At 43.8% G+C, this 115,343-nt stretch carries 98 protein-coding genes, 1 pseudogene and 1 riboswitch (1 of these 100 running past the window's edge); of the genes and pseudogenes, 53 read left to right on the forward strand and 46 right to left on the reverse strand.

What is annotated here, in order from left to right:
• Positions 1–7 precede the first annotated feature (7 nt).
• From IPL34_RS14680 to IPL34_RS20750, 7 genes are all read left to right on the forward strand, one after another.
• Positions 8–1,633, forward strand: coding sequence for a S8 family serine peptidase (locus tag IPL34_RS14680; protein ID WP_296842196.1), 1,626 nt, complete (start codon positions 8–10; stop codon positions 1,631–1,633).
• A gap of 27 nt (positions 1,634–1,660) precedes the next feature.
• Positions 1,661–2,029, forward strand: a complete 369-nt coding sequence (locus tag IPL34_RS14685) for a hypothetical protein (RefSeq protein WP_296842197.1) — start codon at positions 1,661–1,663, stop codon at positions 2,027–2,029.
• Positions 2,030–2,211: 182 nt separating this feature from the next.
• Positions 2,212–2,964 (forward strand): rhomboid family intramembrane serine protease, encoded by a 753-nt coding sequence (locus tag IPL34_RS14690; RefSeq protein ID WP_296842198.1) that lies wholly within the window; start codon positions 2,212–2,214, stop codon positions 2,962–2,964.
• Positions 2,965–2,975: 11 nt separating this feature from the next.
• Positions 2,976–3,536 carry a Uma2 family endonuclease gene (locus tag IPL34_RS14695; RefSeq protein ID WP_296842199.1) on the forward strand — a complete coding sequence of 187 codons (561 nt, stop codon included), beginning with the start codon at positions 2,976–2,978 and terminating at the stop codon, positions 3,534–3,536.
• 117 nt (positions 3,537–3,653) lie between these two features.
• A complete protein-coding gene (locus tag IPL34_RS14700) occupies positions 3,654–4,745 on the forward strand; it encodes a hypothetical protein (protein ID WP_296842200.1) in 1,092 nt (363 codons plus the stop codon).
• 15 nt (positions 4,746–4,760) lie between these two features.
• Positions 4,761–6,398, forward strand: coding sequence for a hypothetical protein (locus IPL34_RS14705; protein ID WP_296842201.1), 1,638 nt, complete (start codon positions 4,761–4,763; stop codon positions 6,396–6,398).
• The gene (locus IPL34_RS20750; RefSeq protein WP_366931059.1) at positions 6,391–6,675 is read left to right on the forward strand and encodes a YkgJ family cysteine cluster protein; all 285 of its coding nucleotides are present in this window, start codon (positions 6,391–6,393) and stop codon (positions 6,673–6,675) included. Before IPL34_RS14705 ends, IPL34_RS20750 begins: the two co-directional genes overlap by 8 nt.
• A 114-nt stretch (positions 6,676–6,789) precedes the next feature.
• Here the strand turns inward: IPL34_RS20750 and IPL34_RS14710 are convergent, their stop codons facing one another.
• The 6 genes from IPL34_RS14710 to recG form a co-directional block, all read right to left on the reverse strand.
• Positions 6,790–6,981: a hypothetical protein gene (locus tag IPL34_RS14710; RefSeq protein ID WP_296843086.1), complete on the reverse strand. Its 192-nt coding sequence runs from the start codon at positions 6,979–6,981 to the stop codon at positions 6,790–6,792.
• Positions 6,947–7,342: a type II toxin-antitoxin system VapC family toxin gene (locus IPL34_RS14715; RefSeq protein WP_296842202.1), complete on the reverse strand. Its 396-nt coding sequence runs from the start codon at positions 7,340–7,342 to the stop codon at positions 6,947–6,949. The genes IPL34_RS14710 and IPL34_RS14715 overlap by 35 nt, the downstream gene beginning before the upstream one ends.
• A gap of 2 nt (positions 7,343–7,344) precedes the next feature.
• Positions 7,345–7,581: a DUF2281 domain-containing protein gene (locus tag IPL34_RS14720; RefSeq protein WP_296842203.1), complete on the reverse strand. Its 237-nt coding sequence runs from the start codon at positions 7,579–7,581 to the stop codon at positions 7,345–7,347.
• 43 nt (positions 7,582–7,624) lie between these two features.
• On the reverse strand, positions 7,625–10,447 hold the full coding sequence (gene uvrA, locus IPL34_RS14725; protein WP_296842204.1) for an excinuclease ABC subunit UvrA: 2,823 nt from the start codon (positions 10,445–10,447) through the stop codon (positions 7,625–7,627).
• A gap of 92 nt (positions 10,448–10,539) precedes the next feature.
• Positions 10,540–10,806, reverse strand: a complete 267-nt coding sequence (locus IPL34_RS14730) for a hypothetical protein (RefSeq protein ID WP_296842205.1) — start codon at positions 10,804–10,806, stop codon at positions 10,540–10,542.
• 188 nt (positions 10,807–10,994) lie between these two features.
• The gene (recG, locus tag IPL34_RS14735) at positions 10,995–13,100 is read right to left on the reverse strand and encodes an ATP-dependent DNA helicase RecG (RefSeq protein ID WP_296842206.1); all 2,106 of its coding nucleotides are present in this window, start codon (positions 13,098–13,100) and stop codon (positions 10,995–10,997) included.
• A 217-nt stretch (positions 13,101–13,317) separates the two neighbouring features.
• Between recG and IPL34_RS14740 the strand changes: the two genes are divergently transcribed.
• From IPL34_RS14740 to IPL34_RS14780, 9 genes are all read left to right on the forward strand, one after another.
• The gene (locus IPL34_RS14740) at positions 13,318–13,734 is read left to right on the forward strand and encodes a hypothetical protein (RefSeq protein WP_296842207.1); all 417 of its coding nucleotides are present in this window, start codon (positions 13,318–13,320) and stop codon (positions 13,732–13,734) included.
• A gap of 16 nt (positions 13,735–13,750) precedes the next feature.
• Positions 13,751–14,902, forward strand: coding sequence for a PHB depolymerase family esterase (locus IPL34_RS14745; protein WP_296842208.1), 1,152 nt, complete (start codon positions 13,751–13,753; stop codon positions 14,900–14,902).
• A 78-nt stretch (positions 14,903–14,980) separates the two neighbouring features.
• Positions 14,981–15,343 carry a YkgJ family cysteine cluster protein gene (locus IPL34_RS14750; RefSeq protein WP_366931060.1) on the forward strand — a complete coding sequence of 121 codons (363 nt, stop codon included), beginning with the start codon at positions 14,981–14,983 and terminating at the stop codon, positions 15,341–15,343.
• 191 nt (positions 15,344–15,534) lie between these two features.
• Positions 15,535–16,332 carry a hypothetical protein gene (locus IPL34_RS14755; protein WP_296842209.1) on the forward strand — a complete coding sequence of 266 codons (798 nt, stop codon included), beginning with the start codon at positions 15,535–15,537 and terminating at the stop codon, positions 16,330–16,332.
• Positions 16,333–16,546: 214 nt separating this feature from the next.
• The gene (locus tag IPL34_RS14760) at positions 16,547–17,002 is read left to right on the forward strand and encodes a thiol-disulfide oxidoreductase DCC family protein (RefSeq protein WP_296842210.1); all 456 of its coding nucleotides are present in this window, start codon (positions 16,547–16,549) and stop codon (positions 17,000–17,002) included.
• A 202-nt stretch (positions 17,003–17,204) separates the two neighbouring features.
• A complete protein-coding gene (locus IPL34_RS14765; RefSeq protein ID WP_296842211.1) occupies positions 17,205–18,083 on the forward strand; it encodes a hypothetical protein in 879 nt (292 codons plus the stop codon).
• 34 nt (positions 18,084–18,117) lie between these two features.
• A complete protein-coding gene (locus IPL34_RS14770; protein WP_296842212.1) occupies positions 18,118–18,777 on the forward strand; it encodes a nuclease-related domain-containing protein in 660 nt (219 codons plus the stop codon).
• Positions 18,778–18,961: 184 nt separating this feature from the next.
• Entirely contained in the window at positions 18,962–19,258 is a 297-nt protein-coding gene (locus tag IPL34_RS14775; protein WP_296842213.1) for a DUF1330 domain-containing protein, read from the forward strand.
• Positions 19,259–19,316: 58 nt separating this feature from the next.
• Complete coding sequence (locus tag IPL34_RS14780; protein ID WP_296842214.1) at positions 19,317–19,709, forward strand: DNA-directed RNA polymerase subunit alpha C-terminal domain-containing protein; 393 nt, start codon at positions 19,317–19,319, stop codon at positions 19,707–19,709.
• Positions 19,710–19,859: 150 nt separating this feature from the next.
• On the opposite strand, the gene IPL34_RS14785 is transcribed toward IPL34_RS14780, so the two are convergent.
• On the reverse strand, positions 19,860–20,453 hold the full coding sequence (locus IPL34_RS14785; protein ID WP_296842215.1) for a Uma2 family endonuclease: 594 nt from the start codon (positions 20,451–20,453) through the stop codon (positions 19,860–19,862).
• Positions 20,454–20,777: 324 nt separating this feature from the next.
• Here IPL34_RS14785 and IPL34_RS14790 point away from each other — a divergent pair, with 324 nt between their 5' ends.
• The 3 genes from IPL34_RS14790 to IPL34_RS14800 all read left to right on the forward strand — a co-directional run bounded on the left by IPL34_RS14790 (position 20,778) and on the right by IPL34_RS14800 (position 23,088).
• Positions 20,778–21,617, forward strand: coding sequence for a hypothetical protein (locus tag IPL34_RS14790; RefSeq protein ID WP_296842216.1), 840 nt, complete (start codon positions 20,778–20,780; stop codon positions 21,615–21,617).
• 124 nt (positions 21,618–21,741) lie between these two features.
• Positions 21,742–22,338, forward strand: a complete 597-nt coding sequence (locus tag IPL34_RS14795; RefSeq protein ID WP_296842217.1) for a hypothetical protein — start codon at positions 21,742–21,744, stop codon at positions 22,336–22,338.
• A 315-nt stretch (positions 22,339–22,653) separates the two neighbouring features.
• Positions 22,654–23,088 carry a hypothetical protein gene (locus tag IPL34_RS14800; protein ID WP_296842218.1) on the forward strand — a complete coding sequence of 145 codons (435 nt, stop codon included), beginning with the start codon at positions 22,654–22,656 and terminating at the stop codon, positions 23,086–23,088.
• A gap of 259 nt (positions 23,089–23,347) precedes the next feature.
• Here IPL34_RS14800 and pepN read toward each other — a convergent pair whose 3' ends face one another.
• The 3 genes from pepN to IPL34_RS14815 all read right to left on the reverse strand — a co-directional run bounded on the left by pepN (position 23,348) and on the right by IPL34_RS14815 (position 27,787).
• A complete protein-coding gene (pepN, locus tag IPL34_RS14805; RefSeq protein ID WP_296842219.1) occupies positions 23,348–25,987 on the reverse strand; it encodes an aminopeptidase N in 2,640 nt (879 codons plus the stop codon).
• Positions 25,977–26,843 carry a DUF4743 domain-containing protein gene (locus tag IPL34_RS14810; protein WP_296842220.1) on the reverse strand — a complete coding sequence of 289 codons (867 nt, stop codon included), beginning with the start codon at positions 26,841–26,843 and terminating at the stop codon, positions 25,977–25,979. Before IPL34_RS14810 ends, pepN begins: the two co-directional genes overlap by 11 nt.
• A 125-nt stretch (positions 26,844–26,968) precedes the next feature.
• The gene (locus IPL34_RS14815) at positions 26,969–27,787 is read right to left on the reverse strand and encodes a M90 family metallopeptidase (protein WP_296842221.1); all 819 of its coding nucleotides are present in this window, start codon (positions 27,785–27,787) and stop codon (positions 26,969–26,971) included.
• A gap of 202 nt (positions 27,788–27,989) precedes the next feature.
• Between IPL34_RS14815 and IPL34_RS14820 the strand changes: the two genes are divergently transcribed.
• Both IPL34_RS14820 and IPL34_RS14825 read left to right on the forward strand, forming a co-directional pair.
• Positions 27,990–29,198: an ATP-binding protein gene (locus IPL34_RS14820; protein ID WP_296842222.1), complete on the forward strand. Its 1,209-nt coding sequence runs from the start codon at positions 27,990–27,992 to the stop codon at positions 29,196–29,198.
• Positions 29,195–30,211 carry an AAA family ATPase gene (locus tag IPL34_RS14825; RefSeq protein ID WP_296842223.1) on the forward strand — a complete coding sequence of 339 codons (1,017 nt, stop codon included), beginning with the start codon at positions 29,195–29,197 and terminating at the stop codon, positions 30,209–30,211. The genes IPL34_RS14820 and IPL34_RS14825 overlap by 4 nt, the downstream gene beginning before the upstream one ends.
• Here IPL34_RS14825 and IPL34_RS14830 read toward each other — a convergent pair.
• The 5 genes from IPL34_RS14830 to IPL34_RS14850 form a co-directional block, all read right to left on the reverse strand.
• Positions 30,206–33,325, reverse strand: a complete 3,120-nt coding sequence (locus IPL34_RS14830; protein ID WP_296842224.1) for an efflux RND transporter permease subunit — start codon at positions 33,323–33,325, stop codon at positions 30,206–30,208. The two genes, IPL34_RS14825 and IPL34_RS14830, sit on opposite strands and share 6 nt — an antisense overlap.
• Entirely contained in the window at positions 33,326–34,876 is a 1,551-nt protein-coding gene (locus tag IPL34_RS14835) for an efflux RND transporter periplasmic adaptor subunit (protein WP_296842225.1), read from the reverse strand. It lies immediately after the preceding gene.
• Positions 34,867–35,535, reverse strand: a complete 669-nt coding sequence (locus IPL34_RS14840) for a TetR/AcrR family transcriptional regulator (RefSeq protein WP_296842226.1) — start codon at positions 35,533–35,535, stop codon at positions 34,867–34,869. Before IPL34_RS14840 ends, IPL34_RS14835 begins: the two co-directional genes overlap by 10 nt.
• Before the next feature lie 87 nt (positions 35,536–35,622).
• Positions 35,623–36,495, reverse strand: coding sequence for an EamA family transporter (locus IPL34_RS14845; RefSeq protein ID WP_296842227.1), 873 nt, complete (start codon positions 36,493–36,495; stop codon positions 35,623–35,625).
• A 178-nt stretch (positions 36,496–36,673) separates the two neighbouring features.
• Positions 36,674–37,717, reverse strand: coding sequence for an isocitrate/isopropylmalate family dehydrogenase (locus IPL34_RS14850; RefSeq protein ID WP_296842228.1), 1,044 nt, complete (start codon positions 37,715–37,717; stop codon positions 36,674–36,676).
• Between the two features lie 332 nt (positions 37,718–38,049).
• Between IPL34_RS14850 and IPL34_RS14855 the strand changes: the two genes are divergently transcribed.
• Entirely contained in the window at positions 38,050–38,550 is a 501-nt protein-coding gene (locus IPL34_RS14855) for an Rrf2 family transcriptional regulator (RefSeq protein WP_296842229.1), read from the forward strand.
• 111 nt (positions 38,551–38,661) lie between these two features.
• On the opposite strand, the gene IPL34_RS14860 is transcribed toward IPL34_RS14855, so the two are convergent.
• The 13 genes from IPL34_RS14860 to IPL34_RS14920 all read right to left on the reverse strand — a co-directional run bounded on the left by IPL34_RS14860 (position 38,662) and on the right by IPL34_RS14920 (position 50,717).
• Complete coding sequence (locus IPL34_RS14860; protein WP_296842230.1) at positions 38,662–40,812, reverse strand: FAD-dependent oxidoreductase; 2,151 nt, start codon at positions 40,810–40,812, stop codon at positions 38,662–38,664.
• Between the two features lie 128 nt (positions 40,813–40,940).
• Positions 40,941–41,210, reverse strand: coding sequence for a hypothetical protein (locus IPL34_RS14865; RefSeq protein WP_296842231.1), 270 nt, complete (start codon positions 41,208–41,210; stop codon positions 40,941–40,943).
• A 199-nt stretch (positions 41,211–41,409) separates the two neighbouring features.
• Entirely contained in the window at positions 41,410–42,159 is a 750-nt protein-coding gene (gene lpxH, locus IPL34_RS14870; protein WP_296842232.1) for a UDP-2,3-diacylglucosamine diphosphatase, read from the reverse strand.
• A 62-nt stretch (positions 42,160–42,221) separates the two neighbouring features.
• Entirely contained in the window at positions 42,222–43,028 is an 807-nt protein-coding gene (locus tag IPL34_RS14875) for a TraX family protein (RefSeq protein ID WP_296842233.1), read from the reverse strand.
• Positions 43,029–43,742 carry a ferritin-like domain-containing protein gene (locus tag IPL34_RS14880; RefSeq protein WP_296842234.1) on the reverse strand — a complete coding sequence of 238 codons (714 nt, stop codon included), beginning with the start codon at positions 43,740–43,742 and terminating at the stop codon, positions 43,029–43,031. It abuts the gene before it with no gap.
• 60 nt (positions 43,743–43,802) lie between these two features.
• A complete protein-coding gene (locus IPL34_RS14885) occupies positions 43,803–44,165 on the reverse strand; it encodes a hypothetical protein (protein WP_296842235.1) in 363 nt (120 codons plus the stop codon).
• Positions 44,166–44,301: 136 nt separating this feature from the next.
• Positions 44,302–44,988, reverse strand: a complete 687-nt coding sequence (locus IPL34_RS14890) for an urease accessory protein UreF (protein ID WP_296842236.1) — start codon at positions 44,986–44,988, stop codon at positions 44,302–44,304.
• Positions 44,978–45,466: an urease accessory protein UreE gene (ureE, locus tag IPL34_RS14895; protein ID WP_296842237.1), complete on the reverse strand. Its 489-nt coding sequence runs from the start codon at positions 45,464–45,466 to the stop codon at positions 44,978–44,980. The genes IPL34_RS14890 and ureE overlap by 11 nt, the downstream gene beginning before the upstream one ends.
• A 307-nt stretch (positions 45,467–45,773) precedes the next feature.
• The gene (gene lon / locus IPL34_RS14900) at positions 45,774–48,176 is read right to left on the reverse strand and encodes an endopeptidase La (RefSeq protein ID WP_296842238.1); all 2,403 of its coding nucleotides are present in this window, start codon (positions 48,174–48,176) and stop codon (positions 45,774–45,776) included.
• A 9-nt stretch (positions 48,177–48,185) separates the two neighbouring features.
• On the reverse strand, positions 48,186–48,584 hold the full coding sequence (locus IPL34_RS14905) for an Hsp20/alpha crystallin family protein (protein ID WP_296842239.1): 399 nt from the start codon (positions 48,582–48,584) through the stop codon (positions 48,186–48,188).
• 239 nt (positions 48,585–48,823) lie between these two features.
• Complete coding sequence (locus IPL34_RS14910; protein WP_296842240.1) at positions 48,824–49,201, reverse strand: DUF2237 domain-containing protein; 378 nt, start codon at positions 49,199–49,201, stop codon at positions 48,824–48,826.
• A gap of 50 nt (positions 49,202–49,251) precedes the next feature.
• The gene (locus IPL34_RS14915) at positions 49,252–49,752 is read right to left on the reverse strand and encodes a TspO/MBR family protein (RefSeq protein ID WP_296842241.1); all 501 of its coding nucleotides are present in this window, start codon (positions 49,750–49,752) and stop codon (positions 49,252–49,254) included.
• Between the two features lie 164 nt (positions 49,753–49,916).
• The gene (locus IPL34_RS14920) at positions 49,917–50,717 is read right to left on the reverse strand and encodes a GNAT family N-acyltransferase (protein WP_296842242.1); all 801 of its coding nucleotides are present in this window, start codon (positions 50,715–50,717) and stop codon (positions 49,917–49,919) included.
• 331 nt (positions 50,718–51,048) lie between these two features.
• Between IPL34_RS14920 and IPL34_RS14925 the strand changes: the two genes are divergently transcribed.
• From IPL34_RS14925 to IPL34_RS14935, 3 genes are read left to right on the forward strand one after another with little or no spacing between them, the layout of a single operon-like run.
• A complete protein-coding gene (locus IPL34_RS14925; protein ID WP_296842243.1) occupies positions 51,049–52,263 on the forward strand; it encodes a DUF3419 family protein in 1,215 nt (404 codons plus the stop codon).
• Complete coding sequence (locus IPL34_RS14930) at positions 52,244–52,933, forward strand: class I SAM-dependent methyltransferase (RefSeq protein WP_296842244.1); 690 nt, start codon at positions 52,244–52,246, stop codon at positions 52,931–52,933. The genes IPL34_RS14925 and IPL34_RS14930 overlap by 20 nt, the downstream gene beginning before the upstream one ends.
• Positions 52,930–53,736, forward strand: coding sequence for a UDP-2,3-diacylglucosamine diphosphatase (locus IPL34_RS14935; protein ID WP_296842245.1), 807 nt, complete (start codon positions 52,930–52,932; stop codon positions 53,734–53,736). Before IPL34_RS14930 ends, IPL34_RS14935 begins: the two co-directional genes overlap by 4 nt.
• Here IPL34_RS14935 and IPL34_RS14940 read toward each other — a convergent pair whose 3' ends face one another.
• The gene (locus IPL34_RS14940) at positions 53,737–54,456 is read right to left on the reverse strand and encodes a DUF6683 family protein (protein WP_296842246.1); all 720 of its coding nucleotides are present in this window, start codon (positions 54,454–54,456) and stop codon (positions 53,737–53,739) included.
• A gap of 206 nt (positions 54,457–54,662) precedes the next feature.
• Here IPL34_RS14940 and IPL34_RS14945 point away from each other — a divergent pair, with 206 nt between their 5' ends.
• From IPL34_RS14945 to IPL34_RS14985, 9 genes are all read left to right on the forward strand, one after another.
• Positions 54,663–56,309 carry an acyl CoA:acetate/3-ketoacid CoA transferase gene (locus tag IPL34_RS14945; protein ID WP_296842247.1) on the forward strand — a complete coding sequence of 549 codons (1,647 nt, stop codon included), beginning with the start codon at positions 54,663–54,665 and terminating at the stop codon, positions 56,307–56,309.
• Entirely contained in the window at positions 56,306–57,523 is a 1,218-nt protein-coding gene (locus IPL34_RS14950; RefSeq protein WP_296842248.1) for an exonuclease SbcCD subunit D C-terminal domain-containing protein, read from the forward strand. The genes IPL34_RS14945 and IPL34_RS14950 overlap by 4 nt, the downstream gene beginning before the upstream one ends.
• Before the next feature lie 105 nt (positions 57,524–57,628).
• Complete coding sequence (locus tag IPL34_RS14955; protein ID WP_296842249.1) at positions 57,629–60,772, forward strand: leucine-rich repeat domain-containing protein; 3,144 nt, start codon at positions 57,629–57,631, stop codon at positions 60,770–60,772.
• Positions 60,773–60,937: 165 nt separating this feature from the next.
• Entirely contained in the window at positions 60,938–62,236 is a 1,299-nt protein-coding gene (gene hmgA / locus IPL34_RS14960; protein WP_296842250.1) for a homogentisate 1,2-dioxygenase, read from the forward strand.
• Positions 62,233–63,252: a fumarylacetoacetate hydrolase family protein gene (locus IPL34_RS14965; RefSeq protein ID WP_296842251.1), complete on the forward strand. Its 1,020-nt coding sequence runs from the start codon at positions 62,233–62,235 to the stop codon at positions 63,250–63,252. Before hmgA ends, IPL34_RS14965 begins: the two co-directional genes overlap by 4 nt.
• Positions 63,253–63,274: 22 nt before the next feature.
• Positions 63,275–63,910, forward strand: a complete 636-nt coding sequence (gene maiA / locus IPL34_RS14970) for a maleylacetoacetate isomerase (RefSeq protein WP_296842252.1) — start codon at positions 63,275–63,277, stop codon at positions 63,908–63,910.
• A 191-nt stretch (positions 63,911–64,101) separates the two neighbouring features.
• Positions 64,102–66,045 carry an acetoacetate--CoA ligase gene (locus tag IPL34_RS14975; protein WP_296842253.1) on the forward strand — a complete coding sequence of 648 codons (1,944 nt, stop codon included), beginning with the start codon at positions 64,102–64,104 and terminating at the stop codon, positions 66,043–66,045.
• Positions 66,046–66,131: 86 nt separating this feature from the next.
• Complete coding sequence (locus IPL34_RS14980) at positions 66,132–66,533, forward strand: hypothetical protein (protein ID WP_296842254.1); 402 nt, start codon at positions 66,132–66,134, stop codon at positions 66,531–66,533.
• Positions 66,526–66,951 carry an HNH endonuclease signature motif containing protein gene (locus IPL34_RS14985; RefSeq protein ID WP_296842255.1) on the forward strand — a complete coding sequence of 142 codons (426 nt, stop codon included), beginning with the start codon at positions 66,526–66,528 and terminating at the stop codon, positions 66,949–66,951. The genes IPL34_RS14980 and IPL34_RS14985 overlap by 8 nt, the downstream gene beginning before the upstream one ends.
• Before the next feature lie 77 nt (positions 66,952–67,028).
• On the opposite strand, the gene ureG is transcribed toward IPL34_RS14985, so the two are convergent.
• From ureG to IPL34_RS15005, 4 genes are all read right to left on the reverse strand, one after another.
• Positions 67,029–67,646: an urease accessory protein UreG gene (gene ureG / locus IPL34_RS14990; protein ID WP_296842256.1), complete on the reverse strand. Its 618-nt coding sequence runs from the start codon at positions 67,644–67,646 to the stop codon at positions 67,029–67,031.
• Positions 67,647–67,713: 67 nt separating this feature from the next.
• A complete protein-coding gene (locus IPL34_RS14995) occupies positions 67,714–67,986 on the reverse strand; it encodes a FeoC-like transcriptional regulator (protein WP_296842257.1) in 273 nt (90 codons plus the stop codon).
• Positions 67,983–70,310 carry a Fe(2+) transporter permease subunit FeoB gene (gene feoB / locus IPL34_RS15000; protein WP_296842258.1) on the reverse strand — a complete coding sequence of 776 codons (2,328 nt, stop codon included), beginning with the start codon at positions 70,308–70,310 and terminating at the stop codon, positions 67,983–67,985. Before feoB ends, IPL34_RS14995 begins: the two co-directional genes overlap by 4 nt.
• Complete coding sequence (locus tag IPL34_RS15005; RefSeq protein ID WP_296842259.1) at positions 70,273–70,521, reverse strand: FeoA family protein; 249 nt, start codon at positions 70,519–70,521, stop codon at positions 70,273–70,275. Before IPL34_RS15005 ends, feoB begins: the two co-directional genes overlap by 38 nt.
• A 216-nt stretch (positions 70,522–70,737) precedes the next feature.
• On the opposite strand from IPL34_RS15005, the gene IPL34_RS15010 reads away from it, so the two are divergent.
• A complete protein-coding gene (locus tag IPL34_RS15010) occupies positions 70,738–73,722 on the forward strand; it encodes an NAD-glutamate dehydrogenase domain-containing protein (protein WP_296842260.1) in 2,985 nt (994 codons plus the stop codon).
• 216 nt (positions 73,723–73,938) lie between these two features.
• Here IPL34_RS15010 and IPL34_RS15015 read toward each other — a convergent pair whose 3' ends face one another.
• The 3 genes from IPL34_RS15015 to IPL34_RS15025 all read right to left on the reverse strand — a co-directional run bounded on the left by IPL34_RS15015 (position 73,939) and on the right by IPL34_RS15025 (position 78,188).
• Positions 73,939–74,574, reverse strand: coding sequence for a hypothetical protein (locus IPL34_RS15015; RefSeq protein ID WP_296842261.1), 636 nt, complete (start codon positions 74,572–74,574; stop codon positions 73,939–73,941).
• 131 nt (positions 74,575–74,705) lie between these two features.
• Positions 74,706–76,313 (reverse strand): NAD(P)/FAD-dependent oxidoreductase, encoded by a 1,608-nt coding sequence (locus tag IPL34_RS15020; RefSeq protein WP_296842262.1) that lies wholly within the window; start codon positions 76,311–76,313, stop codon positions 74,706–74,708.
• Positions 76,314–76,409: 96 nt separating this feature from the next.
• Positions 76,410–78,188 carry a S8 family serine peptidase gene (locus IPL34_RS15025; protein WP_296842263.1) on the reverse strand — a complete coding sequence of 593 codons (1,779 nt, stop codon included), beginning with the start codon at positions 78,186–78,188 and terminating at the stop codon, positions 76,410–76,412.
• Between the two features lie 221 nt (positions 78,189–78,409).
• On the opposite strand from IPL34_RS15025, the gene rarD reads away from it, so the two are divergent.
• The 3 genes from rarD (at position 78,410) to IPL34_RS15040 (ending at position 82,663) form a co-directional block, all read left to right on the forward strand.
• Positions 78,410–79,318, forward strand: coding sequence for an EamA family transporter RarD (rarD, locus tag IPL34_RS15030; RefSeq protein WP_296842264.1), 909 nt, complete (start codon positions 78,410–78,412; stop codon positions 79,316–79,318).
• Positions 79,319–79,375: 57 nt separating this feature from the next.
• On the forward strand, positions 79,376–81,985 hold the full coding sequence (gene mutS, locus IPL34_RS15035) for a DNA mismatch repair protein MutS (protein ID WP_296842265.1): 2,610 nt from the start codon (positions 79,376–79,378) through the stop codon (positions 81,983–81,985).
• A 90-nt stretch (positions 81,986–82,075) separates the two neighbouring features.
• Entirely contained in the window at positions 82,076–82,663 is a 588-nt protein-coding gene (locus IPL34_RS15040; RefSeq protein WP_296842266.1) for a Uma2 family endonuclease, read from the forward strand.
• Positions 82,664–82,674: 11 nt separating this feature from the next.
• On the opposite strand, the gene IPL34_RS15045 is transcribed toward IPL34_RS15040, so the two are convergent.
• The 5 genes from IPL34_RS15045 to IPL34_RS15065 form a co-directional block, all read right to left on the reverse strand.
• A complete protein-coding gene (locus IPL34_RS15045; protein WP_296842267.1) occupies positions 82,675–83,040 on the reverse strand; it encodes a hypothetical protein in 366 nt (121 codons plus the stop codon).
• Position 83,041: 1 nt separating this feature from the next.
• On the reverse strand, positions 83,042–88,612 hold the full coding sequence (locus IPL34_RS15050) for a tetratricopeptide repeat protein (RefSeq protein WP_296842268.1): 5,571 nt from the start codon (positions 88,610–88,612) through the stop codon (positions 83,042–83,044).
• A gap of 120 nt (positions 88,613–88,732) precedes the next feature.
• Positions 88,733–89,323, reverse strand: coding sequence for a nucleotidyltransferase family protein (locus tag IPL34_RS15055; RefSeq protein WP_296842269.1), 591 nt, complete (start codon positions 89,321–89,323; stop codon positions 88,733–88,735).
• A 3-nt stretch (positions 89,324–89,326) separates the two neighbouring features.
• Positions 89,327–92,230: an FAD-binding and (Fe-S)-binding domain-containing protein gene (locus IPL34_RS15060; RefSeq protein WP_296842270.1), complete on the reverse strand. Its 2,904-nt coding sequence runs from the start codon at positions 92,228–92,230 to the stop codon at positions 89,327–89,329.
• Positions 92,223–93,596, reverse strand: coding sequence for a VOC family protein (locus IPL34_RS15065; RefSeq protein WP_296842271.1), 1,374 nt, complete (start codon positions 93,594–93,596; stop codon positions 92,223–92,225). The genes IPL34_RS15060 and IPL34_RS15065 overlap by 8 nt, the downstream gene beginning before the upstream one ends.
• Positions 93,597–93,734: 138 nt before the next feature.
• On the opposite strand from IPL34_RS15065, the gene IPL34_RS15070 reads away from it, so the two are divergent.
• Entirely contained in the window at positions 93,735–94,505 is a 771-nt protein-coding gene (locus tag IPL34_RS15070; protein ID WP_296842272.1) for an ATP-binding cassette domain-containing protein, read from the forward strand.
• A 227-nt stretch (positions 94,506–94,732) separates the two neighbouring features.
• On the forward strand, positions 94,733–95,512 hold the full coding sequence (locus IPL34_RS15075) for a lysine/arginine/ornithine ABC transporter substrate-binding protein (protein ID WP_296842273.1): 780 nt from the start codon (positions 94,733–94,735) through the stop codon (positions 95,510–95,512).
• Between the two features lie 118 nt (positions 95,513–95,630).
• Here the strand turns inward: IPL34_RS15075 and IPL34_RS15080 are convergent, their stop codons facing one another.
• The 3 genes and pseudogenes from IPL34_RS15080 to IPL34_RS20755 form a co-directional block, all read right to left on the reverse strand.
• Complete coding sequence (locus IPL34_RS15080) at positions 95,631–96,401, reverse strand: sulfite exporter TauE/SafE family protein (protein WP_296842274.1); 771 nt, start codon at positions 96,399–96,401, stop codon at positions 95,631–95,633.
• A gap of 4 nt (positions 96,402–96,405) precedes the next feature.
• Positions 96,406–96,780 carry a DUF2750 domain-containing protein gene (locus tag IPL34_RS15085; protein ID WP_296842275.1) on the reverse strand — a complete coding sequence of 125 codons (375 nt, stop codon included), beginning with the start codon at positions 96,778–96,780 and terminating at the stop codon, positions 96,406–96,408.
• 118 nt (positions 96,781–96,898) lie between these two features.
• Positions 96,899–97,656: pseudogene (locus tag IPL34_RS20755) on the reverse strand (DeoR family transcriptional regulator).
• A 202-nt stretch (positions 97,657–97,858) separates the two neighbouring features.
• Here IPL34_RS20755 and glpD point away from each other — a divergent pair.
• The 8 genes from glpD to glpK all read left to right on the forward strand — a co-directional run bounded on the left by glpD (position 97,859) and on the right by glpK (position 106,979).
• On the forward strand, positions 97,859–99,358 hold the full coding sequence (gene glpD / locus IPL34_RS15100) for a glycerol-3-phosphate dehydrogenase (RefSeq protein WP_296842277.1): 1,500 nt from the start codon (positions 97,859–97,861) through the stop codon (positions 99,356–99,358).
• 29 nt (positions 99,359–99,387) lie between these two features.
• On the forward strand, positions 99,388–100,476 hold the full coding sequence (locus IPL34_RS15105; protein WP_296842278.1) for an ABC transporter ATP-binding protein: 1,089 nt from the start codon (positions 99,388–99,390) through the stop codon (positions 100,474–100,476).
• 11 nt (positions 100,477–100,487) lie between these two features.
• Entirely contained in the window at positions 100,488–101,579 is a 1,092-nt protein-coding gene (locus IPL34_RS15110) for an ABC transporter ATP-binding protein (RefSeq protein WP_296842279.1), read from the forward strand.
• Entirely contained in the window at positions 101,576–102,451 is an 876-nt protein-coding gene (locus IPL34_RS15115; RefSeq protein ID WP_296842280.1) for a carbohydrate ABC transporter permease, read from the forward strand. Before IPL34_RS15110 ends, IPL34_RS15115 begins: the two co-directional genes overlap by 4 nt.
• Positions 102,448–103,293, forward strand: coding sequence for a carbohydrate ABC transporter permease (locus IPL34_RS15120; RefSeq protein WP_296842281.1), 846 nt, complete (start codon positions 102,448–102,450; stop codon positions 103,291–103,293). The genes IPL34_RS15115 and IPL34_RS15120 overlap by 4 nt, the downstream gene beginning before the upstream one ends.
• A gap of 10 nt (positions 103,294–103,303) precedes the next feature.
• The gene (locus IPL34_RS15125) at positions 103,304–103,582 is read left to right on the forward strand and encodes a DUF2160 domain-containing protein (RefSeq protein WP_296842282.1); all 279 of its coding nucleotides are present in this window, start codon (positions 103,304–103,306) and stop codon (positions 103,580–103,582) included.
• Between the two features lie 24 nt (positions 103,583–103,606).
• Positions 103,607–105,319 carry an ABC transporter substrate-binding protein gene (locus IPL34_RS15130; RefSeq protein WP_296842283.1) on the forward strand — a complete coding sequence of 571 codons (1,713 nt, stop codon included), beginning with the start codon at positions 103,607–103,609 and terminating at the stop codon, positions 105,317–105,319.
• Positions 105,320–105,485: 166 nt separating this feature from the next.
• Positions 105,486–106,979, forward strand: a complete 1,494-nt coding sequence (glpK, locus tag IPL34_RS15135; protein WP_296842284.1) for a glycerol kinase GlpK — start codon at positions 105,486–105,488, stop codon at positions 106,977–106,979.
• A gap of 168 nt (positions 106,980–107,147) precedes the next feature.
• On the opposite strand, the gene thiB is transcribed toward glpK, so the two are convergent.
• Positions 107,148–108,122 carry a thiamine ABC transporter substrate binding subunit gene (thiB, locus tag IPL34_RS15140; protein WP_296842285.1) on the reverse strand — a complete coding sequence of 325 codons (975 nt, stop codon included), beginning with the start codon at positions 108,120–108,122 and terminating at the stop codon, positions 107,148–107,150.
• A gap of 41 nt (positions 108,123–108,163) precedes the next feature.
• Here thiB and IPL34_RS15145 point away from each other — a divergent pair, with 41 nt between their 5' ends.
• The 5 genes from IPL34_RS15145 to IPL34_RS15165 all read left to right on the forward strand — a co-directional run bounded on the left by IPL34_RS15145 (position 108,164) and on the right by IPL34_RS15165 (position 114,772).
• Positions 108,164–108,961 (forward strand): phosphotransferase, encoded by a 798-nt coding sequence (locus tag IPL34_RS15145; protein ID WP_296842286.1) that lies wholly within the window; start codon positions 108,164–108,166, stop codon positions 108,959–108,961.
• Between the two features lie 23 nt (positions 108,962–108,984).
• A riboswitch (TPP riboswitch) is annotated at positions 108,985–109,081 on the reverse strand.
• Between the two features lie 270 nt (positions 109,082–109,351).
• Positions 109,352–110,380: a restriction endonuclease gene (locus IPL34_RS15150; protein ID WP_296842287.1), complete on the forward strand. Its 1,029-nt coding sequence runs from the start codon at positions 109,352–109,354 to the stop codon at positions 110,378–110,380.
• A gap of 215 nt (positions 110,381–110,595) precedes the next feature.
• Positions 110,596–112,146, forward strand: a complete 1,551-nt coding sequence (locus IPL34_RS15155) for an ATP-binding protein (protein ID WP_296842288.1) — start codon at positions 110,596–110,598, stop codon at positions 112,144–112,146.
• Between the two features lie 53 nt (positions 112,147–112,199).
• Positions 112,200–113,879, forward strand: a complete 1,680-nt coding sequence (locus IPL34_RS15160; RefSeq protein WP_296842289.1) for an SWIM zinc finger family protein — start codon at positions 112,200–112,202, stop codon at positions 113,877–113,879.
• Positions 113,880–113,998: 119 nt separating this feature from the next.
• Positions 113,999–114,772, forward strand: a complete 774-nt coding sequence (locus IPL34_RS15165; RefSeq protein WP_296842290.1) for an inositol monophosphatase family protein — start codon at positions 113,999–114,001, stop codon at positions 114,770–114,772.
• A 9-nt stretch (positions 114,773–114,781) separates the two neighbouring features.
• On the opposite strand, the gene IPL34_RS15170 is transcribed toward IPL34_RS15165, so the two are convergent.
• A protein-coding gene (locus tag IPL34_RS15170; RefSeq protein WP_296842291.1) for a ribonuclease Z crosses the window boundary here: on the reverse strand, positions 114,782–115,343 show its 3' portion. It continues 452 nt past the right edge of the window; the window shows 562 of its 1,014 coding nt (coding positions 453–1,014); the start codon falls outside the window, past its right edge; it ends in the stop codon at positions 114,782–114,784.

A 115,343-nucleotide genomic window follows, 5' to 3' on the forward strand; every position in this document is an offset into this window, starting at 1 on the left:
CCTTCCCATGCGGAAAACTTTAGGGACTATTCTACTCACTGTTATCAGCACTCCCTTATCGGCTCAGATGTTGCCTATGTCTAGTCTTAGCCAAGAGCCATTAGTCAATCAATTAATTATTAAGCTTAAACCTACTAGCACGGGCATGCGTCCCGCTATGACGCAGAATACCCTAACTACCCTTGCGGCGAATACGGTCTCTAATTTACGCTACAAACGCGCTATGTCAGGTGAGGCGCATGTACTCTACCTGCCCCAACCCATGACGCGCGAGCAGGCAGAAAATTATGCTAAAACGGTCAGCCTGCAAAGTAATATTGAATATGCCCAACCTGATTACTTGAAATATCGAGCGGCTATTCCTAATGACAGCTACTTCACTGGCTCCCAATGGAATTTGCAATCACCCTCTATCTATCCGGGGGCCATTAACGCGATACAAGCATGGGATGAAACCACTGGCTCCAGTGCGGTCACTATTGCTGTAGTGGATGCTGGTGCAACTCTTAATCATCCCGATCTAACGGGGCGTGGTGTGCCAGAGCTTACCTATAGTGGCTACGATATGGTGATTAATAATAGCCTAGTCAATAGTGGTGATGGGGATAATCGTGATGCTGATCCTAGTGAAACGGACACTTCATGGCATGGTACACATGTAGCAGGCATTATCGGGGCTAGAGCTAATAACAACCTTGGGGTGAGCGGTATTGACTGGAATGCGTACTTATTATACGTGCGCGTATTTGGCGCTTCAGAAGGGGCGAATACTTCCGATGTGGTGGATGGTATCCGTTGGGCAGCGGGTGATCCGCAAGTGAGTAATGGCGCGAGTGGCGGTGGGTTTTTACCCGTCAATCCACGCCCTGCTAAAGTGATTAATCTAAGTCTAGGAGGCCTAGGAAGCTGTCGCAATAGTGAGCAGGACGCTATTAATTATGCTACTGCACGCGGTGCGAGTGTCATCGTTGCCGCTGGCAATGGTTGTGCTATGGTAGGTATATGTGCTCCCCAATATAGTAATGTGGAAACTGGATTAAGTTTAGATACCACGCCCCATAGTCCCGCGAATTGTAATAATGTGCTTACTGTGGCAGCGGTGGCTTCCAATGGTCAAAAAGCACCTTTTAGTAATTATGGCTCTGCTATTACGGTAGCCGCTCCGGGTATGTATGCTGTAGGTAGTACCTTAGGCATTATCTCAACGCTGGGTGGCAGCGCTCAATACGGCTATATTGCAGGAACCAGTCAAGCAACGCCGCATGTAGCGGGCGTCATTGGTCTGATGTTAGCCGCTAACCCTAGTCTCACGCCCACTCAAATTAAACAAGCTCTTCGAGCCTCAGCCCGACCTTACCCTTATGCGGATCGTTGGCAAACTCAATTAGGTGGTGGATTATTAGATGCATGCCGTGCGGTGCGTTATGTCAAAGGTTTAAGTATGGCAAGTTGTGATACTGCTACCACGGGAACATTAGTTCCCACTACTGACTGGAATAGTACTCCTAGCACTCCTACCACACCGCCTAGTTCAGGTGAAAGTAGTGGCGGCGGTGGCGGTAGTTTAAGTGGAGGGTTAATAGCGCTAATGCTCAGCATGATTGGATTCAGAATACTTAAACGCCCACGCTGATAAACACTTTTAAATAGGATAAATACTATGCTCAAAGCATTATTAGTTAGCACCTTACTCGCAAGCCTTATGGCCTGTGCACCTAATACTAACTCTAACACGCCCCCTACCAAGCCTAACCCTGTTGCTAATCAAGAAGCTATTGCCCAGATCATTATTAAATTTAAACCGGGCTATGCTGACCCCAACCAGCCCTTATCTGCACAGCAAATGGCGCAGCTCTCACAAGTCGCGGGTGTACCTCTCAGTTATGTACGACCTATGTCGGGAGATGCTCATATTATCGCTACCAGCCAAGCGATTCCCCTAGCTCAAGCCGAAGTACTAAGTGCTAAATTACAAACGCGTCCTTTTGTAGAGTATGCCGAGCCTGATCGCATCATGCGCATCCAATAAACTCTTAAGCCGAATATCCTATTCCCGCTAAGTGTTTCGCTACAAGTAATCGTGTGTTTCTAAAGCAGTCTTGGCGGCAGGGATGCCGCCTTTCGGCTATACTGCTCTCGTAATCCCTATTACCCAAACCCCAAAAAACGACTACACTTCATGGTTTCAACTCTCTACTAGCAATAAAACCTTTGAATACTGAACACCGCCCACCGACTCCCCTAGTCACTTACACCTTGATCGCTTTATGCGTGTTGGCATTTATCCCTTATGTCAATCAAATGTTACCCTCTCCCAACCCTTATGCGCTGTATCTACCTGCTAATCCTAACTTTCACGAGTGGCAATATTTAAGCAGCATGTTTATGCATGGGAGTTGGATGCATTTAGCCTTGAATATGTTAGGTCTGTGGATGTTTGGTAAAAATTTAGAATACTTATGGGGTTCTGCACGATTTTTAATTTTTTATTTGGTCTGTGGAATAGGTGCGGGCTATATTTATAACGAAATTAATACTTATCAATTTAATGAGTTAGCGAATCAGTTTCAAAACTTAGGTCTGACAACTACCGATCTCACTCGCATTATAAAAGAAGGCTTATATCCTGCGAATCTTCCGGGTTTGACGGAAAAATTGGTGAGTGACTATTATAGCTTTTACCATACCCCCACGGTGGGCGCATCGGGAGCCATTTATGGCATTTTAGCCGCTTATGCGTTTTGCTTTCCTAATCATAAGTTAGTGTTGCTCTTTATCCCTTATCCGATTGCCGCTAAATATTTCGTACCGATTTTATTATTGATTGATCTATTCTCCGGTGTGACTGGATTCTCGATTTTTGGTGATGGTATAGCACACTTTGCCCATGTCGGTGGCGCTATTGTCGGGACAATCTTAGTACTGGTGTTTGGACGCTGCTCGCATCGACTGGAGTACGATTAAGGTCTAACCTCATGGAAGCTAGAAAACTTTTTACAATTAATGACTTATATCAAGCCCAACAACAGGATGAGCGTATTGAGTTAATCAATGGGGAATTAATTAAACGCCCTATGGCTCGTTCAGAACATGCATTAGCACAAGCAGGGCTATCAGGGCAATTTTTACCGTTATGGGGCAAAGGTGGCATGGGGGGATGGTGGATTATGACGGAAATCAGTGTGCGCTATAGTGAGCATCATTGCCCCACTCATGATCTGGCAGGTTGGCGTAAAGAACGCTTACCTGTGCGCCCTAAAGGGGTGATGGATTTATTGCCTGACTGGGTGTGTGAAATTACGTCGCCCGGACATGAAAGAAAGGATACCTTCACTCAATTATTGCGCTTACAAGCTTTTGGAGTACCTCATTATTGGCTGATTTCACCGGAAGATAAAACACTGATTGCCTACCAATTAGAAAATAATGCCTACCGAGTAGCCTTTGCAGTGGAGTGTGAATCGAGTGATTGCAGTCAATTAATGATTCCACCGTTTAGCGACTATGTATTAGATTTTGGCTTTGTGTTTGGGTAAGTTATTAAAAAGTAAACTTTTGAAAAACACCAACCCTTTATATGAAAATAAGTTGCCTAGCTTTTCATTGTATGTTGAAATATTATTCAAATTAACTTACTTAATGGAGATTATTCTATGCCTATTCCTTTTATCATTGGTGCTGCTGTAGCAGCGGCAGCAGGTTTTGGTGCAAAAAAAGCTTATGATGGTTATCAAGATAAAAGTGAGGCTGAGCGTATTGCGGCTAATGCTGAACAATCCTATAAACAGGCGAAGGCAGATTTGGATAGTGTTAATGACGAAGTAAGTAAGCGGTTAGAAAGTTTAGGAGAGCTTCAGTTAGAAATTGGTTCTAAGTTTGACAATTTTGATAAGTTGATTAAAGAAATTCTGGAAAGTAATGACTTTCAGCATACTAATATTCATTTCAATATTCCTAAACATAAACTAGATAAAATTCGTGAGGTGGCTTTTACTGCTACTGACTATTTAAAAACTGTCGTAGCAGGAGGTGCATCAGGGGCTGCGGCAGGTTTTGCGGTCTATGGCGGTGTTATGACGTTGGCGGCAGCTTCGACCGGTACGCCTATAGCAGCTCTTTCGGGTGCAGCCGCCTATAATGCTACTATGGCAGCCATAGGTGGTGGGTCTTTGGCTACAGGTGGGTGGGGAATGGCAGGAGGTGCTATGGTATTGGGTGCGGCAGTAGTAGCACCTATATTAGCTATTGCAGGGTGGGCTTATGCATTTCATGGCGCTAAAGCATTGGAAAATGCCCATAAATATCAGGCTGAGGTCGCTAGTATTTTATTAAAAATGAGTAAAGCCAATGCTCATTTATTAAAAGTAGATGAATATGCCACACGTATGGAAACAAGCTTGCTTAAAATGGATGAGGTCTTCCAACTTTATTTTGATAAATTAGTAGAGCTTAATGCTTATATTAAAGTAGGCAATAAAGACGCGGCAAAAAATTTAATAGGTGCGGCACAGTTTTACATTGAAAATGGCATTGCATTAGCCGCTATTATGGCTAGTATTATATCTCAGCCCTTATTTAAAGTTAAAAAAGATACAGAGGGCAAGGTAGTAGTTAGTACTGATGGGGTGGTTGAAATCGAAAAAGATAGTGATGGTATGCAAATTCTAGATAGAGAGGGGATTGAGCATAACTTACAGCAATCTGACCAAGATTTTAATACTCTAATGGCTAAAAATAATAACTAATTAAGGGAGCTGTTTATGGTAGCAACGACTGCAAGCTTTGATTGGTCTGAAGAACTACATCAATTGTTGGTAAAAAATCTAGTTACTTCTTTTGGTTTAGATTTTTTATTATTTCAAGATAAAAAAGGTGGAGACGTTGATACTATTCATAATGTGCGTCAAGGTATTTGGGCAACCGAGGCTGAGAAAAATCGTTATGAGCAACGGGGTGACTATAATTCTGTTGACTACCATAAACACCCTGATTATATAGCTAAAGGTCGAGAGGATAAACTACAGCAACATAATGACCAATTAGAGGACAGGTATACTAAAACAGGTAATCTAAACCGCAATAGCCCGCGTGACCTAGATCACACTATATCAGCTAAAGAAATTCATAATGACGCAGGACGAGTCTTATCAGGCTTGTCGGGTGAAAGTTTAGCCAATCAAGGCTCTAATTTAAACTCTACTCATAGTAGCATTAACCGCACTAAACAAGACAAAAGCGTAGAGGAGTTTTTAGGTAGCCTACCTAATACTATTGCCTTAAGAGAGCAAGAGTTATCTAAATTACAAGCTAAACTAGATACTATGCCTCAGGCTAACTCAAAAGATCAACATGCGTATCGAGAGTTGGAAGCATCTATTAAGCAAAAGGAAGAATCACTAGATCAACTCAAAAATATTGATCCTGATAAAATGCGTGAGTTAGATCAAAAGGCACGTGCTCAATATGACTCACAAATTAATTTAGCCTACTATACTAGTACAAAATTTTTTGCAAGTACTCTAAGCTCAGCAACCAGTGCAGGTTTTAGAATGGGTTTGAGGGAATCTTTAGGGATTATTTTAGCTGAGTTATGGTTTGAGTTAAGAAGTGAAATTCCTTTAGTGCTAAGCAAGTATAAGGGCAAAGGTACTAGTGTTGTAGCTCTACTGGATGATTTTAAACGAGTTTTTTTGCAAGTAGTGGAACGTATCAAAAAACGCTTTAAAGATATTCTTACCACTTTTAAAGATTCGTTTATAGGTGGTTTTTTTGCAAGCATTACTTCAACTATTTTGAATGCTTTTTTAACTACTACTAAGCTGTGGGGAAAGATCATTAGAGAAAGCTGGAATAATCTGGTTAAGATTATTAAACTAGCCTTTTTTAACCCTGATAATTTATCACTAGGACAGCTCAGTAAGGCTTGTTTTAAAATAGTTGCTTTAAGTACAGGAGTTATAATTGGCTCAGTATTGCATAGCGTACTAGCAAGTTCATTAGCTTTTCCATTTGGGGCGGAAATTAATAGTTTTATTAGTGCCTTTGTAGGTGGAGTAATTACGCTGGGGTTAAACTACTTTTTGGATAGTAGCCCTAGTATGCAAAAATTATGGACTTTCTTAGATACTATTAAAAGTAAACATGAGAAGCTATTAGATTATTATAAACCGATTAATCAAGAATTAGATGCTTATCTAGTTAACTTATCTGTGATTGAGTTTAACTTTGATGCTAATGAGATAGCTCTATTTGTGAATAGTCTAGCAGACACTAATAGTGAGTTAGAGCGTAATATAATGCTTACTAAGCAGCTAGAACAACGTGATATAAAAATACCTTTTGAAATGGGTAAGAAAAAATCATTAGAAGATTGGGTTTTAAAGCTTTGTGATGACTAGTAGTAGCCGAAATTTTCCCTGTTATCAATGCGGAGCTTGCTGCAAGCAAACGCATTTATCAGAAGCTACTCAATATTTAAGTCGAGGTGATGGAGTTTGTATCCATTTTAGTGAAACTACTAATCGTTGTACTATTTATGCAACTAGACCTGATGTTTGTCAAGTTGCATTGTTTTATGAAAAACATTTGAATACAGTGATGTCTTGGGAGCAATATGTTGAAATGAATTTAGCTTATTGCTTATACTTAAAAAACAATTTAAAGCATGAGTACTAGCTCTGTAATACTAAAACTTACCAACTTCTAATTTAACACAGTTATGCCCTAAAAATCCTAATAATTAACCTCAAAACTCAGGAAAAAGCCCAGCTTTTACCCTTGCCACAACACTCATAAAATCCTCTTCAAAAACTGCCCTGTAAACGACCCCTCTACCTTCGCTACTTCCTCTGGCGTCCCCACGGCAATAATTTTCCCGCCACGACTGCCGCCTTCTGGTTCTAAATCTACCACCCAATCCGCCGTCTTGATCACATCCAAATGAGGATCAGCAGTGCTGATAAGGTAACAACTGTAAACCATCAATAAAGCGATAATCCTTCTGATTCTTGCTAATCAAGGGTATAGCCATTTCTAGCGCAGTAGCGGCAATCAGTCCATCAGGAATCAACAAACCATAACTCAAGCGGTATTGTTGCAACAGCTCCAATCCCCGCTGTGAAATACTTGCCGACAAATGGATAACCTGAAAGCGTCGCAGAAATTTGGCAAGTTCACGCAGTTCAGTTTTGTTGCGGCAACCCACCACCAATTCCATTTGGGTTACGATGCTGACGGCAAGGCTGGAAGTTGATTCGAGACTTTGCAATACAGTAACTGCCGTCTCATCTTTATGTGCTGCATCAATCAGAATATCCGTATCAACTAACGTCCACTCTGCCATTCTCACCCCCATTCCTTACGGCGTAACTCGCGCACCCAGCGGCTACTATCCTGCATATCCTTACGTTCGCACCACATCCCAATGAACGCCTCTTGCGCCAATGCTACACGGGCAACCTTCTTTTTTGTGGGCTTCGCTGTCTGATAACGCCCTTTCATAAAGTCAATGAAATCGGCAACTTGCTGTTGTGCATCAGGGGGAAGGGAAGAAAAACGCTCCATCACTGTTTGTGTATTCATGGTGAACCTCATTACAACCATTCTTCATATAATAGTTACTGTATCACAACATCCGCTTCAGGAACTCCCCTGTAAACGACCCCTCTACCTTCGCTACTTCCTCTGGCGTCCCCACGGCAATAATTCTCCCGCCGCGACTTCCGCCTTCTGGACCTAAATCTACAATCCAATCAGCGGTTTTAATCACATCCAGATTATGCTCGATCACCACCACCGTATTTCCACCATCCCGTAGACGATGCAACACTTGCAGCAGTTGATCGACATCATGAAAATGCAGCCCTGTGGTTGGCTCATCGAGGATATAAAGCGTTTTTCCGGTACTACGTTTCGAGAGTTCTTTGGCCAACTTCACCCGCTGTGCCTCGCCCCCTGAGAGTGTGGTGGCATTTTGACCTAGCGTGATATAAGACAGCCCCACCTCCATTAAAGTACTCAGCTTGCTATAAATCGGCGGTACAGCTTTAAAAAACTCACATGCTTCTTCCACCGTCATTTCCAGCACTTCATGAATATTTTTGCCTTTGTAGCGTACATCTAAGGTTTCGCGGTTATAGCGTTGCCCATTGCATACTTCACATTTCACATACACATCGGGCAAAAAGTGCATTTCCACCTTAATTACCCCATCTCCCGCACAAGCTTCACAACGCCCCCCTTTGACATTAAAAGAAAAACGTCCGGGTTCATAACCGCGTGAACGTGCCTCTTGGGTGGCGGCAAATAACTCCCGAATCGCTGTAAACACTCCGGTATAAGTGGCTGGATTTGAGCGCGGGGTGCGACCAATCGGGCTTTGATCAATATCAATAATCTTATCAATCTGCTCCGCGCCTTCGACGGCTTGGACAGGAGCCACTTCAACACTGCTATCGTGTAAATGTCGTGCTAAATAAGGATAGAGCGTGCGATTAATCAGGGTAGATTTACCCGACCCTGAAACCCCTGTAATGCAAGTCAGTAAACCCAAAGGTATTGCTAAAGTGACATTATCCAGATTATTACCACTTGCCCCCACCACACGCAGAACACGCTCTGGATTAAACGGTGTACGCTGTGCAGGCATAGAGATAGTACGTTTGCCTGATAAAAATTGTCCGGTAATTGACTCTGGACTAGAGGCGACTTGTGCAGGTGTACCTTGCGCTACGATATGTCCCCCATGCACCCCAGCGCCGAGACCTATATCCAAGACAAAATCAGCCGCACGAATCGCATCCTCATCATGCTCTACTACAATGACGGTATTACCTAAATCGCGCAGCCGAAATAAGGTTTTGAGCAAGCGTTCATTATCGCGCTGGTGTAGCCCAATTGAAGGTTCATCTAATACATACATCACCCCGACCAGACCCGCACCAATTTGCGAAGCTAGCCGAATACGCTGCGCCTCACCCCCTGAGAGTGTTTCCGCACTACGACTAAGCGTTAAATAATCCAACCCCACATTGACCAAAAACTCTAATCGTTGGCTGATTTCACGCAAAATTTGGCGGGCAATCTGTGCTTGTTTGCCTTGTAGCTCTAAAGTAGTAAAAAATTGATACGACTCACCAATAGGCAAATCACTAATACTGGGTAAATTGCGCCCTGCAATCAGTACATGACGTGCTTGCTCATTCAGGCGCGTACCCTTACAGGTGGGGCAAGGGCGTGAAGCTAAGTACTTACTCAACTCATCGCGTACTGCATTAGAGTCCGTTTCTTTATAACGCCGCTCTAAATTATTGAGTATGCCTTCAAAGGTATCGAGGCGCTGATAAAATTGCCCCTTACCTCCTTGATAGGTAAAATCAATCGTGCGCTCTCCACTACCATTCAACAGTACTTCTTTTACTTTATCGGGTAATTGCTTCCACGGGGTATCGATACTGAATTGATACGCCTTAGCAAGCGAAGTCAGCATTTGATAGTAATACGCATTGCGCCGATCCCAACCACGAATCGCGCCATCCGCTAAACTCAAAGCGGGATTCGACACCACGCGCTCTGGATCAAAATATTGCTTTACCCCCAAACCATCACAGCTTGGACACGCTCCTTGAGGGGCATTAAACGAAAATAAACGCGGCTCTAATTCAGTCAACGCCCAACCACAATGTGGGCAAGCATAATTGGCCGAAAATAGTAATTCCTCACCTTCTTGTCCGTCCATAGGGGCAATAATCACTAAGCCTTCTGATAATTTCAGCGCAGTTTCTATCGACTCTGCAAGGCGTAAAGCAATATCACTGCGCACCTTAAAGCGGTCAATCACTACTTCAATAGTATGCTTTTTACGCAATTCTAAGGTGGGTGGAGCTTCTAAATCATAGACCTCACCATTAACTCGTACCCTTAGGAAACCTTGTACTTTTAAGGATTCAAACAGTTGTACATGCTCCCCCTTACGCTCACGCACTACCGGAGCAAGTAGCATATATTTGCCTCCTTCGGGTAAAGCGAGTACTCGATCCACCATTTGGCTCACGGTTTGCATGGCTAGATCAACTTGGTGAGTAGGACAGCGCGGTGTTCCAGCACGGGCAAATAATAGACGCAGATAATCGTGAATTTCGGTAATCGTACCAACCGTAGAACGTGGATTATGTGAGGTAGTCTTCTGTTCAATCGAAATCGCCGGAGATAGCCCTTCAATATGGTCTAAGTCCGGTTTATCCATCATAGATAAAAACTGCCGTGCATAAGCCGAGAGTGACTCGACATAACGCCTTTGTCCTTCAGCAAAGATGGTGTCAAAAGCTAGGGAGGATTTACCAGAACCTGATAAACCCGTAATCACAATCAATTGATCACGGGGTAAGTCTAAATCAATATTTTTCAGGTTATGAGTGCGAGCGCCACGCACACGGATGAATTTATCCATAAGGGTTTGTTAGCCTAAAACCGTACCAAAACCGAATATTAGCAACTTTCGGCGCATTTGGGGACTAATACTTTTTGCTAGGACGGGTAGGACTAACGACAAGGTCCTACGGTGTAAGAGACGACCTTGTTTTCACTACAGGCTAGGCATTTGCTGGTATAGGTTAAGCGTCTAAAACGTTCTCTACCTGTTTTAATCAAAGCACACACAGGTCTGAACTCACGCTCACACACTTTAGCATTAATCGCTTCATTATTAGGACACGGAATTTCTGCATGCAGCTTTTTAACTGTTTCAGCTTGCAATGGTGCAGCCATTAGCCCCCATAACAGGCTTATAAGAAATACTTTATATTTCATTTATATACTCCTTGGTTTATCACTCCTTTCATCTTTGAGCGTAGTCACAAAATCAGCAAATTACCTCACATTTATTCCTATAGTGAATAAGAATTGTTGATATATTATTTGGCAATAATCACTCTTTTTTGATAACTTTTATATTTTTAATTGGCAGTATTATTATCAAATAGTTGGTAATAGTTAGCTCAACTATGGAAAAATTGCGCGGCACTATTACCATCGGCTTGTTGCAGCCAGCGGCGCATCAGGAGGGAAATAAGCTGTGGATGTTTGCTGACAATTAAGCGTGCGGCTTGCTGGACTTCCCCTAACCAGCGTTGATCTCGCACTAAACTCGCAATCCTTAAACGCGCCTCACCTGTTTGTTTAGTTCCTAGCACTTCACCCGGACCACGAATCTCTAAATCAATATCCGCAATTTTAAAACCATCTTGGCTTTGGCGCAGGGCATCGAGACGCTTACGTGAGGTTTTGCCTAAAGGGGCTTGATAGAGGAGTACACAACTACTCGCTACACTGCCCCGCCCGACACGCCCCCGTAATTGATGTAATTGGGATAAGCCTAGGCGCTCAGCATTTTCAATAATCATTAAAGACGCATTGGGCACATCTACCCCTACCTCAATCACCGTGGTAGCGACTAAAAGTTGTAGTTGATTAGCTTTAAACTCAGCCATCACGCGCTCTTTTTCAGAGCCATGTAATTTGCCGTGAATTAGACCGATTTGAATGTGTGGGAGGCGCTCTTTGAGTAGTTGTGCAGTTTTTTCAGCCGCTTCGCATTGTAAGGCTTCGGACTCCTCGATCAGCGTACACACCCAATATACCTGTCGCCCTTGGGAACACGCGAGCGCAATGCGCTCAATAATATCATCACGGCGCTCATTGCTAATCGCTACGGTGGTAATCGGTTGGCGTCCGGGGGGTAGTTCATCAATCACTGAATAATCTAAATCACCATAAGCGGTCATGGCTAAAGTGCGCGGAATCGGGGTAGCGGTCATGACTAATTGGTGGGGATAGTGTTCGCCTTGTTTGCCCTTTTCACGCAGCTCAAAGCGCTGATGTACTCCAAAGCGATGTTGCTCATCAATAATAATTAAGCCTAATTGCAAAAACTCCACCGTGCGCTGAAATAAAGCATGCGTACCAATCGCTATATGGCTAATGCCTAATAATAAATTCTCGACCTTACGTTTACGCTGGCGCGGTGTTTGTGAACCGGAAATAAACTCAACCTCTAAACCCAGTGGATTAAGCCATTGGCAAAAGTTTTGATAATGCTGCTCGGCGAGTAATTCGGTGGGAGCCATGAGTGCTACCTGATAGCCATTCGCAATCGCCTGTAATGCAGCGGCGACGGCGACCAACGTTTTACCCGACCCAACATCGCCCTGTACTAAGCGATTCATCGGGCTATTCGCTCTTAAATCTTGCTCAATCTCGCCCATCACGCGCTGTTGTGCTCCGGTAGGCTTAAAAGGGAGCAAGGTGAGGAGCTGCTTAAAATAGGTATTGGGCGCGAGCATTTGTGGAGCGAGTACCTGCTTAACCTTATGCCGTGCTTGTTGCACCCCTAATTGATGCGCGAGTAACTCCTCAAAAATCAAGCGTTGTTGGAGCGGATGTTTACCTTCTAATAAGGTACGGGTGGCTAAAGTGGGAGGCGGATTATGCAGAACTTGCAAGCAATCTCTTAGAGGGGGGAATTGATAACGCTGCACTAAAGCGGAAGGTAATAGCTCTGGTAAGTTTTGTGCCTGCTCTAACGCTAATTCAATCAAACGCCTTAAAGTGCGCTGTTGTAAACCCTCAGTACTGGGATAAACCGGAGTCAAGGCTTCTGAAATGGGTGCAGGATCATTATTTTGCACAATCCGATATTCAGGGTGTGCCATTTCTAAGTGATTACCCGCTTGACGCACCTCACCAAAACAACGCACCCATACGCCCCGTGCTAAAGCGCGTTGTTGGGCATTATTAAAGTGAAAAAAGCGTAAAGTGAGTTGCCCCGAACCATCACTGATTTTACATACCATCATGCGTCGATTGCGCATAATGACATCGGTTTGCTCGACCTCCCCTTCGACTAAGACTTCTTGTCCCGCTTTTAATGTGCCTAGGGCATAAACCTGTGTGCGGTCTTGATAGCGCAGCGGCAAATGAAACAGCAGATCACCCACGGTGAATAAGCCGAGCTTAGCTAATTTTTCCCGTACCAACTCAGTAACCCCTTTAAGGTCAGTCACAGGTATATCCAGCGCTGAAGTCGGTACAGTTGTGGTTGTCATAAATAAATCAGTACTGAGCGGCTTTAAACCATTATGCGTTAAAAAAGTAGAAGTATTGTAAAGAGCAACCAAAAGGGTCGCAATACGTTTATCAGCGCCTCATAGAGCCAAAATGACCTAAAATAATAATTGACGCAACGCACAAAAAGACTAATATAACTCCATATGGAATCCTATTGGATGGTAATAGGATGTTAAGCAGTTAAATGAGCACTCTATGAACAACGTTACCCCGCTACGCTCCAAAGTGGGCGATACTGAAAAAATCACGATTAATCTAGGCTATGTCGATCTAGGACAGATCGATCTGATGGTGCAAGAGGGGTTTTACTCCAATCGCACCGACTTTATTCGTACCGCTATTCGTAATCAGCTAGCTACTCATGCCGATGTAGTCAAGCAAACCATGACCCGTAAAACCCTAGAACTAGGCCTACGTCATTACAGTCGTCAGGATTTAGAAGCGGTACAACGAGCGGGTGAAAAGCTGCATATTCAAGTCGTTGGGCTAGCGACTATAGGCTCTGATGTGAGTGTTGAACTAGCCCTAGCGACTATTGAAGCCATTCACGTATTGGGCGTATTGCAGGCTAGTAGCGAACTGAAAAGCGCTTTAGCTGCGCGTATTTACTAATTAAAGGAATAATAAAATGATGAAATCACCACTACTCGACTCTATGCAGGAAGCATTTAAGTTAGTCAAAGCAGGGCAATTAGGTGAAGCTACGGCAACCATTCAACGGGCTTTAGGGGGTAAAGCATCTGCTAAAGATGACACTATTATTGAAGGTGAAGTACTCCATAAAACGCATACTCAAGCGCCTCCTCAACAACCCGCCACACCCACCCTTACCCCCTCAACCGAGCCTAAACACGGGGCGAATAAGCTTAATCATTTATTCAAAACTTTTGCTAAAACGAGCACGGTTACACCTCAGCCCATACCTAATAATGCGCAATTTATTACTAAAACCTTTAGTAATCAGTATGGTAGCCGTGATTATAAACTATATATTCCTAGCACCTATGGCAGCAAACCTGTGCCACTCGTAATTATGTTGCACGGCTGTACGCAATCAAGTGATGACTTTGCCAATGGCACGCAAATGAATGCTTTAGCTGAGCAACATCAAGTGCTGATTGCCTACCCTGAACAAAGTGCTCAAGCCAATGCCCAACGCTGTTGGAGTTGGTTTAAACCGCAAGATCAAACGCATAATCAAGGCGAACCTTCGATTATTGCCGGTATTACTCAGGCCATTATGAGTGAGTATCAGGTGGATAAAAAACGCGTTTATATTGCAGGTTTATCGGCGGGTGGGGCGATGAGTGCGATTATGGCGGCCTTATATCCTGATCTTTATAGTGCGGTGGGGATTCATTCGGGCTTAGCGTTTGGGAGTGCACATGATTTACCTTCTGCTTTAATGGCGATGAATTTAGGAGCTAAACCCATTCATAAGCCTAATCAATTTGTGCCGCTGATTATTTTTCAAGGTGATCTGGATAAAACCGTTTCACTGCGTAATGCTGAAACTTTATTTGAACAGGCTAAAACGCTCTATCAGCAACGCGATGAGTATTTTGAGTTAACCACTCAAGACTATCATCCAAGTAATAGCCATGCTTATACGCGCACTGTGCTTAAAAATAGTAAAGAGCGCCATGAGCTAGAGTATTGGACTATTCACGGCGCAGGGCATGCGTGGTCGGGTGGGGATAGGAGTGGCTCGTACACTGATCCTAAAGGCCCTAATGCCTCTTGGGAAATGTTGCGCTTTTTCCTCCATCATACGCTGTAGCGCTAGTGATTCGCCTCTTGTTTATTTTAAGTTCTGCGGCATACTTTATGCCGCTTTTTTCATAGGGGTAGTGTTATTGTGGAGTCTAATCCTTGCCTTGCTTGCGGAGCGTGTTGTGCGAGTTTTCGTGTGTCGTTTTATTGGGGCGAAACGACGGATAGTCCTTTTGGTACTGTTCCGGTTGAGCTGACTGAGCCGCTTAATTCTACGCGGGTGGCGATGCGTGGTACGAATCAAAATAGTCCGCATTGTATTGCGTTAGAGGGTGTGGTGGGGCAAGCGACGACTTGTAAGATTTATACGCAGCGTTCGTCGACGTGCCGTGAGTTTACGGCGTCTTGGGAAGATGGTAAGCCTAATGAAATTTGCGATAAAGCACGGGCGAAGTATGGATTAGCATCGTTGCCCTGCCCTGCTGAGCGGTTGGGTTCCAAGGCTTAGGTTTTTGGGATTAATAGTGCTTTAAAGTACCGCTGGTCAGTTGTATAATTCTGTGTAAAGAGTCTGTCAAATAAACTGTTATTTCGTTGCTCCGACTCCGCCTAATTCTAATATACAGAGTCTGCCTAATTTTTTCCGTATAACCTGTTATACCTAGTTTCAGTATAACATACTTTTAGGTTTAAAATATCATGCCCCATAAAACCTTAAACAAACAAAAAATATTTGCTGAAGATGCTTTATACAGTTCATACGATCTTTCAGAACTAAATGATGATGAGATAACTTCCTTTTTTACATCTGGATCTATTGATGCATATTGCACAAAATGTAAAAAGAGAAGCGTTTTTAGACTAAACGATGATACATTTTCATATAATAAAGAAAAATCACAAGTAACTAAATTTGGACTTATTACAGTCAAAGCAAAATGCACAAGAGAAAACCACAATGAGTTATTAAATAGATTAGGGAATTGCGATAATATTTTTTATGCTATTTTTAAAAGATATAGCAATGATCTATTAAAAATCGGGCAATATCCTTCAAAAGGAGATATGGATTTTGGCGAGTTAGATGATTCATACAAGGAACTTCCAGATTATTTACGTACTGAACTTGGCACCTCAATAGGTTTATATGCTCACGGCGTAGGTATAGGAGCCTTCGTTTATCTTCGCCGCATATTTGAAATTCTATTAGAAGAAGCTCATCAAATAGCCAAAAAAGAAGAAAAATGGGAAGAAGATAAATATATTAAATCCAGAGTTACAGAAAGAATACAACTACTTTCTAAATTTCTGCCAACTCGTCTTGTCCAATCTGCAAATTTATATGGTGTATTAAGTAAAGGTTTGCATGAGTTGTCAGAAGAAGAATGTAAGAGTCATTATACTTTAGTTCGGCAGGCTATACAGCTAATCTTAAAACAAAAGCATGAAGATAAAGAATATGATAAAGTCGTCAATAAAATTAACAATATAAATTAAAAACCTAACATTAGTCGACGACGGACGCTGTGATAGCCCGCGTCTTCGTCCAACCTACTCCCCGCCGCGATCGTCATACATAACATTAGCAGGTGCTAAATCTAAAAACACCGCTAAATTTCAGTGTAGAAAAAGCTTGCTCCAGACCAAAAATAGGCAACAGAATCACACCAAGCTATACTGACCAAAGACCAATAACTGGACTGAAACCATCATGGGTAAAGTAGAACCAACCACCGAACACCCCCGCTACTTGCCGGAGAGTACTCAACGCTACGACAATCTCATTTTGTTCGATGGTATGTGCAACCTCTGCACCAAGTCAGTTCAATTCATCATTCGCCACGATCAGCGCGAAATCTTCACCTTTGCTTCCGTCCAATCCCCATTAGGTCGAGATCTGCTCCAACAGGCAGGCTTAGACCCAGACGACGTACAATCTTTTGCGCTGATCACCACCAAACAAACCCTAACCCGTAGCGACGCCGCTCTTGAGATTGCCAAGCATTTCGGCGGCATTTGGCGTCTCAGTGTTGTATTGCATTTCATACCCAAACCATGGCGCGATGGACTTTACTCATTTATTGCGCGGCGGCGTTTTGCTTGGTTTGGTCGACGTGATAGCTGCATGATACCGTCCGAAAACCTAAAAAAGCGGTTTTTGTCGTGAGATTTCGTTTTAAAATCAGCAATAAATGCTGATACTACAAATAGGTATTGTGATTTTTTTATTAAAAGTGCTTTAAACTACTGCTGGTCGGCTATATAATTTTTTATCGATCCACTGACAAAATAAAACAGCTTGTCTGAAAAAATATACAAGTCAAGCCAGTACACTACTGACACACTTCATAAAAAAGGAAGCAGTTTCAATGAACCAAATATCAACAACAGCACTAGCTAAAATATATGATATTTCTCCGAAAGAATTATTTTCCCATCTAGTAGATATGGGCTATATCATTAAACACAATGATACTTGGTCTTTAACTGAGCTTGGCATTAAAAATGGAGGATCAATAAAAGAATCCGCTCAATATGGTCAATACATTGTTTGGCCGGAGGATCTTGATCTTAATAAAGAACAAACCAATGCAAAACTGATAACATCCACCGTTATTGGCAAAAATTTTGATTTGTCACCTAACAAAATTAATTTTATTTTATCAGAACTGGGCTGGGTACAAAAAGGCTTAAAAGGTTGGGTAATTACTGAACCAGGGAAAAAACAAGGCGGAGTGCAATCAGAAGATAAAAAATCAGGTATTCCCTATGTGCGTTGGCCTGAATCCATCATAGAGTCAAAATCATTAAAGGAGACTATTGATCAAGTCAAGGGCGTTAATCACTCTCCTTTGCCGGAAACAACTAAAACCGCAAATGAAGAATCCGTAGAATTTAGAGAAAAATTTGAAGCTAAACATAGAAGTGCTGACGGTCATATGGTTCGTTCAAAAGCAGAAATGCTCATTGATAATTGGCTTTATATGGCTGAGATTGTACATGCCTATGAAAGAAAGTTACCTATAGAAGAAGATGTTTATTGTGATTTTTATATTCCAACTGGCAAGGTTTATATCGAGTATTGGGGATATGAAAACGATCCGAAATACTTAGCAAGAAAACAGAAGAAAATAGATCTTTATAATAAATATGGTTTCAATCTTATAGAACTACAAGATAAAGACGTTCAAAACCTTGATGATGTTCTCCCTAGATTGCTACTTAAGTTTGGTGTCCAAGCCTATTAAAATGCCTAACCAGTAATAAAACGAAGGCCTAATAATGAACTATATAACAACATTTTTTCCCCCAACAGGACAACTATTTTTAGGTTTTTTGGCACTAATACTCTTACTGATAATAGTATCATATTTAAAGTCTTCACACTTCAAAGGCAAAGCTGGAGAGGCTATAGTCAAACTCTCCATCAATAGCAAACTCGATCCCAATATATACCATTTAATAAATGACGTGACACTACCATCTTTCGATGGCACGACACAGATTGATCATCTCATCGTATCTATCTATGGCATTTTCGTGATAGAGACGAAAAACATGAAGGGGTGGATATTTGGTAACAAACACAACAAAACATGGACACAAACTATCTATAAAAGGTCGTATACATTTCAAAATCCACTTCACCAGAATTACAAACACATCAAAGTACTATCCAAAATTACTGGTATTGAGGAAAATAAATTTCATTCAATTATAGTTTTTATTGGTGACAGCACCTTCAAAACCACAATGCCTGATAATGTTTTAGATAGGGGTTGGGTTGATTATATAAGCTCCAAAAAGGATTTAATGTTATCAACTAATTTAGTACAAGATGCTATAGAACGCATCAATTCACAAAAACTTGAGGCATCATTCAAAACTAATCGAGAACATATTGAGCAACTCAGAGCCAATCGAAATCGACTTAAGTCTTAATTGCCCAAAATGCGGCTCAGTTCTAACAAAAATAATGGCTAAGAAAGGAACTACTAGCCATCGTGAGTTTTATGGCTGCTCTGAGTTCCCACAAAGCTGCATGATACCGTCCGAAAACCTAAAAAAGCGGTTTTTGTCGTGAAGGGCTTTTTTAAAATCAAATACTCATAATTGGAGACAAATCATGGCAAAAGGATATTGGATTGTTCACGTAGATATTATTGATCCCGAAAAGTTCAAGGCCTATGCTTCAGCAACGCCTGTAGCACTCAAAAAATATGGCGCTCAATTTCTAGCACGAGCTGGACAATATCAGAATCCAGAGGGGGCAACTAAAACACGTAATAGTATTATTGAGTTTCCTTCTTATCAAGCTGCGATAGATTGTTATTACTCAGAAGAATATCAAGCAGCCGCCAAACTACGTCTTTCCGCTGTGACTATAGACGTGGTGATTGTTGAGGGCGTTGATGCTTCTTAAAAAATCAATGGCTTAACCGTATACTTATCGAGAACCCCTTTAAAAATGGAGCATAAATATGACGCAAACCGCAGATAATGAGAGCAATGAGCAAATAATAATAGAGCAGACTGATGACATTTTTGAAGATTCATCCAGTTTTTTTGTGAGTGCCTCAGGCGTTAAATACAATATCCACTTATTCAAATCAATCCACGAAATTCCTATGCCAATAAGAGCACATAATGCATTTTTGCGGCAAAATATTATTTATCTTGGTGATTTAGTAAATACGCCCTACCGTAATTTGATACAAACTCCCAACCTAGGTAGACTGGCTTTGGAGAGTGTAGCCGATAGCCTAAAAAAACTTAATCTTCGATTTGATATGGATATACCTGATTGGCCGCCTCTAGATATTATTAGTTTAAGAAAAAGATATGAGGAGCTAGCGTTGTCTAATAAAAAATAGAATTAGCCCCCTGAAATTTAGTTTGGTCGACGTGATAGCTGCATGATACCGTCCGAAAATCTAAAAAAGCGGTTTTATCGTGAAGTGCTTTTTCAAAAAATCAGCCATTAAATTTTGAAAATCGTCAAGTTTTAAACTACTTGGCAAATACTAAGATGGGGTATCGGGTGATTCATTATCTAAAGCAAAAATATAACTTAAGTCGATTCCTAACTCAGCAAAAGGTGGGATATGAAACTTTTGCGGATTAGCGCTGGCTTGATATTCTTGTGAAAACACCACTCGATAGTGTTCACCTTCCAACTCATAGGCAATCAATGTTTTAGTTTCAGGTGAAATAATCCAATAGTAAGGGACTCGATAGCTTTGGAGCCGCAATAAGTGCATTACTAAATCTTTCCCCTCATGCCCAGGGGACGTAATTTCACACACCCAATCCGGCAATACTTCCATGACACCCACCGGAGGGCGAGGCACGCGCTCTTTACGCCATCCGGCTAGATCGTGAGTAGGACAATGGTGTTCGTTGTAGCGCACACTCACTTCGGTAGCAATCCACCAACCGCCTTCGTCTTTGCGGCGCTTAAATAATGAAATTTCATCCGCCAGTGATGATTGCACCATAGCATGCGCAAACCGCGCCATAGGACGTTTAATAATTTCGCCATTGATCAGTTCAACCCGTAGCTCTGCTTGAGCAGCTTGATAAAGATCATCAATGGTTTGTAGTCGGTGAGCTTCCATAGTTTCAGACCTCTAATGGGATGGGGTCATTATAAGCTGATCTTAAGTGTTTACATAGAATTCGCGTGTTTTTGTATTAATAGTGCTTTAAACTACCGCTGGTCGGCTGTATAATTTTGTGTAAATCCCCAGCAAAATCGAAAAATCCCTATGAATACAGATTGTTATCTTGCAGCTCCAATTCCGCCTAATTCTAATATACAGAGTCTGCCTAGTTTTTTCCGTATAACCTGTTATACCTAGTTTCCGTATAACATACTATTGGGTTCAGAATTACCCCCCTCCACTAAAGATAACTAATCAAATAGAGATTTAAATTAGAATATGGAAATACAGAAAAATCTATTTCCTAAAGAACATGATATGTTCCTTAATGACAAAAAAGCATTGTCGATAATAAAAAAGGTAGAAAGCTACAGTGAAATATGGTGGGAAATGCAAGATGTTCTTACTTTGGCTGAGTCTCTACATGAAATATTTCAAGAAAAAGAAATTTATAAGGCATTAAAAGAAAAGCATAAAGATATTATCATTGACGAAGAAATAATGATGGCAATCAATCTTTTAGCAAAAGATTATTCTGATAATAGAAACGAATTCCAAAAACAAAGAGACGATTTTCAAGAGTTTATTTCAAACATTGGAATATTGCCAGCCTTATATTTTCTTTCTCCAAAATTAGCCATGAGTCTAGAATACTCCCTCTCAGGGGCTATTGTCACTTATGCCAAATCCTTTAACAGTTCAATAGGCAGAGTTAAACTTACAGATAGTGTTAAAACAATATTCAAAGACAATATAGAATTGATAGGCTTTCACAACAACCTAATTGATTTAAGAAATAAACACTATGCCCATACTGAATTACGTGCAAATAAATTCTTTCTTAAATACTGGGCACATAAAAATAGCAACAAAATAAATATAGAAGAAAACTTAAGTCATAGCCAAGCTAGATTCTGTGAAACTTTTGATTATAATTCCTTTATCAGTTGCATTAATATCATAATGGCTTATCTTAAAAATCAGATTTCATCAATGACTCAAACACTTGATAACCATCTTTCATATGAACAAAAAGAGCTTTTAGTAAAAATATCTTCTGATGAAGCATTTGAAAAATCGGGAATAAAACATAATATAATGTCAAGTCGAGAGAAATAAAAACCCAACAATTTATTCGACGACGGACGCGGTGACAGCCCGCGGGTCCCAACAATTTACTCCCCGCCGTGCCCGTTAATTCAGACGTTAGCACCAAATAATACCAATGACGAAAAATAATCTTATGAATAACCAAAATGATTACACCAGCGTATTTGAAAAAGCACAAAAAATGGTTTCACCAATAAACGACTTGCTTAAGAATGATGCTTTTTTAAAAAGCTGTATCGATAAATTATCAGAGGAAGGAACTAATATCACATTTAATGAAAATGTCAGCATTGATTGCAATAATTCAGGAATATACTTGTTTTGGATTAGCTTTAAAAACCTGGATGTGAAAACTACAAATTCATTAGAAAAAATATTAGAAAACTTCTTGAATAAATGGGACAATCCAGAAGAGTCTATCAGTTACTTTCCAAAATCAAATAAAGAACGAAGTAAATCAACTTCTGAAAAATATCAGAAAGAAGACTGGATCCCATTTTATTTGGGAAAATCAGAAAATATCGGTGATCGTATCCATCAGCATTTATACATTGAACCAAATAAAAAAACTTATGCATTAAAATTAATGCATAGAAAATCTTTTTCTAAAAAAGTTAAATTCAAAATAAATTATTTATCAATTAAAACAACAAATGTTGATTATTTCTTAGTGGAGCGGGTTGAATTATTTTTACGTGACAAATTATTTCCAATAATAGGGAAACAATAAAAAAGTATTCTCTGTAATCTAGTTTAGAGTGGAAGTTTAGAGTGGACTAAGGAAGTTTAGATAGTTTCATCGATCTAGTATTCAGATATTTGATAGTATGTCGTACTAACCATAATTAAAAATTGGTGTTACCCATAATCTTTTATGGAGTTGAGGATAAGCAGTGATAAATCAATTCACAAAAAATATAACATTAATAACTTCAATTAACGGGCTAACAATTATGTCGACGACGGACGCGGTGACAACCCGCGACTTCGCACAATTTACTCCCCGCCGCGCCCGTCACACATGACGTTATAAGGAATCAAACTTGTGAGTACATACGAATTAGAAAAAGACATTTGGTCTGAAGCTGATTTCAGTGTTATGGGGTGGCATGATGCCTCAATATGGTCAATAATTCCTAATTCAGAGAAATTCGAATACTTGCTAGACCTTGATTATATTTTCAAATGGGTTCACCCGAATGAAAATGAAACATACTTTAAATTTTGGGTCACTCCCGTAACAATGGTTTTTGAAAATGCTTTTGATGTGAAAATTGATATTGAATCACAGCAAGGTCTCATTGAGGTGTCAGACCTTTACAAGGAGCATCCAAAACTAACACCAAATCGTAAGTTTACAACTCATACTTATCGCTTTGAATGTCAAGAAGGTGAAATATCGGTCAAAGCAACAAGTTTCAAAATGTACGTTCGTCAAGAACCAAAGCTTATTCAAGGTCAACGCTTTGAGCTTGAATAACGTGGTGGTGTTAATTTCAGTCGTGCATTAAATGCTTTATAACAACGTAATCTTTGATGATTAGCTTGCAAAGGAATACCAACTACATCATTGACAACCCATCTCATGTACATACAATGTAACTATGATACAGTTCGAGTGGAACACTAAAAAAGCAGCTATCAACCTAAAGAAACATAGCATTTCCTTTGATGAAGCAAAGTCCATTTTCATTGAGGGCAAAGTAAAGTTTATTTCTCTACCTCGCCCTACCAAAAACCTATACCAAACTCTTAGTCACAATCTCATTCACATCACTAGATAAATTCGGCGTTTTTTGAATCCGCTCTAATTGCGCTTTCATTAACCCCGAACGCACTGGCTCATAATGCCGCCAATTCATCAACGGGCGCACCATACGCGACGCAATTTGCGGATTAAACGTATTTAACTCCAATACCCGTTTTGCTAAAAACTCATAACCCTGACCATCAAAAGCATGGAAATGCAACGGATTACGCATCGCAAATGCGCCAATTAATGCCCGCACTTTATTCGGATTACGAATATCAAATTTCTCGTGATTCAGTAAGGCCTCGACCCGTTTTAACGTATCCGGTAAAGCAGAAGTCGCTTGCAGCGCAAACCATTTATCCAACACTAACGTATTATGTTTCCAGCGCTCATAGAAATCAGCAATCGCCTGCTCACGCGCCTCGCCCTCAATATCATTCAATACCGCTAAAGCTGCGAGCGTATCGGTCATATTATTGGCTTCACGATATTGAGCAGCTACTAGCTCAACAATCGCTTCATCTTGAATACGCCCCAAATAGCTCAATGCCACATTCTTCAAGCTGCGCCGCCCCACACTGCTGCTATCAATCTCATACGCGGTCGCCGTATTGCGCTCTTGATACACTTGCTCCAAATCTAAACGTAGGGCTTTAGCTAAATTCGTCACTACAAATTCACGCACTTCATGAATCGCCTGCGGGTCACTAGGGCGCACCGCTTCAGCAATATCGGTCTCAGACGGCAGTGCCAACGCTTCAGCTTTAAACGCATCATCAAGCGCGGGATCGGTCAATAAGGTTTGGAACGCATGCACCATATAATGCTCTAAACCAAAGGGCAGACCGTGATGCTTAGCGTCTAATAACTCCTTAAAGGTTTGCATAGCTAAGCGCTGCCCCGCATCCCAGCGATTAAAGGCATCACTATCATGCTGCATTAAAAACGCCAGTTCCTCACCACTATAGGGATAGGATAATTTCACCGGAGCGGAGAAGCCACGCAGTAGAGAAGGCAAAGGCTTTTCAGTGATATTAATGAAGGTAAAGGACTGTTCTGCTTCAGTAAAATGTAATACTCGCGTGCTAGCTTTAGCCTCACTTTCACCTTGTAATTGCAAGGCTAAATCATTGCCTTGGCTATCGAGCAACCCGACTTCCAAGGGTATTAAATAAGGCTGCTTGGTCGCTGATTCTGGTGTGGGTGGGCAAGATTGTTTAAAGGTTAAAGTACAGGTTTGAGCGGCTGCGTCATAGTCCATACTAGATTGTACTTCCGGTGTTCCCGCTTGATCATACCAGCGTTGGAATTGACTTAGATTCACCCCATTAGCATCGGCCATGGCTGCCAAAAAGTCTTCTGTCGTGACCGCTTGACCGTCGTGACGTTTAAAATATAAGTCCATGCCCTTACGGAAACCGTCGCGTCCTAATAGAGTGAGGTACATACGCACCACTTCCGCACCCTTTTCATACACGGTCATGGTGTAAAAATTATTGATTTCCATATAGGACGCGGGACGAATCGGATGCGCCATAGGGCTAGCATCTTCAGTGAACTGGAAAGTACGTAAACCGCGCACATCCTCAATGCGTTTGACCGGACGCGAATGTAAATCCGAGGTAAATTCCTGATCACGAAAAACAGTTAAACCCTCTTTTAAGGACAATTGAAACCAATCACGACAGGTGACACGATTCCCCGTCCAGTTGTGGAAATACTCATGACCAATCACCGCTTCAATATCGAGATAATCCGCATCGGTCGCCGTTTCGGGGCTGGCAAATACCAGTTTGGAATTAAAGACATTGAGGCCCTTATTTTCCATCGCCCCCATATTAAAATCATCAACCGCCACAATCATATAAATATCAAGGTCATACTCCAGTCCAAAACGCTCCTCGTCCCACCTCATCGCACGTTTGAGTGACGCCATTGCATGACCACATTTATCAATATTGTGCGCTTCGGTATAGATATACAGATCAACATTGCGCCCCGAACTCGTGGTGAAGGTGTCTTTCACATGCTGCAAATTGCCCGCCACTAGCGCAAATAAATAAGAGGGTTTTCTAAAAGGATCATGCCACACGGCAAAATGGCGACCATTCGCTAATTGCCCTTGCTCAATCAAATTACCATTGGAGAGTAATACCGGATATTTAGCTTGATCAGCTTCAAGGCGCGTGGTGAACACGGTCATTACATCGGGACGATCTAAATAATAAGTAATTTTACGGAAACCTTGCGCCTCGCATTGCGTACAGAAATTACCGCTGGACTGATATAAGCCTTCTAACGCTTTATTATTTTTCGGGTCAATTTGCGTCACAATGACTAATTCAAATTGAGCAGGCAGATTGGGAATACTAAGCGTCTCGCTATCGACTGCATATTGACTAGGCTCTAATGCCTGACCATTCACACTGACACTGATGAGCTTGAGTAATTCGCCATTGAGCACTAAATCGCTATTGTTATGATGAGTACGCACATACTGGGCGGTTGCAGTTACTAAAGTTTCATGCTCGTGCAAATTAAAATTCAGCGCTAATGATTCAATGGCAAAATCAGGGGCCTGATAATCTTTTAAATAAATTGTATTCGGTGCGTGTTCAGTGCGCATGAGTAGGAGTCCTTGCATGTAATGTTTTATTAATCATGTCATAGTCGGGATGTTGAGCACTAATATGCCCCAAACGCAGTAGTAGGTCGATATTGACTAGATTGCAATTATCTTTAAATTGGGTGGTACGTTCGGTGAGATCAGCCATTTGCTCTAAGGTCATTAGCTCAAATTTAATCACTTCACCGTCAATATTGACGGGCTGAAAATGCTCTGGCAACCACAGATCAAATACAAAAATAGTCGAGCGATCTAAACCACGCTCACCTTGTTGTTGATAATCGATATTACGTACATGCTGAGCGGTTTGAGCCAGTTCTAGAGGGATATTAGCCTCTTCTGCCGCTTCTTTGAGCATATTATGGCGTACACTAATGCCGACGGGTTGCCCTCCGGCTACCATTTGATCAAGCTTACCCGGCCAGAGGGGTTTCACTAGGGTACGTGTGCCGACCCAGACTTTGATACCTTGAGCCGTTTTCACTAAACCATTGACGTGTAGCCCAAAATTTTTAATCCCTAAATAGCTCGTCGCTGCTCGTTCGACTTCAAATTCAGCATGACCTCCAAAGCTATGGGTAATGGGATAATTTTCACCGACCCAGCTATCTAAGACCTTATCTTGATATAAGCGGCGCATCACTTCCATCACCGCTGCGGTACGCTCGTTATAATCGACTAATTTATTATCCAGCCACACCTCATTATGCGTGACATTGAACACCTGCGGAAAACACGCTAACTGCTCAGCAAAACTAGGTAGCACATAACCATAAGGCTGTCCGGCGACTTTAAACGTAGGAAACTGCCCCAGTTTGGCATTATTACAAGCCGCAATGCGATCTAAATAGCCCATAGCCCACCCCAAACTTAAAAGACCTATTGTAGCGGGTGCGAGTAAAAGACTGGCAAATTTATTAGTTTTTCAGGGTAAAAAGCACGGTCTATTACCACCTAATCAACGTAACTCAGCTCTAAGGCTTAATCCCAATCCCTAGGGTCAACTTTATAATAGTACTTTAATTCACTAAATAACTCTGGATGGAGCTGCTGCATCGCTTGTGGCTGCTCAAAAAAGACCTCAGTCACCACCGCAAAAAATTCAGCCGGATTCGTCGCACCATAATAATCCAGTAGTGTGTGATCACCTTGCAGTGCCGCCTGTTGCAGTGCTTGAAATTCGCGTTGAAATACATCCGCCCAACGCTGATAGCGCTTTTTATTAGCCAGTACTGGCGCACCATTCACCGTACCTGCTTCGCTATCTAATTGATGAGCAAACTCATGTAGTACCAAATTCATACCATCATGGCGGTCTTGATTGCCTTTAAGCACATCTTCCCACGACAAAATCACCTTACCATTCGCCCAAGACTCACCCAACAAATGTGCCGGATAAGCATGACGTAACCCTGCCTCATCCTCACCTTCGCGTGGCACACTAAAGGCACTGGGATAAACCAAAATATACCGCAAGCCACCAAAGACATCGGTTTTACGATTGAGCAGAAGCAAACACGCGCTCGCGGCAATGGTGACTTTGATCTCATCTGTAATGACTAAGCCATTACAGCCAGTAAACTCTTTTTGATGAATAAATTGCTTCACTAGGCGCTGAAGCTGGTGTTGTAGATCAGTCGGTAAATAGCGATAGGTAGGCACATTACGCCGGATAATCGCACGCCACTCAGCCGGAAAAGGAGCAGTAATCACTTGGCGCAAACGGTAATAAGGCCACACATAATAGGTAAATACACCTAACATAATGAGCGCCAATAACACCCACGACCCGTCCATCATGATTAATACCTGAGTTATATGATAAGGATTAAATGGAGGTGATGGAGTACAATTTCAAGTAGTAGATGTTGTTATGAGCAACTTATTCAGAGATTCAGTGCCGTTGCATATAAAGTTAACTATCAAACTACTAGGCAAATGCAGCGAGTGTCCTACATACTATTCTTGCTAGTAAAGAAAAAAGACATCGCAAGGTAATGGAATGAAAAGGTACACAGATAGCGAGCTGCTAAACCTATTGGATGCGTTAGAATCAGACAGAGTAGAGCGTAAAGAGTCATTCAAGGGAGATGTGCCAAAGAAAGCGCGTGAAGCCATTTGTGCTTTTGCTAATGACCTGCCTAATCATAATGAATCTGGAATATTGTTTATTGGTGCAAAAGACAATGGTGAGCCTAGTGGTTTGGAAGTCACTGATCAACTATTAATTTCTTTAGCTAACATAAAAACTGATGGCAATATTCTCCCACTCCCCGTAATGACCGTAGAGCGCCGTCAATTAAAAGGGGCTGAGATGGCAGTTGTCACTGTTATGCCATCCGACATGCCACCCGTGAAATACGAGGGTCGTATTTGGGTGCGTACAGGGTCGCGCCGCTCTCTTGCCAATGAGCAAGAAGAACGCATCCTCAATGAAAAACGTCGTTATAAAAACTTACCTTTTGATCTTTACCCTATCCCTAATTCTACAATCACTGATTTATCAAAGCTTATTTTTGAAAATGAATATCTGCCTGCTGCCTTTGCACCTGATGTACTGGAAGAAAATGGACGCAGTTACGAGCAACGTCTTGCTTCTTGTAAAATGATTACCTCGCTAGATGATCCGATCCCTACGGTAACAGGTTTGCTCGCCATCGGTAAGAGCGCTCAAGACTACCTAACGGGAGCTTATATTCAATTTCTTCGTATTGACGGCTCAGAGTTAGCTGATCCTGTTATAGACGAGGCAAATATCGGTGGATCATTAGCAGAAATGCTTAGACGTACTGAGGAAAAGCTTAAAGCGCATAACCGTACTCTCATCGATATTACATCCATGCCAACCCACCAGAAAACCATGCCCTACCCACCTGCTGCTATGCAGCAAATTCTTTATAATGCAGTATTACATCGTACCTATGAAAATACTAATGCTCCTGTTCGAGTCTATTGGTTCAATGATCGCATTGAAATTCATAGTCCTGGTGGACCATATGGCAATGTAACTAGCGAGAATTTTGGTAGAGCGGGTATTACCGACTATCGCAATCCGAATATTGGTGATGTGCTGAAAACCTTGGGCTTTATTCAAGCTTTCGGGCGAGGCATTGCTGTTGCTAGGCGTGAAATGGAAAGAAATGGTAATCCTGAACCTGAGTTTGAAACTAGCCAAAGTGCTGTTGTTTGCATTTTAAGAGGCAAGATATGACCCCTCCTGTTCTAACCTTTTTTAATAATAAAGGTGGGGTAGGTAAAACCTCGCTGATTTATCATCTTGCGTGGATGTTTGCTAATTTACGTAAGCGCGTGGTCATTATTGACCTTGATCCTCAAGCCAACTTGACTGCGGCGTTTTTGGATGAAGATCAAATTGAGACCCTTTGGAATAATTCGACCTCTGGCTCAACCATATATCAGTGTGTCAAACCATTAGTGGGGGTAGGTGATATAGCAGAGCCAATCTTACAAACTATCGCTACTGATCTTTATCTTTTACCAGGCGATGTCAGTCTGTCAGGCTATGAAGATGAACTTTCTAAAGAGTGGCCTAATAGTATGGGGGATAACAACTTGTATCGTCCTATGCGCGTTCTCAGTTCTTTTTGGCAAGTGATGCACATGGCTGCCCGTAAGGTTCAGGCTGATATTATTCTGGTCGATATTGGTCCAAATCTGGGGGCGATTAATCGTTCAGTGCTGATTGCTACGGACTATGTTGTGATTCCATTGGGTGCTGATTTATTTTCTCTACAAGGTTTACGCAATTTGGGGCCAACTTTAAGAAGCTGGAAAAGCTTATGGCAAAAGCGCTTGAATAACTGGAAAGACAGCCGTGAAGCACACCAATACCCAGATTTTCGCTTGCCAATTGGTCAGATGAAACCGATAGGTTATCTTTGCCAGCAACCTATTATGCGTCTTGGTCGCCCTGTTATGGCTTATGATAAATGGATCAAACGCATTCCCACCGTATATCGAGAAGCAGTATTGGGTGAGAATACACCAGCAGAGATGGCACAAGCTGATGATCCTTATTGTTTGGCTACGATTAAACATTATCGTAGCCTAATACCGCTTGCACAGGAGCATCACAAGCCGGTTTTCGCCTTAACACCAGCTGACGGTGCTATAGGTAGCCATGCTAATGCAGCACGAGATGCTTTGTCAGATTTTAAGCATCTCGCTACTAAAATAGCCCAACAAATTAATCTATCCTTATAAAAGTGGGATCTCCTTATTTTCACCCGCAAACTGTTTACGCCCGTAGACCATTTTATACCAAACGGTATAGACCGCAGGCAGAAATAATAAGGTTAATAGTGTCGCAATTAATAAACCGCCCATAATCGCCACTGCCATTGGACCAAAAAACACACTGCGGGATAAAGGAATCATGGCTAATATAGCGGCTAAGGCGGTGAGCATAATAGGGCGAAATCGCGTTACAGCAGACACAACAACGGCCTCTTTAGGAATCATACCCTGCTCAATATTACGATCAATTTGATCCACTAATATGACTGAGTTACGCATAATCATGCCCGATAAGGCTATAGTTCCCAGCATTGCCACGAAACCAAAGGGCTTATCAAAACTCAATAAAAATATAACTACCCCAATAATGCCAAAGGGTGCGGTTAAGACCACCATAATCACACGCTGAAAACTTTGTAATTGCAGCATTAATAAGGTCAGTACTACCCCAATAAATAAAGGCACTCCAGCGGCAATCGACACACTGCCCTTTTCACTTTCTTCTACCGCACCCCCCACCTGTAACTCATAGCCTAAGGGTAATTTAGCCTTAAACTCATTCATACGTGATAAGACTTCAGCAGTCACTGTAGGAGCTTGCACTTTATTATAAATATCACCGCGCACTGTAATAGTAGGAGTACGATCACGATGCCAAATAATACTTTCCTCTTGTGTTTCGACCAACTCAGCAATTTGACCTAGGGGTACATAAGCGCCGGTTGCGGTGGGGATATTAAAGGTTAAGAGCTGATTGAGTTGCTTACGCTCATTTTCACCCCCACGTAATAAAATAGGAATAGTCTGATCACGCTCCCTAAACTCGCCTACCTGTATTCCTTGAATCACACCATAAATGGATTGATTAATAGTCGCTTGGGTAATACCTAAACCGATGGCTTTTTCAGTATCGATTTTTAATTGCAGTGATTTACGTAATTCATTCCAATCTAAATGCACATTTCGCAAATTAGGATTACCACGCATAATCGTTGCAACCTGTTCGGCTAAATCACGCAGTACCCATAAATCATCACCCACTACGCGAAACTGCACGGGATAACCTACTGGAGGACCATTTTCGAGCCTTAATACCCGTCCTCTTAATTGAGAAAATTGCTCACTATCGATTAACTCAATCAGCTTTACCCGTAACGCTTCACGATGAGGAATGCTTTTCGTGGTAATAACAAACTGGGCAAAACTAGGATTAGGTAATTGCTGATCGAGCGGTAAATAGAAACGCGGTGAACCCGCCCCCACATAAGCCGCATAATTATCAATATGCTCTAATTGTTGCTTGAGGAACACTTCAACCTTTTTCACTTCATTTTCAGTAGCTTCGCGGGACGAGCCTTCTGGTAATTTTAAGTCTACTAATAATTCTAAACGGGTGGCTTCAGGGAAAAATTGTTGCTGTACTAATTGGAAACTATAGACTGCTGCACCAAAACTAATGAGGGTTAATACAATTACCGTCAATGGAAAACGCACACATAATGCAATTAGACCTTTAAAAAAGCGCGTGAAACCATTAGCAAAAGCATCCTTAATACGCCCTAGCCAACTAAATAGCCCCTTTTTCTTTTCTCCATGATGTTCTTCTTTGAGTAAGTGATAGCCCAAATATGGGACGATAATGACCGCTGCAAACCACGAGAGCACTAGCGAAATGGTCACCACTTGGAAAATAGAGCGGGTATATTCACCTGTAGCAGAGGCGGCCGTAGCTATCGGTAAAAAGCCTGCGACGGTCACAAAGGTTCCCGTCAACATAGGAAAAGCAGTAGTACTATAGGCATAGCTCGCTGCACTCACCCGATCCATGCCCTGCTCTAATTTAAGTGCCATCATTTCTACCGCAATAATCGCATCATCCACTAATAAGCCTAGGGCTAAAATCAGCGCCCCCAAAGAGATTTTATGTAGCCCCACATCAAACAAATACATCACAAAAAATGTACCTGCTAACACTAAAGGGATGGATAAAGCCACCACTGTACCCGCTCTCACTCCTAAACTAAAAAAACTCACCGCCAGTACAATCACAACCGCTTCAACTACGACTTGCAGAAATTCACGAATGGAAGTTTTAACCGCCGTGGGCTGATCATTAACACGATGCAAATCCATACCAATCGGGAGTTGCGCCTGAATGCGTTTAAACGCTTCCTCCAGATTTTGCCCTAACTTAATAATATCTCCGCCCGCCTTCATAGACACACCGATACCCAAGGTAGGTTGTCCCATAAAGCGCATGCCATCCGTTGCTGGGTCTACATAGCCACGCCTGACAGTTGCGATTTCATCTAGGCGCACGGTGCGATCACCCACTTTAATGGGCATGGCTTTGACATCAGATAGATTTTTAAAACGCCCCAAGGCATAGACATCAATACGATCGGTACTGGTGCTATACACTCCATTCGCTACCATGAGGTTTTGATTAGTTAGTTGAGTCTGTAGCTGTTGAATCGTTATGCCTAGTTGCGCACCCTTATCATTATCCAGCTCAATATAAACCCGCTCGGATTGTTCCCCAATTAGCAACACTTTAGCGATATCGGGTATGCGCAATAGCTCCTTACGAATGCCATCAGCGGCATCACGCAATTGCCCCATGCTAAAGCCGTCGCCTGTTAGCGCATAAATATTGCCGAAGGTGTCACCAAACTCATCATTAAAAAAGGGACCTATGACTCCCTGTGGCAAGGTATGAGTCATATCCTGTACACGCTTGCGTACTTGGTAGAATAAATTGGGTACTTCTTCAGGCGGTGCACTATCCGCCCCAATCACTGTAATCACTGCAAAACCGGGCTGAGCATAGCTTCTCAAAGTCTCGACAAAAGGCGACTCCATCACGACCTTTTCAATTCGATTGACTACCTGATCTTCCATTTCCAGCGCGGTCGCCCCCGGCCATTGCGCCTGAATCACCATGACTTTAAAGGTAAAAGGCGGGTCTTCGGATTGCCCCAGTTTGCCATAGCCAAATACCCCTAAAGCCATGAGCGCAAAGATCATAAAGAGCACTAAGTTTTGATGCTTGAGCGCCCAACTCGATAAATTCGTATTCATTTATTCACCTGCTGGACGCGCTTGGCCGGTATAGGGAGTGGGAATAATATCTTGACCTTGATGAATGCGATTAACACCAGCAGCTACTATTTTTAAACCTTCCTCTAAGCCGGAGACTAATAAACCACCCTCTAAATACTCTTCTACCTCAACAGGTTTTAATGCTGTTTTATTATCCTCACTCACGACCCATACCGCAGGCTTTTGATCACTTTGAAATAAGGCAGTAGCAGGTAACCACGACACGGCTTTAGCTAAGGGATTAGTAAATGACACCTTAGCTGTCATACCTAGACGTAAATTAGGGGTAGGCTCCTTAATAGCTACTTTGACTAACCACAAACGACTCGCATCAGCGAGGGGTGCAATCTCACTAATCGTTCCGTCAAAGGTATTTTGTACCGCCCACAAACTAATTTTCGCAGGTGTGCCTACTTGCACCTGTTTAATGGCTTGTTCGCTGAGCTTAATGTGTACTTCTAGATCTTTACTATTGGCCACTTTAACAATGGTTTGCCCCGCTCCAACCACTTGTCCAATTTCGACTAACGTATCGGTTACAATACCGCTCACGGTGCTGGTCAGCTCGGTATAACGCGATTGATTTTTGGCAAGTTTAGTCTGCTCATTAATGGTATTGATTTGGGCTTGGGCAGAGCCTATTTGACCTTGTGCTGCCTCTACTTGAGCTTGAGCTGATTCGACTTGGGCTTCTGCGGTCTGCACTTGCCCTTCTACTGCCGACACACTGGCGCGTGCAGCCTCTACATCGCCTTCAGCGGCTTTAATTTGTGCTTGGGTGGTTTTGACTTTGCTTTGTGCTGCATTCACTTGGGCGAGTGCGGCTTGAGCGTTGGCATAAACCGATTTGTAACTCGCTTGAGCCGCAGTCACACGCTGGCGATGTTGATCTAGAATCGTGGTACTTAAATAGCCCTGCTGATTTAATTTTGCACTACGACTAAATTCTAATTGGGCATTTTTTAGCTCAGCTTGGGCTGAACCTAAAGCGGCCCGCGCTGATTCATAAGTAGCTCGCGCCGATTCCACGCCTGCTTGGGCTGATTCAAGGCTAGCTTGTATTGCATTGAGATTACCCTGTGCAGTACTGACACGCCCGCGAGCGGCTTCTAAATTGCCGCGTGCTGAAGACACCGCCCCCTGCCCTGCGCTGACATTATTTTGTAATGCTAATAAATTAGCCTGACTGGTTTGCAGGCTACTTTTTGCCGCATCTAAATTGGATTCCGCTTGCTTAACACTAAGCTCGGCATCCTCATTATCCAGTTGTGCTAATACTTGCCCTACTGTTACGGCCTCACCTACTTCTACATTACGCCCCACGACCTTACCCGCTAGACGGAAGGATAGATTAGTGACTTTACGGGGTTGGACTTCGCCGGAATAAGTGTCCACTTGCTCACTGATTTGAGATTGCACCCGCCATACTTGAGCGGGGCGTGTGGGTTCGGGTTGTTCCACTTCTTTTTCTTTACAAGCGCTAAGCAGCACTAGGCTTAGGCTCAATGCTAACCATGATTTTATTGACATTGGGGTATCCCTTCTGCAACAGCTAAGCCATTATAAAGAGCGGCTAATGATTGACGCAGCACCGCACAAAAATCACCACGCCCTACGGTGACATGCTCAAAGATAAATTGAGTTAAGCCCGACTCTGGATGAGGAATCGGGGTTGGGCGCAATAATTGCCATAGCCCTAATAATTGCGCATAGGACTGCATTAAAGCTAATTCATTCATCAGCGGCAGATGAGGACGTAAAGCCTCTACTACTTCATGCAAATAACTAGCCATACGTTGTTGAAAAGCCTCTGCATCCTCCGGTGCTACACTACGTTCCATCAGTCCATGACAGAGTGAAGCTAGCGGTAAAAAAGTCGGAGAGGTTTGAATAGAGTGAATCAGTAAATCACTCAGCTCATTACAAAGCATGGGTTCAGGCAAGCGTGCACGTTCTATTACACGCCCGAAAAATTGCTCTAAATCACGTTCGTGCAGTGCCAAAAGTACTTCATCTTTGCTACGGAAATATAAGTAAAGCGTCCCTTTAGCTACACCGCTGAGGGCGGCTAGCTCTGCCATACTGTTTAAAGCTTCTGAATGAGTCGTCCATAAATGCTGAGCCGCATTAAGAATGTCTTCACGTTTACGTTGTTTATCTTCAGGAAGATAGGCACGGGGAGGAGGCATGATACACCCACAACTGACTGCTGGTCATTAATGAGCACACTATAAATGACTGTGAGTCAGTTGTCGATAACTAAAATTTTACCTTTATTATTTAGCTTTACTTTTATAACTCGCCACCCACGCCCCCAAGATAATCGCTCCACACGCAGCGCCTACTTGCCATGTAAACGCTGCTTGCCCAAATACAATCAGCAATAAAGTCGAAATCAAGGGTGTGAAATACGAAAGTACGCCTAATAAGGGCAAATTACCGTGCTTTACACCATAGTCCCATGTAAAAAATGCAATCCCTACTGGTCCTAAACCAGCACCTAACACACTAAACCATTGCACCGCATTACTAGGCCAAACCGTAGGCTCCCACCCAAAATGACATAACCAACCCAATAGTGCTGTCACCCCACAAAACCAGCCTACTGCATCGGTCGGTACTTGTTTCACTAAACGACTCGCTACTGAATAGGTAGCCCAAATGACTGCTGCACCAATAGCTGCTAAATAGCCCATTAAATAGTGCGTTTTAAAACCTTCGGTTCCACCCCCAATTAATAACCAACAACCTGCAATAGCAATTAGCGAACCCAGCACCTGATTCGCTCTCAACCTTTCATTAGGTAAAAAGGAGGCGAACACGACGATTAGTAAAGGCCACAAATAATTCAGTAAATTCGCCTCAGCAACCGGAGCGTTCGCTAGTGCTAAGAAATATAAAAAGTGATAACCAAATAACCCGCCGATTCCCAATACCCACGCTAATAAGGGTTGGTGCAAATACTGCAAACCACTACTTCCCTGACGCCACCAATGAAGCAGCATTACCCCAAAGGCCACACTAAAAGTCATAGCTAATAATTGAAAAGGAGGAATACGCCCCTCGGTGAGACTGGTCAATAGAGCCAAAGTACCCCATAAACCAATAGAAATAGCCCCAATCGCGGTGGCACGTTGGACAGTAGACATAAAAGGAATAAACCTGAGCTAAAAAAGACAGTGCAGTGTAGAAGAACAGCACACCAGAAACCAAGTACTAAACTAAGGAACTGTGGAGAGTTGAGAGTAGAAACTAGTGCAAGGCAAAGAGAAGTGAAAACTTCACCTCTGCTTTGCCATGACTAGGCATGTCGAGAACGATTGATGATTATTTAGGCAAATAATCTTGCATACGATCAATAACGACCTGAGTGAACTCATCCGTATTGAGTTTGCCTTTGAGGTCACGCGTACATTCGCCCTCCTCAATAGCACCTAATAAGGCTAGACGTAGAGCATGACCCAGATCATAACGATCTACATGATCAAGCAGCATGCCAAAGGCTAAAAGCACAGCCGAAGGGTTAGCTACATTTTTACCTGCGATGTCTGGAGCTGTACCCCCCGCAGGATCAAACATAGCAATATCGACCTTGTAATCATCAGTAAACGAATAGTTACCACTAGCCCCTGTACCTAGGCTACCTACTAGACCAGACGCCATATCCGATAAGAAGTCACCGTACTCATTCAGCGTTACCACGACTTCAAAGTCTTGGGGCTTCATAATGACTTTGGCTAATAAAGCATCGAATAATTCAACGTTATGCTTCACATCATTAAAATCAGCCGCCACTTTCTTTACAATGGATTCAAATAAACCATCCGTCACTTTTTGAATCGTGTATTTAGAAGAAGAAGTGACACTGTAATTACGTCCACCATAAATATTGCCCTTTTTACGCGCTAGATCAAAAGCAAAATGAGCGGCATGTAAGCAGGGACGTGTTTCAACCATACGCACCGAAATAGCACTATCTAAACCGATTTTTTGCCCCGGATCATCATACGTTCCACCGGTAGCGACACGCACAATGTGCAGGTTTACATTTTCTTTAAAGTTAGAATTAATCCCTTTAATCGAAATCGCTGGACGATAGATCACACTAAAATCCAAGCGCCGACGAATCAAGGCATTCGGGCTACGGGTACGCGTTTCGGTAGGGTATTTCAATGCTAGTTTAGTAGCACGCATGGATACTTCGGCTTCATCAATCGAAGCTATCCCTTTTTTCTCACGCGTTTCGACTGACCAATCAATCGGTTCAAATTCAATCGTAACAGGTAAAGCATCCGCAATGGCATGCACTGATTTAGCGAGTTCTGGACCAATGCCATCGCCTAATAATTCGGTAATTTTAATAGAGCTCATCGACTCTTCCTCCGACAGCTTATGATGGTAAAAATGCCATACGAGGCGAGCGCATCATACCGACCCAACCTTATATTGTCGACAATAAATCGTTTTATTTAGGTTTTTTTATTAAAAAAGTGCATAAGTGTTGACAAAATACCATCCTAGTTGGTTTCACGCCCCTTTTTAGTTCATATAAGCTCTATAGCTGAGTTAGGTTTTTAAATAAGAAAAACTAATATATTCAATTTTATTGAATTGAAATTTTATAAAAATCGAATTTTTTTACCGATGTGAGTTCTCTATAGTTCATCACATGACAACACGTTATACCCACAAGGAGATTAGTTATGACACTATCGGAACAAAGCTGGAACGCTATTATGAGTATGGTGTTACTAGCTAATCATGATCAACCACAAGCCTTACGTCTCAAAGACTTACAAGCACATTTAGGCGTTTCGCGTCCTCAAATGGAATTAATTATGGCGCGGTTGCGTGAGGCGGGCTTGGTCGAAGGTATACGCGGTACGGGAGGGGGCTACTACCTAAAACGTGCCGCTTATAGAATTAATTTGGCGGATATTGTGAATGCCGTTGAAGAGCCTGAACAGCATTTCGCTTGGTTAAGCCAAGGTACTGAAAGTGAACGTGCTTTAGCTCAACAAGTGTGGCAAGAATTAAATGGCAAACTCAACACACTATTAGCAGGCATGTCGCTAGCGGTATTGGCTCACCAAGAAAAGCCACGCTTAAAACCTCGTATGGGACAAACCGCTAATATGATTGCCAATATGTTCCCAGCCCATCATGCGAGTTTAGTGCTAGAGCGCGATCACATGCTGGCATAGCATGCCTTTAAATCAATTGACTCATCTACGAATATAAAAAACTCTAATTAATCCCCATTGACCTACTAGCTAACCCCTAGTAGGTTTTTTATTTTGCTAATGAACGGATGGCTACTTCAAACGCCATTGATGGAAATACTCCACCAGTGTCAACAAGTGCTTAGGTGCATGTGCTTTTTTCCAAACACCCGCTACATACTTATTGGCTTCGCTCCAAGTCGGGTAAGGATGAATGGTTCCTAAGAGTTTATTGAGTCCAATGCCCTGTTTCATAGCTAGGGTATATTCGGCTATCAATTCCCCAGCATGGGCACTCACAATAGTCACCCCTAATATTTTATCTGATTTAGTAGGCGTTAGGACTTTAATAAAACCACCACGCTGTCCTTCGGTAATGGCGCGATCTAACTCAGCCAACTCAAAACGACTCACCTCATAGGCTATCCCTTGTTGTTGTGCCATCTGTTCAGTTAAACCTACCTGAGCGACTTCTGGATCAGTAAACATCACACGCGGTATCACACGCCTATCCACTTTAAAGCGCTTAAAGACACCAAATAAACTATTCACGGTGGCATACCAAGCATGATGCGCAGCGACATGGGTAAACTGCAATTCTCCAGCTACATCGCCGGCCACATAAATATGGGGATAGCGTGTTGCTAAATACTCATCTACCTCTAAATTAGGGTCAGTCACCAAACCAAGTGCCTCCAAGCCAAACCCCTCTAAACGCGGCTTACGCCCTAATGCACAGATTAATAGTTCATAGGGCAGCTCGAATACCTCGCCTTGACGCTGTAAGACCACAGACTTAAGCGCGTCTTGATCCTGCTTACACTCCAGCCACTGACAATCCGTGAGTATTTTCACGCCCTCAGCTTCAAGCTGTTGTTGTACTCCTACAGCGACTTCCTCATCATCACGGCTCAACAAGCGTTTAGCGCGTATTATAATGGTCACTTGTGCTCCCAAACGCTGGAAGGCTTGCGCCAGCTCACAACTAATCGCCCCGCCTCCCATCAATAACACGGCTTGGGGTATCTGATCATACTGCATCAGCCGCTCCCACACCGTCTCGCTGGTGACATAGCCACTATGCTCTATCCCTTTTATCGGTGGCACTACCGGACTCGCACCCGTTGCTAACACAATATTACGCGCGGTGAGTGTGCGGGTCGTACCCTCGTGCAAAGCGACTTGCACTGTCCAAGGATCTTGTAAGGTTGCATAACCTTGCAGTACCTCCACCCCCAATTGTGTATAGCGCTCCACACTGTCATGCGGCTCTACGGTTTGAATAACTTGTGCTACACGCTGCATTACGGTTTTAAAATCAACTTGTCCTGTTGCTAGCACACCAAACTCACGAGCAGTAGCAATCTGATGCGCAATTTTGGCACTTTTAATGAGTGCCTTACTCGGTACACAACCATAATTTAAACAATCCCCCCCCATTTTATGCGCTTCAATCAAAGTGACTTTGGCTTTAACAGCCGCCGCAATATAACTACTGACTAAGCCCGCAGCACCTGCTCCTATGACAATGATATTGCGCTCAAAATGCTTAGGTTTAGACCAACCTTGATAGATTCGCTGCCGCTTAACATAGTCGACAAGCGCCTTAGCTAGCCACGGAAATAAAGCCAATAACACTAAAGAGCCTACTAAAGCGGGTGACAGGATTTCAGCCGTGGATTGTACTTTGCCTAATTGGGTTCCTGCATTCACATAAACTAGCGTACCCGGCAGCATTCCTAATTGGCTTACCCAATAAAAAGTACGCAGCGGCATACGGGTTAAGCCCATCAAGATATTGATAACAAAAAAAGGAATCAGCGGCACTAGGCGCAACGTCAGTAAGTATAAGGCCCCTTCTTTGGCTATACCTGCATTGAGGGTTTGTAAGGGTTGGGCAAAACGCTGCTGTACCTGATCGCGTACTAAATAGCGGGCGGCTAAAAACGCTAAGGTAGCACCTATAGACGAGGCAAAGGATACTAATACCAGCCCCGTACCTAAGCCAAACAAAGCGCCTGCCGCTAGAGTGAGAATAGCCGCCCCCGGCAAGGATAAGGCGGTAATAGCCACATAGAAAACAAAAAATGAGCCTAAGACTAACCAAGGGTAGTGTGCATACCACTCGGCAAATTGAGCTTGGCTTGCTTTTAAATAACCGAGACTTAAAAACTGTTGGGCATCAAAAATAAAAAATAAAATAACTAGAATGAATAATAATGTAATTAATAATATTTTTTTCATAAACCCTCGTGATTAAAACTAAACAACACCTCCTATTGATTAATTAATACAATAGAATCACTAGCCCTATTAAGTAGGGGCTTGGCAATCAGCAAACCCCACACTTAACTAAAATAGATTCAGGTTAACTAAGAGAAAAATTGTGGATGAGTATTCATATATTGACGAATCGAATAACTCATTTCATGGCGGCTGTAAGGAGTTACCTGACTCCTACACGCTCGATCTGAAAAATCATACAGACATTCAACTACTTTCAGGCAAGCACTCCGATCATGGTCAGCTTCTTGTGCTAAAGCTAGCGCCTCAATATGGGTTAAATGAGCACTATACTCAATAGCACGCAGTTGACATTCATTTAGCCCACAAAATTCACGGCAATCATCTAAAGTCAGCATAATTATCGCCTCCTAAGCGGTGGTATACAGTCATATTTATTATGTATCTCTCACGTGAGCGATTATATAACACTGGTATGACTTTTAAAGAAACACTTTTAATTGTGTGTAGTATCGTTACCACTGAGACTTAATTACCACACTTTAGCTTATTACAAGAATACGTTTATTGGGCATTAATAAAATAGCTATCACAACACTAATCACCCTTATAATAATCGGCTAATAAACGCACGCTCTGCGCATCTACTTTGAGGAAACTACCTTTAGTACCGTACCAATCCCCCAAAACTATGCGTTTGCAATACTGTTCGTGGATAAAAAACTTATGGATTGCAGGACGGTGTGTATGACCATGAATCAACTGGGTCAACTGATACTGCTGCATCACATCCTTCACGGCTGCGGGTGTAACATCCAAAATAGTCTCCGCTTTAGTATGCATTTGAGCCTGACTTTCGGCTCGTAAGGCTTGTGCTTGTGCAATACGTTGCTCTAGCGGGAGGGATAAAAACTGCTCTTGCCACTGAGGATTGCGTAACTGGGTACGCAATTGTTGATAAGCATGATCATCGGTACATAGGCTATCCCCATGCATCAGTAAAGTGGGAATACCATATAAATCAATTAAATGCTGATCGGGCAATAGAATAAAACCCGTTTGTGCGGCAAAAGCCTTTCCCACTAAAAAATCCCGATTACCATGCTGAAAAGCAATAGGTACACCTTGGGCACTCAAACGACTAAATGCCTCTACCACCGGCATAAATCCAACGCCTAATGGATGCGCTAGCACATCATCCCCCACCCAATATTCAAACAAATCACCTAGAATATATAAACCTTGAGGGCGATGGCGTGCTAAGTAATCCAAAAACTGGAGCAGCAGAGCCATACTATGTGGACGGTTAGGAAAGAGATGTAAGTCTGAAATAAACCAAGTGCTCATGCAAAATTTAGCTGTTATTAGTCATAGTGGCTAGCATGCGCATAAAGTGATAGGGTCGCAAGCTATTTTATAACCGCTAGTGTCAGCACCACATAATACAATCCATACAGCGCCCAAAGATGCAAAGGATAGAAAAGATAGAAAAAGTATTTATGCTCTTTGCCACGCTGCCCATTGTACAGCGCTAGCGGTAGCGCTGCTAAACCCATCATCCACTGCAAATCTATCGACCAACGTTCTGTAGCGTTCGTTTGCCAATAAAGTCCTAGGCTAAGGACTATTAGCCCCAATAACTGCACCCAACACAACGAGCGCGTGTAGTAAAACCATAAAGCTAAAATTAGAAATAATAATCCGCCCTCGATAAACTGTGGGCTAGGAATAAAATTCAATGCAGTAAGCAAAGGCAAATTGACAGGTTCTTGACCTAATACACTCACCTTAGCCAGATCTAGTAACCAAGGTAGCAGCATAGCTAGGGCACTCAATAGGATTTTCCCCAAAGCTAAGGGGTTAGATCTAGAGTGCTTTAGCAATAAATCAGTAAAGTACATGAACCATAGCCCCATAAAGAGGCTGGCAAAAATATTAGCAAAGAGCGCTTTTTCAGTAGGTAGCCTCCATGCTAGCCACCCACTACCCAGAGCCATTACCCAAGAACCCACTAATAAGCGCCACATATAGCGCTCTGGGCTACGAGTATGAATAAAGCCTTCAACACTTAAAAAGATAAAAATCGGTGCAACTATGCGCCCCAAAGCATTTAAAAGGGTTGGTGCGCCCCATTCCATAAAGAAATAATGCACATGATCACCGACCATGAGCACTACACCTAAGAGCTTGAGTTGATAAGCGTTTAAAGAGCGCACTTAAGCAAATCTACGGTTTTTTAATTGCTGCCATTGAGCGACTACATCAATATCATAATATTGCAAATGCTTGGCATAGAGGGGAATGATTTTACTTTCAAACAGATGAGTATAAGTTAAGCGCGGTAACATACCCCATTCTAGTTCTGTAGTAGACAAAATCGGCTGATACTCGCTTTCGCAATAATATTGCTCTGCCATACGCTCTAAAGCTAGAGGAAATAACTCTTGCAACCAAGCGCGAGCCTCACTCCAAACCTCATCTACCCAAGCCAACGCTAGCCACCCAAAAGTTGAATGGCGTGGCTCATCCTCAATAATACGCTCATAAGCCTGTAAAGGTAGCCGCTCAGTAGTATCCTTACGCATCGCTGCAAATAGAGGTACTGCCGCCGTCTCACCTAAACAATAAAAATTAAGTAAAGCCGCACAGCAGTTTTTACGCGGATCGATAAATGGCGCGGCAAAACTCATTTGTGCACTCGCAGTATCCAAGGGCTGATCAGACCCTAAGCTCACTGCGACTTGATGGCAAACTTCTGCATGTGTGACCTCATCTTGAGCAATAGTTAGAGCTTGGCGAATTAGCTCTAAGGGCGCTCCTAATTGAATCAGCCAATGAGTGAAATGCGCTGTCATAGAGGCTGAAGCATATTCAGCCAATACTTGATGTTGCCAAAACACTAATAATCGTTCTTGTTCTGCTGGTTGCATCACTACCCCTTAATAGCAAGCTCATCGCTAGTGACTACACTAGCCACGAATAATTTTTCATTACATAGGCGGTGCTGGATTGACGGATATTAGGGGTACAGGAGGTGACACGACTGGTTTTGGAGCAGGTTTAGGGGGTTGCACAGGTGGTCTAGGAGGCGCTGGATTAACCGCTATTTTGGGTTTAGGTTGCGTCCTAGGCTTCGGGCGAGGTACGACTTTAACGACTTTTTTATGTACCACTGCCTTCTTGACGACTTTTTTTGCGGGCTTTTGTACAGGTTTAACTACAACAGGAGGGGGCGGATTGACTGTGCGTACCCCCACCAACTGAACCTCATTCGCTTGGGCGATTGTGCCTAGGCTACCTGTGACAAAAGATACGGCTAATGCCGCTAACTTAGCCTTATAAGGATTATTCATTTCGCCTTCCTTTTGCTACCAATATATGTTTAAAACCATAACTACTATAAAACAACAGGGCTAAAGGTAAAGCGTTCAAGCACTCATTCTACCCACAAGGTAAATAGTTAACACGATACTTAACTTTAACTAATCACTAAGAGCGAAATAGGCGGGTATATTGAGTTTCGTGTCGACTACTGGCTAACGCTAATGCAATATTAGCGCCCCCGATTTCATCATCGGTCACTTGTAAACCTTGCTGAATAGCCGGTAATAACGTTGGAATAAGCTGATGTAAACAGGCTTGCCCTTGAGTTTGTCCTAAAGGAATAATTTTAACGGCTGATAACACTAAATTTTCTAGCCAACTCCAACCATAGCCATAGAGCGCTTTATCTAGCGCAATCTGCCAATGCACCGCAGCTAGTGCAAAACCAGCCGCCTGACTTTGGGCTAAAATCGGTTTCCACTCCTTAGCATAGGGCACGTCTAAAGCTATCAACAAATCAGCCAGCGCCCTACCCCGATTCATTTCCTCCAGCATCAACTCATAGGTTTCACGATTGGCTAATAGCATCTCAACCCAATACTCTAGCGCCTGTTTATCCTGAGTGTGCGCAGCAGCATATAAACGTTTTAATAGTGGAAAATCAACATAGGTCAAACCACTTTGTAGTTGATTAAGCAACCATGCTTTTAAATCCGTAACGGTCTTAACCCAACCCTGCTCAACAGCCCATTCAATCCCTTGTGAATAGGTAAAAGACCCAATCGGTAACGAGGGACTGACTAGGTGCATCAAACGCAGCAAAGCTATATCAGAGGAGGTTTCAATGTCCATGATGAAAGCTAATATAAGGATGTGAGTATTCGTGATGAGCATGACTATGCCCACCTGCTGCATAAGCCCCCGCTTCGGGTTCAAAACTCGCCTGCTCAGTCAGCACTGTTAAACCCAAACCCCGCACCATATCATCTAATACGTGGTCATGCAGATAACGCACTCGTCCCACACTAATCTCTAAAGGTACATGACGATTGCCTAGGTGATAACTCACCCGTGCTAATAAAAGCGCGTCTTCGCAATGCACCGTTGAAACGCTTTCCAAAGCAGCGAGTACTTGTACCACCTCACCCGTTTCAGCCTGTAGATAATCGCCGTGTTTGAGACTCATGCCACGCTCTAAAAACAAGCCTGCATCTTGCCCTTGATCTAAGGCAACGCGTTGACGGGTAATAATGCGCTTTTCATAGGGTAGCGTTAGGGTCAGTAAAATCGCTGGCGGTGGAGTGAGTAATTTAGTGATCAATTTGAGCATGGAATAACCTGTTTAAGCACCAATAAGGCTAGTTAGCAGCTTTTATGCCAAAAAATAGTGCTTGTAAGTACTTGAGCCAACGTAATCATGCGTGTCTTACGCAGACGCTATCAATACGTCCGTGTACGCTTCGAGGCGGCATCCATGCCGCCAAGACTGCTCCAGAAACGCACGATGACTTTGAGCTAGCTAGATATTTACTCATTTCTTAGCGCTAAATAAAAAGCATCTCTTTAGTGCAAAACTAATGGAGGTGCTTTAAAACAGTACTAAGAGACTTATCTTCAATACTCAGTCAAGCGCTCTACTACGCGGCAGATTGATAAGCCGCTACCATCGATGCATTCACCTCTAAGGCAGCATTCATTGCATCCTCTACCCGCTCCATAAAGATGAAGTTCAATTGATTACGGGCGTTTTCGGGTACATCTTCTATATCTTTGCGATTACGTGCGGGCAGTAACACGGTATGAATCCCTGCTCGTAACGCCGCCAAGCATTTCTCTTTCACGCCCCCAATCGGTAGTACCAAGCCGCGTAAACTGATTTCACCTGTCATGGCTACATCGCTACGCACACAGCGCCCTGTGAGCAGCGAGACTAGCGAGGTAAACATCGCTACTCCAGCACTAGGTCCATCCTTGGGAATCGCCCCAGCAGGGACGTGGAGGTGAATATCATGTTCGTCAAATAGCTTAGGATCAATCCCTAGACTATTGGCTCTAGATTTCACCAAACTTAAAGCAGCCTGAGCACTCTCTTTCATCACCTCGCCTAATTGCCCCGTAATAATCAATTTACCATGACCGGGCATTTTAGTAGTTTCAATGAAGAGAATATCGCCACCCACCGGAGTCCATGCCAGCCCCGTAGCTACTCCCGGAATACTGGTACGCATCGCCACTTCACTTTCAAAACGCTGAGCGCCCAAAATATTGAGTACTTGCTCAACATCAATCCGAATCGGAGTACTTGCCCCTTCTGCGACTTGTACCGCCACACGCCGCAATACCGCTCCAATCTTACGGTCGAGATTACGCACTCCCGCTTCACGGGTATAATCACTAATAATGCTCCGTAGGGCTGCTTCAGTCATCACTACCTGCTCTACCAATAAACCATTGTTGGCTAATTGGCGCTTGATCAGATAACGCTTGGCAATTTCAACCTTTTCTTCCTCGGTATAGCCCGGTAGCTCAATCACCTCCATCCGATCACGCAATGGAGTCGGAATCGCATCTAGCACATTAGCAGTTGCAATAAATACGACATTGCTTAAATCAAACGACAAGGCTAAATAGTTATCTCGGAAGGTGCTATTTTGCTCAGGGTCAAGCACTTCTAGCAAAGCGGCTGAAGGATCACCGTGAAAACCACCGCCGCCTAATTTATCAATCTCATCCAGCATAAAGACTGGATTGCGTGTGCCTGCTTTGCGCAGAGCTTGGATAATATTGCCGGGCAATGCGCCTAGATAAGTACGCCGATGCCCGCGAATTTCCGCCTCATCATGCACTCCACCTAAGCTTGCACGCACAAACTCCAGCCCCATCGCATGGGCGATACTTTGCCCCATTGAGGTTTTACCTACACCAGGGGGACCAACAAAGCATAGAATGGGACTACGCCCTTGTGGATTGAGTTTACGCACCGCTAAATATTCAATAATGCGCTGCTTGACCTTTTCTAAGCCAAAATGCTCATCATCGAGAATCTGTCTCGCTTTAGTAATATTAATATTCTCAGTATCTAACTGGCTCCAAGGCACTTCAGCCAACCATTCTAAGTAAGTACGAATCATAGAGTACTCACTCGATGAATCCTGCATTTGCTCTAGACGGCGCAACTCCTTTTTAGCCTGTTCATAGGCTTCATCGGGTAATTGTGCTTCTTCTAAGCGCGAGCGTAACTCTTCTAGTTCAGCACTATTACTATCATCTTCACCTAGTTGCTTACGAATGGTCTTAAGCTGTTCACGCAACATATACTCACGTTGGCGCTCATCCATTGAAGCACGCGCTTTTTTGTCTATTTCATGGGTGAGCTTCAATACTTCTAATTGGTGTGTTAATAGCTCGGAGACTTTATCTAAACGCGCTTCTAAATCCGTAACCTCCAATAGTGCTTGTTTAGCCTCTGGGGTCATATCCATAAAATTAGCAATTAAATCCGCTAGCGCCCCTGCATCTTTAATGTTTTGTAGCGTTTGAGTCACTTCACTAGGTAGCTGGGGTAATAGCTCTGCGACTTCTAGTGCCATTTGTTGTAGATGGCGCATTCTGGCTTCAATTTCAGGATCATGATTATCGGGGTCGGGCAGTGCTTGTACTTTTGCACCTAAATAAGCACCCCCCTGAATCACATAATCCAATACCTTAAAACGTTCTTCCCCTTGTACCACTAAATGATGGCTACCGTCTTTGGTAGTGACATAGCGCAAAATATTGACTTGAATCCCTATCGAATAGAGATCATCAATACTGGGATTATCTTGTTCTGGATAGCGTTGTAATACTAAGCCTAGCCGTTTACCTTGGCGGATAGCTTCTTGAGCCGTACTAATACTGGTTTCACGGTTTAAGGTGATGGGCGCTACTACGCCCGGAAATAACACCATATTCCGAGTAGGAAGGACAATTAATAGATCGTCAGGCAAGTTTGAGGCGGTAGATTCATACCCTTGCGCTGCGCGAACATTCGATTCAGTCATAGCGTAACCTCACAATTTATGTAACTTGAGTTGCAAACAGCCATGCTGAAGGCGATGAGAGTTTAACTCATACTGTCCGGCAGGTAGCGGAATGCGACGTTCAAAATGACCGTAGGGTAATTCCATACGGTGAATATGGGCTGCTTGAGCAAAGCGTGGTAGGGGGCGAATCCCATTCACTACGATCACACCATTACTCAAATAAACTTCCATACGTTCGGGATCAACACCGGGTAAGGCAACCGTTAAGTAAATACTCTCAGCGGTTTCAAACAAATCAATCGGTGGTTCCCAAGTCGGTTGTCGGGCCACAGGGGAGGGGCGAAAAAATTGTTGTTGTAATCGTTCCGCCTGAGAAAGCAATTCACACGCCTCAACCCACATGTGATTAATATGACGTGATGGCATTTTCTTAATCCCATAACAATAGCTAAGATCAATGTCTAATATTGAGATAACTAACGCACAACCTTTGGTAGTCACGCACTAATTATCGAATACTTATGCACTAGATATGGGCAACAAACAGAAATTCAAGAGCAAAATAGTCAAGATTAGCTAAAGAGAAAACAGCAATGCTTGACTTAAGCTAACAGAGAGAATGAGAGAGTAACTAATTCATACTATCACAGATAGTCAGTAGCCACCTAATTTAAATCGACCGCTAAGCGTTTAAGGTCTTCTAAGGAGACTATTTTCAAGGCTGCTTGATGAGTTGCCCGTAACAACACACGCGGCGCAACTCCTTCATCCAACGCTTCTTGCCAACGCATCGCGCACACACACCACTGATCACCCTCTTTTAAGCCCGGAAAGTTAAACTCAGGGCGAGGCGTAATCAAATCATTACCTTGACTCAGACTATAGTCTAAAAAGGCTTGAGTCACCCGCACACAAATCGTATGCGAACCGCGATCATAGGCATCCGTTGAACAACTACCAGTCCGATAAAATCCTGTCATTGGCTGAGTACTGCATAGTTCTAGTTCAGTACCTAGTACATTGAATTCTAATGGTTGAGCCATCAATCATCCCTCATTAGAGTTAACTTAGATTGGTTGAGATGCGCTGCTATTTATTGCCCTAATAAAGCCGGATTCATGCGCCATACTGTCCAATTTAATACAGCGGCGAAACTAATCCATGCCAAATAAGGTAATAACAATGCCCCTGATAGAGGCTTAATGCGCCAAAATAGGTTGATAGTAGCAGCCACAAGTAACCACAACACTATAATAATCCCAAACGCTAGCGCTCCATTATGCCATTGGAAAAATGCCCAACTCCATAAGGCATTAAAAACCAATTGAATCAGATACACACTTAAGGCTTCACGAGCCGCCAAAAAGCCTTGCGCCCGCCATACCCACCATGCGGCTAGTGCCATAAGTAGATAAAGCACTGTCCAGACTGGACCAAAGACGGATGCGGGTGGCGCCCAACTCGGTAATTGTAAGCTTTGATAGAATTCAGGAGCATTAATCGAGGCTTGAGCACCCAAAACGGCGGCAATAAAAGTAATCACTAGCCAAACGATTAAGCCTATTAACTGCTGTGGGATCGTATAGACACTCATAAACTAATCCTTAGTGAGTTGCTCCTATAACCATAGTGTAAGCTAAGCGACTTGACTATTTACCCTTAAAAAAACGGCGCATCCCTGCGCCTTAGACTTTATGTATTGAACGAACTAGAAAGAAGCGAGTGGTTAGTAATCAGTATAATGGAATAATGCCACTCTCAAGCTGCCTGTAACAAACCCGCCTTGGTACGTGGGGAACCTACACTGGATTGCATAAAATGCTGATGGTAACGGGTATTAAGATTGCGCATGTCTAAGAGAATAAACAAATCGGCCACATTAAAGTCGGGGTCAATACAAGGCTCTCCTGCCACCCACGCACCTAATTTTAAATACGCTTTAAGCAAAGGGGGCATATGTGCTTGTACCGCAGTCACGCTAGAGGTTAAAGGTAAACGTGGTGTCACGCGCATCGTGTCTGGGGATAAATGAGTACTGCGAGCTTCCTGCATAATAGCTAGGGCTTGTGCACCCTGATCCGCCAAACTGACACTGGCACACCCAAATAAATACTCGACTTGGTGTTGAATCATAAACTGGGCTAACCCTGACCAGAGCATACCAATCCCAGCCCCATTTCTAAAATGTGGATGAATACAAGTGCGTCCAATTTCAATAGTCCGCGCACTTAAATGCGGTAATAACTGCCCTAAATCAAATTCTGTTTCAGAATAAAATCCATCCGCTTGTTGCGCAGCACCGTGCGTTAAAATTCTAGTGGAGCCGACGACCTCACCTGTTTCTACCACACTCACAATAATATGCTCACAAAAAGCATCATACTCATCCTGATCAATGCCCTCATGACCTGATGCCAAACGCGCTCCTTGCTCTAGCGCAAAAATGTTATAGCGCAGCCGTTGCGAGGCTAATACTTGCTCTGCTGTGCTAGCTAATTGTACTTGCAGTGCCGGAATAATAGCGCGTCGATTCGGAGTAGTATGGGCAGAAATGGTCATTATAAATAACTCCTTAAAGCCTTAATCGTTATACGAATTAGCTTAAAAAGGCTCTGTGACAATGCAGTGACACTTTGTTTACAGACTCATTAAATATGAATAGATTGATAAATACTTGAGTGAAAATTATCGGGTATTTCTGGAGCAGTCTTGGCGGCAGGGAGGCCGCCTTGAAGCGTACAAGGATGTATTCACAGCGACTGCGGAAGAAATGCTCGATAACTTTTGAATGACTACTTAATTCATCTAAGCGTCAACTAATTGTCATCTTGGCGTCATATAAAACTATTAGCTTTTTATACCAATTAACTAATAAAGAGCATTACCTTATATGAGCGATTCTGCCAGTACTGCATTACAACACGCGGTGCATCAAGATCAAGCCACTTCACTAATGGGACTACAACAACGTCTATTTAGCTTTTGGTTTAATAGTTTTATTTACAATCAGATTTGGGAAGATCCCGCCGTTGATTTAAAAGCCTTAGCGCTTAATGCTGAAAGCCGCATTCTCACCATCGCCTCTGGTGGCTGTAATATATTGAATTATTTAATAGAATCGCCTGCTCATATTACGGCTATTGATCTGAATCCCTATCACTTACAACTAACTCGTTTAAAAATTGCCGCTTTTAAACATTTACCTGATCACACCAGCTTTTATCGCTTTTTTGGTAAAGCTCAATCAGCACAAAATATTGATCAATATGAACTGCATATTCGCCCGCATTTAGATAAAAGTACTGAACAATTCTGGCAAGGACGCAATATATTAGGGCAGCGACGTATTCATTTATTTAAAGAGGGATTATATCGCCATACTCGCTTTGGTTATTTTATGCGTTTTTTACATTGGATCGCACGTCGCACGAATTATCAACCGACTAAATTATTAAGCGCTCATAGTCTGTATGAACAAGAAGCGATTTTTAAACAACATATTGCACCTTTCTTTGATAATCGCTTAGTACGTTTTTTGGGTAAATTACCTATGTCGGTTTTTAGCCTCGGTATTCCGCCACAACAATATCAGGCTATGAAACGTGAGGGCAATTTAATCGAGCAATATCGTACCCGTGTCAAACGCCTCGCTTGTGATTTCCCGATTAAAGACAACTATTTTGCGTGGCAAGCCTTCAGTCATAGCTATGATCATGCTAAGCGCCAAGCTCTGCCTGATTATTTAAAAGCAGAACATTATCAAACCATTAAACAACAATTAGATAAGGTGGATACTCACCTAGGCTCCATGATCACTTTCTTAAAACAACAGCCAGCGAATAGTTATGACCGCTTTGTGTTTTTAGATGCCCAAGATTGGATGAGTGATGAAGTATTAAATGAATTATGGACTGAAGTAGTACGGGTAGGTAAACCGCAAAGCCGTATTATTTTCCGCACCGCTGCCGCTGCATCGCCGCTAGAAACGGCATTAAAACCAGCGCTTAGAGCACGTATTGAGTACGAGGCAGAGCTTTCGCAACAACTGTTCCAACAAGATCGTTCAGCGATTTATGGTGGGTTCCATGTCTATCACACCCATTAACTCCGCTAATTTAACTGCGTTAACGGCTGCCGAGCGCATGGATAAGCAGTATCGCTATCAGCGCTATGTGTATGATGGATCACGTAAATATTATTTATGGGGGCGCGATACCCTGCTGAATGAAATTAGCTTAGAGCCGCAGGACACTTTACTAGAAATAGGCTGCGGTACGGGGCGCAATTTATTCCAATTACATGAGCGTTATCCCCAGCATGCCTTATATGGTGTCGATGCTTCACAGCTCATGCTCGAACAAGCCCAACGTAGGTTAACACCTCAATCAGCCTCGACTATACATTTTAAACAAGGTCTGGCACAGGAACTGACTTTAGAGCAGCTAGGTGTGCAACAAGCCTTTGATCATATTGTGTTTTCTTACGTATTATCAATGATACCCGAATGGCGCTTAGCTTTTGACCACGCACTAACCTTATTAAAACCTAGCGGTACGCTTCACCTCGTTGATTTCGCTGATCAAAGCGCTTTACCACGTTGGATGCAAGCGGCACTCAAGCAATGGTTAGCGTGGTTTCAGGTACATCCTGATGTACAGGTTCCCGATTACTTACAGACTGTCTCTTTACAATCACAGGGTCAATTACAGATGCGTTATTTATGGGGACGGTATGCGCTTCTGGCTCACTATAGTCCTAGGAGTACTTGCCTATGAATAGACCTCCACGCGCCCGCAAATACCGCAGCATTTGGATTTCAGACACGCATTTAGGCACTAAAGGGTGTCAAGCCGAATTATTGCTTAATTTCTTGCAGCACAATACCAGCCAGCAACTGTATTTAGTAGGCGATATTGTCGATGGCTGGGCACTCAAGAAGCGCTGGTATTGGGATGGGTTTCACGACCAAATTGTGCATTTGATTTTTGAACGCGCCCAACGTGAAACCGAGGTGATTTATATTAGTGGTAATCACGATGAGTTTTTACGCTCATTTTTGCATCATCAAATCAGTGCTATCCGTTTTGAGGATGAGGTGATTCATACCACCGCTGATGGACGGCAGTTTTTAGTCTTGCATGGCGATCAATTTGATGGCGTGATGCAGTTTGCTCGCTGGCTAGCTAAGGTAGGTGATTGGGCTTATACCCATTTACTGCGCATTAATACCGTGTACAACAAACTGCGTCGCGCCTTAGGCTATCCGTATTGGTCAGTATCGGCATATCTCAAACATAAGACTAAATCTGCGGTTAACTTTATCTCAGCTTTTGAAGAAACCGTGGCTAAGGCGGCTCACAGCCGTGGTTTACAGGGTGTGATCTGTGGGCATATCCATCATGCCGAGACACGGATGATTCATGAGGTACTGTATTGTAATGATGGTGACTGGGTAGAAAGCTTTACCGCGTTGGTGGAAGAATGGGATGGTAGCTTGCGCATTGTGGAGTGGAAGGAATTATATTCCGAGCTAGAAATAGAATCCCTATCACTACCTAATCTTGCTAAGGTTAATTGATTACGAGGTGGGCACAAACCCATTAGGGGTCAATAGCATCTTATCTAGCTCTAAGCCTGACTGTTTAGCCTCATTGATTACGGACTCACTCAGTTGCTCTAGCAACAAAGGATCAGATTTCACTTGCTCTAAGGCTGCGTCTAGTAATAAAGCTTGCAGTAATAAAGTCTCGGCTAATTCTTGCTTAGTGCTATCGTTGGCATCTTTAAACACACCGGTATTTAATAGTGCCTTAGTCGCTTGTTCTTTTACCGCCTGCGCCGTTTCGCGCTCTAATACGGTAGTTTTACCCTGAGCAGCTTGCCACATACTCACCCACCATACCACATAAGCATCTGCCAAATGAGTGACTGTTAAACCCTTAGCATTCAGCGTGGTTTGAATACTCTCAATAATATCGCCCTGTGCTTGTAAAGAGCTTAGTGTCTCCGCGCCCACCGGATTTTGCTCTTGAATGCGCTCCACAAACTGTTGTGTAAACTGCTTACGTAAAGCTAAATCGGGTTTAAAACTCAAATAATCAACCGCCTCAACGACGGGCACGGGTCTAAGCTCACTAGATTCTCGTACTGGCACACTAGGCTGCATCATGGTCAACACCACCAGCGAAGCTAGTTCTATTTTAGAAGTGTTAGCATTATAGCTAGCGTAAGAGTTGACTATATTTGGATTTAAAATTATTAATAAATTGATTGATAAGGCTATTTTTTTGTTATTCATACTATAGCTCCAAACTCCAATAAGGTGTATTGAGTGTAGCGAGGCTTAGCTAATAAGCTTTAGAGTCTAAGGGGTTAATAGGCTAAACGCGACTAATTCAACGATAAATGGTGGGAGCTTTTTGATCTTAGCTCAGTGCAATTAGTGCTTAGTGCCTTAAGCTCGTTATAATTCAAGCTTTATGATTATCGGTTTGAGTATTTTCTATGAAACAACATGCACGTTTTACGGCTTTATATCCTAATGCTCATTCAAAATTACTCACAGCCCGCCAAGCCGCGAGTCTCATTCAGGCACAGGATACGGTAGCGACCAGTGGCTTTATTGGCATAGGGTTTGCGGAAAATATTGCCGTAGCGGTAGAAGAACTGTATCTAGAATACTTAAACCACCTGACTAATCCCGACCTGCCCGCGCCCGCTCACTATCCTAAAGATCTCACTCTAGTCTATGCCGCTGGACAAGGGGATGGTAAACACCGAGGACTCAATCATTTTGGGCATCAAGGTTTAGTTAAACGTGTGATTGGTGGGCATTGGGGCTTAGCGCCTAAACTAGGTCAGCTAGCCACTACTAATCAAATTGAGGCGTGGAATTTACCGCAAGGGGTCATTTGTCACTTATTCCGCGACATTGCAGCGGGTAAACCCGGAACGCTCACGCGAGTAGGCTTAGGCACTTTTGTTGATCCACGCTTTGGCGGTGGCAAGCTCAATACTTTGACCCAACAAGATTTAGTACGCCTACTCGACATCGATGGTGAGGAATATCTGTTTTATAAAGGTTTTCCGATTCAGGTCGGCCTTATTCGCGGTACGACGGCTGATCTAGATGGCAATATCAGCATGGAAAAAGAAGCGCTCACCCTAGAAGCACAAGCTGTAGCAATGGCAGCGCATAATAGTGGTGGTATTGTGATTGCTCAGGTAGAGCGTGTTGCTGAGCGCGGTACATTAAACCCTAAACTGGTGAAAATTCCGGGAATATTAGTCGATGCTATCGTGGTGGCAGAAAAGCCCGAATATCAACAACAAACCTTTATAGAGCCGTATAATCCTGCCTTTTCCGGTGAGTTACGTGTGCCCGTATCCGCCATTGCCCCGATTCCTTTGGATGAACGTAAAATTATTGCACGTCGTGCCGCAATGGAGTTGCAAGTCGGTGCAGTGGTTAATCTAGGCATTGGTATGCCTGAAGGCGTGGCAGCGGTTGCGGCTGAAGAGGATATTTTTAATCTTATGACCTTAACAGCGGAACCGGGCGTGATTGGGGGTATTCCAGCAGGAGGCTTAAATTTTGGTGCAGCGACTAATACCCAAGCGATTTTAGATCAACCTAACCAATTTGATTTTTACGATGGGGGTGGACTGGATATTGCGGTTTTAGGACTCGCACAGGCGGATGAAGAAGGCAATCTCAATGTGAGCAAGTTTGGCGCGAAACTAGCGGGCGCGGGGGGGTTTATCAATATTTCACAAAATGCTAAAAAAGTGGTTTTCGTGGGAACCTTTACCGCAGGCGCTTTAGAACTCGCTATTGCCCATAATGCACTCCAAATTGTGCAAGAAGGTAAAACCCGTAAATTTGTTAAAGCAGTGGAGCATCGTACCTTTAGTGGACGAGTCGCCTTTGCGTCTAAACGTCCCGTGTTATACATCACCGAGCGGGCGGTATTTCGCCTGTGTGCTACTGGACTTGAACTGATCGAAATCGCCCCCGGAGTAGATTTAGAGCGTGATATATTGGCACAAATGGATTTTAAACCCGCTATTGCCCCTGATTTGAAGCACATGGATGCACGCATTTTTGCTGATCAAGCGATGGGTTTAAAAGCGGATTTAGTGGCACTATGAAACTACTCCATACTTCTGATTGGCATTTGGGGCGCTTACTCTACGGTAAAAAGCGTTATAGCGAATTTGCGGCATTTTTAACGTGGCTAGTAGAGATTATTCGTACTGAGCGCATCGATGTGTTAATCGTGGCGGGTGATGTGTTTGATACCACCACCCCTAGTAATCAAGCGCAAGAATTGTATTACTCGTTTTTGCGTGCGGTGGGTAATACTACTTGTCGGCACGTAGTAATTACGGCGGGCAATCATGATTCGCCCTCGTTTTTAACAGCACCTAGTGCTTTATTGCGCTGCTTGAATATTTATGTAATCGGTGCAGCCACTCATCAGTTAAGCGATGAACTCCTCACACTCACCGATGCACAAGGTAGCCCTCTGTGTATCGTGTGCGCCGTGCCCTATTTGCGGGATCGAGATTTGCGCCATGCGGAGGCGGGTGAAACGCTAGAAGATAAAGAGTTAAAACTACTCCAAGGCATTCAAACGCATTATACCCAACTCGCCGACCTAGCCCTCACTACTCAAGCGCAATTAGCTCAGCCTGTACCGATGATTGCCACCGGACATTTATTTACCAGTGGCGCACAAACCACCGAGGGTGATGGAGTGCGTGAGTTATATGTGGGGTCTTTAGGGCATATTCCCGCCTCTGCTTTTCCGCCTTGTTTTGATTATGTGGCACTAGGGCATTTGCATGTGCCGCAAATAGTCGGGGGCAATGACACACGACGCTACAGTGGTTCACCGCTAGCCATGGGGTTTGGTGAGGCTCGACAGACTAAAAGTGTGTGCGTGGTTGAGTGGGGGGCAGATGCGCCTCAAGTGACTTTAATACCTGTCCCTGTTTTTCAAGCACTAGCCCAAGTACGCGGTGATCTGACTCAATTGCAAGCAGGTTTGCGGGATTTAATAGCTTTGAGGCAATCGGTTTGGGTGGAGGTGATTTATGAGGGTGAGGACATTATAGGGGATTTGCGTGAGCAATTAGAGGTGATTACCGCTGAGAGTTTGGTGGAGATTTTGCGCATTAAAAATACTCGTATTAGTGAGCAAGTGTTGCAACCGCTGCAATTGGGGGAGAGTTTAGATGATTTGGATACCTCTGAGGTGTTTGAACGCTGTTTGCAAGCGCATCAAGTGCCACAGCCGCAGTGGGCGGATTTGCAACTTATGTATAAAGAGGTAGTAGCAACGTTGCAACATGGGGAGTGAGGCTGATTCTAGGCTTTAGTTGTCTTATGCTTTCAGGTTGAGGTAGTGTTTAAAGGCTAGGGTTTTGGGTTAAGATGCGGGGGTTGCTGTTGGTGTGAAGTGGTGATGGCATTGGATAAAACCCCAGAAGAGATGGCGTTAGAGCGAATTGAGGAGTGTCGACGGACGCGCTCACCTAAGTTGAATTTGCGTAAATTAGGTTTGGCTGAAATACCAGAGGCAGTGTTTGAGCTGACGTGGCTAGAAGAGTTAGATGTTTCAGGAAAGTGGGGTAATCGTGGTAGTTTACGCTCTATTCCCACTCAAATTGCTCAATTAACGCTACTTACCAAGCTGGATATTAGCCGTAATCAGTTTACTGAATTGGGCTGGTTGCAATATACCCCTCAACTGCAATCCTTAGGCTGTAGCTACAATCAACTCACGTCCTTGCAGGGCTTAGTACATACCCCTCTACTGCAATCCTTAGACTGTCGCTACAATCAACTCACCTCCTTGCAGGGCTTAGTACATACCCCTCTACTGCAATCCTTAGACTGTCGCTACAATCAACTCACCTCCTTGCAGGGCTTAGAGCATACCCCTCAACTGCAATCCTTAGTCTGTAGCTTCAATCAACTTACCTCCTTGCAGGGCTTAGTACATACCCCTCTACTGCAATCCTTAGACTGTTACAATAATAAACTCACCTCCTTGCAGGGCTTAGTACATACCCCTCTACTGCAATCCTTAGAGTGTTACAATAATAAACTCACCTCCTTGCAGGGCTTAGAGCATACCCCTCAACTGCAATCCTTAGGCTGTGGCTCCAATCAACTCACCTCCTTGCAGGGCTTAGTACATACCCCTCTACTGCAATCCTTAGGCTGTAGTGGTAATCACCTCACGTCCTTGCAGGACTTAGTGCCACTGCCTCAACTGCAATCCTTAGACTGTAGCTCCAATCAGCTCACGTCCTTGCAGGGCTTAGTACATACCCCTCTACTGCAATCCTTAGACTGTCGCGACAATCAACTCACGTCCTTGCAGGGCTTAGTACATACCCCTCTACTGCAATCCTTAGACTGTTACAATAATAAACTCACCTCCTTGCAGGGCTTAGAGCATACCCCTCAACTGCAATCCTTAGTCTGTAGCTTCAATCAACTTACCTCCTTGCAGGGCTTAGTACATACCCCTCTACTGCAATCCTTAGACTGTAGCTCCAATCAACTCACTTCTATAGAACCTATTCAAACCCTCGGATTGATCAACCAGCTTGAACCTTTACGCTTGTACGGCAACCCCATTAAACATATTCCACCTGCTATTTTTGGCTCTAGCATTAATGACAATTGCCTCGAATCCCTCAAACACTACTGGCACGACCTCGCCCAAGGCGCTACTAGAGTCCAACAGCTCAAAGTCCAATTAGTCGGCAATGGTCGAGTCGGAAAAAGTACCCTTGCCTATGCCCTCGAACATAAAAAAGCCCCAAGTGAACATTTTGCCTCCACACATGGCATTGTCATTAAAAACATTGACCTACCTGTCGAGGGCTTAGACCAGCCCGTCACCTTGAATCTCTGGGATTTTGGGGGACAAGAAATCTATCACGCCACCCACCGCCTCTTCCTATCCAGCGATTGTGTCTACCTCCTACTCTGGGCAGAAGATACTGAAGAACATGAAAACGAAATCCGCCACCCGATCAGCTACTGGCTCGAATCGATTAATGACTTAGGCGAAAATTGCCCCGTGATTCTCGTCAAAAATCAAATTGACAAGCCCAAAAAGCTTCCTATACAACCTTTTGATAGTTGCCACTGTATTGGCTCGGATCATATCACTCAAGTTGTTCAAATCTCTTGTAGAGATTACTCTGGATTTTCTACCTTAAAAGGGGCACTAGCAGATCTTATTAAGCTTCTGGAACACAAAGTCTGCCTAGACCTCCCTAACTCATGGCTTGCCGTCCAAGACGACTTAGAGCGCCTACGCCCTGAAAAAACTATTCCCTTTGCCCACTTTGAACAGCTTGGTATTAAACACGGGGTGAGCGATGCGACATGGTTTGTTCAATACCTACACGACACCGGAATACTCTTTTACAGCAAAGGCAAGTTTCAAGATCAAATCATTATCGATCAAAACTGGGCAATAGAGGCAGTGTATAAAGTCTTTGATCCCTATGCAGATCATCGAGAACACATCAAAAGTATGCACGGTGTGGTTAAGCCTTCCTATTGGAAATATATCTGGTCTGAGGTTAGCGCAGAGGAACGCGGGATTTATCTGCAATTTATGAAAAGCTGTCACATTGGCTATGTTAAAAACTACGATTATTGGAATAGTAAACCCCTAACCCAATACGAATTTATTATTCCCGCCTTATTACCCGAAAATACCCCAGCCAAAACTATTTGGGGCAATGATCAAGCACATGATTGGCTTTTGACTGTCCATTACCCTTTCCTACATCGCAGTATTATTGAGCGCCTCATCATAAAGTTGGGTGAACACTATCAAGATAAAAGTAGCCCTTGGCTGCATGGCACGCATTGCATCACCCCACACGGTCAATTACTCATGGAAGCGGTGATTGACAATGCCAAGCTCTCTAATCAAGGCAAGGTGTTATTTAAACTACGGGGACAACAGTTAAACGCCCTACTTCTAGAGTTACGCAATCTTATTCAAGAAATCAGCCCCCATAATCGCTATGAAGAGTATTTAACTCAACAGGGTAAAACTCAATTACTCCCTCAATTGGAAGCATCACACGAAGCAGCAGAGCAGAAAACTATGGACAAAAAAATCAAAATTTTTATTTCTTATTCGCATGAAGATGAAAAACCTTTCTTAGAAAAAACCGAACAATGCCTTAAAAACTTAGGGCGCACCCTACCTATCGAGTTTTGGCATGATCGCAAACTCCTTGCGGGTTCTCCCGTACATGACGTGATCCTCAAACAACTCGAACAAGCCGATATAGTCATTCTCCTAGTCAGCCCCGACTTTATTGCTTCCGATTACTGCTTTACTAAAGAAATCGTCGCTGCACTAAAACGCTACGAACAAGAACAGAACATTGTCATACCCCTCATTATTCGTGCTACCGAAGGTTGGCGCGATTACCACATCGGGAATATCACCGCCCTCCCTACCGATGGCAAACCTGTTGAAGATTGGTCTAGTCCTGATAAATTTTGGGCAGATGTACAAAAAGGTTTGCGCCTAGCCATTCAAAACTTACTAGACAAACCCTAACTAGCGCCGCTAAGCACCTTCACCTATGAGAATCCACACCGCTCTCTTGCAGTGTATGACCTACTGCATTATCCTAGCTTTTAGTTTTGATCGAAATCAAAATCAGCTATTTTGCTAAGACGTACCGCCAGACCTCGCCTTAGCTATCGTTAGGAGAATCACAGTTTGTCTAATTTGCAGTATTTACATGGCTTTGGTAATGAATTTGAATCCGAAGCCCTCACAGGCGCATTGCCCATAGGACGCTTTAGCCCACAGCGCGTCAATTATGGACTCTATGCCGAACAATTTAGCTCCACCGCTTTTACCGCGCCGCGTGCCGACAACCGTCGTACTTGGTTTTATCGCATTCGCCCCTCAGTCATGCAAAGCGACTATAGTGCGCTAGATACAGGTCTCATTCGTACCGCCCCCAGTAATGAAATACCTACACCTCCGTCCATGCTGCGCTGGAACCCTATTCCTATGGCGACTCAGCCTACTGATTTCATTGAGGGCTTAGTTACCCTAGCTACCAATGGTTCAGCCGCAATGCAGGCAGGTATGGCAGTGCATATGTATCGCGCTAATCAATCCATGACCGAGCGTTTTTTCACTAATGCGGATGGTGAATTACTCTTTATTCCTCAGCAAGGAGGCTTGCGTCTGCATACGGAGTGTGGGGTATTAGAGGTTAATAGTGGCGAAATTGCCGTCATTCCACGAGGCATGAAATTTCGAGTGGTCTTACTCGATCACGAAGTGCGCGGCTATCTATGTGAAAACTACGGTCATCCTTTTATTTTGCCAGAGCGCGGCCCTGTTGGAGCCAATGGCTATGCGAATGATCGTGATTTTGAAATTCCAGTAGCCGCCTATGAAGATCGTGAGGGTCAGTTTGAGTTAGTCACTAAGTTTATGGGGCAACTCTACCGTTGTGAATTAGATCACTCGCCCTTAGATGTAGTCGCATGGACGGGTAATTCAGTCCCCTATCGTTATGATTTAGCGCGTTTTAATGTGATGAATACAGTGAGTTATGATCATCCCGATCCCTCTATTTTCACTGTCTTGACTTCGCCTTCAGGTACTGCGGGGGTAGCGAATATTGATTTTGTGATTTTCCCACCGCGTTGGATGGTAGCCGAAAATACTTTCCGTCCGCCTTGGTATCATCGCAATGTGATGAGCGAACTCATGGGATTAATTCACGGGGTGTATGACGCTAAAGAAACAGGCTTTTTACCCGGAGGCATGAGTTTACATAACTCGCACGCCCCCCACGGCCCTGAAGCAGCGGTATTTGAAAAAGCCAGTCAGGTCGAGCTAACCCCACAACGCTATGAGAATACTTTAGCCTTTATGTTGGAATCGCGTTATGTGATTCAGCCCACCCGCTATGCCCTTGAATGTCCTGAGCGGCAACAGAATTATTTAGACTGCTGGGCGGGATTAAAAAAACAGTTCACTGGAGCTACCCTATGAAACTAGCCTCTTTAAAAGCCGGACGTGATGGCGAATTGATTGTCGTATCACGCGATTTAACTCGTGCAGTGAAAGTGTCCACTATTGCTTGCACGCTGCAACAAGTATTAGATCATTGGACGCGCTACGAACCACCATTAAAAAGGGTGTATGACGCTTTGAATGCCGGAAGTGTAGCAGGTGAGTTTAGCTTTAATCCTCAAGACTGTGCCGCGCCGCTACCCCGTGCCTATCAATGGGCTGATGGCAGTGCTTATGTCAATCATGTCGAGCTGGTACGCAAAGCCCGTAAAGCGGATATGCCAGAAAGCTTTTGGCATGATCCTTTAATTTATCAGGGTGGCTCAGACAGTTTTATTGGAGCTTGTGATGATATTCCGCTGGCGAGTGAAGAGTGGGGGATTGATTTTGAGGCAGAGCTTGCCGTAATTACCGATGATGTGCCTATGGGTAGCACACCCGCTCAAGCCGCCGACAAAATCCGCCTCATTATGCTGGTGAATGATGTATCCCTACGCGGTTTGATTCCCGCTGAACTCGCCAAAGGATTTGGCTTTTTTCAATCTAAACCCTCTAGCTCATTCTCACCTATTGCGGTGACACCGGATGAATTAGGAACTGCTTGGGAGGAGGGGCGTGTTAATTTGCCCCTATTAGTGCACTACAATCATCAGCCCTTTGGTAAAGCCAATGCTGCCCAAGATATGGTGTTTAACTTCCCGCAACTGATTGCTCATGTGACTAAAACACGTCCCTTAAGTGCGGGTGCGATTATTGGTTCAGGTACGGTGTCTAATAAGCAAAATACTGAATTTGGCTCAGCGATTCAGGACGGTGGAGTAGGCTATTCGTGCATTGTAGAGCTACGCACCATTGAAACGCTCAATCAGGGCGCTCCTATTACCCCGTTTATGAAGTTTGGGGATAGGGTCAAGATTGAAATGCTAGATCATGCAGGACAATCGATTTTTGGAGCCATTGACCAGCAGGTGGTGCAGTACCATAATCCTACCTAACCACAACCTTTGGAGTTAACGCATGGAATTATTTAGTTACTTTCGATCTTCAGCCGCATTTCGTGTGCGCCTCGCGCTGAACTTGAAAGGTATTCCACACACGATAACTCCGATTAGTTTAATGAAAGGTGAGGAACAATCGGCTGATTATTTAGCGCTTAATCCTCAAGGCTTTGTACCCGCACTGCGTCTCGATAATGGTCGGGTACTGACCCAATCTCAAGCGATTATTGAGTATTTAGAAGAGACGTATCCGGCTAAACCGCTATTTGCTGCTGATCCTATAGTGCGAGCCGAACAGCGTGCTTTTGCGGCGGTGATTGCCTGTGATATTCATCCTTTGAATAATTTGCGCGTGTTGAATGATCTAGAACAGCGTTTTGGTGCGGGCAATGAGCAAAAAGATCTCTGGTATCGGCATTGGATTAAAGAGGGCTTTGAGGTATTGGAAGGTTTATTGCAAAACCATGCGGGGCGCTTTACTTGGGGCGATACGCCTTCACTCGGTGATGTGTTTTTGTTACCACAAACCTTTAATGCATTACGCTTTAATGTGCCGATGGAGGCTTACCCTACCATTATGGCGATTTATCATCATTGTTTAGAATTACCTGAAATAGTAGCCGCTACCCCCGCACAACAAGTGGACGCGTTTTAATACTGAGAGTCAGTAGGTAGGGGTAGTAAGGCATTTCTTCCGCAGTCGCTGTGAATACATCCTTGTACGCTTCGAGTCGGCATCCTTGCCTACAAGACTGCTCCAGAAACACCTTACTACCCCTACTCTAGGCTTGAAAGTGATGGTGCTATCCGTAGCACTACTATTTCTACTGCTAGGAGTTTTTATTGATGTCAGCCCTACTCTGGCAACCTTCCGCTATGCAAATGCAAAGCAGTCAAATGTACCACTTTATGCAGTGGGCAAGTGTTCAAACCCAACAAAGCTTTCATACTTACGACGAGCTGTATCAGTGGTCGATCCAAGACTCTGCTCAGTTTTGGTCACTGCTCTGGGATTACACCCAAGTACGCGGTACAAAAGGTGAGCGCATACTGGTGCATGGGGAGGATATTGAAAAGGCGGTATGGTTTCCTGATGCGCAATTAAACTTTGCAGAAAATTTATTGCGCAAGCCAGACGGCGGAGGCAACACGGTAGCGATTTATTTTAAAGTCGAAGATCAACCCGTGCGTACTTTGACCTTTAATCAATTACTGGATCAAACCCAAAGAGTCGCGCAGTGGCTCAAAACGCAGGGTGTACAAGCGGGAGATCGGGTGGCGGGTTATGTCGCCAATACGCCTGAAACAGTGATTGCGATGCTAGCCGCTACCAGTTTGGGTGCGATTTGGACTTCGACCTCGCCTGATTTTGGTGAGGAGAGCGTGATCGAACGCTTTGGTCAAACCGAGCCTAAGATACTGTTTGCGGTGGATGGCTATTTTTATAATGGCAAGCGCTTAGATATTCGTAACAAAATTAAAGCAGTACAAGCTGCTATTCCGAGTATTGAGCAGACCATTATTCTGCCCCTATTAGACTTGGAGGCTAGTGAGGTAGGAACTGCTTGGTCTGAGGTGTTGAAGACTGCCAGCATGCCGCTTGAGTTTGTGCCGCGTCACTTTAATGATCCCCTGTATATTTTGTATTCGTCTGGCACGACGGGTAAGCCTAAATGTATTACCCATAAAGTTGGGGGCGTATTGCTGCAACATCTGAAAGAGCAGCAACTGCATAGCGATATTCGCCCCCATGATAAAGTGTTTTATTTCACTACCTGCGGCTGGATGATGTGGAATTGGTTAGTCAGTGCCTTAGCCTCGCAAGCCGCATTAGTGCTCTACGAAGGCTCACCGTTTTATCCTTCGGGACAAGTGCTATGGGATTATGTGGATGAGGTAGGCGTTACCCTTTTTGGTACATCAGCTAAATATCTGGAAGCTTTGAATAAGCACGGTATTACCCCTAAAACTACGCATAACTTAAGCACCCTACGCACCTTGTGCTCTACTGGCTCAGTCTTAGCACCAGAGAGTTTTGATTATGTCTATCAAGCGATTAAAACGGATGTGTGCTTATCCTCGATTTCAGGTGGGACTGATATTGTATCGTGCTTTGTCTTGGGCAGTCCAATAGTGCCTGTGTATAAAGGTGCGAGCCAATGTCGTGGCTTAGGTATGGCGGTTGAAGTGTTTAATGAGGACGGTCAAGCGGTCGTTGGGCAAAAAGGTGAGCTAGTCTGTACTAAAACCTTTCCCTCGCAACCCGCCTTTTTTTGGGGCGATGCGACGGGTGAGAAATACCATAATGCCTACTTTGCTCATTACCCTAATGTGTGGCACCACGGTGATTATGTGGAATTAACCGAGCAGGGTGGCATGATTATCTATGGGCGTTCGGATGCCACTTTAAATCCGGGCGGGGTGCGTATTGGTACGGCAGAAATTTATCGTTATGTCGAACAGCTCGATGAAGTGCTTGAAAGTATTGCGATTGGGCAAGACTGGGATAATGATGTGCGCGTGGTGCTGTTTGTGGTGCTCAAAGCGGGTTATCTGTTGGATGAGGCATTAAAACAAAAAATCCGTACTACCATTCGTCAACACTGCACACCGCGTCATGTGCCCGCTAAAATCATTCCAGTGGCAGCGATACCGCGTACTAAGTCGGGCAAAATCGTTGAGTTAGCGGTGCGCGAAGTGGTGCATAATCGTCCGGTGAAGAATACTCACGCGCTGGCTAATCCAGAGGCGTTGGAGCTATATCGGGATTTACCAGAGTTACAAAATTAGTGGTAGAAGGGGGGAGGTCTTTGCGACCTGCACCCTACTAACTTGAGTGTTATAATCAAGCTATCATCCATATGAGGTTTATCACTATGCCTACTGTTCAAATTACCTCTGAGGTTTCCACCGAACAATTACTACATAGTGTGGCGAACCTACCCGCCCATGATCTAGAGGCATTTGTTACCAAAGTACTTACCCTCAGAGCGAAACTGAAAGCCCCTAGTATTTCGCATACAGAAGCGCAGCTCCTAACCCAAATCAACCAAGGCTTATCAGCTCAAGAACAAGAGCGTTGGACACAACTAGAACAAAAACGCCAAGCAGAAACGTTGACACCCAAAGAACATCAGGAACTACTTACCTTAAATGACCAAATGGAGCAGCTCAATGTAGTACGCATGCAGGCACTCACAACACTAGCCTTTATACGACAAATATCTATTACCACATTGATGCAAAACTTAGGCATTAGGACACCCGACTATGCCTGATCAACGTGTAACCCAGCAAATTCGACAATTAGTAGGCGATAGAGCCAAAGGCTGCTGTGAGTACTGCCTAAGTCAGACTCAATTTTCCCCGCAATCTTTTAGTGTTGAGCATATTCACCCACGTTCTTTAGGTGGTAAAACTGAACTAGACAACTTAGCACTAGCTTGTGCAGGGTGTAATGGACACAAATACAATAAGACTCAAGCTCTTGATCCCACTACGAATACTATGGCTGATCTGTACCACCCTAGAAAACACAATTGGGCAGAGCATTTTGCTTGGAATGAAGAGTACACAATTATTTTAGGCTTAACACCTGTTGGGCGAGCTACTGTTGCTGCATTGCAATTGAACAGAAGTGCCTTACAAAATCTCAGAGCTATTCTTTTTTCAGTAGGTAAACATCCACCAGAATAGTTACAAAATAACTAAAAACAGCCAATATAATGGGATTTCATTTTAATTGGCTGATTTTAGCAGTGATGTAGGAGCCTTTAAGCCGCCTGCTTGGTCAACATTCCACGCTCGACAATAAACTCAATAATGGTCTGCAAGCCTTGCTTAGTTTTGAGATTAGAAAATACAAAGGGGCGTTCTCCACGCATGCGTTTACTATCTTGCTCCATAACGGTGAGTGATGCGCCCACATACGGTGCAAGATCGATCTTATTGATGACTAATAGGTCAGAACGCGTAATACCAGGGCCCCCTTTACGCGGTATTTTTTCCCCTTCCGCTACATCAATCACATAAATCATCAGATCGGCGAGTTCGGGACTAAAAGTCGCTGAAAGGTTATCCCCACCACTTTCAATAAACACCACATCGAGATTCGGAAAACGTATTTGCAAATCCTCAACCGCTGCTAGATTCATCGATGCATCTTCACGAATGGCGGTGTGCGGACACCCTCCGGTTTCTACCCCTACAATACGCTCCACTGGCAGAGCTTCACTACGCATTAAAAACTGAGCATCTTCTTTGGTATAAATGTCATTGGTAACAACGGCAATCTCATAATCATCGCGCATAGCTTTGCATAAGGCATCCAGTAACGCGGTCTTACCCGACCCCACCGGACCACCGATACCCACACGTAAGGGATTAGACATGAAGCACTCCTAAATAAATGAATCGGTTTTGGGAGTACTTTAGGCAAGTTTTGCGCCAAGGGATAATTTAGATGCGTTGCACAGGGGCAATACGGCGCGGATTAAATTGTAAAGGAATAGCTCGCCCACACCATTCATAAGTCTGATTATTAGCACCGACCTGACTACAACCCGTACAACCTGAGCCACAGGTATTGAGGAGTCGCACTTTACCTTTTTTCATCCAGTAATCTAAGCCTAATTGAGCAGTCTCTGGAGCAAGATCAAAGTGTATGGCTACCTCTATAACACTCACCTGTCCGCGCTGCTTTATATAATCACGAATCGCCATTAAGCTCATAGAGCTAGCCTTTTCAGTTCAGCATTGCTCCCCTGTCCGGCTCGACGCAATAAATAAATCGCTAGGGCAAACACGCTTAAAATCGCTACTACCCAAAACACTGATTGCCAAGGATGCAGATTAAACGTGGCGAGCTGATAGAACCCTACCGCAGCCCCATAGGCTAATCCGGTACTCCAAGCCACACCGAGCAACGTCCATTTTTTGCCCACTTCTCGATACATAGCTCCCGTTGACGCCACACAAGGGAAGTACATTAAAATGAATAACAAATACGCAAAAGCACCAATTTTACCATTGAAATGCTGATTCATCGCGGTAAAGGTGGCACTTTGTACTGTAGCAAGATCCTCATGAGCCGCATGAGTCCCCAGAGGATCAGTGAGCGCATGGCTTAAATGAGCTAAATTATTAGGGATAGAAACCAAAGCCTGTTGCAGTGTCTCAACTATAGTAGGAGCAGTTTCCTGTGGCTGTGTTACTCCTTGATTACTATAGAGAGTATCTAATGTCCCTACGACCACTTCTTTAGCCAATAAACCACTTAAAATACCCACCGTAGCAGGCCAATTATCTTGCTCAATACCCATTGGCTCAAATACTGGAGTAATGGCTTTAGCGGTCGCACTTAATACAGATTTTTCACTATTCTCATTGCCAAATGAACCATCTATACCAATACTATTGACCACATTAATAACCATCACGACTACAATAATGAGCTGCCCCGCCTCTAAAATAAAGCCTTTGAGTTTATTCCATGTATTGATTAATACATTACGCAATTGTGGAATTTGATAGGTGGGCATTTCCATCACGAAATGATCTGCCTTACCCTGTAATACAGTCTTACGCATAATGAGCGCCGTTAAAATAGCAAAGGCAATCCCAATTAAATACAGTAAAAATACGATATTTTGCCCACCACTGGAAAAAAAGGCGGCTGCGAATAAAGCATAAACGGCTAAACGTGCCCCGCAGGACATAAAAGGCGTCATTAATACAGTTAAAATTCTTTCGCGCGGACTATCTAAAGTACGGGTTGCCATAATAGCCGGTACATTGCACCCAAAACCTACAATTAAAGGTACAAATGCTTTACCCGATACACCCAATTTGCGCATGAACTGATCCATGACAAACGCAGCCCGCGACATATAGCCCGACTCTTCAAGCATAGTGAGGATTAAATACAAGGCGGCAATAATAGGAATAAAAGTAGCAACGACTTGAATGCCCCCACCTAAACCATCGGCGATTAAAGTGCTTAACCATACAGGGGCGTGTATTAATTGTAATAAGTAGTTAGGGGTATCAATAAATAGAGCCTGAGCTAATAACTCAAAGAAATCAATAAAAGCCCCACCGACATTAATGCTAAACGAAAATAACAGATACATCAGCACTAAAAAAAGCGGTATCCCTGTCCAAGAACCTAAAACCCAACGATCTATTTTATCTGACAAGGTTCGGCTAATCTTAGCTCGCTCTTTAACACTGGCTTTGGCTATTTGAGTGGCTAAATTAAAACGGGTATCTGCAATGAGTAAATCGACCTCTTCTCCCGTCTGAACCTCAATCTGTTGACGCAGTGGGCGCACAGTGGCGTTATTCGGATCATGTAAGGCAATCAAGGCGGGAACACGGGCAAGATAGCCTTGACTGTATAGCTGAGATAGCGCTACTTCAATGCTTAGAGGGTAATCAATTTGAAATACTTTAAGTGTTCTACGCTGAAACTCAGTACGGTAATACTCACTAATAATGCTCTGTAACTGGGTTAAAGCTTCTGCACTCCTTAACGAAATGGGAAAAACTTTACACTCTAAGCGTTCTTGTAATTGTACAAGATCAATACTCAAACCACGCCGCTCAGCCACATCCATCATATTGAGCAGCACAACCATGGGTACATTTAATTCGCGCAATTGTAGAGTTAAGTACAAACCACGCTCTAAAGTACTGGCGTCTAACACATTCAAATAAAGCGTATCAGGATGGGCTTGCACAAAATCACGCGCTACCTTTTCATCCTCTGAGGTGTCTGCAAAGTCCAAAGAGTAAGTGCCGGGCAAATCAATGACCAGATAAATATGACCCTTTAAATTAAAACTGCCCTCTTTTCGCTCAACGGTGACTCCTGGCCAATTGCCTGTGCGCTGATTCGAGCCTGTTAATAAATTAAAAAGCGTGGTTTTACCCGCATTCGGATTGCCTAATAAAGCAATAGGGGGAAGATCTGAGGCAGACGTTATGTAGGAGTCTGTTGCCACTGAGGCTGAGACATTAGGTGTATTGTGTTGAGGTGGAGACCAAGATGTCATGAGTAATACTGCGCCCTAAACTAATTCTATTGTGTCCGCTACCCACTACCATATCGCCCCAACGATTACGCAATATTTGTATTGATGAACCTTTCCCCAATCCCATACCTAACAGGCGCATACGCGTAGCAACATCGGCTTGTATAGCATGAATATTGACCGAAGTATGTTCTGGCATTTGTGATAATCGCTCTAGTGCGGTAACGCTCATCTTAAGACCCGACGGAATGAAAATGATTCTCGATGTTATAGAGTTGTATAGGAATTCTCAATCTCAAACAGATAATCCGTTAGGAATATACGCTAATCGTGCACCAAAAAAAGGCAGCCCTCTAGGAACTTAACTACAAAACGGCTACTCTAGGTAGCTCATAATAATACGCTAACACACTATTTCTTCGCCACATCCAAGCTAGGACAACATACTATGGACTCTAATTCAATTCTCAGTGCTATTGAAGTACAACTCTATACTCAACAAGCCCAGACCCAAGCTCGCTTAGCTTGGTTACAACAAGCCTTGCACCCCTTCTTCTTCAATTTTAACCGTGATGAAACGGATGCCTTAGCGGTCTTAGCGATGAATCTAGGACGCCTCAATACGCTACATAAGTTACCCTTAGTGGATCGTGAGGATCGTATTATGCTAGCGCAAGTCAGTTATCCTAATTCTTTATACGATACCCTAGGTCAACTCCCTAAGCGCAATAATCTTTCTTATACTGAAATTAATACTTCACAAATTAATTTACCCAATAGTTATCATCCTTTAGAAATTTTACGTTTTGACTATGTGCGTAAAACCGATTACGAAATTGCTCAAGGCTCTTTTAGTACTATACCTGCCGATATTCAAGAAGCCGTTTTAAACTCTCTTGAGAGTAGTCACAGTACTCTTAGCGCCGAAGAGGCTAAAGTATTATTACAATTACTTTGGTCTAATAATGAACAATATGTACTAGTTTCTCATCCTGAGCGTTTGGCGCGTATTATTGATTTATATGTTAAGACCCGTGCTAATGATGATATTTATTTTGACGCATTGCCTTTTGATCAAGGTACCACGGGTGAAACCACCCGTATTTTATTTGGAGTAGGTAATCCTCCGCCTAATGATTATTTATTACAGATTATGGCGGTATTTAAGCGCCTCAATATTGGTGTGAAACGTGCTTATAATCTAACGCTGAGTAATGGTATTTACCCTTACTTCCTAGCCACTTTTTATGTCGCCTCGCGTGAAGGTAAATCATTAGAAAAAGGTTCTGATCTCTATAAAAACTTACAACGCGAATTATACAATACTCAAATCATTTCTATTCTAGCCTCCACTTATACCACTATGGTAGAGTCTGGCATTATCAATGGAATCAATGCCACTTTTGTAGAGGCTATGATTAGCTTTTGTCATACTAATTTGGCACACAATCGACCCGATAAATACACGCCTGATACCATTGCTCATGCTTTTCATAATCATCCAGACATTACTTTACAGCTTATTAAGCTCTTTTATGCACGTTTTGACCCCGAAGGTACTGAGCGTGAAGCAACCTATAGCCAGCTATTAGCTGAAACCACTGATTTAGTTAATACCTTTAATACCGGACGACGTTTTTTAGATGAATTGCGCCGTACTGTGTTTCGCTGTGCAATTAGCTTTACTCAATACTGCCTCAAAACTAACTTTTTTGTTCCCGAAAAACATGCCCTAGCTTTCCGCTTGCATCCCGCTTATTTAGAAGAATTAGGCGCGGAATTTACCTCAGACTTACCGAATGATCGCCCTTTCCGTATTACCTTTTTCTTTGGGCGACGTGGTTCTGGTTATCATATTGGCTTTTCTGATATTGCACGCGGCGGCTGGCGCACTCTGATTACTCAAGGACGTGACGACTATCTCAATAGTGCGAATACGCTATTCCGAGAAAACTATGTCTTAGCTCATACTCAGCATTTAAAAAATAAAGATATTTATGAAGGTGGCTCGAAAATGGTTGCCATTTTAAATGCCGATATTGGTGCGGATGCTGATAAAAAACGCCAGCAATTATATAAACTGCAATTTGGTTTCACTAATGCCTTCTTAGATATTTTTGTTACCGAAAATGGACGTGCTAAAGACCCGCGCGTAGTTGATTATTATGGTGAAGATGAGCCTATTGAATTAGGTCCTGATGAGAATATGCATGATGCCATGATTGAATTAATTGCCCAACAAGCACGTAAGCGGGGCTATCTGCTGGGCGCTGGTATTATGTCGAGTAAGCGGGTGGGCATTAATCACAAAGAATACGGGGTAACCTCAATTGGTGTGATTCGTTTTGCTGAAGTGACTATGCAAGAAACCTTAGGCATTAATATGCACCAAGATCGCTTTAGTGTGAAATTCACAGGTGGTCCTAATGGCGATGTAGCCGGTAATGGAATGCGTTTATTATTAGAGCGCTGCCCTCAAGTTGAAATTCGTTTGATTATTGATGGCTCCGGCGCTTTATATGATCCACAAGGACTAGATCATACTGCTTTAGCTGCGATTGTGTTAAAAGCAGATGCGGATGCATTCGATGCTAATGCCCTCCATGTCGGCGGTTTTATTTTATATCGCCAGCAAACTCGTAAAGAAGGTTTACGTGAATTATTTAAAAAATTGATTAAAACCGAACAAGGTTTACAAGAAGAATGGGTATCGAATGACGAATTTTATAAAACCTTTAATAATTTAATCTTTACGGTTGAAACAGATCTATTTATACCCGCAGGCGGTAGACCGGAAACGATTGATAGCCGTAATGTAGAGCAGTTCTTTAAAAATGCTCAACCTGTATCTAAGGTTATTATTGAAGGGGCTAATTCGTTTATTACACCCGATGCCCGCTTAGTTTTGCAATCACGCGGTGTTGTGATTATGCGTGACGCCTCTGCTAATAAGTGCGGTGTCATTTCCTCTTCTTATGAAATTATTGCTAATTTACTGATGAGTGATGAGGAGTTTTTAGCGAATAAAGCACAATATGTAGGTGATGTATTAGTCATTTTAAATCAGCTCGCTGAAAAAGAAGCGCGGTTAATTTTAAAACGCAATCGTGAAACGGGTGAGCCTTATACCACTATTTCAGATAAAATCAGCCGTGAGATTAATGGTCATTACGCTAAAATATTTGCTTATTTGCAGAAAAAACCCGACTTGGTTAATCAGCCCGATTATATTCAAGCTATTTTACAACATCTACCGCGCATGATTGCAAGCGATCCCTTTTGGAAACAACGCGTTGAAAAGCTACCTAGTAAATTAAAATTTGCTATTTTAGCCAGTAAACTAGCATCGCAATTAGTCTATGAGGGCAATGATGACAGTGTGTATGCTGATATGATTGCCTCACAGGTACAACACTTAAATCAGCTTGCCTAAGATAAGTACTTGAGTGAAAGTTATCGGGTATTGCTGGAGCAGTCTTGGCGGCAGGGATGCCGCCTTGAAGCGTACAAGGATGTATTCACAGCGACTGCGCAAGGAATACTCGATAACTTTTGAATGGCTACTTCATTTAAAAAGGAGCGTAGTACTACTGCGCTCCTTAATAGTTTCAAAGTTAGTTAGTATTACCCTAACTAACATGCCTGTCAGTTAGGGCTTTTTGTCATCTGCCTTATTGAGATCTTCCAGCTTTTTGTCTTCAGGTTTTTTATCATCACTGGTAGCAGGCGCAGCGGTACTGGTTGAAACGCTATCAGCCGGTTTAGTTTCTGCTTCTGGCTTAGCATCCGGTTTAGCCGCATCTAATTTTAATACAGGCACTTCTTCGGTTTTAGCAGGTTCAGCGGGTTTAGCTGGCTCAGTTGTGGGTTTATCTTCAACTTTAGCCGGTTCTGACGCAACAGATGCTGGAGCAGATTCAGCAGGCTTCACCTCTGGTGTTTTAGCGGGTTCAGCGGGTTTCATCTCTGGTGTTTTAGCAGGTTCTGTTGAAGCGGGCGCTGGAGTGGTGGCTGCAACGGGAGCGGCTGCTTTTACGGTTTTAGCCTTTTTAGCTTTTTTCTTTTTTTTCTTTTTCTTGACTGGTTTAGTAGCAGTTTTGGACTCTACATAAGCGCCCTCATCAGTAAACGTGACTACCGCAGGACGTGAAGCCCACTCAGCAGGTGCAGCGTAAACCACCGGAGCCGCAGCACGGCTTGGTTGTGGCTTAGACTGAGGAGTAGCCGCGTTAACAGAGGTGGCTAATAATAATGAGCTGATTAGAGTAATCAGTTTAATAGGCATAAAGAAAATCCTTTTACACAGAGTTCTAAATTAATAAGGTTAGCTATTATTATAGTCTAATAAAGTGACTACAACTTAAGCATAGATAATACTGCAAAGTATACGCCAACAGAACCTCGTTTAGCCAAGCACTAGGGCATAGTTTTTAACATTGAGCAAGCCACTGCTTCAGCCACTTTAATCCCATCAACCCCAGAAGACAAAATCCCCCCCGCATAGCCCGCGCCCTCACCGGCTGGATAAAAACCTCTGATATTGAGACTTTGTAAGTCCTCGCCACGGGTAATATTAATAGGTGAAGAAGTACGCGTTTCTACCCCAGTTAAGACCGCATCATACCTAGCAAAGCCTTTGATAGAGCGCTCAAAAGTAGGTAATGCTTCACGCACCGCTTCAATCACATAGGCGGGTAAACTACTCGCTAAATCAGTAAGCTTTACACCGGGTTGATAAGAAGGCTCGACGCCCCCTAATGTGGTAGAAGGAATACCCTTTAAGAAATCACCCACTAATTGCGCCGGCGCTAAATAATTACCGCCCCCTAGCTCATACGCTCTACTTTCCCACTGACGTTGAAAATCCAAGCCCGCTAATACATTGCCCGGATAATCGTCTGGGCTAATCGCCACGACAATACCTGCATTCGCATTGCGCTCAGCCCTTGAATATTGGCTCATGCCATTAGTGACTACGCGCCCTTCCTCAGAGGTCGCCGCCACCACTTGTCCCCCCGGACACATACAAAAACTATACACGGCACGCCCATTATTAGCGTGATGTACCAATTTATAATCGGCTGCTCCTAACTGCTCATTACCTGCAAAAGATCCTAAACGCGCCTCATCAATTAAACGCTGCGGATGTTCAATTCTAAACCCAACAGAAAACGGTTTAGCCTGCATATATACGCCGCGCTCATACAGCATAGCGAAAGTGTCACGCGCACTATGCCCTAAAGCAAAAATAATATGCCGACTCATCACCTCAGAGCCGTCGGCTAATCTGACCCCTAATAATTGTTGTCCGTCTAAAATCAGGTCAGTCACTTGCTGCTGAAAACGAATCTCCCCTCCTAAAGATTCAATTTCAGAGCGCATAGTCTCGACCATTTTAACTAAGCGAAACGTACCAATATGCGGCTTACTGAGATAGAGAATTTCTTCAGGCGCTCCGGCTTTAACAAATTCTTCTAATACTTTGCGCCCCAAATGACGCGGATCTTTAATCTGACTATATAACTTACCATCGGAAAACGTCCCAGCCCCGCCCTCACCAAACTGCACATTAGACTCTGGATTGAGCACCCCTTGACGCCACAAACCCCAAGTATCCTTAGTACGCTCCCTCACCTTTTTGCCACGCTCTAAAATAATAGGTCTAAAGCCCATTTGTGCTAACACTAAACCTGCCAACAAACCACAAGGACCAAACCCCACAATTACGGGGCGCTCGGTTAAATGTTCAGGCGCTTTTGCGACCAAGCGATAGGTCATATTAGGAGTCTTTTGCACATGAGGGTCGCTGGCAAAACGCGCTAATACCTGTGCTTCATTAGCTAGCTCCAGATCTAAAGTATAAACCCAGACAATGGCGGCTTTTTTACGGGCATCATAGCCGCGCTTAAAAATGGTGTAGTGCTTTAGCTCAGCAGCGGCAAGATGTAAGCGTGCTAGGATGGCAGCCTTTAAGGCTTCGGGATGGTGATCTAGGGGTAAACGCAATTCCGTTAGGCGTAACATTAGGGACTCCTCCAAGACAAACAAGCGGCGCACTATAGCATAATGCTACCGCTTGCTATATCGAAGTACTAACTCATTAGCGCCCCACTTTTTTAGTTAAAAAGGCGTTAAAGCACTGGCTTTATAACTACTTTGGTCACCTGTTACGGTTGATTTTGGATCAAAGTATAAGTTAGTGGGATAACCTAATATCGCATCATAACTGGCTTGAATAGTGGAGTATTTAGCATTAAGTGCTTGATCAACTAATGTGAATAATTGATCAATTGTTTTGCCAACTGATTTTCTTTGAGTAGAGGTTAGTGTGCGATTCGTGGCTAAATTCACTCCAGATGTGACTGATCCATTTTGCACAGTGAATTTATAGCGTTGTACGCTACCTGTACCTATTTGCTGCTCCAGCACATAGGTATAGTTACGAATTTGCTTACTTGCCCACAGAGTTTTATTCGCTGACCAATCCGCCCGTAAGGCAAAATAAGGATCGTTTTGCTTTAACACTAATGCCGCATTTACCGCAGCCTCGGCATCAACTAAGCCCACTCCACAGGACGTGCAAGTAGCGGGGAAAGCACGCGCTGTTGACTTTAATGCTGACTCGACTTGATCCGGCGTAATAGTGGGATAAACTGAATACATGAGTGCAGCAATACCCGCTACATGAGGGGTCGCCATACTTGTACCTTGATAGAAGGCATAGCTATCCGCTTCAGGTTGCTGTAAACCACTATTTAAGGTGGATAAAATCCCTTCAGCCGCACCGTTATAAGACGAACCACCGGGTGCGGCTACGTCAACATTCGCACCATAATTAGAATAAGCTGCTTTGCCACCATCGCGTGCGGTCGCTGCGACGGTAATCACACCTGCACAATTAGCGGGTGAAAAGCTAACAGCATCCGCATTATTATTACCAGCGGCGACTACAACGGTAGCGCCTTTGGCACGCGCTGCATTAATAGCGTTTTGGGTAGTAGTACCGCAGGCATTTTGCCCGCCAAGGCTTAAGTTTAATACCTTAGCGGGATTACGATTCACAGTCGTACCACTGACTGTATTACCGACTGCCCACAACATACCATCCGCAATATCCGAGGTATAACCACCGCATTTACCTAAAACGCGTACGGGGACTACTTTGGCATTATAAGCAACACCCGCCACCCCTATACCATTATTCGCCACAGCAGCAATCGTGCCTGCTACGTGCGTACCATGCCATGAGCTTTTACGCGCAGTCGTACCACCACATTCACCTGCTGCATAATAATCCCCCGGATCAGACGCATCCGCATCACGTCCATTACCATCTACGGCTACACTGGTAGTACTAATCAAATCATAACCGGGCAATAGATTAGCCACTAAATCCGCATGAGGGCGGTAACCGGTATCAATCACTGCTACGACACTACCTGCTCCAGTGGATAAATCCCAAGCAGGTTCTGCACGAATACCCGTCACGGTATCTAATAATGACCACTGATAAGCTAACTCACTGTCATTCGGCAAAGTCATAGTTGTCATTATGTAATCAGGCTCAGCGTATTCTACTTCAGGCTGGCTTTTTAACCATTGGGTTAAATTTTCCATTTGCTTACGGCTTTTACGGCGTTCCCATTTAAATACATCCGAGTCTTGCTCGGTGGTGCGTACATAACGCAAACGATCCACTTGTGAACCACTTAATTGTGTTAATACGCGATCAACTCCTAAGATATTGGCATTGGGTTTAAACCGTACAATCATTTGATCGGTTTCAGGTTCCGCATCAGATCGAGCTGCATTAGGCTGAGGGTGTGTATCCGCTAAACTGGCACTGACATTTAAAGCCAACATTAAAGCTAAAACACTCAGGGAGCGAGGAATAAGCATAGTGAATCATCCTGTTATTATTATGCCCTTGGAGTTTGTTATCATTTATTGCTATATCACATTAATTTCTCATATCGACTACAAAGCGTCAATTTTTCAAGATCAGTGGCAAGGATGGGTTAAGCTAATGCGCTTAACTGTATCGGAATTATTCATTTGATCTGTATCTGGTCAACAAGGTTTTAGATCAGTAATCTTAGCGTTTTGCTTGGTTTTTACCGATGCCTGCGCAATCACAACACCTTGGTCTGACTTATGGTTTGACCGCCTATATTATTTGGGGGCTATTTCCGCTCTATTTTCATTGGCTTAATCAAGTCAGTGCTACTCAAATACTCACGCACCGCATTATTTGGTGTTTTGTATTTGTTAGCCTTTTAATAGTACTGTTAAATCGTCGATCTATACTTAAAACCACCTTACGCAATAACCACTTACTTAAAGGTTTATTCATTTCCTCACTATTAATTGCTACGAATTGGCTGATTTTTATTTGGTCTATTGGGCAGGGACGCGTATTAGAAAGCAGCTTAGGCTATTTTTTGACACCTTTGGTTAGTGTCCTGCTCGCTCGCATAGTCCTGAAGGAAAGCTTAGATCGTTATCGTTGGATTGCCATTGTCTTAGCCCTCATTGGGGTCGGTTGGCAAATCTTCCAACTAGGTCATTTACCGTGGATTTCATTATCTTTGGCTGTATCTTTTGGGCTGTATGGCTTGGTGCGCAAGCAATTACCGATTGATTCGCTCACCGGATTATGGATGGAAACACTCTTTTTACTACCTCTCGCTTTATTGTATTGGTTATGGGTTAGTCTACAGGGTAATAATCAGTTTTTAACTCAGGGAATCGGCCGTACTTTATTATTAATAGCGTCTGGTGCGGTAACCGCTCTACCCTTAATTTTATTTGCGATGGCAGCGCAAAAACTCAGTTTAATTACCTTAGGGTTCTTGATTTATATTAACCCTACTATGCAGTTTTTGTTAGCAATTTTCTATTTTCATCAACCTTTAAATAGCAATCAGCTTATTAGCTTTGGTTTTATTTGGGCGGCTTTAAGTGTATTTAGCTATGGTGCTTGGCGGATGCAACGCAATCCTTTGGCGTCTATTGAAAAATCAGTATAATTGCTCTCCCCACGTTTTAGACAAACCCCTAAAAATTTAGACAGAAAAGCAAGCTAAATGATTGATCCTAAAGACTTAAAAGACCATACCCCTATGATGCAACAGTACTTCAGAATAAAAGCTGAGTACCCCCACATACTACTGTTTTATCGGATGGGTGACTTTTATGAACTCTTTATGGAGGATGCTAAAAAGGCTGCTGCTCTACTCGACATTACCCTCACCGCTCGCGGTAACTCTAATGGTGCGCCCATTCCTATGGCGGGTGTGCCCTATCATGCGGTAGAGCAATATTTAGCTAAATTACTCAAACTCGGTGAGTCGGTCGCTATTTGTGAACAAATCGGTGATCCCGCTAAAGCCAAAGGTCCCGTTGAGCGTAAAATCACCCGCTTACTCACCCCCGGAACCGTAACCGACGATTACTTATTAGAAGATCGGCGCGATAATTTATTAGTCGCTTTGCATCGTCAAATTCAAAGGCAAACGACGCGCTATGGTTTAGCCTGCCTAGATTTAAGTACCGGACGTTTTACTGTGCAAGAAATGGCGGATACCACCACGCTCAGCAATGAGCTAGGGCGCTTGCAACCCGCTGAACTCCTACACGATGAAGAATGGCGTTTAGACTTTACCCCCACTTGTCACGCCACGATGCGCCCCTCGTGGCATTTCGACTTAGAAACCGCGCAACGCTTATTGCTGCGTCAATTGGGAACCCGCGATTTAACCGGATTCGGCTGTCAGCATTTAACGGTAGCTTTGCAAGCCGCAGGCGCATTACTGAACTACGTACAAGAAACCCAACGCTCAGCGCTCCCGCATATTAATAATCTCATCCTCGAACAAACCGATGAAGGCATTATGCTCGATAGTGCTAGCCGTAAAAATCTGGAGCTGGAATATAGTCTTAGCGGTGAGCATAAAAATACGCTGATTTCGGTATTGGATAAAACCGCCACCAGTATGGGGAGTCGCCTATTACGCCGTTGGCTGCATAAACCCTTGCGCGAGCGCCGCCCTTTGCGTTTGCGCCATGAATGTGTCGGGGTCTTGCTTAAGCACGAACAATTCCAAGTGCTACACGACTGTATGCGTGGTATCGGCGATTTAGAGCGCATTGCCAGCCGCATTGCTTTAGGTACAGCACGACCCCGCGATTTATCTACCCTACGTGACTCGTTATTAGTTTTACCCCAACTGCAAAAACACCTAGGTCAACCTCAACATCCCCATTTGCAACAACTACAACACGGTATTGGGCAACACACTGAGCTGACTCAATTACTCATTAAAGCGATTATTGAAAACCCGCCCGTAGTGATTCGGGACGGTGGAGTAATAAAAGAGGGTTTTGATGCTGAACTGGATGAGTTACGCAATCTCAGTGAAAACGCCGATCAATACCTACTCGATTTAGAAGCACGGGAAAAGTTACGTACCGGGATTCAAAATCTGAAAGTAGCTTATAACCGTGTGCATGGTTACTACGTAGAAGTACCGCAAAGCCAATTAAGCCGTATTCCTGCCGACTATATCCGCCGCCAAACCCTCAAAGGAGTGGAGCGTTTTATTCTGCCCGAACTCAAACGCTTCGAGGATAAAGTGCTTTCCGCTCGTGAGCGCTCCCTAGCTCGTGAACGCGCTTTATATGAAGAGCTATTACAAACCCTCAATACCTATCTCATGCCATTGCGTACAACCGCACAATATATTGCTGAGCTGGATGTGTTGAGTAACTTTGCAGAGCGGGCGAGTACTTTAAACTATCGCTGCCCCGAACTAGTTGAAGAAGTCGGTATTAGTATTGAAGCGGGACGCCATCCGGTAGTGGAGCAGACTTTACTCGATCCCTTTGTGCCTAATGATCTGCTTATGCATCCTGAGCGGCGTATGCTGATGATCACAGGACCGAATATGGGCGGTAAATCCACCTATATGCGCCAAGTAGCACTGATTGTCTTAATGGCGCATATTGGCTCGTATATCCCCGCTAAAGCGGCACGCATTGGACCGATTGACCGCATTTTTACCCGTATTGGTGCACAAGACGATCTGAGTACCGGACGCTCCACGTTTATGGTGGAAATGACCGAAGCCGCCAATATTTTAAATAATGCCACGGATCAAAGCCTAGTTTTGATGGATGAAATCGGGCGCGGAACCAGTACCTTTGATGGTTTATCCTTAGCGTGGGCTTTTGCTGATTATTTAGCGCGGGAGCGCCAAGCGTTTACCTTATTCGCCACCCATTATTTTGAACTGACGCATTTAGCCGAACACATCAAAACCATTGCCAATGTGCACATCGATGCAGTAGAACATGGGGATAAGATTGTTTTCTTACACGCGGTCAAAGAAGGGGCTGCGAGTCAAAGCTATGGCTTACAAGTGGCGCAATTGGCGGGTGTGCCTAAGGGAGTGATTGCACAAGCACGGCGCAAATTGCACAGCCTAGAGCGTGATAGTCGTGAGGTGCAGGACACCGCTAAGCGTCAAGTAGTTAAAACCTTAGCACTTGCTCTCGAAGTCCCCATTCCTGCACCTGAACAAGTGACCGATGAAAAGGCGGAGAAAATCAAAGCGGCATTGCTAGCGATTAATCCAGACGATCTGACCCCACGCCAAGCCCATGAAGCTTTATATAAACTTCGAGGATTGCTCTAAACCCCAGCTAAGATGACACCAGAAACACCTATAGGGAATAGTAGGTACTCGGTTTATACTAAAGCACAGTACTCCTACGAGGTTATAGTGATGTCTTTAGCCACACACCATCTGCTTTCTATTGATGATTATTTACAGGGTGAACGCTTGAGTGAAATACGCCATGAGTATGTAGAGGGGGTGGCGTATGCGATGGCAGGAGCGAGTATTAATCATAATCAGATCACGGCTAATGTCCTGACTGAACTAAAAACCCAGCTCAAAGGTAAAAATTGCCGCCCGTTTAGTAGTGATTTACTGGTGAAAACCTCAGCCACTCGTTATCGCTATCCTGATGTCACGGTGGTGTGTCATGAGCAGTTTTTAGATGATTACACCACCGACTCGCCTACTCTTATTGTTGAAGTACTCTCCAATGGTACGCGCAAAACGGATCGCCAAATCAAACGCTTGGAGTATATGCAAATCGCTAGTTTGCAGGAATACATGTTAATTGAGCAGGACTTTGTGCAGGTGGAGGTATTTCGGCGTAGTCAAGCATGGCAACCGTCTTATTATTATTGGACGGATGCGGTGGAGCTGGAGTCGTTGGGGGTGAGTTTGACAGTGCAGGCTATTTATGAACAGGTGAATAATGCGGAAGTAATGCAATGGTTGAGTACTTCGCGTTCTGAGTAGGCAGAGATTAATTATTTTTTAGGTCTGCTCAATCGGTCTACCGTATCATCGACAGAGTGTTGGGTAATGTCAAAGGGGTTTTCGCCTTCTACTTCGATGAATACATTGACTTGATCGCGTTTGCATAGGGCAATGAGCTTTTTTACTCCTTCCATGAGTTTGACACGTTTAGTAAATTGTAGTGTGCCTTCAATGCTGGCTACGATGGTAATCACTTGAAGGGCTAGGTCTGCATAACTGCCATCTTTATGTAATTTAGTACTCGATTGAATGGTTTCAAAGGAACCCGTTTGATCATAGGTGTCTTGCACTAATGCTTGTATGGCTTGTTCGAGTTCGGGTTGTTGGTTGGGGATGTAGATTTTGATTTGGGTCATGTTAGGGTTCCTGTGTCCATGCGGGGTATTGGTTTAGGGTGGTGAGGTCTTGTGTGCCGCTGATGACTTGGGCAATGGCGGCGACTAATTCGGCTTGGGGATGGTGATCTTGTTGGGCGCGAGTTATGTTGGCATTGAGGTTCCAGCCGAGAGAGCGTGCGCCATTTTGTAGGAGTTTTTTGATGGGTTGCAGAGAATAAGGGGAGCAATGGGCGTAGCGGTAAAAGGCTAGTTCTAGTTGTAAGTCAGGCACTAGATTGTCTTGAGCTTCGGCTTGGTTGAGGTAGTCTAGGGCTTTTTCATCTTGTCTGAGGATAAAGAGTAGTTTGGCATAATTGCCCCCAATATTTGCATCATTATGGTCTGCCTCCAGCGCTCGCTCATACATGAACTTCGCTTTCTCGTAATCGCCCTTTTGATACTCTAAAAAGTAAGCATAATTGCCTAAGTTATTGACATGCTTCGGGTCTGCCTCTAGCGCTCGCTCATACATCTGCTCCGCTTTCGCATAATCGCCCTTTTGATTCGCTAAAAAGAGCGCGTAATTGCCTAAGTGATTCGCATGCTTCGGGTCTGCCTCCAACGCTCGCTCATACAGCTCCTCCGCTTTTGCGTAATCGCCCTTTTGATCCGCTAAAAAGCTCGCGTAATTGCCTAAGTGATTCGCATGCTTCGGGTCAACCTCCAGCGCTCGCTTATACATCTGTTCCGCTTTTTCATAATCGCCCTTTTGATTCGCTAAAAAGAGCGCGTAATTGCCTAAGAGAATCACATGCTTCGGGTCGACCTCCAGTGCTCGCTCATACAGCAACTCCGCTTTTTCATAATCGCCCTTTTGATTCGCTAAAAAGAGCGCGTAATTGCCTAAGTGAATCGCATGTTTCGGGTCGACCTCCAGCGCTCGCTCATACATCAATTCCGCTTTTTCATAATCGCCCTTTTGATTCGCTAAAAAGCTCGCGTAATTGCCTAAGTGATTCGCATGCTTCGGGTCGACCTCCAGCGCCCGCTTATACATCTGTTCCGCTTTCGCATAATCGCCCTTTTGATTCGCTAAAAAGAGCGCGTAATTGCCTAAGTGAATCGCATGCTTCGGGTCGACCTCCAGCGCTCGCTCATACATCAATTCCGCTTTTTCATAATCGCCCTTTTGATTCGCTAAAAAGCTCGCGTAATTGCCTAAGTGATTCGCATGCTTCGGGTCGACCTCCAGCGCCCGCTTATACATCTGTTCCGCTTTTTCATAATCGCCCTTTTGATTCGCTAAAAAGAGCGCGTAATTGCCTAAGTGATTCGCATGCTTCGGGTCTGCCTCCAACGCTCGCTCATACAGCTCCTCCGCTTTTGCGTAATCGCCCTTTTGATTCGCTAACAAACTCGCGTAATTGCCTAATGTATTCGCATGCTTCGGGTCAACCTCCAGCGCTCGCTTATACATCTGTTCCGCTTTCGCATAATCGCCCTTTTGATTCGCTAAAAAGAGCGCGTAATTGCCTAAGTGATTCGCATGCTTCGGGTCTGCCTCCAACGCTCGCTCATACAGCTCCTCCGCTTTTGCGTAATCGCCCTTTTGATTCGCTAACAAACTCGCGTAATTGCCTAATGTATTCGCATGCTTCGGGTCAACCTCCAGCGCTCGCTTATACATCTGTTCCGCTTTCGCATAATCGACCTTTTGATTCGCTAACAAGTTCGCGTAATTGCCTAAGTTATTCGCATGCTTCGGGTCAACCTCCAGCGCTCGCTCATACAGCTCCTCCGCTTTCGCATAATCGCCCTTTTGATTCTTTAAAAAGAGCGCGTAATTGCCTAAAATAGCCGCATGCTTCGGGTCGACCTCTAGCGCTCGCTCATACAGCTCCTCCGCTTTCGCATAATCGCCCTTTTGATCCGCTAAAAAGAGCGCGTAATTGCCTAAGTGATTCGCATGCTTCGGTTCTGCCTCTAACGCTCGCTCATACATCAACTTCGCTTTTTCATAATCGCCCTTTTGATTCGCTAAAAAGAGCGCGTAATTGCCTAAGTGAATCGCATGTTTCGGGTCGACCTCCAGCGCTCGCTCATACATCAATTCCGCTTTTTCATAATCGCCCTTTTGATTCGCTAAAAAGAGCGCGTAATTGCCTAAGTGAATCGCATGTTTCGGGTCGACCTCCAGCGCTCGCTCATACAGCAACTCCGCTTTTTCATAATCGCCCTTTTGATTCGCTAAAAAGCTCGCGTAATTGCCTAAGTGATTCGCATGCTTCGGGTCGACCTCCAGCGCCCGCTTATACATCTGTTCCGCTTTTTCATAATCGCCCTTTTGATTCGCTAAAAAGAGCGCGTAATTGCCTAAGTGAATCGCATGTTTCGGGTCGACCTCCAGCGCTCGCTCATACATCAATTCCGCTTTTTCATAATCGCCCTTTTGATTCGCTAAAAAGCTCGCGTAATTGCCTAAGTGATTCGCATGCTTCGGGTCGACCTCCAGCGCCCGCTTATACATCTGTTCCGCTTTTTCATAATCGCCCTTTTGATTCGCTAACAAACTCGCGTAATTGCCTAAGTGATTCGCATGCTTCGGGTCAACCTCCAGCGCTCGCTTATACATCTGTTCCGCTTTCGCATAATCGCCCTTTTGATTCGCTAAAAAGAGCGCGTAATTGCCTAAGTGATTCGCATGCTTCGGGTCTGCCTCCAACGCTCGCTCATACAGCTCCTCCGCTTTTGCGTAATCGCCCTTTTGATCCGCTAAAAAGTCAGCGTAATTACTATAAGCCTTTGCTTGATCAAGACGAGTTTTAGCCAACTTAATCTTTGCTTGAAACTGAGCCTCCTCATTACTCAAGTCTAATGTTTCTAAGTCTTGCATATCATTTACATCAGCATAGGGCAAATAAACTTCATAAGCAGCCCTAAGCAATTCAGGAAGAGGGGAAAAGTGTTTCAGCAAAGCATCCCACATATCTAAAAAGTGAATCCTATCTAATGCACGGAATTTTTTACGCTCTTCTAGTAAAATCCTAAACAACTCATTAAGTTGAAAAACTGATAGACCAATAATAAAAGCCCAACTAATTCTAATCTTTTCTAGCTCACTCAAAGATAGGGATAACTCTAGTAAATTCGTAAATTCTTCTTTATTAAAGTTATAAGTAGCCCATTCCACATCAGCATTATCAATGCAAAAGCGGCGTAAATTAGAGGCACGTTTTTTATCAATAGCGGAAAAATTATTTTTATAAGTTTGTATATTAAAATCGTCTAGTGGATTTCCAGATAAATCAAAAGGACTACGCACTTTATCTAAAACATCAGCAAACCAAATCTCCCACAACAACGGCGCACACACCGTTGCAATATAATGCCTATCCTCCCGCGACAAAGGCTCCACCACCTTACGCGCCAGCCCATAACACGTAATATGCCCCTCCACCCCCTCACCCTGCCAATGATTCAACAACCCAAAATGATCCAACCGCCGCAACGCCCGCCCTGCATCATCCACCCCCAAGTGCGCCCCCGCCCGAATCAACAACTCCTCCGGCACAGCAAAATCAAACAGCGTCAACGCCCGCAACAAAACACTCTCACTCCCCGACAACGCCTGCTGATACACCCCCAACGCAATCCGCTCCAAGTACTTAGCTAAATCCTTATCCGCCACCGCATCAGCCTGCCCCGCTCGATAGGTCTCAATCTGAGACAAAGCCTGTTCTAAACTCTCCCATTCACCATGCAACAAAGGCTTAAACAACACCTCCTGCAACCCCGCATTCCCCCCTGAGGCTCTAAACACCCGCTGTAAATAAGCCGCCGCCTCAGCGGTAAACTCAACCTTGCCTAGCCCCTCATTATGCACTCGCGCCTGCCAATGCTTTTCCTGCTCCAACTCACTCATATCGGGCACATTAATACTCTCCAACCGATCCGCCCAATCGTCACCCATTCGATCCAACAAACTAAACTGATACCGTGAAGTGATTAATAACCGCGATTCCGTCACAGCCGTATCAAACGCCTCAATAATGGCAGCTAATACAGGCTGAGCACTGGGTTTAACTTGAGCTTTTAATTGATTCGCTGCTAAGGGTTCTAAAATATGCTGCTCTATATCATCAACTACTAAAACGATGGGTTTATCAGCCAAGTGCTCTTGTAAAATCGTGCGCAAGATAAACACTAAACGGCGTGGGGTTTGCTGTACTACCGTCAAGTAGTCCGTGAAATCCACCTCACCCTCTAAAGCATTTTCCAACACCAACACTACATCCACAGCCAAATAGGATTTATACAACACCACAGGTTTATAAGTCGGTTGCAAGCAATCCACTATTCGCGCCGCGAGACTCGATTTACCCGTCCCTCCCACACCATATAATAATACTCCAGCTTTTTTACCCGCTTGAAAGGTCATTAATGCCTGTTTAGTTTGCCAGCGCCGCCCGACAAAGCTGTCTTTGCTCGCCACCAAAACCTCTTTTTTCACTTTATCGAGTAAGTCATAGCACGATTTACTAGGGCGCTTTGGCTGCGCAGGCTTTTTACGATCAAGCAACGGCAATCCACCCTGAGCGCTAATATAGGTCCGTCCTAAATGCCAATACTGCCCCTTATGCTCAGGATTAGCTTGTGAACTGAGTTGTAATTGACATAACTTTTGCCGCGCAAACGCACAAGCGGTAATGACACTATGCCCCTCGGCTAAGGCTTTATAAAAGTACTCGGCAAACCGTGAAGCATCACTATCCCCCACCGCACCGTCCCAACCCATCACATTAGGAATACCTAAGCGTACCAGCTCCATCACCAATGAGGGTTTATCTAGCCCTTCAGCACTATGACACGCCGATAAAAACAAACACTGTAAACGCGAGGCAATGGCGGCAAATTCACTAATCCCCACCTCTTCTAAACCAAAGCGCTGATTTTCCAATTGCAGTTTTAATGCACCACTAGCATCCAGCTTGCCATGACACGACAAATGCACCATATCGCAATGCTCTGACGTACTAATACGCCGCGACAAATTGGCAAAGTTACCCGTGTCATCCACCATCAAATGCAAATTATTAAACCCACGAGTTGCCTGAAAAATAGCGCGTTCTTCCTGCTCATAATGCAGACCACTGTGCGCGGCAGGATCAGCCGCCATGAAAATAAGGGATAAATCTTTATAGTGCGGTGCTTTAGCAGGTAGAGATGAGTGTCCAATACTACGCACGATTTCTAATAATTGATGATCTGCCGCTAAAAATTGTTGCTCATAAGCCAATAACTCCCAAGGCAGATTTAACAGCAGTAATTGCGCTTCATTCGGCTGCGTATCGGCTTTAAGCACTAAACGCCGAGAACCTACCGTTTGTAGCCACGTTTGCCATGCCAGAGCATCAATGCTTTGTAATAATTGAAATAATTGCTCGCCCAAACTGAGTAAGGCATTGCTTTGCGTGCTATTGCGCAGCCTACTATAAGACTCACCATAACCACGCCATTGCTCCAATAAGCTAGGTGTAATGGTGCGTTCGGCTGAATGATCAGCCAATTCAAACACTATTACTCGTTCAGTGGCTCGAATCACAAACTGCATAGGACACCTAAGGGATGAGATCAGCGGGGGGATTTATAGGTTAAAAGGTAGCATCAAAGCGCTAAGGTGGAAAAGTATTAAATCAGCCTTGAGCTACTACACTACTTAGTCACTAACCCACTAACTAGACAACCTTTCAATCGCACTGCGAGTATCAATATCCCAAAGCACACCCACATCCTCTACCTCAAGGCACATCAAGCGAGCACTCTCACGCTGAATAATACCCCCTGCCCCTTTATCTCCTTGTAATGCCATTAATTCAGCCCCCAAAACCGCACTAAAGCCCACTGGATGCCCGCGTTGTCCGTGATAAAACGGGGCAATAATAGCCGCTCCTTGCTCCAAACCTAGCCCTACGGCTTGCAAAGTACTGCTGCTAATAAACGGCATATCACCCAAGGCAATTATCCAACCCTGAGCCTTAGCAGTACTAGCCACCCCTAAAGCTAAACTCGTACCCATACCTTGCCAAGCCACATTATTTATAACCACCTCAAGACCTTCAGCTTCTAACAGCACCCGCAAGGCTTCAGTTTCTGGACTAATCACCGCGACTACTTTTGCAAAAACGGTTTTGAGATTTCGCGCGGCTTGCACTCCTATGGGTACACCATTAGGCAGAGGATGCAGTAATTTTTGTGACCCAAAGCGCGTACTTTGCCCTGCCGCTAATAAAAGCGCGGGATAGTGAGTGCTAATTTTTGACATAAATTACCTCAGTACTTGCATAAGGTATTGCAGTGGATGCAAAGCTTGAAATGATTGAGCACTCAACTGATGACGACAGGAAAAACCCGTTGCTAATAGCACCTGTTTAGAGTCACGAGCCTTTTGCACCGTATCGCGCCAATGGGTATCAAAAATCTGTTGTGACAAGGTTGCATTCAGCGCTTCATGCCCAAATAACCCCGCTCTACCACAACACCCACTACTAAGCACCTCCAACTTGATACCCAAATAGGTAAAAATGCTATGCCAGTGTTGCATACTCATTTTGGCAGCGGTTTGCTCCATACAATGTGGTAGCAATAAGGCGGTCTGATCCAGACTTTGTATTCTTTCCTTGATGGGCGCTAAGTAGTCCAGATGCTGTACTAACCATGCTTCTAGTGCTTGTACTTTAGGCAACGAGTCGGTAAAAGCGCGGTATTCATGTTGGTAAAGTAAGCGCGTCACCACCTCCACACTCAGTAGGGGTAAACCTTGTGTGGCATATGGAGCCAATGCTTTTAAATGCGCCTTAGCCACCTGCTCAAATGACTCACGAAACCCTTTCACATGCAGCGCTTTACCATTAGGCAAAACAGGAGCTAGCACCACTTGCACCTGCAAAATACTTAATAAAGCAATCGCACTTTGTAGCACCTGATTATCAAAACTGGCATTAAAACTATCGGGCAACAAAACCACTTGAGCTTTAGGGTGGGATATTGGGGGAACCTGTAAGGCTAGCGCAGAAAAGCGTGGTAAATGCACTAAACCTGCTTGTTTTAACAGAGTCGTAGCTAAGGCATTGTGCAGCATTGCATTTGTCAAACGTGGTGCTTTACGCCCCCAATAAGCCAAACTTTCAAAGTAGGCAAAGGCATAATCTCGAAGCGGACGGCGCTGAATGTGATGATAAGTAGCTAAAAAATTGGATTTTAATTCAGGTATATCCACCTTGACTGGACAACTATAGCTGCACGATTTGCACGACAGGCAAGCAGATAAAGATTGATAGAGTTCAGTCTCTAATGCAGCGAGCTTAGCACTTGAGCTATTTGCATCAGTGCTACTTTTTAATCGCGCCCACTCACGCAATAAAGCAGCGCGACCTTTAGGAGAGTAGGCACGATTTTTAGTAGCGCGATACGAGGGGCACATAGCCTCTTGTGCTGACCATGAAAAGCATTGCCCATTACCATTACAACGCACTGCATCATGATAGGTAGCGGCATAAGTACTATTGAGTTCCGCATCAAACTGCCCGCGTAAAGGTATAGTATCAATACGATCTAGACCTAAAGCGGCACTTGCCACGCTAGCGGGAGTCGCTAGTTTACGTGGGTTCAAGCGATTATGAGGATCAAACAGGGCTTTGAGTTGCTGCACGATAGGGTAAAGTTCGGCTTCAAAAAAGAACGGCACGTATTCCCCGCGAAACCCTTTGCCATGTTCGCCCCATAATAATCCACCGTATTTTTTAGCAAGACGTGCAACCCCATCACTAAGCGGGCGAATCAAAGCCTGATCTTCTGCTTGACGCATATCGAGCAGAGGGCGCACATGCAAACACCCGACATCAGCATGCCCAAACATGCCGTATTGCAAATGATAGCTGTCTAATAAAGCGCGAAACTCTCGAATAAAAGCAGGCAAATATTCCGGTGGTACGGCCGCATCCTCAACAAAGGGAATGCCTCTCCGCCCACCTTCTAAGCCCCCTAATAGCCCCACCGCTCGCGCCCGTAATGACCATAGAGCCGTCATAGCGGTTTTGCGAGTTTCGACTAAATGGGTAATGATTTGAAACGCCGCACTCGACTGTTGAATCAAGGTATTTAAATACTGGCATTGCTGTACCACACTCTCGGCTGTGTCACCACCAACCTGTATGAAATTCGCTCCCAAAATCGGTTGGCTACTATGCTTTAAAGTATTGCCTAATACCGACTGCAAATCCTGCCAAAGTGAGTCTTGTTGAGCTAAGGCTAAAATCTTATCGTCGAGTACTTCAATAGCGCTAGGATCAGCCTGTAATAAGGTCGGTACATGCTCCAAAGCTTGTAAAAAGTCCGCATAAAATACCACCACTAGCGCTTCATGCTTAGGCAGAGGTATAACCTTCAAAGTGATACTTTTAGTCAGTGCTAATGTACCCTCTGAGCCTGCTAATAAATAGGCTAGGTTAATCTGAGGTTGAGATGCTGGATTAGTTGAGTGCGCGACTAATGCTTGTTTGAGATTATATCCGGTTAGCCCACGATTCATTTTAGGAAAAATACGTTCAATCGTCTCGCGCTGAGGCGCAATCAGGTCATAGCAAGCTTGATGCAAAGGATGCGTAGTTAAAGGCTCATTACCCTTAAGCGTTAACTCCGAGCCATCGGCTAAAATAACCTCTAGCTCAGCTATATAATCTGAGGTTTTGCCATAGATACGCGAACCTTTACCGGAGGCATCGGTAGCAACCATACCGCCTAGCGTTGCGCGTGAAGCGGTCGATACATTAGGCGGGAAAAATAAGCCGTGAGGGGCTAAAAACGCATTGAGTTGATCCAGCACCACCGCCGGTTGCACTTTAACCGTATGTGCTACAGGGTCAAACGCTAAAATCTCGGTTTGATAGCGGGCAAAATCCACGACTATGCCCGTATTTAACGACTGCCCATTAGTACCTGTGTTGCCCCCGCGTGCTACTAAGGATAAAGCAGAGTCAGCATAAGGCTGCAAGGCTTGGACAATACGTTGTAAATCGCCCTCAGCTTTGGGATAAACCACTGCTAAGGGGAGCACTTGATAAATACTATTATCGGTTGAGGCCACCACACGTTCCCCATACCGCGTTTCTATATCACCCGTAAAACCGCTAGCGCGTAATTGTTCCGCATACTGTTCTAACACCTCAACCATGTAGCACCGCAAGACAACGCTCTAAGGATTGCTTTTCCATCCGCGCATACCATTCAAATTCATGAAGCACTCCCACCCCTAGGGCTTGCTCAAATGCCTGTTGATTCGCTTGTGCATTAAAAGCAGGATTGCTATCGGTGGCTAAATTAGAGCGAAATATACCCGCCGCACTCACAGGTAAAAAATCTTCATAAATCATGGGCACTGGTATAATAACACCTTGCTGAATCAGCTCCTCCACACTGAGCCTGAGCGTTTCGAGGGCATGGTCGGCTTGTAGGTGATAATCAAAATACGCTAAGCCCTCGCGGCGTAGTACGGTTAAATCATCCGGAAAGGCTTGAAACACTTGCTGTAAAACGTAGGAATAATACTCAGGATTCGCCTCAGGTTGAGGCACACGCTCTAATACTTGGGCTAATAGCTCATCATATAAAGCACGCCCCCTTGGTGTTAAAGCTATACCTCGCTGTTCAATTTCACCAAAACGCGCGGTATGCGTACCTGCTTGCCACTCACCAGATGCCGTTTGGAATTGAATAGTCTCTTCTAAGGCTTTAAAACTGGTTTGGCGTAGTAGAATAGGATGTTGACGTGGAGGTGGTCCTTCAATAATAGCTTTCGCTTCTATACCCCGCGCCAGCATCGCACTCTGTGCCGCATCAATATCAAGAGTACGCGGGGTAAGGTGATTAATATGTGGCCCTTTAAAGCACACAATATCCGCCACCAAAGGGTGAATGTGTTTAAGTTGTTGATAAGTCACCGCATCGACTGGTGCTTCACTATGCCAGCGAAACGTATCTAAAGCAGATAAGACGAAACGGCTCGCTTGTTCAGCGTTTAACCCGCCCTGCTCTTCAGCTAACTCGATTAGCGCTAATAGTTGAGGTTTGAAAATTTGCCTTTGGCTTAAAAGCGCTTTGATCTGGTCTTGTAGGGCTAAATCGGGTATTAATTCCACGCGCAATAATGAAGTAAAGACTCGAAACGGATTCGCGGCTAAATCACGCGCCGCCACGGGGCGAAAAGCGGTCGAATGTACCGGAAGCCCTGCCACACTCAGATCATAATACCCCACTGCCTGCATGCCTAATACGGCAAAAAAGCGCCGCATAGTATGTAATTCCTCGGCAGTACCTAAGCGAATAGCACCGTGACGCTCTTGGCTGAGGCGCGTTAGATCACTATCGCGTTCCGAACGATGCAATTTAGCGCTATGTGCTTGTAAATACTCCTCATTCACCTCGCTCACCAACTCGATCAAGCTGCCATACAAAGGTACTTCAGCACGATACATAGCAGATAAGGCTTGAGAAAAACGCTCCCGAATATGGTTAGGATCTATAAAAGACTGCTCAAACATGATCTCACCCTCCAAGCTATGATGCTTAAAAGGCTAGCTCTAATAGCTTTTCACCGCAAGTATGATGATTTTTACTTGCTTTATTACGCTGATTGTTTTATTGCTTAGAGCACCTCATCTGCCACCTTTGGGACTATTATGGCTTCTGACCACACCCTTGTTGTAAACAATATTACTAAGCGCTTTGGCGATCTTTCCGTGTTAAATGGCATTTCGCTCACCGCAGATAAAGGCGATGTGATTTCACTCTTAGGCTCTAGCGGCTCCGGCAAAAGTACCTTTTTACGTTGCCTCAATTTATTAGAAATACCCGATTCTGGCGAAGTATTTGTCAATGGCGAATTAATTGAAATGGCTAAGCATCGCGGCAAAACCATCCCTAAAAGTGCTAAACAAGTAGACCGAATTCGCACACGCCTAGGCATGGTATTTCAAAGCTTTAATCTGTGGAGTCATCGCACTATTCTAGAAAATGTGATGGAAGCACCCGTGCATGTGCTCAAAGTGCCTAAATCAGAAGCTAAAGATTATGCGATGGAATTACTCAATAAAGTTGGTATTGCACAAAAAGCCGATAGCTACCCTGATCATTTATCCGGTGGTCAGCAACAACGGGTAGCGATAGCGCGGGCTTTAGCGATGAAACCAGACGTAATGCTCTTTGATGAACCAACCTCTGCACTCGATCCTGAGCTAGTGGGGGAGGTATTGCGCGTGATGCGTCAATTAGCGGATGAAGGCATGACGATGCTGGTGGTCACGCATGAAATGGGTTTTGCACGCGAAGTATCCTCCAAGGTGATTTTTTTGCATCAAGGTCGTATTGAAGAGCAAGGTACACCAGAACAACTATTTGGTAATCCTCAAACCGAACGCTGTAAGCAGTTTTTAGCTAATCAGTATAAATAATGGCTAGTTTTACCCACTACCGTAAGTTACCTAGTGTCCTATTTTTTCCAGAGACGCTGTAAATACCTCCCTGTACGCTTCTAGGCGGCATCCATGCCGCCTAGACTCTTCCAAAAACAGGACACTAGGTAACTTACTCAGTAGTAACTCATTACACTTTAGTAACTTATTAACCTTTTGACTGTCACAACTACGTAACACAAACGTCAAACAACAGGAGTTGACTCATGACTAAACTAACTACGCTCATTGCTAGTGCCTTAATCGCCTTAAGCCTTAGTGCTACCGGTCACGCAGCCGATAAATTATTATTAGGTACTGAAGGTGCATATGCCCCTTTTAATAGCATTGACAAAGATGGCAAATTAGTCGGTTTTGATATTGATATTGGCAATGCACTGTGTAAAGCGATGGAAGTGGAATGTGAATGGGTAACTTCCGATTGGGATGGATTAATTCCTGCACTCGATGCCAAAAAATTTGATGCGATTATTGCCTCTATGTCGATTACCGCTGAGCGTAAAGAAAAAATCGACTTTACTAATAAATACTACAGCACTCCGATTAAATGTGTGCGTGAAGTAGGTAAAGACGTTGATCCTACTGATACTGACAAGCTCAAAGGCAAAATGGTAGGCGTACAAAGTGGTGTAGTCGCAGACAATTTTGCACGCGCTAAATTTAAAGATATTGCTGAGGTTACTGCTTATAAAACCCAAGAAGAAGCCAACCTAGACTTATTATCTGGACGGGTTGATTTAGTGTGTGCGGACTCAGTGGTATTAGCCCCCTTTGTTAAAGATGAAAAAAATGCGGGTAAGGTCGAATTCGTTGGAGGTGATTTTACTGATGTCGAATTTGTCGGTGAAGGGGTAGGTATTGGGGTGCGTAAAGGCGATGCGGCTTTAATCGAGAAACTCAATAAAGCCATTGCCAAAATCCGTGAAGACGGTACTTATGCTGAAATCAATAAAAAGTATTTTGATTTCGATTTATACGGTAATTAATGAATTGTAGGGGTAAACCTGTGTGTTTACCCTAAAAAGTAGGGGTAAACCTGTGTGTTTACCCTATAACTGCGTGTTTACCCTGTAAAACCAAGAGGGTAGTCACCTAGGACTACCCCTACTTCAGCCAATAAATTAGCGCGATGATAATACCTAAAGTGACGACTAAAGCGCGTAGGGTATTGGGATTAATAAAGCCTGCTAGTTTGCCGCCTAACATCCCTCCGATTAATGCCCCTACAGCCATGACACCCGCTGCGAGCCATACCACTTGACCTGAACATAAAAAGAATACGGCAGCCGCTACATTGACACAAAACGCGACCGCTTGCTTGAGCGCATTCAGTTCAGTCAGTGTTCCCTCTAGTACTAGGGCTAATACTGCCAAAATAATCACACTCAAACCTGCCCCAAAATATCCACCATAAATCGCCCCCACTAATACTAAAGGCACGACCCACCATACGGGTAAATGCGCATGAGCTGGATTTTGTAGGCGCTGCTTGAGCCAATCACGCAAAGGATTTTGTAAAGCTAATAAAAGAGAAGCGAGTAAAATTAACCAAGGCACTAAGGCACTAAATACCTTCTCGTCGGTTTGTAATAGTAATAAAGCCCCGATCAAGCCCCCCACAATCGCAATCGGTAATACCCAAGGCCAATAATGCTGTTGGGCTTTGATCGCTTTCCATTGTGCTAGGGTGGCTCCAAAGTAGCCCGGACATAAAGCCACGGTACTGGTTACATTAGCAGTAATGGGCGGGATACCAATAGCTACCAGTGTAGGAAAGGTCACTAATGTGCCCCCACCCGCTAAGGCATTAATTAACCCTGCGGCAATACCTGCACCCAAAATCGCCATTAGTTCCCACCCAGATACTGCTAGCATTTATCTACCCCTGCTCATCCGCTAAACTAGGATCTAATTCAGCCGCTAAGTCTTGTGGCTCAATCTCTAATCCCTCTAACTCATCGTCCCAATTAGGTCCCACTAATAAATCATCTTCGTGCATACCGGGCAGCCAATCGCTAGTAAACTCCTCTAGACTAATGGCTTCGGGCTGATACTGAGTCCACTCATCCGTACAATGTGCACGAGCCGCCGCCTCACTTGACCAAAACGGGATCACATCGGTCTCCTCAAAAAACGCTGAGGGACACGTCGCCCAGCCTTCATCGGAGTTTAATCCCCAGACTTGACCCGTCTGTTTAACTTCTGCAATGAAAGCATCATACGCAGCTTCAAAATCGACTTCAGCGTCTTTCATAATGATTTCTCACAATTAACAACCATCGATGCAAGGAATAAGCTTATTACTCCCTACGTATGCGGCTTGGAGCCTAATAGGATTATGGAGGGTTTTGTGTTGCTACTCCATCACCATTTTACTCATAAACCATTTTTACCCCATGTTGCTCACATACCTCAATCAAACGTTGGCTAGGTAAAGCATCCATAAATAGGCTAGTTAATTGCGCCACATGCCCCACTCGCACCGGAGCCGAGCGCTCTAATTTACTTTTATCGGTCACTAAAAAACGCTCACGCGCATTGCTGAGAATAGCCTGAGTCACGCGCACTTCACGATAGTCAAAATCAAGTAGAGCACCCTCCTCATCTAAAGCTGAGGCTCCAATTACCGCGTAATCCAGTTTAAACTGCTTCACAAAGTCAGCCGTAGCCTCACCAATAATCCCTCGGTCGGCATGGCGTAATACCCCCCCGGCAATAATGATCTCAAAGCTAGGATTATGAACTAAGATATTGGCACATTGAGATTATTGGTAATCACCATTAAATTACGATGTTGCAATAGTGCTTGTGCCACTGCCTCAGTGGTAGTACCTAAATTAATAAATAGTGAGCTATTATCAGGAATCTGTGCGGCACAGAGTTTGCCAATGCGTTGTTTTTCCTCAGCGTACATATTACGGCGTTGCTCATACTCCACATTCGCCACACCCGACACCAACACGGCTCCGCCATGAACTCGTGCTAATAATCTAGCCTCACATAATTCATTCAAATCCTTGCGGATCGTTTGTGGCGTTACCTCAAACGCCATTACTAGCTCGTCCACACTGACACGTCCCGTTTCGCGGGCTAGGGCTAAAATCTGTTGTTGTCGCAACGCTGATTGCATAATTACTCTCCTCAAAACCACGCTCGATCGCAGCTTGATAAACTAAGCCTATGTTAATCACTTAACCTTAAATTTTCTAAGCTTAATTAACTATTTTCGTTTTTAGCTTTTTATGAGCCAATAAATGAAAATAAATATTGATTAAACGAAACAAAACGAAGATACTTAATTTCGTTTTGAATCAGCCACGCCAGAGGTTAGCATGCAAAATAATCCAGACCTTTATGACTTAGCCATTATTGGTGGAGGTATTAATGGGTGTGGTATTGCGCGTGATGCAGCGGGGCGAGGTTTAAAAGTGGTATTAGTCGAGCAAGGCGACTTAGCCCAAGGTACTTCCTCAGCCAGTACTAAACTCATTCATGGTGGTTTGCGCTACTTGGAGCATTATGAGTTTCGTTTAGTGCACGAGGCGCTCTCAGAACGCGAAGTTCTCCTCAAAAACGCTCCGCATATTATTTGGCCACTGCGTTTTATCCTGCCGCATAATGCTGAATTACGCCCCCAGTGGATGATTCGGTTAGGGTTATTCATGTATGACCATATGGGCGGGCGCAAACTACTTCCAGCGACTAAAACGCTTGACTTAACGCGAGACATTGCCGGAAAACCACTAGCCGCTGGCTATACCAAAGGTTTTGAATATTCAGATTGTTGGGTTGATGATGCTCGCTTAGTAGTCTTGAATGCTTTGGATGCTAAGCAACGCGGAGCTACGATTTTAACTCAAACCCAATGCATTGGTGCTAACCGTCAAGCTGAGCACTGGGACATTACCTTAAAAGCACACGATCAAACTTATAAGATTCACGCTAAGGGCTTAGTGAATGCGGCGGGACCTTGGGTTGATCAATTACTCCACCAAGTCGCGCAACTGCCCACTACGCAACACAATGTGCGCCTAGTACGTGGCAGCCATATTGTTGTACCCAAACTGTATGATCATGATCGTGCTTATATTTTCCAAAATGGCGATGGACGCATTATTTTCGCTATCCCCTATGAACAAGATTTTACCCTATTAGGTACAACTGACCGCGATCATGATTCCAGCCTAGATCAAGTGACTATTGCCGAGGATGAGGTCGACTACATTTGTAAAGCAGCCAGTGAGTACTTTAAAAATCCGATTACCCGCGACCAAGTAGTCTGGACGTATTCTGGTGTGCGCCCACTCTATGATGATGGTGCGAGTACCGCTCAAGAAGCGACCCGTGATTATGTCTTAAAAGTCAGTGATCAAAATGGCAACTTACCCTTGCTCAATATCTTTGGCGGCAAAATCACGACTTACCGACGCTTGGCTGAGGATGCATTGCATAAATTAACAACCTATTACCCTGAAATGAAGTCTGCTTGGACGCATGATGCCGCATTAGCCGGTGGAAATTTTGGAGTAGGCGAAGTATCCGAACTGATTGAGCGCTTACAGCAAGAGTATGGTTTTTTAAATGCTACTTGGGCGCGTAGTTTAATACGTCGCTACGGCACACGCGCTTGGGATATGTTGGCAGATGCTAAACAATTAAGCGACATGGGGCAGGTCTTTGGTGCTACTCTGACTGAGCGTGAAGTTTATTTTTTGCGTGATCGGGAGTGGGCCAATAGTAGTGAAGCCATTTTATGGCGACGTTCTAAATTAGGCTTGCATATGACACCTAAAGAGCGCGACTATTTCACGAATTGGTTTGCTAACCATTAAATAGCATTACAACTAGCAGGAGGAGCAATATGAGCTTGACCTTGGAACAAGTCTCCAAAGTCGTCGGGCGGGATACACATATATTTCCCACCACTCTCAGCTTAGCGGCAGGTAGTTTAAATGTACTGTTGGGTGCAACTCTAGCAGGCAAAACTAGCCTAATGCGCTTAATGGCTGGTTTAGATAAACCCACGACTGGACGCATACTGTGGCAAGGACAAGATGTCACCGCTAAACCCGTGCAAGAACGCCATGTAGCAATGGTTTACCAGCAGTTTATTAACTATCCTTCGCTTAGCGTTTACGAAAATATCGCCTCTCCCCTGAGAATTCGCGGCCTACCGAAAAAAACCATTCAAGCTAAAGTACACGAGGCTGCTGAGCTACTCAAACTCACCCCTATGCTCAAACGTAGACCACTAGAATTATCTGGTGGGCAACAACAACGCTGTGCTCTAGCGCGTGCTTTGGTTAAAGAGGCGGATTTGGTACTACTGGATGAACCACTGGCTAATCTCGACTACAAATTGCGCGAAGAGCTAAGGGTTGAACTACCACGTATTTTTACTGCTTCGGGTGCGGTATTTGTCTATGCCACTACTGAACCGACTGAAGCCTTATTATTAGGGGGCAATACCGTCACCTTACATCAAGGGCGCGTGACTCAGTTTGGTAATACCTTAGACGTATATCGCTACCCACAAACGCTTACGACCGCGCAAGTTTTTTCCGATCCGCCTTTGAATACGTTGCAAGTGACTAAACAAGACCACCAACTCACCACTCCTGAGGGTCAAGTGCTCATTTGCCCTCCTGCTCTACAAGCGCTACCTAATGCACCCTATACCCTAGGCTTTAGACCGAATCATTTAACTCTGCAACCGAGTAGCCCCCACGATTTAGCCTTTCAAGCACAAGTCACTGTTGTGGAGCTATCGGGTTCTGAAAGCTTTATTCATCTCATGCACGAGGATCAACGTTGGGTGGCGCTAGTAGGCGGTATTCATGATTTACCCTTAGGTAGTCACTTAAAACTCTATGTCGCCCCCGAACGGGTATATGCTTTTAATGCTCAAGGTGCTTGGATGTCCACCTCCTCACTGGCTCAGGCAGCCTAAAGGCAGAACAGATGGCTGAAATATATCTCAAACAATTGGCTCACAGTTACCTGCCGCACCCACAAGCACCGAGTGATTATGCTTTAAAACAAATTGATCTAGTCTGGGAAGATGGCAAGGCTTATGCCCTGTTAGGTTCGTCCGGTTGCGGCAAATCCACCTTACTGAATATTATTTCCGGTCTACTGCATCCTAGCCAAGGGCAAGTATTATTTAATGGTCAAGATGTAACCCATCTACCCACCGAACAACGCCATATTGCTCAAGTATTCCAGTTTCCGGTGGTGTACGACACTATGTCGGTGTATGACAATCTCGCTTTCCCGCTGCGCAATCGTAAAGTGGACGAGGCGACCATTAAAACTCGCGTGCAAGAAATTGCCCAACTCTTGGAAATGACGGGCGACCTGAAGAAAAAAGCACAAGGCTTAACCGCTGATGCTAAGCAAAAAATTTCATTAGGGCGAGGCTTAGTACGTCAAGATGTGGCAGCCATTTTATTTGATGAACCGCTCACCGTGATTGATCCGCACTTGAAATGGCTATTGCGCATGCAGCTCAAAGCACTGCATCAAAAAAGCAACCGTACCATGATTTATGTGACTCACGATCAGACCGAGGCTTTAACTTTTGCCGATCAAGTGGTAGTGATGTATGACGGCTATGTGGTGCAAATGGGCACGCCACAAGCACTCTTTGAGCGTCCGGCTCATACCTTTGTCGGCTATTTCATTGGTAGTCCGGGGATGAATGTATTACCTGTGCAAGTAGCAGGTAATCAAGTCCATCTCAAGGATCAAATACTGCGTCTAGCACAAAAATACTCCCCTGAATCTCATACCAAACTAGAACTAGGTATCCGCCCCGAATTCCTGAGTCTGCATCGTGAATCAACCTTTAATAGTATTCCAGTCACTGTCCAGCGTATTGAAGATATTGGACGGCATAAGATTGTGCGTACTGATTTTCAGGGTTTAGCTATTAATGTGATTGTGCCCGAAGGCGTTGCGGTTAGTGCTGACTATACCTATTTGAGTTTTGACCAAGCCCATATCCATCTGTATGCCAATGATTGGTTAATCGCAGCGGAGGACGCCCTATGAATAAAACTTGGAATAATAAAGCATGGTGGATGGTACTACCGGTAGTATTGCTAGTCGCCTTCAGTGCGGTGATTCCTTTGATGACCGTAGTGAACTACTCGGTACAAGACACCTTTGGCAATAATCAGTTTTTCTGGGCTGGCTTGCAGTGGTTTGAGGAAATTGTTAACTCTGAGCGCTTTCATGAAGCTTTAATTCGACAGTTTATTTTTAGCGCCGTTATTTTAGCGATTGAGATTCCCTTGGGGATTTTTATTGCTATGAATATGCCCAAAAAAGGCTGGGGCGTGCCCGTCACCTTAGTACTGATGTCTTTGCCTTTATTGATACCTTGGAATGTGGTCGGAACCATTTGGCAAATTTTTGGACGGGTGGATATTGGTCTGCTTGGTGCAAGCATGCATGCCTTAGGGATTGATTATAACTATACACAAAATATTCGAGATGCTTGGATCACGGTCGTGGTCATGGATGTATGGCATTGGACTTCGCTGGTGGCTTTATTGTGCTATGCCGGATTGCAATCCATACCAGAAGCCTACTATCAAGCGGCACGTATTGACGGGGCGAGTAGTTGGGCAATCTTCCGCTACATTCAACTACCTAAAATGCGTGGGGTGCTGCTGATTGCAGTGCTATTGCGCTTTATGGATAGTTTTATGATTTATACCGAGCCATTTGTAGTCACCGGCGGTGGACCGGGGAATGCAACGACTTTCCTATCGATTGATTTAGTCAAAATGGCAATTGGGCAATTTGATTTAGGCCCTGCCGCTGCCTTTTCCATTATCTACTTCCTGATTATTTTATTGCTCAGTTGGGTATTTTACACCGTGATGACCCATCTGGATAAACAGGAGCAAAAGTCATGAGTACTTTAGCCCAGCCTAATAATGCTCCTGTTAAATCCTCACGGATTAGCCGTCAAGGTATAGTCATAACGGTGTATCTAATCTTTTTACTCTTACCGATTTATTGGCTCATTAATATGAGCCTCAAAACCAATGAAGAGATTTTGTCGACCTTTAGTTTATGGCCGCAAAATTTGACCTTGGATAACTATATTAAAATCTTCACTGATCCCTCGTGGTATTCGGGCTATATCAATTCAATTACCTATGTGGTCTTGAATACTTTGATTTCGATTACGGTAGCTCTACCTGCGGCTTATGCGTTCTCGCGTTATCGTTTTTTAGGGGATAAGCATCTGTTTTTCTGGCTACTGACCAATCGTATGGCCCCCCCTGCGGTCTTTGCCCTGCCCTTTTTCCAGCTCTATAGCTCAGTGGGTTTATTTGACACCCATATTGGAGTGGCGTTAGCGCATTGCTTATTTAATGTGCCATTAGCGGTATGGATTTTAGAAGGCTTTATGTCAGGTGTACCTAAAGAGATTGACGAGACTGCTTATATTGATGGCTATAGTTTCACACGCTTTTTTACACGTATTTTTATGCCCTTAATTGCCTCTGGTATTGGGGTCACTGCCTTTTTCTGCTTTATGTTTTCATGGGTGGAATTATTACTCGCCCGCACCTTGACCTCAGTAGCGGCTAAACCGATTGCTGCCACCATGACCCGCACGGTATCCGCTTCGGGTATGGATTGGGGGGTACTCGCAGCGGCGGGGGTACTGACGATTATTCCCGGAGCCTTAGTGATTTGGTTTGTGCGCAATTATATCGCCAAGGGTTTTGCCCTTGGGCGGGTATAGGGAGGCTGTGATGGATTTAAGCTGGATGGCTTGGACGTGGCAGACCGCTGTGTTTTTTAGCCTGATTTTGTTAGCACTGATTTTGATGACGATTTGGAGTATTAAAGCCCCTCAAGCACCAAGGAGAGGACTATTAGGCATTGAAACCACACCGGGCGATAGATTGTTTATTTCGCTTTTGGGGAGTGCCTTTATTTGTTTGGGGTGGCTCGCAGCCATTGGCTCGCCCTTATGGTGGGCCTTGGCGATCTGTGTACTTTATGCTCTGGCGGTGTTTCGCTGGGTATAAATTTGATTCATCTAGGAGGAGTATATGAAACTGAAACGTTTAAGTTTTACCGTAGCTACGGCGCTGATGCTCAGTTATGGTTCCCTCGCTTTCGCCGATATTGAAGCGGCTAAAAAGTGGATTGATAGTGAATTTCAACCCTCTGCACTATCAAAAGATGATCAAGTCAAAGAAATGGAGTGGTTTGTCAAAGCGGCCGAACCCTTCAAAGGTATGGAAATCAATGTAGTTTCTGAAACTATTACCACACACGAATATGAAGCTAAAACCTTAGCTAAAGCCTTTACCGAAATTACGGGGATTAAAGTCACTCATGATCTGATTGGTGAAGGGGATGTGGTCGAGAAACTACAAACTCAAATGCAATCGGGCAAAAATATTTACGATGCATTTATTAATGACTCCGATTTAATCGGTACGCATTGGCGCTATCAACAAGTGCGTAACTTGACTGATTGGATGGCAGGTGAAGGCAAGGATGTCACTAATCCTAACTTAGATATTGCTGATTTTATTGGTGCAAGCTTTACCACAGGGCCTGATAAAAAGCTGTATCAATTACCTGATCAACAATTTGCCAATCTGTATTGGTTCCGTTACGACTGGTTCTCTGACCCTAAAAATAAAGAGGATTTCAAAGCGAAGTATGGCTATGACCTCGGTGTACCCGTGAACTGGTCTGCTTATGAAGATATTGCAGAATTTTTTACTGGACGTGAGCAAGACGGTAAAAAAGTCTTTGGTCATATGGACTATGGTAAAAAAGACCCCTCCTTAGGCTGGCGCTTTACCGATGCATGGATGTCTATGGCAGGTATGGGCGATAAAGGTGAGCCGAATGGTTTACCTGTTGATGAATGGGGTATTCGGGTGAATGATAAATCCCAACCCGTTGGCTCGTGTGTAGCACGCGGTGGTGCAACCAATGATGCCGCCGCCGTTTATGCGGTGACAAAATACGTCGACTGGCTCAAAAAATATGCGCCCCCAGCCGCTGCTGGGATGGTGTTCTCTGAAGCAGGCCCCGTGCCCGCACAAGGTGAAATTGCTCAGCAAATGTTCTGGTATACCGCCTTTACTGCCGATATGGTCAAAGAAGGCTTACCCGTCATGAACACAGACGGCACACCGAAATGGCGTATGGCTCCTTCTCCCCACGGTGCTTATTGGCAAAACGGTATGAAGGTGGGCTATCAGGATGCGGGTTCTTGGACACTGATGAAATCCACCCCGACGGAGCGTGCTAAAGCGGCATGGCTCTATGCTCAGTTCGTTACTTCTAAAACGGTAGATGTTAAAAAATCGCATGTCGGTTTAACCTTCATTCGTGAATCAACCGTTAATCATGAAAGCTTCACCGAACGCGCCCCCAAACTAGGCGGCTTGGTCGAGTTCTATCGCTCGCCTGCACGCGTACAATGGTCTCCCACCGGAACCAATGTGCCAGACTATCCCAAACTTGCTCAATTGTGGTGGCAAAACATTGGTGATGCTTCTTCTGGTGAAAAAACACCACAACAAGCCTTGGACGCTTTATGCGAAGCTCAAGAGAAAGTATTGGAGCGTTTAGAGCGTAGTGGTGTACAAGGTGATTTAGGACCTAAAATGAATGAGCCTAAAGATCCTAATGAATGGCTCTCTGATGATCATGCACCCCGCAAAAAGTTAGAGAACGAAAAGCCTACACCTGAAACGGTTGATTACGATGAACTGATTAAATCGTGGAAAAAAAGCTAAATTAAGGTAGTGACAGACTCCAGTAGGTGTAGACTTAAGTGTCTACCCTCTTAGGTCTCAGTCCAACTTCTTCTATGCCTAAGCACTAAGGGCAATCACGTAGGATTGCCCCTACTTTTGCTTAATTCACTGCCTTTGTTAAATCGCTATTAGGAGTTATTGAGTGATGTCTCAGTATATTGTCGCTATTGATCAAGGTACGACCTCTAGTCGCAGTATTGTGTTTAATGAACAACTTCAAGTCCTAGCGATTGCTCAACAAGAATTTCCGCAACATTTTCCACAATCCGGTTGGGTAGAACATGACCCTAATGATTTATTAAACACTACCCTGAATACATTTAAACAAGCCCTTAGCAAGGCTAATATTACTCCTCAACAAGTGGCCACGATTGGCATTACTAACCAACGTGAGACAGTAGTCGTCTGGGACAAAAGTAGCGGAAAAGCCATTTACAATGCGATTGTGTGGCAAGATCGACGTACCGCTGAATACTGCCAAAGCCTCAAAACCTCGGGTGCAGAAACACTGATTCGAGAAAAAACGGGCTTACTCGCAGACCCTTACTTTAGTGGTACAGAAGTACGCTGGATTTTAAATCATGTCGAGGGTGCGCGCGCTAAAGCCGAACAGGGTTTATTAGCGCTGGGTACGATTGATACTTGGCTGATTTGGCATTTAACCGCAGGCAAAGTACACGCTACCGATGCCACCAATGCGAGTCGTACCCTACTTTATAATATTCATACGCATCAATGGGATGAGGAGCTACTGAAGCTATTGGATATACCCATGTCTTTATTACCAGAAGTCAAAGATAGTGCCGCTCATTTCGGCGTGACCGATGCTAGCTTGGTTGGAGCTGCTATTCCGATTGGTGGTGTGGCGGGTGATCAGCATGCAGCGGTGGTCGGTCAAGCCTGTTTTAAAGCAGGTATGATGAAATCGACTTATGGTACGGGTTGTTTTGCGCTTTTGAATACCGGTGATCAAGCCGTACTGTCTAATAATAAACTACTCACTACCCTAGCCTATCAATTAAACGGCAAAGCGACTTATGCGCTAGAAGGCTCGATTTTTGTAGCCGGTGCTGCGGTGCAGTGGTTACGGGATGGCTTAAAAGTGATTCAGCACGCCCAAGAGACACAAGCACTAGCCGAACAAGCTGATCCTCACCAACAGGTCTATTTAGTACCCGCTTTTGTTGGCTTAGGTGCACCCTATTGGGATGCGGAGGCACGCGGAGCTTTATATGGTTTAACGCGCAATACGGGAGCTGCGGAATTAGCACGAGCGACGTTGGAGAGTATTGGGTATCAAACACGCGATTTATTAGAAGCGATGCAAGCGGATAGTGCCCAACTACAAGCGGCGCAAACCGTTTTGCGTGTAGATGGAGGTATGACAGCTTCTAATTGGACTATGCAATTTTTAGCCGATATTTTAAATAGTCCTGTAGATCGCCCCCAAATACTAGAAACTACCGCGATGGGTGCGGCATGGCTCGCGGGCTATCAACAAGGGATTTGCCCTGATCCTGAAACTTTCGCGGCACAGTGGGCGCTCGATCAGCGTTTTGAGCCGCGTATGAGTGAGGACATACGACAAGCAAAATACGCAGGTTGGAAACAAGCGGTAAGGCGCACCTTGACCGCATAATATATACAAGTTATCGAGCACTCCTTCTACAGTCGCTGTGAATACATTCTTGTACGCTTCAAGGCTGTATCCCTGCCGCCAAGACTGTTCCAGAAATGCCCGATACCTTGTACTCAGAACCACTTTGCATCCCCTCCAAAGTAGGCTGATGTGCTAATAAGATTAGTATTATTTCACCGCATGAGTGCGCCACTCATTAATCCACTCTTTACGATTTTTGGCGATTTCCTCGTTACTAAAACCAATACGTTTAGGCTGAATCAGTTCATTAAATGCCGGAGGTAATTCAATACCGTCTATGACAGGTAACATCCAATTAGTGACTGGAATAATAGTTTGTGCCTCTTTTGAGACTAAAAACTGTAGAAATTGTTTAGCTAATTCGGGTTGTTTAGTTGTTTTAGTGATAGCCGCTACTTCGATTTGGGGAATATGTCCTTCCTCAAAAAGTGCCGCTTTATATTGGGTTTTATTTTCGCTAATCACATGATAGGCAGGTGAAGTACTGTAGCTTAGGACATAATCCGAGCCATCTTTTAAAAACATGCTATAGGCATCCCACCAGCCTTTAGTCACCGTAGTGGTATGTTGTGCTAATTGCTTCCATGCTTCGGGGGCTTTATCACCGTACACCGCTTTAACCCAGAGCATTAAACCTTGCCCCGGAGTGCTAGTACGGGGATCTTGATAAATCACACTCGCTTGGGATTCAACTAATTCCTTTAGTGATTTAGCAGGCTCTTTAATCGTTTCACTATTATAAATAAAAGCGAAATAGCCATAGTTATAGGGTACAAAGGTATTATCCGACCAGTTTAATTCGGCTTTTAAAGGCGGCAAAGTCAAACCGTGTTCTTGGACTAAACCCGTCGCCCGTGTTTCTTCCACTAAGCCATTATCCAGCCCTAATACTACGTCGGCTTTGGTGGTACCGCCCTCAATCCGTAGGCGATTTAAAATACTCACCCCATCTTCAACTGCAACGAACTTCAGATCGCAGTTACATTGTTTTTCAAAAGCTGCTTCTAATTTAGGTCCCGGTCCCCATTCAGAGGTGAATGAGTCATAGGTGTAGACCGTAAGATCAGCCGCTTGAGCACTGAATGCCACCATACTTAAGGCTAAGGACGCCAATAATTTCATGAGATTTTAACCTTTATCCTGTTTTTAGTTACCATAGGCGGATGACTCCAACCCTATCTATGCGGCTGCACACTTGGTTGCATGCCACTCTCCAAGCGCCTTGTGTGCTACAGCCCCTGATCGGTGGCAGTAGCAATGCCTTATATCGTGTTGAATGCCAGCAGCACGCTTATGTGTTGCGGGTCAATGCGCCTAGTGATATTGCGTTTAGCGTCAATCGCCAGTGCGAGGCTAAAGTGCTTGACTTGATTCAGCCCTATCCTTGGGCAGTACAAGTGATACGCAATGATGTAGCACAAGGTTTATGCCTGATGCAGACCTATACACCTGTCACGCAATCACTCAGTGCTGTTGGTTTAGGGCAGGTCTATGAGGCTATCCATGCCTTACAATCGATAGCCATTGCTTCGCACGATTTGCCGCTTTTGACTATTGACTACACCGCACTGACCGCCCAATACCAGCAGCAACTTGACCAATTCCCGCACTTGCGAGCCGCTCAGTGGCTACAAGAATGGCAACAAGGTCTTACTGCGTTACCGCCCCTTCCCCCTGTACTGGTGCATCAGGATTTACATGCAGGTAATTTGTGCTGGAACACTGTAGAACCTAGACAATTAATCTTGATTGATTGGGAGTATGCGGGGTTGGGTAATGCGTGGTTTGATGCTGTTCCTTTGCATAATTGGGGGTTTAGTGAGGCACAACTGCGCTCGTTGACCGCGTTTCAACATTTAACTACGAGGCAATGGAGAGAGGGTTTACAGCAGGCAAAACACTTGATTCAGGTATTAACGGATTTGTGGTACTGGGCTAGAAGCCACGCGCAGGAGCGATGAGGTAGACGAATAGATAGTAAAACGTTTCGTTTTGTACTCTTCCCTACGCCAGTACTAACTGGATCAGGTTCTGCGGGTCTGTAAACACATCTCAGCCACAAGGCTCCCCGAGAGTTGGGCGGACTATAGCATAATAAAATGATGGTTGTGATAAAGCGTGGGAAAAGTAGGGGTTAATAATGCTTTAAATTACCGCTGGTCGATGGTATCATTTTAAATAAATGAATAACTAACATTAATAAAAATTCCTATGAATACCATTTGTTGCCCTGTTATATCTATTCCGCCTAGTTCTAATATACCGATTCTGCCTAGTTTTTCTGTATAACCTGTTATACCTAGTTTCCGTATAACATACTGTTAGCTTCACACAATAAAGGACACAGCATTTTGGCAACTATATATGCAATTAAAGGCTTAATTCTAGAAGAGGTGTTGCTAAACTTACTCCGTGAGTCAGGATATAATGCTATTGATGCTGCAAGAAACGATTCAACTCTAAGAGATGGTAGCTCAGGACTAGAAGTTAAAGGTAGAGGCTGTAACCATCAAATAGATGCCATAGCTGATTTCACAATATCCCCACCCTTTTCATATCCTATTCGGTTACTATTAGAAGCAAAGTTTTATCAAAAGAATGTAGGTATTGAAATAGTTAGGAACGCTGTCGGAGTTTTAAAAGACGTAGGTGAGTATTGGGATGTCAACAATCAAAATCATTTCAAATCTAGATATCATTATCAATATGCCATTTTCACATCTTCAAAGTTTACAACCTCAGCGCAAAGATATGCTTTTGCACAAGATATTTATTTAATAAAACTAGAAAACAACAAGTACTTTAAACCGATAATCAATGAAATAAATAATCTTGATAGCACAGACTTCAATGGCTCAGCAGATAACAGTATAAATATTGAACTATCAGAACTAAGAAAAAATCTAAGAAGCTCTCTGAAAAATAGAGAGCCTAACCCTATGCACCAGTATCAAAGTGAAAAATTAATAAATATTTATGAACTAAGCATTGAGCTTGGCGCTTCTTACATTGGAGTGATTGGAAATTGTTTTCCAATCTTCCTAACACCCTCATCAGCATTTAATATTGATGACTTAATAGACGATCCAATGATACGAATATGTTGGGATAATTACAAATGGCTGATTGTAAAGAGAAGCGCAAGGTGTCCAACTCTAGATGAAGATGATATTTTATTTTCATTTGATTTGCCAGAAGAATTATTCAAACTCTACTCAGAAAATAACATGCTTACAAACGAAAGAGCCTTAGATTTAAAGCAAGATTTTATGTCTACAATTCAAATTATATTTCGACGGAATGATTCAAATATAATGTCTTCATTAAAACTAAAACTTGATCATCAATGGATTGAAGAAATTAGAAATAGAATTCAATAAAAAAGCTAACAATTATGTCGACGACGGACGCGGTGACAACCCGCGACTCCGACCAACTTACTCCCCGCCGCGCCCGTCACACATGACGTTCACCACCAAAAATCATAAAAGGCTATCCAAACAAATACTTAAATTTGCTCAACGAGTTTACTAACACAACGAGTCTGTACCTAACCAACTCATGCTACACTACCCTCAAGCCCTGAAGGACTAGCATGATGAAACGACGTAAATTACCCCTTGGTATTCAAACCTTTAGCGAGATTCGCCAGCAAAACTACTACTATGTAGACAAAACAGCGATTGCTGAACGCCTGATCCAACAGGGTAAACATTACTTTCTATCTCGCCCGCGTCGTTTCGGTAAAAGCCTCTTTTTAGACACCTTAAAAGAACTCTTTGAAGGCAACGAACCCCTTTTTCAGGGTTTAGCCATACACTCACAATGGGATTGGACACTCCAATATCCAGTAATACGCTTTAGCTTTGGCAGTGGTAATTTTATTGACCCGCAGTGGTTACAACAGACCCTAGATCAGCAACTAAACTACTTAGAACAAAAATTTAATTTACCCGCACAATTCACCCCCTTAGGTAATCGTTTTGCCGACTTAATCCAACGCCTTCATCAAAGCACTCAACTACCTGTAGTTATTCTCATCGATGAATACGATAAACCTATTTTAGATGCCATTGACCACCCTGAAACTGCGCAACTACACCGCGAGTTTCTACGCGGATTTTATAGCACCATTAAAGACTATGACGCTTATATTAAATTCAGCCTGCTCACTGGCGTGAGTAAGTTTTCTAAAGTTAGCCTATTCTCTGGCTTAAATAACTTATATGATCTCACCTTAGATGCTAATTACGCTCATATTTGTGGTTATACTGATAACGATATTGACACCACTTTTGCGCCTGAATTAATAGGTTTAGATCGGCAAGCTATTCGTGATTGGTATAATGGCTATAATTGGCTAGGCGAAGGCATTTATAATCCTTTTGATATTTTACAACTATTTCAAGGGCGTTTATTTAAAAACTATTGGTTTGAAACCGGAACACCTACTTTTCTACTTAAACTACTGATGCAACGTAAAGTTTTTTTGCCTAACTTAAATCAAGCCTCCAGTGACGATGATCTACTCTCTAGTTTTGATATTGATTATATGCCTATTGAGACGCTCATGTTTCAAACCGGATATTTAACGATTAAAGCATGGCAAGATATAGGGGGAACACGTTTTTATCATTTAGGTTATCCTAATCGAGAAGTATATCAAAGTTTAAACAATAGCTTGCTCCAATACTTAGTCCAAAATACTCAAGCCCAAGTGACACAGCGTATACAGCTCTATAAACTCCTCAGTACTAATGATTTGGCTGGCTTACAACCTTTATTTCATGCTTTTTTTGCGAGTATCCCCTATCACTGGTATACCAGCAATACTATTGCTGACTATGAAGGTTTTTATGCTAGTGTATTTTATGCCTATTTTGCCGCATTAGGTTTAGCAGTCATTACCGAAGATACAACTAATCAGGGACGTATTGATATGACCCTGCACTTTAATCAGCATATTTATATTTTTGAGTTTAAAGTCGTCGAACTAGCGCCTCAAGGTAAAGCACTACAACAATTAAAAGATAAAGCCTATGCAGATAAATACCGCCACCTGCAACAACCTATGGTGCTCATCGGAGTAGAATTTAGCAAAACAGAGCGTAATCTGGTAGCATTCGAGCTAGAAGCAGTGATTTAACTCCCTATATTCTTATTATTTAACCCTATCATTATTTTAGCGATATAACTTCTATGAACCTAACAACCTTTGAAGCTCAAATCAGTTCAGTCATTGTACAACGTGGCAGGGATTATGTGAGCCATGTGCGTAATTTAGAGGAAACCGAACCTGATTTTTGGCAAGCGGAGGTAAAAGGTAGTTATCTTTATGATGTTGAAATAGAAATAAAACATAATACTATTACTCACTGGTCGTGTAGCTGCCCATATGACGGTTATGTTTGTAAGCATGTAGTGGCTACTTTGTTCAATATTCGCAATACTTTCAGCCGTGATCCTAACAACTCTACCCTATTCACCCCTAAATTCACCCAAGTTCAACCTAAGCGGCTCACACAACAAGAGCGGGTTGCGCAGGTATTAGAGCAACTGCCTCAAGAGCAATTAAATCGCTATTTAATAGAGCTATTCAAAGAACATCGTGACCTTCAAGAGCAGTTTTTATTACGCTTTGAAGAGCATCAAGATGCGCATAAAGTCAAAAAAGATTTTTTAGCTAGTTTTCAGCGTTTAGTCGATAACCATACCGATCATGATTATATGGATTATGCGGATACTCGAAATTTTGCTCGCGAAGCAGCCTTACTTTTAAATACGCTTCAGCAGTCTAAAATAGCTGAGATAGTTAAAGTAGACATTTATCTTCATACCATTGAGGCCATTGAAGAAGTTGCTCAATGCTCTGATGATAGCAATGGTGAATTAAATGGTTTATTAAATGATATTGCTCAAGCATTGGATTCACTGAGTGATGCTCTCACTGAAGAGCAAATCACCGAATTACATCAGCAATTATATGCTCTTAATAAAAATTTAGATTATGGTTTAGATAGTAATTTTGAAGAGCTTTTGCACGACCTTGCTGTCAATCGTCCTCATTTACAGGATTATATGATTGAAAAACTCCAGCAAAGCTTAATGACCGCTTCACCTACTTATCAACAGCAAAGTATTGCCCTTAAACTAGAGCGTCACCTTATTGACTGGGGACGTGAAGAGGAAGCAAAACAGTTAACCAGCAAGTTAATCACCATTCCCGAATTTAGAGAGCGCCACCTTAAACAATTACTAGAGCAAAAAAACTATGATGAGGCTATCACCCTATTAACAGAAGGGATTCAATTAGCGACTAAAGAAAAACAAAACCATATTATTGCCAAATGGCGTAAATATTTAATTACTATTGCACATGAGACTAACAATACCGAGCTACTCCGAATAGAATTATTAAACTCCTTTCAAGAATCAGGCTATAAGCTAAAAGATTATTTAGAGCTACGTTCCACTTATGAAGTAGAGCAGTGGAAAACCATAAAAAACACTATTTATGACAGCATTCCTAAGCATCATACATTACAACGTGCAGATATTTTGCAAGCTGAGAATAATATCTCCGCTCTGTATGAGCTAGTGACTAAAAGTAATAGTTTAAATCTTTTAAAAAATCATGCGCTTTTACTATCGGCCACCTACCCTAATGAAATAAAACAAAAATATACTCACTTTATTACCGAAAACCTTAAGTATACGGGGCGTGAAGTTTATGAGCAGGCGGCTAAGGATTTAAAAATGATTAGTTTATTTCCTGAAGGGAGTGCTTTAGCTAAGCAACTCATTGAAACATTTAACGTCCAATATAAAAATCGCCCCCTCATGGTGAAACTCTTCAATGACCTCAAACGCAGCTTATAAGTCACTCCTGTAATTAATACTCAGGGGGTAATCGAGAGAAAAAACGCTGATAACCCTTGACATAGCCGCTCTTTCCTGTTGGATTGTGCACTTTTTTAGTGGAATCTTTGACTGTGAGCATGAGTCCCTTTCTGCAAACGGCGCTACAAGCCGCCCAAGCAGGTCAAGCTGTAATCGAAAAATACTATCACGGGCACTTTGAGGTACAAATCAAGGCCGATCAATCGCCTGTCACCATCGCGGACATTGAAACCGAACAAACTATTAAAAACATTATCTTAACCGCCTTCCCTGAGCACGGTTTCTTTGGCGAAGAGTCGGGCAAAACCAATCCAGACGCCGAATATACCTGGCTGATTGACCCGATTGACGGTACGAAAAGCTTTGTGCGTCGCTACCCTTTTTTCTCTACCCAAATTGCACTCATGCGCGGTAATGAGCTGATTTTAGGGGTCTCCAATGCGCCTACCTTTGGTTCTGGTCAACTCGCTTATGCTGAGCTGGGACAAGGGGCTTATCTGAATGGGGAGCGTATTCAGGTCAGTGGTTATACCGATATTCAACAAGCCGCATTGTCTACTGGTAATATCAAAACCTTGGCACAACACCCCGCGCGTTGGAATGCATTAGGGCAAATGATTCAAAACGTGCAGCGCATTCGCGGCTATGGTGATTTTTATCATTACCATTTATTAGCGTCGGGCAAAATTGATTTAGTGCTCGAATCGGATGTGAATATTTTAGACATTGCCGCTCTTGCGGTGATTGTGCGGGAAGCGGGTGGAGTATTTACTGATTTAGAAGGGCAAGCTTTAAATCTCAATAGTACCAGCGTGCTAGCCGCCGCCAGCCCTGCGCTACATGATTATGCTTTAGCCAAGCTCAAGGTTTAATAGACCGTTTTAGGAGGTCAAATCATCGACCTCCAGAGCTGATACGAGAGGCTCCTCGTCGACCACTAGGCTGAGTACGTTTTGCGTATCCAAGTGATAAGTCTGGAAGTCATGCGCTAAAAATAATGCGCCGTGATAGTACAAGCGTGCCTCCTCTGCAAGCGGTGATACATCAGCACTATAGCGAGCGCTAAAATGAGTGAGTACTAGATTAGGCACTTGATAATGCTCAGCAAACTGCGCCACTTGTTTAGCACTGCTATGTTGCGGGTTTGGACCAACTTTATCGGCGATGGCTTGGGTATAAGTGGCTTCATGTACGACGACTTGTACCTGATTGAGATAGGGTACGAGTAATTCAGGCGTATCATTATCTCCCCCAATAATCACCGCTCTTGGCACACTAGCCGAGTTATTAATCAAATAATCTTTAGGGTTTAAGATACGTCCATCTTCCAACGTGACAGTTTCACCGCGCTGTAATCGCCCCCACACGGCTCCACGTGCAATCTGGTCTGCTTTGAGCTTGTCCTGATTGAGCTTTATGGTGGGCTTAGTAGGATTTTCTTCA

Source organism: Thiofilum sp. (assembly GCF_016711335.1).
In the GTDB taxonomy this organism is placed as follows: Bacteria; Pseudomonadota; Gammaproteobacteria; order Thiotrichales; family Thiotrichaceae; genus Thiofilum.

Excerpts from the sequence above, each read along its gene's own strand:
- IPL34_RS14680 (WP_296842196.1), top strand. The coding sequence starts at position 8 with ATGCGGAAAACTTTAGGGACTATTCTACTCACTGTTATCAGCACTCCC.
- IPL34_RS14685 (WP_296842197.1), top strand. The coding sequence starts at position 1,661 with ATGCTCAAAGCATTATTAGTTAGCACCTTACTCGCAAGCCTTATGGCC.
- IPL34_RS14695 (WP_296842199.1), top strand. The coding sequence starts at position 2,976 with ATGGAAGCTAGAAAACTTTTTACAATTAATGACTTATATCAAGCCCAA.
- IPL34_RS14700 (WP_296842200.1), top strand. The coding sequence starts at position 3,654 with ATGCCTATTCCTTTTATCATTGGTGCTGCTGTAGCAGCGGCAGCAGGT.
- IPL34_RS14705 (WP_296842201.1), top strand. The coding sequence starts at position 4,761 with ATGGTAGCAACGACTGCAAGCTTTGATTGGTCTGAAGAACTACATCAA.
- IPL34_RS20750 (WP_366931059.1), top strand. The coding sequence starts at position 6,391 with ATGACTAGTAGTAGCCGAAATTTTCCCTGTTATCAATGCGGAGCTTGC.
- IPL34_RS14710 (WP_296843086.1), bottom strand. The coding sequence starts at position 6,981 with ATGGTTTACAGTTGTTACCTTATCAGCACTGCTGATCCTCATTTGGAT.
- IPL34_RS14715 (WP_296842202.1), bottom strand. The coding sequence starts at position 7,342 with ATGGCAGAGTGGACGTTAGTTGATACGGATATTCTGATTGATGCAGCA.
- IPL34_RS14720 (WP_296842203.1), bottom strand. The coding sequence starts at position 7,581 with ATGAATACACAAACAGTGATGGAGCGTTTTTCTTCCCTTCCCCCTGAT.
- uvrA (WP_296842204.1), bottom strand. The coding sequence starts at position 10,447 with ATGGATAAATTCATCCGTGTGCGTGGCGCTCGCACTCATAACCTGAAA.
- IPL34_RS14730 (WP_296842205.1), bottom strand. The coding sequence starts at position 10,806 with ATGAAATATAAAGTATTTCTTATAAGCCTGTTATGGGGGCTAATGGCT.
- recG (WP_296842206.1), bottom strand. The coding sequence starts at position 13,100 with ATGACAACCACAACTGTACCGACTTCAGCGCTGGATATACCTGTGACT.
- IPL34_RS14740 (WP_296842207.1), top strand. The coding sequence starts at position 13,318 with ATGAACAACGTTACCCCGCTACGCTCCAAAGTGGGCGATACTGAAAAA.
- IPL34_RS14745 (WP_296842208.1), top strand. The coding sequence starts at position 13,751 with ATGATGAAATCACCACTACTCGACTCTATGCAGGAAGCATTTAAGTTA.
- IPL34_RS14755 (WP_296842209.1), top strand. The coding sequence starts at position 15,535 with ATGCCCCATAAAACCTTAAACAAACAAAAAATATTTGCTGAAGATGCT.
- IPL34_RS14760 (WP_296842210.1), top strand. The coding sequence starts at position 16,547 with ATGGGTAAAGTAGAACCAACCACCGAACACCCCCGCTACTTGCCGGAG.
- IPL34_RS14765 (WP_296842211.1), top strand. The coding sequence starts at position 17,205 with ATGAACCAAATATCAACAACAGCACTAGCTAAAATATATGATATTTCT.
- IPL34_RS14770 (WP_296842212.1), top strand. The coding sequence starts at position 18,118 with ATGAACTATATAACAACATTTTTTCCCCCAACAGGACAACTATTTTTA.
- IPL34_RS14775 (WP_296842213.1), top strand. The coding sequence starts at position 18,962 with ATGGCAAAAGGATATTGGATTGTTCACGTAGATATTATTGATCCCGAA.
- IPL34_RS14780 (WP_296842214.1), top strand. The coding sequence starts at position 19,317 with ATGACGCAAACCGCAGATAATGAGAGCAATGAGCAAATAATAATAGAG.
- IPL34_RS14785 (WP_296842215.1), bottom strand. The coding sequence starts at position 20,453 with ATGGAAGCTCACCGACTACAAACCATTGATGATCTTTATCAAGCTGCT.
- IPL34_RS14790 (WP_296842216.1), top strand. The coding sequence starts at position 20,778 with ATGGAAATACAGAAAAATCTATTTCCTAAAGAACATGATATGTTCCTT.
- IPL34_RS14795 (WP_296842217.1), top strand. The coding sequence starts at position 21,742 with ATGAATAACCAAAATGATTACACCAGCGTATTTGAAAAAGCACAAAAA.
- pepN (WP_296842219.1), bottom strand. The coding sequence starts at position 25,987 with ATGCGCACTGAACACGCACCGAATACAATTTATTTAAAAGATTATCAG.
- IPL34_RS14810 (WP_296842220.1), bottom strand. The coding sequence starts at position 26,843 with ATGGGCTATTTAGATCGCATTGCGGCTTGTAATAATGCCAAACTGGGG.
- IPL34_RS14815 (WP_296842221.1), bottom strand. The coding sequence starts at position 27,787 with ATGATGGACGGGTCGTGGGTGTTATTGGCGCTCATTATGTTAGGTGTA.
- IPL34_RS14820 (WP_296842222.1), top strand. The coding sequence starts at position 27,990 with ATGAAAAGGTACACAGATAGCGAGCTGCTAAACCTATTGGATGCGTTA.
- IPL34_RS14825 (WP_296842223.1), top strand. The coding sequence starts at position 29,195 with ATGACCCCTCCTGTTCTAACCTTTTTTAATAATAAAGGTGGGGTAGGT.
- IPL34_RS14830 (WP_296842224.1), bottom strand. The coding sequence starts at position 33,325 with ATGAATACGAATTTATCGAGTTGGGCGCTCAAGCATCAAAACTTAGTG.
- IPL34_RS14835 (WP_296842225.1), bottom strand. The coding sequence starts at position 34,876 with ATGTCAATAAAATCATGGTTAGCATTGAGCCTAAGCCTAGTGCTGCTT.
- IPL34_RS14840 (WP_296842226.1), bottom strand. The coding sequence starts at position 35,535 with ATGCCTCCTCCCCGTGCCTATCTTCCTGAAGATAAACAACGTAAACGT.
- IPL34_RS14845 (WP_296842227.1), bottom strand. The coding sequence starts at position 36,495 with ATGTCTACTGTCCAACGTGCCACCGCGATTGGGGCTATTTCTATTGGT.
- IPL34_RS14850 (WP_296842228.1), bottom strand. The coding sequence starts at position 37,717 with ATGAGCTCTATTAAAATTACCGAATTATTAGGCGATGGCATTGGTCCA.
- IPL34_RS14855 (WP_296842229.1), top strand. The coding sequence starts at position 38,050 with ATGACACTATCGGAACAAAGCTGGAACGCTATTATGAGTATGGTGTTA.
- IPL34_RS14860 (WP_296842230.1), bottom strand. The coding sequence starts at position 40,812 with ATGAAAAAAATATTATTAATTACATTATTATTCATTCTAGTTATTTTA.
- IPL34_RS14865 (WP_296842231.1), bottom strand. The coding sequence starts at position 41,210 with ATGCTGACTTTAGATGATTGCCGTGAATTTTGTGGGCTAAATGAATGT.
- lpxH (WP_296842232.1), bottom strand. The coding sequence starts at position 42,159 with ATGAGCACTTGGTTTATTTCAGACTTACATCTCTTTCCTAACCGTCCA.
- IPL34_RS14880 (WP_296842234.1), bottom strand. The coding sequence starts at position 43,742 with ATGCAACCAGCAGAACAAGAACGATTATTAGTGTTTTGGCAACATCAA.
- IPL34_RS14885 (WP_296842235.1), bottom strand. The coding sequence starts at position 44,165 with ATGAATAATCCTTATAAGGCTAAGTTAGCGGCATTAGCCGTATCTTTT.
- IPL34_RS14890 (WP_296842236.1), bottom strand. The coding sequence starts at position 44,988 with ATGGACATTGAAACCTCCTCTGATATAGCTTTGCTGCGTTTGATGCAC.
- ureE (WP_296842237.1), bottom strand. The coding sequence starts at position 45,466 with ATGCTCAAATTGATCACTAAATTACTCACTCCACCGCCAGCGATTTTA.
- lon (WP_296842238.1), bottom strand. The coding sequence starts at position 48,176 with ATGACTGAATCGAATGTTCGCGCAGCGCAAGGGTATGAATCTACCGCC.
- IPL34_RS14905 (WP_296842239.1), bottom strand. The coding sequence starts at position 48,584 with ATGCCATCACGTCATATTAATCACATGTGGGTTGAGGCGTGTGAATTG.
- IPL34_RS14910 (WP_296842240.1), bottom strand. The coding sequence starts at position 49,201 with ATGGCTCAACCATTAGAATTCAATGTACTAGGTACTGAACTAGAACTA.
- IPL34_RS14915 (WP_296842241.1), bottom strand. The coding sequence starts at position 49,752 with ATGAGTGTCTATACGATCCCACAGCAGTTAATAGGCTTAATCGTTTGG.
- IPL34_RS14920 (WP_296842242.1), bottom strand. The coding sequence starts at position 50,717 with ATGACCATTTCTGCCCATACTACTCCGAATCGACGCGCTATTATTCCG.
- IPL34_RS14925 (WP_296842243.1), top strand. The coding sequence starts at position 51,049 with ATGAGCGATTCTGCCAGTACTGCATTACAACACGCGGTGCATCAAGAT.
- IPL34_RS14930 (WP_296842244.1), top strand. The coding sequence starts at position 52,244 with ATGTCTATCACACCCATTAACTCCGCTAATTTAACTGCGTTAACGGCT.
- IPL34_RS14935 (WP_296842245.1), top strand. The coding sequence starts at position 52,930 with ATGAATAGACCTCCACGCGCCCGCAAATACCGCAGCATTTGGATTTCA.
- IPL34_RS14940 (WP_296842246.1), bottom strand. The coding sequence starts at position 54,456 with ATGAATAACAAAAAAATAGCCTTATCAATCAATTTATTAATAATTTTA.
- IPL34_RS14945 (WP_296842247.1), top strand. The coding sequence starts at position 54,663 with ATGAAACAACATGCACGTTTTACGGCTTTATATCCTAATGCTCATTCA.
- IPL34_RS14950 (WP_296842248.1), top strand. The coding sequence starts at position 56,306 with ATGAAACTACTCCATACTTCTGATTGGCATTTGGGGCGCTTACTCTAC.
- IPL34_RS14955 (WP_296842249.1), top strand. The coding sequence starts at position 57,629 with ATGGCATTGGATAAAACCCCAGAAGAGATGGCGTTAGAGCGAATTGAG.
- IPL34_RS14965 (WP_296842251.1), top strand. The coding sequence starts at position 62,233 with ATGAAACTAGCCTCTTTAAAAGCCGGACGTGATGGCGAATTGATTGTC.
- maiA (WP_296842252.1), top strand. The coding sequence starts at position 63,275 with ATGGAATTATTTAGTTACTTTCGATCTTCAGCCGCATTTCGTGTGCGC.
- IPL34_RS14975 (WP_296842253.1), top strand. The coding sequence starts at position 64,102 with ATGTCAGCCCTACTCTGGCAACCTTCCGCTATGCAAATGCAAAGCAGT.
- IPL34_RS14980 (WP_296842254.1), top strand. The coding sequence starts at position 66,132 with ATGCCTACTGTTCAAATTACCTCTGAGGTTTCCACCGAACAATTACTA.
- IPL34_RS14985 (WP_296842255.1), top strand. The coding sequence starts at position 66,526 with ATGCCTGATCAACGTGTAACCCAGCAAATTCGACAATTAGTAGGCGAT.
- ureG (WP_296842256.1), bottom strand. The coding sequence starts at position 67,646 with ATGTCTAATCCCTTACGTGTGGGTATCGGTGGTCCGGTGGGGTCGGGT.
- IPL34_RS14995 (WP_296842257.1), bottom strand. The coding sequence starts at position 67,986 with ATGAGCTTAATGGCGATTCGTGATTATATAAAGCAGCGCGGACAGGTG.
- feoB (WP_296842258.1), bottom strand. The coding sequence starts at position 70,310 with ATGACATCTTGGTCTCCACCTCAACACAATACACCTAATGTCTCAGCC.
- IPL34_RS15005 (WP_296842259.1), bottom strand. The coding sequence starts at position 70,521 with ATGAGCGTTACCGCACTAGAGCGATTATCACAAATGCCAGAACATACT.
- IPL34_RS15010 (WP_296842260.1), top strand. The coding sequence starts at position 70,738 with ATGGACTCTAATTCAATTCTCAGTGCTATTGAAGTACAACTCTATACT.
- IPL34_RS15015 (WP_296842261.1), bottom strand. The coding sequence starts at position 74,574 with ATGCCTATTAAACTGATTACTCTAATCAGCTCATTATTATTAGCCACC.
- IPL34_RS15020 (WP_296842262.1), bottom strand. The coding sequence starts at position 76,313 with ATGTTACGCCTAACGGAATTGCGTTTACCCCTAGATCACCATCCCGAA.
- IPL34_RS15025 (WP_296842263.1), bottom strand. The coding sequence starts at position 78,188 with ATGCTTATTCCTCGCTCCCTGAGTGTTTTAGCTTTAATGTTGGCTTTA.
- rarD (WP_296842264.1), top strand. The coding sequence starts at position 78,410 with ATGCCTGCGCAATCACAACACCTTGGTCTGACTTATGGTTTGACCGCC.
- mutS (WP_296842265.1), top strand. The coding sequence starts at position 79,376 with ATGATTGATCCTAAAGACTTAAAAGACCATACCCCTATGATGCAACAG.
- IPL34_RS15040 (WP_296842266.1), top strand. The coding sequence starts at position 82,076 with ATGTCTTTAGCCACACACCATCTGCTTTCTATTGATGATTATTTACAG.
- IPL34_RS15045 (WP_296842267.1), bottom strand. The coding sequence starts at position 83,040 with ATGACCCAAATCAAAATCTACATCCCCAACCAACAACCCGAACTCGAA.
- IPL34_RS15050 (WP_296842268.1), bottom strand. The coding sequence starts at position 88,612 with ATGCAGTTTGTGATTCGAGCCACTGAACGAGTAATAGTGTTTGAATTG.
- IPL34_RS15055 (WP_296842269.1), bottom strand. The coding sequence starts at position 89,323 with ATGTCAAAAATTAGCACTCACTATCCCGCGCTTTTATTAGCGGCAGGG.
- IPL34_RS15060 (WP_296842270.1), bottom strand. The coding sequence starts at position 92,230 with ATGGTTGAGGTGTTAGAACAGTATGCGGAACAATTACGCGCTAGCGGT.
- IPL34_RS15065 (WP_296842271.1), bottom strand. The coding sequence starts at position 93,596 with ATGTTTGAGCAGTCTTTTATAGATCCTAACCATATTCGGGAGCGTTTT.
- IPL34_RS15070 (WP_296842272.1), top strand. The coding sequence starts at position 93,735 with ATGGCTTCTGACCACACCCTTGTTGTAAACAATATTACTAAGCGCTTT.
- IPL34_RS15075 (WP_296842273.1), top strand. The coding sequence starts at position 94,733 with ATGACTAAACTAACTACGCTCATTGCTAGTGCCTTAATCGCCTTAAGC.
- IPL34_RS15080 (WP_296842274.1), bottom strand. The coding sequence starts at position 96,401 with ATGCTAGCAGTATCTGGGTGGGAACTAATGGCGATTTTGGGTGCAGGT.
- IPL34_RS15085 (WP_296842275.1), bottom strand. The coding sequence starts at position 96,780 with ATGAAAGACGCTGAAGTCGATTTTGAAGCTGCGTATGATGCTTTCATT.
- glpD (WP_296842277.1), top strand. The coding sequence starts at position 97,859 with ATGCAAAATAATCCAGACCTTTATGACTTAGCCATTATTGGTGGAGGT.
- IPL34_RS15105 (WP_296842278.1), top strand. The coding sequence starts at position 99,388 with ATGAGCTTGACCTTGGAACAAGTCTCCAAAGTCGTCGGGCGGGATACA.
- IPL34_RS15110 (WP_296842279.1), top strand. The coding sequence starts at position 100,488 with ATGGCTGAAATATATCTCAAACAATTGGCTCACAGTTACCTGCCGCAC.
- IPL34_RS15115 (WP_296842280.1), top strand. The coding sequence starts at position 101,576 with ATGAATAAAACTTGGAATAATAAAGCATGGTGGATGGTACTACCGGTA.
- IPL34_RS15120 (WP_296842281.1), top strand. The coding sequence starts at position 102,448 with ATGAGTACTTTAGCCCAGCCTAATAATGCTCCTGTTAAATCCTCACGG.
- IPL34_RS15125 (WP_296842282.1), top strand. The coding sequence starts at position 103,304 with ATGGATTTAAGCTGGATGGCTTGGACGTGGCAGACCGCTGTGTTTTTT.
- IPL34_RS15130 (WP_296842283.1), top strand. The coding sequence starts at position 103,607 with ATGAAACTGAAACGTTTAAGTTTTACCGTAGCTACGGCGCTGATGCTC.
- glpK (WP_296842284.1), top strand. The coding sequence starts at position 105,486 with ATGTCTCAGTATATTGTCGCTATTGATCAAGGTACGACCTCTAGTCGC.
- thiB (WP_296842285.1), bottom strand. The coding sequence starts at position 108,122 with ATGAAATTATTGGCGTCCTTAGCCTTAAGTATGGTGGCATTCAGTGCT.
- IPL34_RS15145 (WP_296842286.1), top strand. The coding sequence starts at position 108,164 with ATGACTCCAACCCTATCTATGCGGCTGCACACTTGGTTGCATGCCACT.
- IPL34_RS15155 (WP_296842288.1), top strand. The coding sequence starts at position 110,596 with ATGATGAAACGACGTAAATTACCCCTTGGTATTCAAACCTTTAGCGAG.
- IPL34_RS15160 (WP_296842289.1), top strand. The coding sequence starts at position 112,200 with ATGAACCTAACAACCTTTGAAGCTCAAATCAGTTCAGTCATTGTACAA.
- IPL34_RS15165 (WP_296842290.1), top strand. The coding sequence starts at position 113,999 with ATGAGTCCCTTTCTGCAAACGGCGCTACAAGCCGCCCAAGCAGGTCAA.